The 110,516-nt window shown below is 69.1% G+C and carries 105 protein-coding genes and 1 pseudogene (2 of these 106 only partly in view); 62 read left to right on the top strand and 44 right to left on the bottom strand.

All coding sequences use genetic code 11. The features are described 5' to 3' along the window. From AC3WQM_RS22700 to AC3WQM_RS22660, 9 genes are all read left to right on the top strand, one after another. Positions 1-1,341, top strand: the 3' portion of a protein-coding gene (locus AC3WQM_RS22700; protein ID WP_492681868.1) for an acyl-CoA mutase large subunit family protein. The gene continues 282 nt to the left of window position 1, outside the view; 1,341 of the gene's 1,623 nt are visible here — the last part of the coding sequence; the start codon falls outside the window, past its left edge; it ends in the stop codon at positions 1,339-1,341. After that, a complete protein-coding gene (locus AC3WQM_RS22695) occupies positions 1,338-1,757 on the top strand; it encodes a cobalamin B12-binding domain-containing protein (protein ID WP_369645949.1) in 420 nt (139 codons plus the stop codon). The genes AC3WQM_RS22700 and AC3WQM_RS22695 overlap by 4 nt, the downstream gene beginning before the upstream one ends. Positions 1,758-1,818: 61 nt before the next feature. Further along, positions 1,819-2,952, top strand: coding sequence for a CaiB/BaiF CoA transferase family protein (locus tag AC3WQM_RS22690; RefSeq protein WP_369645950.1), 1,134 nt, complete (start codon positions 1,819-1,821; stop codon positions 2,950-2,952). Next, a complete protein-coding gene (locus AC3WQM_RS22685) occupies positions 2,949-3,863 on the top strand; it encodes an ArgK/MeaB family GTPase (RefSeq protein ID WP_492681866.1) in 915 nt (304 codons plus the stop codon). Before AC3WQM_RS22690 ends, AC3WQM_RS22685 begins: the two co-directional genes overlap by 4 nt. Beyond that, complete coding sequence (locus AC3WQM_RS22680; RefSeq protein ID WP_492681864.1) at positions 3,860-4,183, top strand: hypothetical protein; 324 nt, start codon at positions 3,860-3,862, stop codon at positions 4,181-4,183. Before AC3WQM_RS22685 ends, AC3WQM_RS22680 begins: the two co-directional genes overlap by 4 nt. A gap of 83 nt (positions 4,184-4,266) precedes the next feature. Beyond that, entirely contained in the window at positions 4,267-5,460 is a 1,194-nt protein-coding gene (locus AC3WQM_RS22675; RefSeq protein WP_492681862.1) for an ABC transporter substrate-binding protein, read from the top strand. A 52-nt stretch (positions 5,461-5,512) separates the two neighbouring features. Continuing rightward, a complete protein-coding gene (locus AC3WQM_RS22670; RefSeq protein WP_492681860.1) occupies positions 5,513-6,601 on the top strand; it encodes an isopenicillin N synthase family dioxygenase in 1,089 nt (362 codons plus the stop codon). Position 6,602: 1 nt separating this feature from the next. Beyond that, positions 6,603-8,039, top strand: coding sequence for an aldehyde dehydrogenase family protein (locus tag AC3WQM_RS22665; protein ID WP_492681858.1), 1,437 nt, complete (start codon positions 6,603-6,605; stop codon positions 8,037-8,039). 13 nt (positions 8,040-8,052) lie between these two features. Next, positions 8,053-8,805: an SDR family oxidoreductase gene (locus tag AC3WQM_RS22660; RefSeq protein WP_369645956.1), complete on the top strand. Its 753-nt coding sequence runs from the start codon at positions 8,053-8,055 to the stop codon at positions 8,803-8,805. 13 nt (positions 8,806-8,818) lie between these two features. Here AC3WQM_RS22660 and AC3WQM_RS22655 read toward each other — a convergent pair whose 3' ends face one another. From AC3WQM_RS22655 to AC3WQM_RS22640, 4 genes are read right to left on the bottom strand one after another with little or no spacing between them, the layout of a single operon-like run. Then, a complete protein-coding gene (locus tag AC3WQM_RS22655; RefSeq protein ID WP_492681856.1) occupies positions 8,819-9,340 on the bottom strand; it encodes a Csu type fimbrial protein in 522 nt (173 codons plus the stop codon). Beyond that, complete coding sequence (locus AC3WQM_RS22650; RefSeq protein WP_492681854.1) at positions 9,310-11,631, bottom strand: fimbria/pilus outer membrane usher protein; 2,322 nt, start codon at positions 11,629-11,631, stop codon at positions 9,310-9,312. Before AC3WQM_RS22650 ends, AC3WQM_RS22655 begins: the two co-directional genes overlap by 31 nt. Before the next feature lies 1 nt (position 11,632). Beyond that, positions 11,633-12,442 (bottom strand): fimbrial biogenesis chaperone, encoded by an 810-nt coding sequence (locus AC3WQM_RS22645; protein ID WP_492681852.1) that lies wholly within the window; start codon positions 12,440-12,442, stop codon positions 11,633-11,635. An 8-nt stretch (positions 12,443-12,450) separates the two neighbouring features. Then, entirely contained in the window at positions 12,451-12,981 is a 531-nt protein-coding gene (locus tag AC3WQM_RS22640) for a Csu type fimbrial protein (RefSeq protein WP_492681850.1), read from the bottom strand. 397 nt (positions 12,982-13,378) lie between these two features. Between AC3WQM_RS22640 and AC3WQM_RS22635 the strand changes: the two genes are divergently transcribed. Beyond that, on the top strand, positions 13,379-14,068 hold the full coding sequence (locus AC3WQM_RS22635; protein WP_492681848.1) for an EAL domain-containing protein: 690 nt from the start codon (positions 13,379-13,381) through the stop codon (positions 14,066-14,068). A 27-nt stretch (positions 14,069-14,095) separates the two neighbouring features. Here the strand turns inward: AC3WQM_RS22635 and AC3WQM_RS22630 are convergent, their stop codons facing one another. The 3 genes from AC3WQM_RS22630 to AC3WQM_RS22620 form a co-directional block, all read right to left on the bottom strand. After that, a complete protein-coding gene (locus AC3WQM_RS22630) occupies positions 14,096-15,994 on the bottom strand; it encodes a GspE/PulE family protein (RefSeq protein ID WP_492681846.1) in 1,899 nt (632 codons plus the stop codon). A gap of 48 nt (positions 15,995-16,042) precedes the next feature. Beyond that, positions 16,043-18,766: a sensor domain-containing diguanylate cyclase gene (locus AC3WQM_RS22625; protein WP_492681844.1), complete on the bottom strand. Its 2,724-nt coding sequence runs from the start codon at positions 18,764-18,766 to the stop codon at positions 16,043-16,045. Between the two features lie 194 nt (positions 18,767-18,960). Continuing rightward, positions 18,961-19,353 (bottom strand): STN domain-containing protein, encoded by a 393-nt coding sequence (locus AC3WQM_RS22620; RefSeq protein WP_492681842.1) that lies wholly within the window; start codon positions 19,351-19,353, stop codon positions 18,961-18,963. A 272-nt stretch (positions 19,354-19,625) separates the two neighbouring features. Between AC3WQM_RS22620 and AC3WQM_RS22615 the strand changes: the two genes are divergently transcribed. The 11 genes from AC3WQM_RS22615 (at position 19,626) to AC3WQM_RS22565 (ending at position 32,899) form a co-directional block, all read left to right on the top strand. Then, complete coding sequence (locus tag AC3WQM_RS22615; RefSeq protein WP_235944170.1) at positions 19,626-20,198, top strand: RNA polymerase sigma factor; 573 nt, start codon at positions 19,626-19,628, stop codon at positions 20,196-20,198. Continuing rightward, positions 20,195-21,193 (top strand): FecR family protein, encoded by a 999-nt coding sequence (locus AC3WQM_RS22610; RefSeq protein ID WP_492681840.1) that lies wholly within the window; start codon positions 20,195-20,197, stop codon positions 21,191-21,193. The genes AC3WQM_RS22615 and AC3WQM_RS22610 overlap by 4 nt, the downstream gene beginning before the upstream one ends. 71 nt (positions 21,194-21,264) lie before the next feature. After that, entirely contained in the window at positions 21,265-23,763 is a 2,499-nt protein-coding gene (locus AC3WQM_RS22605) for a TonB-dependent receptor (protein ID WP_492681838.1), read from the top strand. A 1-nt stretch (position 23,764) separates the two neighbouring features. Beyond that, positions 23,765-25,186, top strand: a complete 1,422-nt coding sequence (locus AC3WQM_RS22600) for an MFS transporter (protein ID WP_492681836.1) — start codon at positions 23,765-23,767, stop codon at positions 25,184-25,186. Positions 25,187-25,239: 53 nt separating this feature from the next. Beyond that, positions 25,240-26,913: a serine hydrolase domain-containing protein gene (locus AC3WQM_RS22595; protein WP_492681834.1), complete on the top strand. Its 1,674-nt coding sequence runs from the start codon at positions 25,240-25,242 to the stop codon at positions 26,911-26,913. Further along, the gene (locus AC3WQM_RS22590; RefSeq protein ID WP_492681832.1) at positions 26,910-29,276 is read left to right on the top strand and encodes an alpha/beta fold hydrolase; all 2,367 of its coding nucleotides are present in this window, start codon (positions 26,910-26,912) and stop codon (positions 29,274-29,276) included. Before AC3WQM_RS22595 ends, AC3WQM_RS22590 begins: the two co-directional genes overlap by 4 nt. Then, positions 29,273-30,424 (top strand): alanine racemase, encoded by a 1,152-nt coding sequence (locus AC3WQM_RS22585; RefSeq protein ID WP_492681830.1) that lies wholly within the window; start codon positions 29,273-29,275, stop codon positions 30,422-30,424. Before AC3WQM_RS22590 ends, AC3WQM_RS22585 begins: the two co-directional genes overlap by 4 nt. A gap of 43 nt (positions 30,425-30,467) precedes the next feature. Beyond that, entirely contained in the window at positions 30,468-31,331 is an 864-nt protein-coding gene (locus tag AC3WQM_RS22580; protein WP_492681828.1) for a MotA/TolQ/ExbB proton channel family protein, read from the top strand. Positions 31,332-31,362: 31 nt separating this feature from the next. Beyond that, a complete protein-coding gene (locus AC3WQM_RS22575; RefSeq protein WP_070062084.1) occupies positions 31,363-31,791 on the top strand; it encodes an ExbD/TolR family protein in 429 nt (142 codons plus the stop codon). Positions 31,792-31,808: 17 nt separating this feature from the next. Next, positions 31,809-32,246, top strand: coding sequence for an ExbD/TolR family protein (locus AC3WQM_RS22570; protein WP_492681826.1), 438 nt, complete (start codon positions 31,809-31,811; stop codon positions 32,244-32,246). Further along, positions 32,243-32,899, top strand: a complete 657-nt coding sequence (locus AC3WQM_RS22565; protein ID WP_492681824.1) for an energy transducer TonB — start codon at positions 32,243-32,245, stop codon at positions 32,897-32,899. The genes AC3WQM_RS22570 and AC3WQM_RS22565 overlap by 4 nt, the downstream gene beginning before the upstream one ends. A gap of 24 nt (positions 32,900-32,923) precedes the next feature. Here AC3WQM_RS22565 and AC3WQM_RS22560 read toward each other — a convergent pair whose 3' ends face one another. Next, complete coding sequence (locus tag AC3WQM_RS22560; protein WP_492681822.1) at positions 32,924-33,391, bottom strand: helix-turn-helix transcriptional regulator; 468 nt, start codon at positions 33,389-33,391, stop codon at positions 32,924-32,926. Positions 33,392-33,534: 143 nt separating this feature from the next. On the opposite strand from AC3WQM_RS22560, the gene AC3WQM_RS22555 reads away from it, so the two are divergent. The 13 genes from AC3WQM_RS22555 (at position 33,535) to AC3WQM_RS22495 (ending at position 44,747) form a co-directional block, all read left to right on the top strand. Next, positions 33,535-34,596: a class I SAM-dependent methyltransferase gene (locus tag AC3WQM_RS22555; protein WP_062482952.1), complete on the top strand. Its 1,062-nt coding sequence runs from the start codon at positions 33,535-33,537 to the stop codon at positions 34,594-34,596. Between the two features lie 20 nt (positions 34,597-34,616). After that, positions 34,617-34,838: a DUF1059 domain-containing protein gene (locus tag AC3WQM_RS22550; RefSeq protein ID WP_492681820.1), complete on the top strand. Its 222-nt coding sequence runs from the start codon at positions 34,617-34,619 to the stop codon at positions 34,836-34,838. A gap of 82 nt (positions 34,839-34,920) precedes the next feature. Further along, complete coding sequence (locus AC3WQM_RS22545; RefSeq protein WP_492681818.1) at positions 34,921-37,251, top strand: heavy metal translocating P-type ATPase; 2,331 nt, start codon at positions 34,921-34,923, stop codon at positions 37,249-37,251. After that, complete coding sequence (ccoS, locus tag AC3WQM_RS22540) at positions 37,251-37,388, top strand: cbb3-type cytochrome oxidase assembly protein CcoS (RefSeq protein WP_062481719.1); 138 nt, start codon at positions 37,251-37,253, stop codon at positions 37,386-37,388. The genes AC3WQM_RS22545 and ccoS overlap by 1 nt, the downstream gene beginning before the upstream one ends. An 87-nt stretch (positions 37,389-37,475) precedes the next feature. After that, complete coding sequence (gene ccoN, locus AC3WQM_RS22535; protein WP_139702545.1) at positions 37,476-38,918, top strand: cytochrome-c oxidase, cbb3-type subunit I; 1,443 nt, start codon at positions 37,476-37,478, stop codon at positions 38,916-38,918. 18 nt (positions 38,919-38,936) lie between these two features. Next, positions 38,937-39,581 (top strand): cytochrome-c oxidase, cbb3-type subunit II, encoded by a 645-nt coding sequence (gene ccoO / locus AC3WQM_RS22530; RefSeq protein ID WP_062481700.1) that lies wholly within the window; start codon positions 38,937-38,939, stop codon positions 39,579-39,581. 23 nt (positions 39,582-39,604) lie between these two features. After that, positions 39,605-39,745 carry a cbb3-type cytochrome oxidase subunit 3 gene (locus tag AC3WQM_RS22525; RefSeq protein WP_492681816.1) on the top strand — a complete coding sequence of 47 codons (141 nt, stop codon included), beginning with the start codon at positions 39,605-39,607 and terminating at the stop codon, positions 39,743-39,745. Between the two features lie 13 nt (positions 39,746-39,758). Continuing rightward, positions 39,759-40,673 carry a cytochrome-c oxidase, cbb3-type subunit III gene (gene ccoP / locus AC3WQM_RS22520; RefSeq protein ID WP_492681814.1) on the top strand — a complete coding sequence of 305 codons (915 nt, stop codon included), beginning with the start codon at positions 39,759-39,761 and terminating at the stop codon, positions 40,671-40,673. Next, entirely contained in the window at positions 40,670-42,097 is a 1,428-nt protein-coding gene (gene ccoG, locus AC3WQM_RS22515) for a cytochrome c oxidase accessory protein CcoG (RefSeq protein ID WP_492681812.1), read from the top strand. The genes ccoP and ccoG overlap by 4 nt, the downstream gene beginning before the upstream one ends. An 11-nt stretch (positions 42,098-42,108) precedes the next feature. Next, entirely contained in the window at positions 42,109-42,399 is a 291-nt protein-coding gene (locus AC3WQM_RS22510) for a FixH family protein (RefSeq protein ID WP_492681810.1), read from the top strand. After that, the gene (locus AC3WQM_RS22505; RefSeq protein WP_062481687.1) at positions 42,396-42,638 is read left to right on the top strand and encodes a hypothetical protein; all 243 of its coding nucleotides are present in this window, start codon (positions 42,396-42,398) and stop codon (positions 42,636-42,638) included. Before AC3WQM_RS22510 ends, AC3WQM_RS22505 begins: the two co-directional genes overlap by 4 nt. Further along, a complete protein-coding gene (gene hemN, locus AC3WQM_RS22500) occupies positions 42,635-44,041 on the top strand; it encodes an oxygen-independent coproporphyrinogen III oxidase (RefSeq protein WP_492681808.1) in 1,407 nt (468 codons plus the stop codon). Before AC3WQM_RS22505 ends, hemN begins: the two co-directional genes overlap by 4 nt. A 4-nt stretch (positions 44,042-44,045) precedes the next feature. Then, entirely contained in the window at positions 44,046-44,747 is a 702-nt protein-coding gene (locus tag AC3WQM_RS22495) for a sulfite exporter TauE/SafE family protein (RefSeq protein ID WP_492681806.1), read from the top strand. 20 nt (positions 44,748-44,767) lie between these two features. On the opposite strand, the gene AC3WQM_RS22490 is transcribed toward AC3WQM_RS22495, so the two are convergent. After that, complete coding sequence (locus AC3WQM_RS22490; protein ID WP_492681804.1) at positions 44,768-45,250, bottom strand: Rossmann-fold NAD(P)-binding domain-containing protein; 483 nt, start codon at positions 45,248-45,250, stop codon at positions 44,768-44,770. A gap of 226 nt (positions 45,251-45,476) precedes the next feature. Between AC3WQM_RS22490 and AC3WQM_RS22485 the strand changes: the two genes are divergently transcribed. Next, positions 45,477-46,238 carry a Crp/Fnr family transcriptional regulator gene (locus AC3WQM_RS22485; RefSeq protein WP_492681802.1) on the top strand — a complete coding sequence of 254 codons (762 nt, stop codon included), beginning with the start codon at positions 45,477-45,479 and terminating at the stop codon, positions 46,236-46,238. Between the two features lie 13 nt (positions 46,239-46,251). Here AC3WQM_RS22485 and AC3WQM_RS22480 read toward each other — a convergent pair whose 3' ends face one another. Both AC3WQM_RS22480 and AC3WQM_RS22475 read right to left on the bottom strand, forming a co-directional pair. After that, a complete protein-coding gene (locus AC3WQM_RS22480; protein WP_492681800.1) occupies positions 46,252-48,363 on the bottom strand; it encodes a PAS domain S-box protein in 2,112 nt (703 codons plus the stop codon). Continuing rightward, positions 48,356-49,078, bottom strand: a complete 723-nt coding sequence (locus AC3WQM_RS22475) for a winged helix-turn-helix domain-containing protein (RefSeq protein ID WP_159275506.1) — start codon at positions 49,076-49,078, stop codon at positions 48,356-48,358. The genes AC3WQM_RS22480 and AC3WQM_RS22475 overlap by 8 nt, the downstream gene beginning before the upstream one ends. 181 nt (positions 49,079-49,259) lie before the next feature. Here AC3WQM_RS22475 and AC3WQM_RS22470 point away from each other — a divergent pair, with 181 nt between their 5' ends. After that, on the top strand, positions 49,260-50,444 hold the full coding sequence (locus AC3WQM_RS22470) for a DesA family fatty acid desaturase (RefSeq protein WP_489057813.1): 1,185 nt from the start codon (positions 49,260-49,262) through the stop codon (positions 50,442-50,444). Between the two features lie 64 nt (positions 50,445-50,508). Here the strand turns inward: AC3WQM_RS22470 and AC3WQM_RS22465 are convergent, their stop codons facing one another. Continuing rightward, entirely contained in the window at positions 50,509-51,021 is a 513-nt protein-coding gene (locus AC3WQM_RS22465; protein WP_307587113.1) for a universal stress protein, read from the bottom strand. Positions 51,022-51,170: 149 nt separating this feature from the next. Here AC3WQM_RS22465 and AC3WQM_RS22460 point away from each other — a divergent pair, with 149 nt between their 5' ends. The 4 genes and pseudogenes from AC3WQM_RS22460 (at position 51,171) to AC3WQM_RS22445 (ending at position 53,379) form a co-directional block, all read left to right on the top strand. Further along, positions 51,171-51,758 (top strand): hemerythrin domain-containing protein, encoded by a 588-nt coding sequence (locus AC3WQM_RS22460; RefSeq protein WP_492681798.1) that lies wholly within the window; start codon positions 51,171-51,173, stop codon positions 51,756-51,758. A gap of 64 nt (positions 51,759-51,822) precedes the next feature. Continuing rightward, a pseudogene (locus tag AC3WQM_RS22455) lies at positions 51,823-52,257 on the top strand (HD domain-containing protein); the annotation flags it as partial. Between the two features lie 153 nt (positions 52,258-52,410). Beyond that, complete coding sequence (locus AC3WQM_RS22450; RefSeq protein ID WP_492681890.1) at positions 52,411-52,908, top strand: GNAT family N-acetyltransferase; 498 nt, start codon at positions 52,411-52,413, stop codon at positions 52,906-52,908. Between the two features lie 42 nt (positions 52,909-52,950). After that, entirely contained in the window at positions 52,951-53,379 is a 429-nt protein-coding gene (locus tag AC3WQM_RS22445; protein WP_492681796.1) for a hypothetical protein, read from the top strand. A 38-nt stretch (positions 53,380-53,417) separates the two neighbouring features. Here AC3WQM_RS22445 and AC3WQM_RS22440 read toward each other — a convergent pair whose 3' ends face one another. The 4 genes from AC3WQM_RS22440 to AC3WQM_RS22425 form a co-directional block, all read right to left on the bottom strand. After that, a complete protein-coding gene (locus AC3WQM_RS22440; RefSeq protein ID WP_062479963.1) occupies positions 53,418-53,864 on the bottom strand; it encodes a universal stress protein in 447 nt (148 codons plus the stop codon). A gap of 101 nt (positions 53,865-53,965) precedes the next feature. Then, positions 53,966-54,511 carry an Rrf2 family transcriptional regulator gene (locus AC3WQM_RS22435; protein ID WP_492681794.1) on the bottom strand — a complete coding sequence of 182 codons (546 nt, stop codon included), beginning with the start codon at positions 54,509-54,511 and terminating at the stop codon, positions 53,966-53,968. Positions 54,512-54,548: 37 nt separating this feature from the next. Further along, positions 54,549-55,247, bottom strand: a complete 699-nt coding sequence (locus AC3WQM_RS22430; RefSeq protein ID WP_492681792.1) for a Bax inhibitor-1/YccA family protein — start codon at positions 55,245-55,247, stop codon at positions 54,549-54,551. Positions 55,248-55,425: 178 nt separating this feature from the next. Further along, the gene (locus AC3WQM_RS22425) at positions 55,426-55,761 is read right to left on the bottom strand and encodes a hypothetical protein (RefSeq protein WP_492681790.1); all 336 of its coding nucleotides are present in this window, start codon (positions 55,759-55,761) and stop codon (positions 55,426-55,428) included. 244 nt (positions 55,762-56,005) lie between these two features. Between AC3WQM_RS22425 and ycaC the strand changes: the two genes are divergently transcribed. The 4 genes from ycaC to AC3WQM_RS22405 all read left to right on the top strand — a co-directional run bounded on the left by ycaC (position 56,006) and on the right by AC3WQM_RS22405 (position 59,334). Further along, positions 56,006-56,632 (top strand): isochorismate family cysteine hydrolase YcaC, encoded by a 627-nt coding sequence (gene ycaC / locus AC3WQM_RS22420; protein ID WP_062479957.1) that lies wholly within the window; start codon positions 56,006-56,008, stop codon positions 56,630-56,632. 7 nt (positions 56,633-56,639) lie between these two features. Next, entirely contained in the window at positions 56,640-57,329 is a 690-nt protein-coding gene (locus AC3WQM_RS22415; RefSeq protein WP_492681788.1) for an isochorismatase family protein, read from the top strand. A 93-nt stretch (positions 57,330-57,422) separates the two neighbouring features. Beyond that, positions 57,423-58,019, top strand: a complete 597-nt coding sequence (locus AC3WQM_RS22410) for an NADPH-dependent FMN reductase (protein ID WP_492681786.1) — start codon at positions 57,423-57,425, stop codon at positions 58,017-58,019. 97 nt (positions 58,020-58,116) lie between these two features. Further along, a complete protein-coding gene (locus tag AC3WQM_RS22405) occupies positions 58,117-59,334 on the top strand; it encodes an acyl-CoA dehydrogenase family protein (protein ID WP_492681784.1) in 1,218 nt (405 codons plus the stop codon). A gap of 22 nt (positions 59,335-59,356) precedes the next feature. Here the strand turns inward: AC3WQM_RS22405 and AC3WQM_RS22400 are convergent, their stop codons facing one another. The 5 genes from AC3WQM_RS22400 to AC3WQM_RS22380 all read right to left on the bottom strand — a co-directional run bounded on the left by AC3WQM_RS22400 (position 59,357) and on the right by AC3WQM_RS22380 (position 66,455). Then, positions 59,357-60,613 carry a Zn-dependent hydrolase gene (locus AC3WQM_RS22400; protein ID WP_492681782.1) on the bottom strand — a complete coding sequence of 419 codons (1,257 nt, stop codon included), beginning with the start codon at positions 60,611-60,613 and terminating at the stop codon, positions 59,357-59,359. Positions 60,614-60,631: 18 nt separating this feature from the next. After that, the gene (gene hydA / locus AC3WQM_RS22395; RefSeq protein WP_492681780.1) at positions 60,632-62,071 is read right to left on the bottom strand and encodes a dihydropyrimidinase; all 1,440 of its coding nucleotides are present in this window, start codon (positions 62,069-62,071) and stop codon (positions 60,632-60,634) included. A gap of 26 nt (positions 62,072-62,097) precedes the next feature. Further along, complete coding sequence (locus tag AC3WQM_RS22390) at positions 62,098-63,603, bottom strand: NCS1 family nucleobase:cation symporter-1 (protein WP_492681778.1); 1,506 nt, start codon at positions 63,601-63,603, stop codon at positions 62,098-62,100. 100 nt (positions 63,604-63,703) lie between these two features. Beyond that, positions 63,704-65,014 carry an NAD-dependent dihydropyrimidine dehydrogenase subunit PreA gene (gene preA, locus AC3WQM_RS22385; protein ID WP_062479945.1) on the bottom strand — a complete coding sequence of 437 codons (1,311 nt, stop codon included), beginning with the start codon at positions 65,012-65,014 and terminating at the stop codon, positions 63,704-63,706. Positions 65,015-65,084: 70 nt separating this feature from the next. Then, positions 65,085-66,455, bottom strand: a complete 1,371-nt coding sequence (locus AC3WQM_RS22380) for an NAD(P)-dependent oxidoreductase (protein ID WP_492681776.1) — start codon at positions 66,453-66,455, stop codon at positions 65,085-65,087. Positions 66,456-66,707: 252 nt separating this feature from the next. On the opposite strand from AC3WQM_RS22380, the gene AC3WQM_RS22375 reads away from it, so the two are divergent. Beyond that, positions 66,708-68,150: an aminotransferase-like domain-containing protein gene (locus AC3WQM_RS22375; RefSeq protein ID WP_492681774.1), complete on the top strand. Its 1,443-nt coding sequence runs from the start codon at positions 66,708-66,710 to the stop codon at positions 68,148-68,150. Next, entirely contained in the window at positions 68,147-68,833 is a 687-nt protein-coding gene (locus AC3WQM_RS22370; RefSeq protein WP_492681772.1) for a TetR family transcriptional regulator C-terminal domain-containing protein, read from the top strand. Before AC3WQM_RS22375 ends, AC3WQM_RS22370 begins: the two co-directional genes overlap by 4 nt. Before the next feature lie 28 nt (positions 68,834-68,861). On the opposite strand, the gene AC3WQM_RS22365 is transcribed toward AC3WQM_RS22370, so the two are convergent. Both AC3WQM_RS22365 and AC3WQM_RS22360 read right to left on the bottom strand, forming a co-directional pair. Then, entirely contained in the window at positions 68,862-69,560 is a 699-nt protein-coding gene (locus AC3WQM_RS22365) for a response regulator (protein WP_492681770.1), read from the bottom strand. Then, complete coding sequence (locus AC3WQM_RS22360; RefSeq protein ID WP_492681768.1) at positions 69,557-71,146, bottom strand: ATP-binding protein; 1,590 nt, start codon at positions 71,144-71,146, stop codon at positions 69,557-69,559. Before AC3WQM_RS22360 ends, AC3WQM_RS22365 begins: the two co-directional genes overlap by 4 nt. Before the next feature lie 166 nt (positions 71,147-71,312). On the opposite strand from AC3WQM_RS22360, the gene AC3WQM_RS22355 reads away from it, so the two are divergent. From AC3WQM_RS22355 to AC3WQM_RS22345, 3 genes are read left to right on the top strand one after another with little or no spacing between them, the layout of a single operon-like run. Then, a complete protein-coding gene (locus AC3WQM_RS22355) occupies positions 71,313-71,576 on the top strand; it encodes a hypothetical protein (protein ID WP_492681766.1) in 264 nt (87 codons plus the stop codon). After that, positions 71,566-72,369, top strand: coding sequence for a dioxygenase family protein (locus AC3WQM_RS22350; protein ID WP_492681764.1), 804 nt, complete (start codon positions 71,566-71,568; stop codon positions 72,367-72,369). Before AC3WQM_RS22355 ends, AC3WQM_RS22350 begins: the two co-directional genes overlap by 11 nt. A gap of 12 nt (positions 72,370-72,381) precedes the next feature. Further along, positions 72,382-72,657, top strand: coding sequence for a hypothetical protein (locus AC3WQM_RS22345; protein WP_492681762.1), 276 nt, complete (start codon positions 72,382-72,384; stop codon positions 72,655-72,657). Here the strand turns inward: AC3WQM_RS22345 and AC3WQM_RS22340 are convergent. The 13 genes from AC3WQM_RS22340 to AC3WQM_RS22280 form a co-directional block, all read right to left on the bottom strand. Beyond that, on the bottom strand, positions 72,632-73,315 hold the full coding sequence (locus AC3WQM_RS22340) for a response regulator (RefSeq protein WP_492681760.1): 684 nt from the start codon (positions 73,313-73,315) through the stop codon (positions 72,632-72,634). The genes AC3WQM_RS22345 and AC3WQM_RS22340 overlap by 26 nt on opposite strands. A gap of 17 nt (positions 73,316-73,332) precedes the next feature. Then, complete coding sequence (gene bamA, locus AC3WQM_RS22335) at positions 73,333-75,738, bottom strand: outer membrane protein assembly factor BamA (RefSeq protein ID WP_492681758.1); 2,406 nt, start codon at positions 75,736-75,738, stop codon at positions 73,333-73,335. A gap of 75 nt (positions 75,739-75,813) precedes the next feature. Further along, positions 75,814-76,470 (bottom strand): nuclease-related domain-containing protein, encoded by a 657-nt coding sequence (locus AC3WQM_RS22330; protein WP_492681756.1) that lies wholly within the window; start codon positions 76,468-76,470, stop codon positions 75,814-75,816. A gap of 349 nt (positions 76,471-76,819) precedes the next feature. Continuing rightward, complete coding sequence (locus AC3WQM_RS22325) at positions 76,820-78,481, bottom strand: Na/Pi cotransporter family protein (RefSeq protein ID WP_489057835.1); 1,662 nt, start codon at positions 78,479-78,481, stop codon at positions 76,820-76,822. 73 nt (positions 78,482-78,554) lie between these two features. Further along, the gene (locus AC3WQM_RS22320; protein WP_492681754.1) at positions 78,555-79,412 is read right to left on the bottom strand and encodes a phosphodiesterase; all 858 of its coding nucleotides are present in this window, start codon (positions 79,410-79,412) and stop codon (positions 78,555-78,557) included. Beyond that, positions 79,409-80,482, bottom strand: coding sequence for an ABC transporter ATP-binding protein (locus tag AC3WQM_RS22315; RefSeq protein ID WP_139703304.1), 1,074 nt, complete (start codon positions 80,480-80,482; stop codon positions 79,409-79,411). The genes AC3WQM_RS22320 and AC3WQM_RS22315 overlap by 4 nt, the downstream gene beginning before the upstream one ends. Further along, entirely contained in the window at positions 80,472-81,272 is an 801-nt protein-coding gene (locus AC3WQM_RS22310; RefSeq protein ID WP_492681752.1) for an ABC transporter permease, read from the bottom strand. The genes AC3WQM_RS22315 and AC3WQM_RS22310 overlap by 11 nt, the downstream gene beginning before the upstream one ends. Next, complete coding sequence (locus AC3WQM_RS22305) at positions 81,272-82,102, bottom strand: ABC transporter permease (protein ID WP_492681750.1); 831 nt, start codon at positions 82,100-82,102, stop codon at positions 81,272-81,274. Before AC3WQM_RS22305 ends, AC3WQM_RS22310 begins: the two co-directional genes overlap by 1 nt. A gap of 16 nt (positions 82,103-82,118) precedes the next feature. Next, positions 82,119-83,132, bottom strand: coding sequence for an ABC transporter substrate-binding protein (locus tag AC3WQM_RS22300; protein ID WP_062480910.1), 1,014 nt, complete (start codon positions 83,130-83,132; stop codon positions 82,119-82,121). Positions 83,133-83,160: 28 nt separating this feature from the next. After that, entirely contained in the window at positions 83,161-84,180 is a 1,020-nt protein-coding gene (locus AC3WQM_RS22295; protein WP_492681748.1) for a LacI family DNA-binding transcriptional regulator, read from the bottom strand. A 163-nt stretch (positions 84,181-84,343) separates the two neighbouring features. After that, positions 84,344-84,859, bottom strand: a complete 516-nt coding sequence (lspA, locus tag AC3WQM_RS22290; RefSeq protein ID WP_062480914.1) for a signal peptidase II — start codon at positions 84,857-84,859, stop codon at positions 84,344-84,346. Further along, positions 84,859-87,708: an isoleucine--tRNA ligase gene (ileS, locus tag AC3WQM_RS22285; protein ID WP_492681746.1), complete on the bottom strand. Its 2,850-nt coding sequence runs from the start codon at positions 87,706-87,708 to the stop codon at positions 84,859-84,861. The genes lspA and ileS overlap by 1 nt, the downstream gene beginning before the upstream one ends. 124 nt (positions 87,709-87,832) lie before the next feature. Next, positions 87,833-88,870 (bottom strand): bifunctional riboflavin kinase/FAD synthetase, encoded by a 1,038-nt coding sequence (locus tag AC3WQM_RS22280; RefSeq protein ID WP_492681744.1) that lies wholly within the window; start codon positions 88,868-88,870, stop codon positions 87,833-87,835. Positions 88,871-89,035: 165 nt separating this feature from the next. On the opposite strand from AC3WQM_RS22280, the gene AC3WQM_RS22275 reads away from it, so the two are divergent. Continuing rightward, a complete protein-coding gene (locus AC3WQM_RS22275; protein ID WP_062480919.1) occupies positions 89,036-89,596 on the top strand; it encodes an HNH endonuclease in 561 nt (186 codons plus the stop codon). A 34-nt stretch (positions 89,597-89,630) separates the two neighbouring features. On the opposite strand, the gene AC3WQM_RS22270 is transcribed toward AC3WQM_RS22275, so the two are convergent. The 4 genes from AC3WQM_RS22270 to AC3WQM_RS22255 form a co-directional block, all read right to left on the bottom strand. Then, a complete protein-coding gene (locus AC3WQM_RS22270) occupies positions 89,631-90,416 on the bottom strand; it encodes an enoyl-CoA hydratase (RefSeq protein WP_492681742.1) in 786 nt (261 codons plus the stop codon). A 6-nt stretch (positions 90,417-90,422) separates the two neighbouring features. Further along, positions 90,423-91,781: an alpha/beta fold hydrolase gene (locus tag AC3WQM_RS22265; protein WP_492681740.1), complete on the bottom strand. Its 1,359-nt coding sequence runs from the start codon at positions 91,779-91,781 to the stop codon at positions 90,423-90,425. A 96-nt stretch (positions 91,782-91,877) separates the two neighbouring features. Continuing rightward, a complete protein-coding gene (locus AC3WQM_RS22260) occupies positions 91,878-92,993 on the bottom strand; it encodes an acyl-CoA dehydrogenase family protein (RefSeq protein ID WP_062482928.1) in 1,116 nt (371 codons plus the stop codon). Between the two features lie 12 nt (positions 92,994-93,005). Continuing rightward, positions 93,006-94,187, bottom strand: coding sequence for an acyl-CoA dehydrogenase family protein (locus tag AC3WQM_RS22255; protein WP_062482930.1), 1,182 nt, complete (start codon positions 94,185-94,187; stop codon positions 93,006-93,008). Between the two features lie 173 nt (positions 94,188-94,360). Here AC3WQM_RS22255 and purN point away from each other — a divergent pair, with 173 nt between their 5' ends. Together purN and AC3WQM_RS22245 are read left to right on the top strand one after the other, a co-directional pair. Continuing rightward, entirely contained in the window at positions 94,361-94,957 is a 597-nt protein-coding gene (gene purN, locus AC3WQM_RS22250; RefSeq protein WP_070062139.1) for a phosphoribosylglycinamide formyltransferase, read from the top strand. A gap of 38 nt (positions 94,958-94,995) precedes the next feature. Then, entirely contained in the window at positions 94,996-95,328 is a 333-nt protein-coding gene (locus tag AC3WQM_RS22245; RefSeq protein WP_492681738.1) for an I78 family peptidase inhibitor, read from the top strand. Here the strand turns inward: AC3WQM_RS22245 and AC3WQM_RS22240 are convergent. After that, entirely contained in the window at positions 95,316-95,564 is a 249-nt protein-coding gene (locus AC3WQM_RS22240; RefSeq protein WP_062483076.1) for a DUF1653 domain-containing protein, read from the bottom strand. The two genes, AC3WQM_RS22245 and AC3WQM_RS22240, sit on opposite strands and share 13 nt — an antisense overlap. 56 nt (positions 95,565-95,620) lie before the next feature. Between AC3WQM_RS22240 and AC3WQM_RS22235 the strand changes: the two genes are divergently transcribed. The 3 genes from AC3WQM_RS22235 to AC3WQM_RS22225 all read left to right on the top strand — a co-directional run bounded on the left by AC3WQM_RS22235 (position 95,621) and on the right by AC3WQM_RS22225 (position 100,140). Then, on the top strand, positions 95,621-97,474 hold the full coding sequence (locus AC3WQM_RS22235; protein ID WP_492681736.1) for a M48 family metalloprotease: 1,854 nt from the start codon (positions 95,621-95,623) through the stop codon (positions 97,472-97,474). A 43-nt stretch (positions 97,475-97,517) separates the two neighbouring features. Then, complete coding sequence (locus AC3WQM_RS22230; protein ID WP_492681734.1) at positions 97,518-98,789, top strand: RsmB/NOP family class I SAM-dependent RNA methyltransferase; 1,272 nt, start codon at positions 97,518-97,520, stop codon at positions 98,787-98,789. 136 nt (positions 98,790-98,925) lie between these two features. After that, the gene (locus AC3WQM_RS22225; RefSeq protein ID WP_070062144.1) at positions 98,926-100,140 is read left to right on the top strand and encodes a DesA family fatty acid desaturase; all 1,215 of its coding nucleotides are present in this window, start codon (positions 98,926-98,928) and stop codon (positions 100,138-100,140) included. 165 nt (positions 100,141-100,305) lie between these two features. On the opposite strand, the gene rpmG is transcribed toward AC3WQM_RS22225, so the two are convergent. The 3 genes from rpmG to trxB form a co-directional block, all read right to left on the bottom strand. After that, a complete protein-coding gene (gene rpmG, locus AC3WQM_RS22220) occupies positions 100,306-100,479 on the bottom strand; it encodes a 50S ribosomal protein L33 (RefSeq protein WP_007830291.1) in 174 nt (57 codons plus the stop codon). 11 nt (positions 100,480-100,490) lie between these two features. Continuing rightward, complete coding sequence (rpmB, locus tag AC3WQM_RS22215; RefSeq protein WP_007830293.1) at positions 100,491-100,724, bottom strand: 50S ribosomal protein L28; 234 nt, start codon at positions 100,722-100,724, stop codon at positions 100,491-100,493. A gap of 248 nt (positions 100,725-100,972) precedes the next feature. Further along, positions 100,973-101,923, bottom strand: coding sequence for a thioredoxin-disulfide reductase (gene trxB / locus AC3WQM_RS22210; protein WP_062481027.1), 951 nt, complete (start codon positions 101,921-101,923; stop codon positions 100,973-100,975). 180 nt (positions 101,924-102,103) lie between these two features. Between trxB and AC3WQM_RS22205 the strand changes: the two genes are divergently transcribed. From AC3WQM_RS22205 to AC3WQM_RS22175, 7 genes are all read left to right on the top strand, one after another. Beyond that, positions 102,104-102,778, top strand: coding sequence for a Crp/Fnr family transcriptional regulator (locus AC3WQM_RS22205; RefSeq protein ID WP_062481025.1), 675 nt, complete (start codon positions 102,104-102,106; stop codon positions 102,776-102,778). Positions 102,779-102,872: 94 nt separating this feature from the next. Next, positions 102,873-105,329 (top strand): DNA translocase FtsK, encoded by a 2,457-nt coding sequence (locus tag AC3WQM_RS22200; protein WP_489057847.1) that lies wholly within the window; start codon positions 102,873-102,875, stop codon positions 105,327-105,329. Between the two features lie 172 nt (positions 105,330-105,501). Next, complete coding sequence (gene lolA, locus AC3WQM_RS22195; protein WP_101493173.1) at positions 105,502-106,143, top strand: outer membrane lipoprotein periplasmic chaperone LolA; 642 nt, start codon at positions 105,502-105,504, stop codon at positions 106,141-106,143. A gap of 28 nt (positions 106,144-106,171) precedes the next feature. After that, positions 106,172-107,464, top strand: a complete 1,293-nt coding sequence (locus tag AC3WQM_RS22190) for a replication-associated recombination protein A (RefSeq protein WP_492681732.1) — start codon at positions 106,172-106,174, stop codon at positions 107,462-107,464. Between the two features lie 240 nt (positions 107,465-107,704). Further along, on the top strand, positions 107,705-108,634 hold the full coding sequence (locus AC3WQM_RS22185) for a branched-chain amino acid ABC transporter permease (protein ID WP_062481019.1): 930 nt from the start codon (positions 107,705-107,707) through the stop codon (positions 108,632-108,634). 13 nt (positions 108,635-108,647) lie between these two features. Further along, complete coding sequence (locus AC3WQM_RS22180) at positions 108,648-109,856, top strand: branched-chain amino acid ABC transporter permease (protein WP_492681730.1); 1,209 nt, start codon at positions 108,648-108,650, stop codon at positions 109,854-109,856. Positions 109,857-109,873: 17 nt separating this feature from the next. Next, positions 109,874-110,516, top strand: the 5' portion of a protein-coding gene (locus AC3WQM_RS22175; protein ID WP_307587043.1) for an ABC transporter ATP-binding protein. The gene runs 131 nt beyond the window's last position; 643 of the gene's 774 nt are visible here — the first part of the coding sequence; its start codon is at positions 109,874-109,876; its stop codon lies beyond the right edge, outside the window.

Below are 110,516 nucleotides of genomic sequence, written 5' to 3'. Positions count from 1 at the left end.
CTGGACCTGCCGACCCAGTGCGGGCTCGATCCCACGCACCCGATGGCGCGCCCCGAGATCGGCAAGGTCGGCGTGTCGCTGTCGAACCTCAGCGAGGCGGAGATCCTGTTCAAGGACCTCGACCTGTCGCGCATCTCGACCTCGTTCACCATCAACGGCACGGCCGCGATCATCTATGCGATGTACCTGGCGGTGGCCGACAAGCAGGGCGTGCGGCGCGACCAGCTCACCGGCACCATCCAGAACGACATCCTCAAGGAGTACGTGGCGCGCGGCACCTGGATCTTTCCAGTGCGTCCGTCGATGCGGCTCATTGCCGACACCATCCTGTACTCGAACGAGGTCTCGCCGCGCTTCAACCCGATCAGCATCGCCGGGGCGCACGTGCGCGACGCGGGCGCCACCGCCGCGGAGGAAATGGCCTATACGCTGGCCAACGGCCTAGCCTATGTGGACGAGCTGCGCGCGCGCGGCGGCGACGTCGAGAAGTTCGCCAAGCGGCTGTCGTTCTTCTTCTATGTGCACATGGACTTCTTCGACGAGATCGCGAAGTTCCGCGCCGGCCGCCGGCTGTGGGCCCGCCTCATGAAGGAGCGCTACGGCGTGCAGGACCCGAAGGCCCAGCACTTCCGCTTCGGCGTGGTGTGCGGCGGCTCGTCGCTGGTGGCGCCGCAGCCCTACAACAACGTGGTGCGCGTCGCGGTGGAAACCATGGCCGCGGTGTTCGGCGGCGCGCAGTCGATCTTCACCTGCGCCTTCGACGAGGCCTTCCAGATCCCGACCGAGTTCTCGGCCGAGCTGGCGGTGCGCACGCAGCAGATCCTGGCCTACGAAAGCGGCATCGGCCGCACCGTCGATCCGCTGGGCGGCAGCTATTTCCTGGAGCAGCACACCGACCGCATCGAAGAGCAGATCGTGCGCGTGATGGACGAGATCGACGCCTACGGCGGCGTGGTGCGCGCCATCGAGGAAGGCTGGATCCAGATGCGGCTGGCCGAGCGCGGCCTGGAACGCAAGCTCGACAACGACGCCGGGCGCACCGTGGTGGTGGGGCAGAACCACTTCAGGAAAGAGAACGAAGAGGTCAAGGTCGGCGAGGTCTTCACGCTCGACCCGACCGTGGCGCAGCGCGCATTGGAGAAGTTCCAGCGCACGCTCGACACGCGCGACAACGCGGCCGTGGCGCGTGCGCTCGCGCGGCTGTCGGCCGCGTCGGCCAAGGACCGCGAGAACGTCATGCCCTACCTCGTGGAGTGCTGCCACGCCTACGCCACCGTCGGCGAGATGGTGGCCTGTCTCAAAGCCCAGTGGGGCGAATTCAAGGAGCCGGTGAACCTATGAGCACGCAGCAACCAGGCACCGCCGCGCTCGCGGCCCGGCGCATCCTGATCGGCAAGCCCGGCCTCGACGGCCACGACATCGGCGCCAAGATCATCGCCCTGACCCTGCGCAACGCCGGCGCAGAGGTGATCTACACCGGCCTGCGCCGCAGCCCGCTGCAGATCGCGCAGGTGGCGGTCGACGAAGGCGTCGACGCGGTCGGCCTGAGCATCCTGTCGGGCAGCCACAAGGAGCTGGTGTCGGACGTGATCGCGCAGCTGCGCGAACTGAAGGCACACGACGTGAAGGTGTTCGTCGGCGGCACCATCCCGGCCGAAGACCATGCCCACCTGCGCGCACTCGGCGTGAGTGCGGTCTTCACGGCGGACATGCCGCTGGAGCAGGTGGTGGCGTCGCTGGCGGAGTGTTTGGCATGAGCGCCGCGCCGGGCCGCCCCAAGCAAGCTCGCACCGCAGTGCGAAGCACGGAGGCACTCCTGTGAGCGCGGTTGGGCCGCTCGACGGCATCCGCATCATCGAGGTCGGCCACATGTTGGCCGGGCCGTACTGCGGCCTGATGCTGGCCGACATGGGCGCCGAGGTCATCAAGATCGAGACGCCCGAAGGCGACATCGCGCGCAGTGTCAGCCCGCACTTCATCGGCCCGCACAACGCCTACTTCGCCAGCCTCAACCGCAGCAAGAAGAGCGTGGTGCTCGACCTCGCGAGCACCGAAGGGCAGGAGGCGCTGGGCCGCATCGCCGAAACCTCGCACGCGGTAGTCACCAACCTGCGGCCCTCGGCGATCCGCAAGCTCGGCCTCACCTACGACGCCATGCGGCAGTGGAACGAGCGCATCGTCTGCGTGGCGCTCACCGGCTACGGCCTGGACGGCCCGCACGCCGACAGCCCCGCCTACGACTACGTGATCCAGGCGCTGACCGGCGTGATGGCGCTCACCGGCGACCCCGACGCACCGCCCACCAAGGCCGGCTACTCGGCCGTCGACAACTCGGCGGGGCTGGTGGCCGCCATCGGCCTGCTGGCCAAGATCGTGCAGGGCAAGGGCGGGCAGGTCGACGTCGCGATGTACGACGTGATGCTCTCGCAGCTCAATTACCTGGCCGGCGCCGTGCTCAACGCGGGCGAGACCATGGCGCGCCAGGCCGATTCGTCGCACCCCTACGTGGTGCCGGCACAGATCTTCCCGACCGCCGACGGCTGGCTCACGCTCTTCATCACGCACGACAAGTTCTGGAAGATCTTCTGCGACGAGGTCGGGCATTCCGAATGGACCACCGACGCGCGCTTTTGCACCATGGCCGGCCGGCGTGCGCACCGCACCGAGGTCATCGCCGCCATCGCGCAGCTGCTGCGCGGTGCGCCGGCGGCCGAGTGGGTGCGGCGGCTGGTGCCGCTGGGCGTGGTGGCGGCCGAGGTGGGCACGCTCAACGACGCGTTGTGCGGCGACATCGCCACCGCGCGGCGGCTGGTGGTGTCGCTGGGCGACGGCAGCCTGCCGCTGCAGGCCGTGGCCAGCCCGGTGCGCTTCGACGGCTTCACGCCGCGCTACGGCCTGCCGCCGCTGCTCAACGAGCATGCGGACGAGGTGCTGGGCAAGGTGGCGGCATGAACATGGACGCGGCGCCGCTCGATCGGTGGGCCTTGAGCCGCGAACTCACGCGGCTGGCCAACGCCGACCCGATGGCGCTGGCGCGCGAGCCGCTGCGCGATCCGCCGTCGCATGCGGCGCGGCGTGTCGGCATCACCGGCGCGCCGGGCGCGGGCAAGAGCACGCTGGTCGGCCACCTGGCGCAGCTGCGCGCGCCGCGCGGACGCCTGGGCGTGCTGGCCGTGGACCCGAGCAGCCCGAAGAGCGGCGGCGCCATCCTCGGCGACCGCGTGCGCATGGACGAGCTTGCGGGCAATGCGCAGCTGTACATCCGCTCGCTCGGCTCGCGCCGCACCGGTGACGGGCTGGCCGACAACCTGCCCGAGATGCTGGAACTGATGGACCGCTTCGGCTTCGACGAGGTGCTGCTCGAAACCGTCGGCGTGGGCCAGGCCGAGCACGCCGTGCGCGCGCAGGTCGACACGATGGTGCTGGTGCTGCTGCCCGACAGCGGCGACATCGTGCAGGCCATGAAGGCCGGCATCATGGAAATGGCCGACATCTTCGTGGTCCACAAGGCAGACCTGCCGGGCGCGCAGCGCATGGCGACCGACATCCGCCGCATCGCCACGATGGCGCGCCACGCCCCGGGCGACTGGGTGCCGCCCATCCTGCTGAGCGCGGCCGGCGACCCGGCATCGCTGCAGGCGCTGTCGGACACCATCGACCGCCACCAGGCCTGGCACGCGCAGGCGCCCGAGGTGCGCGCGATGGCCCGCGCACGGCGCGCGCGCTACCGGCTGCGGCGCCTGCTGGAGTTGCGCATCGGGCAGTTCATCGCGCGCCAGGACGGTGCCTTCTTCGACAGGCCCATCGCCGAGCAGCTGGTGCGGGCCGTGGCCGCGTTGCCGCATGCGCAGGAGGGCGCATGAAGCGCGACGCCATCCGCACGCTCAAGAGGTCGTTGCGCGCCGGCGGCGAAGCGCACGCCTCGCCGCAGCAGGCGCAGGACGCCCGTGCGGCGGCGCTCGCCCTGCTGGAGCGCAGCGTGGCCATGCGGCACGACCGGCTGGCGATCCATCGGCTGCTCGACGCCGTTCGGCTGCGCGCCCCCGTCGCACCCGCGCTCTGGGCGCACTGCGAGGCCGTGGCGGCCCGCATGCCGGGGCCGGTGCGGCCGCAGATGTTGCAGCTGCTGCGCCACCAGTCGGCGCAGCGTGCAAGCGATGGGAGCCACGCAGCGGACCGATAGCGTTCGAAACCTACGACAGAAGAAGGAGACAAAAAATGCAAAAGCATGCGACGAAAACAAAAGAGATTCCAAGGACACCGCCCTTGCGCCGGCGCATCGCGGCGGCCGTGCTGGCTGCCGTGGCCGCACCGGCCTTTGCGCAGGGCAGCGACGACGTCGTTCGCATCGGCGTGATGGCCGACATGAGCGGCCTGTATTCCGACATGGGCGGCGCGGGCCTCGTGGAGGCCGTGAAGATGGCTGTCGCCGATGCGGGCGGCACCGTGAACGGCAAGAAGATCGAGGTGATCACCGCCAACCACTCGGCCAAGCCCGACATCGCCGCCACCAAGGCGCGCGAGTGGTTCGACACGCAGGGCGTGGACATGATCATCAGCGGGCCCAGCTCGGGCACCAGCCTGGCCATCGCGAAGATCGCGGCCGAGAAGAAGAAGGTCGTGATGGTGACCGGCGGCGTGGCCGCGCAACTCACCAACGAAGAGTGCTCGCCCTACACCGTGCACTACCTGTACGACACCGTGGCGCTGGCGCGCGGCACCGGCGCCGCCATGACGCGCCAGGGCGGCAAGAGCTGGTACTTCCTGACAGTGGACTACGCCTTCGGCGACTCGCTCGAGAAAGAGACCACGCAGGTCGTGCTGGCCAACGGCGGCAAGGTCGTGGGCAGCGTGCGGCATCCGCTGTCGGCCACCGACTTCTCGTCGTTCCTGCTGCAGGCGCAGGCCTCGAAGGCGCAGGTGCTGGGCCTGGCCAACGGCGGCGGCGACACCATCGGCGCCATCAAGGCCGCGCAGCAGTTCGGCGTCACCAAGTCGATGAAGATCGCCGGCCTCATGCTCTTCATCACCGACGTGCATGCGCTCGGCCTGAAGCTCACCAGCGGCATCAACCTGACCGAGGCCTGGTACTGGGACACCGACGAGCGCTCGCGCAAGTGGTCGGCCCGCTTCTTCGACAAGATGAAGAAGATGCCCACCAGCATGCAGGCCGCCAGCTATTCGGCCGCGCTGCAGTACCTGAAGGCCGTGGGCACCGCCGGCACCGACAGCGCCGACCCGGTGATGACGCAGCTGCGCACGCTGAAGATCGACGACATGTACACGTCCAACGGCTACATCCGCGGCGACGGCCGCATGGTGCACGACCTGCAGCTCATGGAGATCAAGAGCCCGGCCGACTCCAGGCGCCCGTGGGACTACTACAAGCCGGTGCAGCGCATACCGGGCGAGCAGGCCTTCGCATCGAAGGCGGAATCGAAGTGCAAGAACTGGAGTTGAGGCGGCCGGACCCTGCCCACCCACCCTTTCCAACCACAGGAGACAAAAGACCATGACAGCCAACCCCCGTGCCATCCCTCCCACCGTCGCACCGTCCGAAAAGGTGAAGGCCGCCATCGCGGCCGCGAAGGAACTGCCGCTGCTCGATGTCGGCCCCTACCTGGCCGGCGAGCCCGGCGCGCTGGAACAACTGGCCGCCGACGTGAAGCTCATCCAGGAGAACCTGGGCTTCTTCGCCATCGTGAACCACGGCATCCCGCAGTCGCTCATCGACGAGTCGTTCGCGCAGACCGCCAAGCTGTTCGAGTTGGCGATGGAAGAGAAACTGCGTCACCGCGTCGGCTACCACCACCAGGGCTACCTGCCGCCGAAATCGTCGATCCTGAAGTCGACCGCCATCATGGAAAAGATCGCGGTCAACACCAAGAAGGACACCAACGCCGCCTGGCTCTTCATGCGCAACCGCGACGCCGACGACCCCAAGGTGCGCGCCAACGTGCGCCACCGCGGCCTGAACCAGTGGCCCGAGAGCCTGCCGGCCTTCAAGGCCGCGCTGCATGCCTACCAGAGCGCGATGGAAAAGCTCTCGCTGAAGCTGCTGCCCATCTACGCGCGTGCGCTCGGCCTGCGCGCCGAGCACTTCGATCCGATGTTCAAGGCGCCCGAGTACTACCAGCGCTGCGCCTACTACCACCCCGAGGAGCACATGGACGAAGGCCAGTACGCGCTGGCGCCGCACTCCGACGGCAGCTTCCTCACGCTGCTGCCGATGACGCCGGTGCCGGGCCTGCAGGTGATGACGCCGGCCAAGGAGTGGCTCAAGGTGAGCTACGTGAAGGACGCGCTCATCGTCAACACCGGGCAGGTGCTCAACCGCCTGTCGAACGACCACTTCATTGCCACGCCGCACCGCGTGGTCAACCCGCCGATGAAGCGCTATGCGCTGACCTTCTTCTTCTACCCCGACGACGACGCCAGCGTGGCGCCCATTCCCGAGTGCATCGCACCGGGCGAGCAGGCGCGCTACGACACGCGCTCGTTTTACGACTTCTTCGTGCCCTACCTGGACGACCTGTACCACTACAACGACCCCAACTTCATGAAGGAGGTCGAGCCCGCCGGCGTGACCGCGCAGGCCTGAGATGAAACGCCAGATGCTGATCGACGGCCGCTGGGTCGATGCGCGCTCGGGCGAGACCCTGGCGGTGCTCGACCCGTGCAGCGCGCAGCCCTTCGGCACCCTCGCCCGCGGGCGGGCCGAGGACGTGGACCTGGCGGTGGCCGCCGCGCGCCGCGCGCTCGACGGCGCCTGGGGCCGCATGACGGCCACCGAGCGCGGGCGCATCCTGCAGCGCCTGGCGCAGCTCATCCTGGCCAACGGCGAGGCGCTGGCGCAGCTGGAGGCGCGCGACACCGGCAAGCCGATGGCCGTGGCGCGCGCCGACGCGGCGGCGGTGGCGCGCTACTTCGAGTTCTACGGCGGCGCGGCCGACAAGGTGCACGGCCAGACCATTCCGTACCTGAACGGCTACAACGTGAGCGTGGTGCGCATCCCGCACGGCGTGACGGCGCACATCATCCCGTGGAACTACCCGGCGCAGATGATGGGCCGCACGCTGGCGCCCGCGCTGGCGATGGGCAACGCGGCGGTGGTCAAGCCGTCGGAGGACGCGTGCCTGAGCGCTCTCAAGCTCGCCGAGCTGGCGATGGAGGCCGGCCTGCCGCCGGGCGCGCTGAACATCGTCACCGGCCTGGGCACCGAGGCCGGCGCCGCGCTCACGGCGCACCCGGGCATCGACTTCGCGACCTTCACCGGTTCGCCCGAGGTCGGCATGCAGGTGCAGCAGGCCACCGCGCGCCACCACGTGCCCTGCGTGCTGGAGCTGGGCGGCAAGTCGCCGCAGATCGTGTTCGACGACGCCGACCTGGCCAAGGCCGCGCCCGTCATCGTGCGCGCCATCGTGCAGAACGCCGGCCAGACCTGTTCGGCGGGCAGCCGGCTGCTGGTGCACAAGGGCATCTACGACCGCTTCGTCGACACCATCGCGACGCACTTCGCGGCCCTGAAGGTCGGCACCCCGGAACAGGACCTGGACTGCGGGCCGATGATCAACGCGCGGCACCAGGCGCGCGTGCAGGCCATCGTGCGCGAGGCGGTGGCCGAAGGCGTGCCGCGCCTGGCCGAAGGCCGGCTCGCGGACGGCCTGTCGCCCGAAGGCTTCTTCGTCGCGCCCGTGCTCTTCGGCCCGGTGCCGCGCACGCACCGGCTGGCGAGCCAGGAGATCTTCGGCCCCGTGCTCGCGGCGATGCCCTTCGACGACGAGGACGACGCGGTGCAGCTGGCCAACGCCACCGAGTACGGCCTGGTGGCCGGCGTGTGGACCGAGAACGGCAACCGCCAGGCGCGCATGGCGCGGCGGCTGGCGAGCGGGCAGGTGTTCATCAACTGCTACGGTGCGGGAGGCGGTGTCGAGCTGCCCTTCGGCGGCGTGAAGAAGAGCGGCTACGGCCGAGAGAAGGGTCTGTTGGCGCTCGAGGAGATGAGCACCACCAAGACCGTCGTCCATCACTACGAATAAGGAGACAAACACCATGTCGATGCTGAACCAGAAGACGGCGATCGTCACCGGGGCGGGGAGCGGCTTCGGCGCCGCCATCGCCCGCGCGTATGTCGCGGCGGGCGCGAAGGTCGTGCTGGCCGATATCAACCTGGAGGCCGCGCAGGCGGTGGCCTCGGCGCTGGGCGACAACGCCATGCCCGTGGCCTGCGACGTGACGCGCTTCGAGCAGGTGCAGGCGCTGGTCGAACAGGCGAGGGCGCGTTTCGGCGGGCCCGACATCGTCATCAACAACGCGGGCACCACGCATCGCAACCAGTCGATGCTCGAGGTCGACGAGGCCACCTTCGACCGCGTGTTCTCGGTGAACGTGAAGTCGATCTACCACATGGCCCGCGCCGTCGTGCCGGTGATGAAGGCGAACGGGGGCGGCGTGATCCTCAACGTCGGCTCGGTCGGCGCCATCCGGCCGCGGCCCGGCCTCACCTGGTACAACAGCTCGAAGGGCGCGGTGCGGGTCATGACGAAGTCGATGGCGGTCGAGCTCGCGCCCGACGGCATCCGCGTGAACCTCATCGCGCCGGTGATGGCCGCCACGGGCCTGCTGCAGGACTTCATGGGCGTGGCCGACACGGCCGACAACCGCGCGCGCTTCGTCTCGACGATTCCGCTGGGGCGCATGTGCGATCCGGAAGACGTGGCGAATGTCGCGGTGTTCCTGGGCAGCCCGCAGGCGCGCTTCCTGACGGGGGTGGAGATGCCGGTGGACGGCGGGCGGTCGATCTGAGCGTGCCGCTGTCTCAGTACGTCACGGTCACCGTGATGGTGCTGCTGTAGGGACCCGGTGCCACGTACTGGCCGGCCGGAATGCGGCCGTAGACGGTGTGGGGGCGCAGCGTGGTGACGCCACCGAGGTTCGCCAGCGCGCTGTAGCTGTCGCTGACGCTGTTGAGGCCCCAGACGGTGCTGCGCGCGTTGGTGGTGTAGAGGTTGTAGCCCAGCGGTGTGGCACCGACCGGGCCCACCATCTGCCGGCTGGTGATGTTGCCGGCCGAGCCCGCGTCCAGGCTGATCGTGAACGACAGCGTCACCAGGATGCCCAGGCCCGTGACCGTGCCGGCGACGGTCACGGTCGAGGTGTTGTCCTTGGGCGTCGCGACGGCCGGGTCGTAGTTGCCGAAGGCCAGCGCTGTCGCGCTGACGGTGGCGCTGCAGCTGAACACGCCCACGCCCGAGCACGCGGCCCGCGACGCGCCCGGGGCCAGCAGCCCCGCCAGCGCCAGCGCGGCGGTCAGCGCGGGGACGACGACACGGGTTCGCATCGGTAAGGTCCCATCGAGGGCAGTGCGCCGGCGGCGCGGTCGGGCGCGCCCAGCGTGAAGCGGCAATGGCCGTTCTTCCATCGCGCCTCGAAGCGCTCGTTCGGCTGCGGGTCGTCGACCGACACGAGGCCGTGAAAGCCCGACAGCAGCGAGGTGCCGCGCGCCGGTCGCATCACGTCGATGCCCGGCGGCAGCGGGCTGCCATCGGGCAGCAGCACCGTGATGTTCGCGATGGCCTCGCGCGCGATGTCGAAGCTGGCCTGCGCCACGCCCTTGTAGCGCGGCACCACGCGCAGCACGTCGCTGCGCACCTGCGCCTCGATCGGCAGGTCGCCGTTGTCGATGCTGATGTGGTTGGGCTCGTAGGCGCGCAGGCCCGAGACGACGGCGCGGCCTTCGCTGTCGGTGGTGGTCCAGGGCTGGTTCTCGCGGTAGACCTTCACGCCGGCGGCGCCGGGCACGGTCACGAGCGCGAAGGCGTCGTCCGATTGGCGCGTGGCAAAGCCCACGCCGCCCGCAAAACCCACGGCGCCGCTGGCGCGCAGGCGCACCGCGGTCTGGCCCTGCGCGCGTGCCGCTTCGGCCGCGAGCGTGCCGTAGCGACCGCGCCAATCGACGCCGGCTTCGCTGCGCGCGTTCTCGCCGTCGGCGGCGCGCAGCCGGTAGCCCCAGCCGGTGTCGTTGGGCGGCTGCTGCACCCACTCGGCCACGGCCGAATGGCCGCCCGGCTTCTGCTGCTGCACCGAGAGCGTGGCGTGCTGGCGTTCGCCGAGCGTGAAGCTGAGGCTGACGTTCACCGAGGTGATGGAGCGCTTGCCGTCCTGGCGCGTGTGGGCCACCGAGGTGCCGAGCCAGGCGTTGCCGCCGAGGCTGATCGACCAGCTGGCGGTGGTCACGCCGATGTGCTCGCCGGTGTTGTAGCGCAGCCGCGTGTGGCTCGCGCCCAGCGTGCCGTAGCGGCCCAGCGAGCGGCCTGCGAAGAGTTGGGTCTGTGCGTCGGTGTGCACGGGGCTGTCGTGCCAGGCGATCTGCGTGAAGCCGCGGCTGGCCACCTGGCGGCTCACCGAGAAATTCCATTCATCGCTGGTGCGCGTGTAGGCGGCGCGCCAGAGGCGGCCGCTGTCGCCGTCCCTGCTGCGGCTGGCGGCGCCGTGCAGCGAGAGCTCGCCCAGCGTGCCCCAGACCCAGGTCACGCCGGCGCCCGCGGTCTGGCTGCGCGCGCTGGCTTCGCCGCGTGTTTCGACGGTCACGCTGTCGTTCACGCCGTACCGCCACGTGCCGGCGACGAAGGGCGGGCCGTAGTCGAAGCTGCGCTCGCCGTAGCGCAGCCGCGTCCAGCCCGCTTCGAGCGAGTAGTCGGACAGGCCCGCGCGCAGCAGGTTCGAGCTCACGTAGTAGGGCGTGGTCACGGTGCGCTGCACGCCGAGCGCGTCGGTGACGGCGAAGCGCATCTCGCCCGCGCCGGTGAGCACGGGCACGTCGCTGAACGCGAAGGGGCCGGCATCGACACGCCGTTGATAACGCAGCGTGTCGTTCACATACACCTCCACCGCCGACGGCACGGCCGCACCGCCGCGCAGGGTCGGCATCGGGTAGCTGATGAAGCCGGGCTGCAAGCCGAAGCGGGTGCCGAACTGCACGCCGCCGAAGCGAAAGGGCGTGGACCACGCGGCGGCCTGCGTGACCGAATCGCCCACCGTGAGGCGCGTGAGCCGCGCGGGGTCGTCGCGGCGAAAGTAGCTGTCCAGCCGCGTCGTGCCGCGCCCGCCGAACGCGGACTGGCCGGCAACGAGGCTCGTGCCCACCAGCCCCCAGTCGCCCGAGGCAGCCGCATCGAAATAGCCCGAGGCGCGCGTGCCTTCTCGGTCGTGCTGCAAGGCCAGGTCGTAGTTGAGAAAGGCCCCGAAGGCCGAGGCCGACAGTGGCGGGCGGTCGCCCGCGTGCGCATGCACGGTGCCCAGCGTGAACGCCTCGGCGGGCACGCTCAGGTCCACGCTCTGCGCGCCTTCGTCGAGCTGCAGCTGCGCGCCGGGCAGCGCGCGCAGGTCGTAGTAGTCGGTGCCGTCGCGCTGCAACGCCGCGGTGGCGGGCCGCACCAGGCGCCAGGCCGCGAAGTCGGGCGCCGACGCCAGCAGCTGGGCGCCGCGCCGCAAGAGCGGTCGCGGCGCGGGCTGGCTCAGGCCGTTGATGCGCACGTCGAGGATCGCGGGCTGCACCTCGCCCGCCATGTCAGCGGGTGAGGTCTGTGCGCAGGCCACGCGCAGGCCCAGCCAGCCGCAGCAGACCCACAAGCTAGCGTGGCGTGGCGGGCGCACGGGGCACGCGCACGGTGGCGCTGGACGACGCCTCGGGGGCATCGGTGGCGGCCTCGACCTGCAGCCGGGTGTCGGGCGGCAGGGCGGGCAGTTCGATGTCGATGCCGGCCGACTGCCCGGCCAGCGCGTACTGCGACAGGCTCTTGCGCAGCAGCTCGGTGCCGTCCTCGCGGCGCACCACGAGCTGCGTGACCTGGATGTGCTCGCTGCCCTGGTTGTCGAACACCAGCCGCCAGGCCGTGCCTGCCGTGCCGGTGGCGCGCGCCGAAGGCTGCAGCGACCATTGCAGCGCGCGGCGCAGCTGCAACGGCGGCACGAAGATCGGTACGCCGATGCGCAGCAGCGTCTGCACCTTCGCGCCCTCGGCGCCGTCCGCCGGCAGGGCCTGGTCGCGCGGCAGCTGGCGCAGGAAGACGCGGTAGCTGCGCTCGCCGGCGTCGGCCGGCACCTGCAGCCCGAGGCGCACGATCTGCCGCCCGCCCGGCGGCAGGCGGAAGATGGCCGGGTTGACCAGCACGTCGCGCGTGGGTTCGTAGGCATCGCGCCCGTCCTGCTGCGACCACGCCACCACCTCGGCCTGCACGGCGACCTCGGTGTCCTCGGCGTTGCCCATGGTGAGCGAGGCGACCGGGCGCTGCGGCGTGAGCACGATGCGCAGCGGCGCCACGCTGAGGCTGGTGGCCGCGGCGGGAGCGGGAGCAAGGGCGGCCAGCAGCAGGCCGGCCCCCCATGCGACTGGCAGCAGGGCGCGACGCATGCCGTGGCGGCCTGCGGTGAAGGCGGTCAACGGCGCCCTCAATAGGTCAGCGAGACCGTGATCGTGTCCGTGTAGTCGATGGCCGGCGCCGCGGTGTACTGCCCCGTGGGAATCAGGCCGTAGATCGTCTGCGTCTGGGGCGTCCCGTTGCCGACGTAGCCGGTGCCGGCGACGCTGTTGTCCCAGTTGGTCTGGTGCGCGCTGTCCTTGAAGAGGCCGTAGCCCAGCGTGTTGTTGCCGGCGGCCGCCGTGGCGCTGGTCATCAGGCGGTTCGTGACCGACGCGCCCGAGCCGCTGCCCGCGCTCAGGCCGAGCGAGTAGGGCGTGCCGAAGGTGCAGGTCACGTTGAGGCTGGTGGTGCCGGCCAGCGCGGTGGCTGACGCCGGGTCGTACGGTCCGAACGCCAGCGTGGCCGGCGTGGTCATGAGGCAGGCCTTGAGCACGGTGGCCGTGACCTGGAAGGTCGTGGTCGTCGTGACCGCCTGCGCGGGCAGCAATGTCAACAAGGCACCGACGGGCAGCACGGTACGGGCCAGTGTGCGAAGGAGGGAGCGAGGCTGGTGGCGCATCGGACGGGACCTTTCATCGGTGACTGGAAACCCGGGAACGACAGTGAAAACCCACCCACCGTTTCCAGTAGTGGGCGCCCCCTTTCTAACCAATCTCTCCCCGACGGGACATAGGACGCAGCCCTGTCGTCGACAGCTTGCTACAGATTTTTCTGATACCGGGAAAACACACGAGTGATTTCGGTCTACAGCCCGGGCCGGACCTAGGTCGGATGTCTTCATGGGGCGCGACCTGTTGTCGCAGGGGGTGGTGCGTGCGGTGTATAGAACCGTTTACATTTACGCTCTTGGGAGTCGCCATCCAACGCCATTGCAACCTTGCCCGCGAGGTCCATCCAACGTGATCGCCGAAATACATGCTGAAGCCGCGCCTGCTGGCCTCGCCTCGGGGTTCACCATGGCGTTCCAGCCCATCGTGGACCTGGGCCGGCACGAGATCTATGCGCACGAGGCGCTGGTGCGCGGCCTGTCGGGCGAAGGCGCCGCCGAGGTGCTGGGGCGCGTCGATCCGGTCGACCGCTTCGCCTTCCACGAAGCCTGCCGCGTCAAGGCCATCGAGATCGCCTCGCGCCTGGGCATGAAGTCGCGCCTGAGCCTCAACGTCATGCCCAACGACGTCGCGGGGCAGGCCGAGTGCTTCCGCACCGCCATGGCTGCCGCCAAGCGCTGCAAGTTTCCGGTGCGCCAGCTGATGTTCGAGATCACCGAGGGCGAGCGCGTGCGCGACCTGCACGGCCTGGCTGACACCTTCCGCGCCTTCAAGCGCCACGGCTTCACCTCGGCCATCGACGATTTCGGCGCCGCCTACGCGGGCTTCGAGCTGCTGGCCGCGTTCCAGCCCGACGTGGTGAAGATCGACCTGAGCCTGATCCGCGGCATCCATGCCGACCCGGTGCGACTCACCATCGTGCGCGGCTTCGTCGCCACCTGCGACGAGCTGCAGATCCGTGTGATCGCCGAAGGCGTGGAGGCGGCCGAAGAGGTGCGCGCCTTGCGCGAGATCGGCGTGGAACTGTTTCAGGGCTACCTGTTCGCGCGGCCGGCCATCGCCACGCTGCCGGCGGTGGCGTGGGACGCCGCCGCCTGAGACTTCCCTGACCTCCGACGTTGGAGGTCAGACGTTGCTGGTCGCGCGCACTTCCTCGAGCGTGGTCCGGCCCGCCAGCACCTTTTCGATGCCGTCCTGACGCAGCGTGCGCATGCCTTCGCGCATGGCTGCGTCCTGCAGTTCCTCGGCGCGCGCGCCGCCCTGCACCAGCCGGCGCAGGCCCTTCGACATCACCATGAGTTCATGGATGCCCAAGCGGCCCTTGAAGCCGGTGTCGTTGCAGTGCTTGCAGCCGGTGCTCGTGTAGGTCTGGATGTGCCCGTCGCGCCCGTAGCGCTGCAGCCAGTCGGCGCGCACGGCGTCGCGCGCGGCCGGCGTGTCCTGCGCGCCGAAGGCATGCATGTAGTCGGCCAGCAGCTCCTCGACCGCCTCGCTGGTCGCCGGACGGCTCTGCACGCACTGCGGGCACAGGCAGCGCACCAGCCGCTGCGCCAGCACGGCCAGCAGCGAGTCGGCGAAGTTGAACGGGTCCATGCCCATGTCGAGCAGGCGCGTCACGGTTTCGGGCGCGCTGTTGGTGTGCAGCGTCGACAGCACGAGGTGGCCGGTGAGCGAGGCCTCGATGGCGGTCTTCGCGGTCTCGGCGTCGCGGATCTCGCCGACCATGATCACGTCGGGATCGGCGCGCACGAAGGCGCGCAGCGCCTTGGCAAAGGTCCAGTCGATGCGCGGGTTGACCTGCACCTGGCGCAGGCCCGGCTGCGTGATCTCGATGGGGTCTTCGGCGGTCCAGATCTTGCGCTCGGGCGTGTTGATGCGCATGAGCGCTGAGTGCAAGGTGGTGGTCTTTCCCGAGCCTGTCGGGCCCACGCACAGCACCATGCCGTAGGGCCGGTCGACCGCCTGCGACAACTGCGCCAGGTTGCGCTCCGACAAGCCCAGCGCATCCAGCGCGATGGGCTTGGCCGAGGCCAGGATGCGCATCACGACGTCTTCCAGGCCGTTGTTGGTCGGGATGGTGGCCACGCGCAGCTCGATGCGGTGCTGCGGCGAGTACTTCGAGAAGTTGATCTTGCCGTCCTGCGGCTTGCGCTTTTCGCTGATGTCCAGGTCACACATGATCTTCACGCGCGCCACCACCGCGTTGCGGTAACTGGGCGGCAGCTCCAGGTAGGTGTAGAGCCGGCCGTCGCGGCGAAAGCGGATGCGCGTCTTTTCCTGCCCCGGGTCGCTCTCGATGTGGATGTCGGAGGCGCCCTCGCGATGCGCCTCGAGGATCATGCTGTTGATCATGCGCACCAGCGAGTTGTCCGACTGCTCCACGGGCGGCTCGCCGGCGGCGGGCGCGGCGGTCGACTCTTCCTTCTCGAGTGTCTTCAGCAGCGTGCTGGTGCCCGTCATGTCGAACTCGAGCGGGCGCATCGGGTCGTTCATGTCGATCACCGGCCGGTCGGCCGCCACCTGGCCGACCTTCTCGTAGGCCTTGTGCAGCACGCCGTCCAGGTCCAGGCACTGGCCCAGCACGGGAATGATCTTCGTCTGCGCGATGAACTCCACCTCGTCGATCACCGCGTGCCGGTTGACCGGGTCGTCGAGCGCCACCACCAGGCGCCCGCCGTGCAGCATGAGCGGCATCACCTGCAGGCGCCGCGCGGCCTCGTGGCCCACCTTGCGCAGCGCGTCGGCCGCGGCCGGAAACACATGAAGGTTCACCAGCGGGTAGCCCATCTTGCGCACCAGCGCGGTCTGCAGCTGGCCGCGGCTCACGACGCCCATGCGCACCAGCGTCTCGCCCAGCGGCACCGTGGGCTCGCGCTGCTGCTGCTGGAGCGCCGCGTCGAGTTGCGCCTGCGTGATCATGCCCAGCGACATCAGCGCCTGGCCGATGCGCGCGATCGGCATGCGGCTTTGCAGGTCGAGCTCCTGCACGAGCTGTTCGGGCATGACGACTTCGGTGGCTGCCATGGATCGGTCTCCTGGTGGGGGTGAGGGGGCGCGGCGGGTGTGCCGACGCTAACGGTAAAACGCGAAACGGTTGCGGCCCTGCGACTTGGCCGCGTAGAGCGCCGTGTCCGCCCGCGCGAGCAGTTCGCCGGCACCGACGCTGGCATCGACCGTCTCGACGAACACGATGCCGATGCTGGTCGTGACGTCCAGCCGCCGGCCTTCCACGGGGAACGCCGGCGCCGCGATCTGCGAGACGATCTTGTGCGCCACGCCCGCCACCGCGTCCTGCGAGTGCACGTTCTCCAGCACGATCACGAACTCGTCGCCGGCCAGGCGCACCACCGTGTCGGTCTCGCGCACGCTGGCGCGCAGGCGGCGCGCATATTCGGCCAGCACGCCGTCTCCGGTGGAATGGCCGAGGGTGTCGTTGATGGCCTTGAAGTGGTCGATGTCCAGGAACATCAGCGCCATGCCGCCTTCGGCGCGGCGCACGCGCGACATGGCCGCGGGCAGCTGCTCGTTGAAGGCCAGCCGGTTCGGCAGGCCGGTCAGCACGTCCATGCGCGCCAGCTCGATGAGCTTGCGCTCGGCCTCCTTCAGCGCCGTGACGTTGAAGGTCATGAGGTAGAAGCCCGGCACGCGGCCCGCCAGGTCCTTGTCGGGAATCAGGTTGACCTGGAAGTGCGCCTCGCGGTCGTTCACCGGCACCTGCACCGCGTACTGCGTGGCCTTGCCGGCCAGCACCGTGGGCAGGTGGGGCGTGTGCTGCATGTACACCGTCTCGCCCACGGCCGAGCGCAGCGTCACGCCCTCGAGCGGCGCGCGGTCGTCCAGGCCCGCCATGCGCCGCGCGCGGCTGTTGCCGTACAGGCAGTTCTCGTCGCGGTCGAAGTAGGCCACCAGCGCCGGGATGTTGTCGGTCACGTCGCGCAGGCGCTTTTCCTGCTGCGTGAGGGCGCGGCGGATGTTCACTTCGTCGGTGATGTCGAAGGTCATCGCGAACACGCCGTGCACCATGCCCTCTGCGTCCTGGTCGGGGATGTAGTGGGCCTTGAAGGTGCGGTCGCCGATGCCCAGCGCGACATCGCCGGCCTTCTCGATGATGACTGTCTCGCCCGCCAGCGCGCGCTCCATGTAGGGGCGCACCACCGCGAAATCGGCCTCGCCCCGCACCGCCGGCATCCACCGGCCGACCAGCGGGTCGCCGCGGTGCAGCGTGCGCACCTTGGCGTTGACGAAGGTGTAGTGCAGCGTGGCGTCGACGTGCGAGACCAGCGCGGGAATGTTGTCGGCGATGGTGCGGATCTGCGCCTCGCTGTGCGCCAGCTCGAGCTCGATGCGCTTGCGCTGCGTGATGTCGAAGGTCATCGCGTAGTAGCCGCACACCTGCCCCTGCGCGTCGAGCTCGGGGATGAGGTCGGTCTGGAAGAAGTGCTCTTCCTCGTCGCGGTGCGCGGCGCCGCGCCGCTCGAAGGACACGGCCTCGCCGGACAGCACGCGGCGCAGGCTGTTCTCCAGCGTCGGGTCGTCGTGCAGGCCGCTCATGCTCTGCACGGGCTGGCCCACCAGCTCTTCCACGCTGTAGCCCAGCTCCTCGCACAGCCGCGCATTCACGAAGGTGTAGCGGCCCTGCGCGTCGGCGTGCGAGATCATGGCCGGCAGGTTGTCGGTGATGTCGCGCAGGAACTTCTCGCTGGCCTGGTGCTGTTGCATGAGGCGGTCGAAGGTGCGCGAGAGGTCGCCGATCTCGTCGTCCGGGTAGGTGCGCGCCACGGCCGCCTGCGTGGGCGCCGCGTGGGCGTCGAGCATGTGGCGGTGCAGCCCGGTGAGCGGGCGCAGCTGCTGGCGCACCACGGCCAGCGCGAGCGCGCCGGCCAGCACCGCCAGCACGATGGCGCCGATCCACGCGCTGCGCTCGATGCTGTCGATGCGGGCAAAGGCCTCGTGGCGCGGGTACATCGAGCCCATGATCCAGTCGGTCTGGCGGATGCGCTTGAAGGCGTACAGGCCGGGCACGCCCGCATGGTTGACGCCTTCGATGGTGCCTTCGAAGCCGCCGATCGCGCGGTCGAGGTCGGGCGCGTCGTCGGCCATGGCCATGTTGGCCTGCTTGAGCACGCGGTCGGCCAGCGGGTGGTCGATCACGACGCCGTCGGCGGTGGTGATGAACACGTAGCCCGTCTGGCCGAAGCGCACGTCGGCCAGCTCGCCCAGGATGTTGCGCTCCTTCAGGTTGATGGAGCCGGAGATCACGAACAGCACCCGGCCGGCCGCATCGAGCACGGGCTCGGTGATGGCGACCTGCGCCAGGCCGTTGAGCCGGTTGCGGTAGGGCTGCGAGATCAGGCCGGTGCGCGCGGCGACCGTGTCCTTGAAGTACGCGCGGTCCTTCACGTTCACCTTGCCGATCTGCTGCGCGCCGTTCAGGTTGGCGACCAGCTCGCCGTCCGTGTCGAGGAAGGCGACGTTGTCGAACGCCGCCCGCAGGGACTGGTGCTTTTCGAGAAAGGGCTGCAGCGGCGCGGCGTTCGTGATGCCGTGCGAGCTCACGCTTTCGGCGACCGTCTTCAGCAGGATGCGCCGGCTGGCGAACTTCTGTTCCACCGCGCTCGCGATGGCCGACAGCCGCGCGAACTCCTCGTTGGCGATCGAGGCCTGCATGCGGTTCTTGACCAGGTGCAGCGCCACCGTGGCGATGATGAAGGTGGTGGCCAGCACGACCGCCGCAACGCCGACGCTGAGGCGCGTGTTCAGGCTGATGCGGCGTTTCGCGGTCGCGAAGAGTTTCATGGGCGTCGTGCGGGCAGTGCAGCGAAGCGGCGGGGACCACCGGCCGGGCCGGCCAGGGGGGCACGGCACACACCCTTCGCGCGTTGCGCAGCTAGTGTGTCAGAAAGTGCGAGAAATGCGCGCCATTCCGGTGCATCTCGCAGGGCCGTACGGCGCCGGCGTTGTCCCGCGCACGACGGGTGAAGTCGATCGTATTACTCGACTGTGCGCGGCGGCGGCTCCGAACGCGCGGCCGCGGGCGAGCGGGCCGGCGCAATGAGCACCATCGCGCCGTCCTGTCCGCGCCGCACGCGCAGGCGGGTGCCGTCGAGCAGGCGGTCCAGCGCCGCGTCGGTGGCGATCTTTCCCCTGATGCCCCGGGTCGAGAGGTCCTTGACGTCTTCCATCTTGTAGATGAGCTGCACGCCCGACTGGGCGATGTAGGCGTCGAGCGCGGGCCGCAGCTCGCCGCCCTTCACGTCGAACTCCCGCGCGTGGGCGAAGGCCAGCCCCGTCGCCAGCAGGCCGGCGGCGGCGATGAGGGCAAGGCGGGGGCGTCTGATGAAGAGGGCAAGGAGGGTGGGGGGCTGCCTCCGGATTCGAATCATGTCGGTCTGTGTTTCCGCGAATTGGTTTTTCTTCTGCCCCCGGTGAGACGAGTTCGCGGGCACTTTCCGGTAACGGGGCAAGGGGGAAAAGCCCTCGGGCCCGGCCTTCTAGAATTTGGGGAGCCGCCGCCGGGCACGGAAATTGGAAGAAATTTCGCCGGCGGACCCCTGTGCGTTACCGGAAATCTTCGGGCCGTTCGTCTCACTGTCTGTCGCCAATCCCGGCGGCCAGCCGTTCTCCTTTTCGGCCCTTCAATTTCCAGGAGCGCTTTGTGGTTCTCAGTGACTTGGACGCCTGGTTCGTCAGCGAGGTGCTGCCGATGGAAGCCGCGCTCACGCGTTTCCTTCGCCGCAACTGGCGCGACGACGCCGAAGTGCCCGACCTGCGGCAGGACGTCTACGTGCGCATTTACGAGTCCGCCTCCAGATCCATGCCCGACCAGGTCAAGCCCTTCGTTTTTGCCACCGCGCGCAACCTGCTGATCGACCGCGCCCGGCGCGCGCAGATCGTTTCCATCGAGATCATTGCCGACCTCGACGCGCTCGATTTCTCGGCCGACGAGCTCACGCCCGAACGCCATGCCGCCGGCCGCGGCGAGCTGCGGCTGCTGCAGACCGCGCTCGACGCGCTGCCCTCCAAATGCCGCCGCGTGGTCGAGATGCGCAAGATCGACGGGCTCTCGCAGCGCGAGGTCGCCACGCAGCTGGGCATCACCGAGGACACGGTGGAGCGGCAGGTCTCGCGCGGCGTGCGCGCGCTGGCCGACGCCTTGCTGTCGGGCGGCGTGCAGCTGGACACCAAGGCCTTCGGGCGAGCGCAGAACGAGCGGAGGCTCTCCACATGAGCGACGCCCAGCGCATTGAATCCGTGGCCGCCGACTGGCTGGCCCGCCGCGACAGCGGCGCCTGGACCGACACCGACCAGCAGCAGCTGGACGCCTGGATCGCCGCCTCCATCGCCCACCGCGTGGCGTGGCTGCGGCTGTCCAGCGCGTGGGAGCGCGGCGACCGGCTGGGCGCGCTGCGCACGCCGGCGATTCCCCTCCCTACGCCGGCTCCGGCACCCGCACCGCAGGCCGCACGGCCGGCGCCACGGCTGTCGCGCTTCTCGCTGCAACGCATCGCCGCCGGCGTGCTGGTGGCCGCCGCCGGCACCGCCTGGCTCGGCTGGCAGTACACGCAGGAAGAACGCGGCCAGCACTACGCCACGGCCGTGGGCGCGCGCCAGTCGGTGGCGCTGTCCGACGGCTCGAAGCTCACGCTGAACACCGCCACGCAGGTGCGCACAGCGGTGAACGACAGCGGGCGCAAGGTGTGGCTCGACGCGGGCGAGGCCTACTTCGACATCGCGCACGACAAGGCGCACCCCTTCGTCGTCATCGCCGGCGACCGCCGCATCACCGTGCTGGGCACGCGCTTCCTCGTGCGGCGCCAGGGCGACCAGGTGAACGTGACGGTGGAAGAAGGGCGCGTGCAGATCGCCGCGGCCAAGCCCGATGCCCGAAGCACCGAGCCCACCGTGCTCACGCGCAACCAGGCGGCGGTCACGCATGCCGACAACGTGCTCGTGATGTCCAAGGCGCCCAAGCAGGTCGACGACGAACTGAGCTGGCGCGAAGGCAAGCTGGTGTTCGACCAGACCACGCTGGGCGACGCGGCCGCGCAGTTCAACCGCTACAACCTGCGCAAGCTCGTGATCGCCGACCCGGTCATCGCGCAGGTGCGCATCGGCGGCAGCTTCGATGCGAACAACATGAGCGGCTTCGTGGGCCTTCTCAAGCAGGGCTTCGGCCTCGCGGCGCACGAGAGCGGCAACGAAATAAGAATTTCGAATCCCTGAATTACCGGAATGTGACGGGGCATTCGTCTCAGTGGGTACCCAAACAAATAACCACGCTGGAGACACACACAATGAATCGCACCGCGCCCCGCCCCGGCCTGCCGTCCCTGAAGAAGAGAACCTATTGGGCAGGGCTTCGGCCCTGGGTCATCGGCGGTGCGTGGGCGCTGGCGAGCGGCATGGCCGCGCACGCGCAGACGCAGACCCCGGCGCAGGGCTTCGACGTGAGCGGTGGCGATCTCAAGACCGCACTCGACGCCTACATCGCGCAGGGCGGCGTGCAGCTGCTCTACAAGGTTGACGACGTGAAGGGCGTGGCCACGCGCGGCGTGAAGGGTGCGCTCTCGCCGCAGGATGCGCTGGCGCGGCTGCTCGAAGGCACGCCGCTGCGCACGCGCCGCGGTGACGACGGTGCCATCGTGATCTACACGGCCGCTGCCGCCAAGCCGCAGGCCGACGAGACGCCGCAGTCGCTGGACAGCGTCACTGTCACCGCCACGCGCCGCCGCGAGCCGATCCGCGAAGTGCCGATGCAGGTCAACGTGATGCAGGCCGAGACGCTGGAGCGCGCTGGCGCCAAGAACCTGGCCGACTACGTGGCCGAGCAGCCGGGCGTGAACCTCACGAGCAGCGGCAGCGTGGGCGGCATCCTCACCATGCGCGGGCTGACCACCGGCCCGGTGCAGGGCATCGCCACCGTCGGCGTGTACGTGGACGACGTGGCCACCGGCCTGAGCTCGGCCGGCGCGCTCAGCGGCTTCACGCCGCTGGACATGGGCATGCTCGACCTGAACCACATCGAGGTGCTGCGCGGGCCGCAGGGCACGCTGTACGGCGCGGGCGCCATGAGCGGCGTGCTCAAGTACGTGACCAACCAGCCCGACACCATGGAGTTCGCGGGTTCGGTGAAGTTCGGCACCTCGTGGACCCAGGGCGGCGGCCCGGGCTTCACGGCCAATGCAGTGCTCAACGTGCCGCTCAAGGAAGACGTGGCGGCCGTGCGCATCGCCGCCTTCACCGACCAGGTGGGCGGCAGCTACGACGCCACCGGCCTGGGACGCGGACGCAATGTCGACCGCGGCCACACCGACGGCGGCCGGGTCTCGCTGCTGCTCACGCCCACGCGCGAACTCACGGTGCGCCTCACGGGCATGGTGCAGGACGTGCACCGCAAGGGCCTGGGCTTCGAGGACATCGACAAGCGCACCCTGCGCCCGTGGAGCTTCGAGCGCACGCGCCAGCTGGGCGGCCACGAGTCCTACCGCAACCTCTCGCAGCTGTTCGGCCTGGACGTGGAGTACGACTTCGGCTGGGCGCGCCTGAACTCGATCACCTCCGCGCAGGACGTGAAGATCAACAACTCGGTCGACCTCACCGCACTCTACGGCCCGGCCCTGGTCGCGATGCGCCTGCCGGTGGCCTCGGCGCCGCTGGCCAGCACCGTGGAGCAGCACCGCGTGAGCCAGGAACTTCGCCTGACCTCGCGCTCGGGCACCACCATCGAGTGGCTGGCGGGCCTGTACCTGAACCGCGAACGCGGCGCCAACGACGGCAACCTCAGCGCCAACCTCACCGGCGGGCTGGGCAGCAAGACCTTCCTGACGTCGACGCAGTTCTCGCGCTACCGCGAAGAGGCGCTCTACGGCGACGTGACCTGGAACGTGACGCCCGCGCTGTCGTTCACCGGCGGCGTGCGGCTGGCGCGCAACAACCAGCGCTACGGCAGCAAGCAATCGGGCACGCTGGTCGGCCCGGTCGACTCCAACGCGGCAGGCACCTCGTCGGAAAACCCCACCACCTACCTGGCCGCGGCCAAGTACACGCTGTCGGACACCAGCAACGTGTACTTCCGCGCGGCGAGCGGCTACCGCCCCGGCGGCCCGAACGTGCTGAAGGCCGACACCGACCGCAGGATCGTGCAGCCGATGTACAAGTCCGACTCGCTGTGGAGCTACGAGCTGGGCTACAAGGCCGACCTGCTGGACCGCAAGCTGTCGCTGGAGGCCGCGCTGTACGACATCGAATGGCGCGACGTGCAGCAGCCCACGAGGAGCGGCGGCTTCGTCTTCGTCACCAACGCCGGGGGCGCACGCATCAAGGGCGGCGAGCTCACGCTCAACTACAAGCCGAACAAGGCCTGGCGCTTCACCGCCAACGCCGCGGCCATCGACGCACGCCTGACCGAAGACGCGAAGGGCCTGGACGCCAGGGCGGGCACGCGCCTGCCGCAGACGCCGCGCTTTGCCACCACGCTGGGCGTGACGCACAACTTCAGCCTGGCCGACCACCCGGCCTACTTCGGCGTCAGCGCGCGCTACACCGGCAAGCGCGATGCGGGCTACCGCGGCAGCGCGACCATCCCGAGCATCAAGATGCCGGCCTTCACGCTGATCGACCTGCAGGCGGGCATCGACTTCCCGCGCTTCAACGTCTCGGCCTACGTGCGCAACCTGGCCAACAAGCGCGGCATCCTGTCGATCGACACCGGCCTGTCGGCGAACCCGAACCTGGTGCAAGCGGCGCTGTCGCCCGCGCGCACCATCGGCGTGAACGTCAACGTTCCGTTCTGACATGTCGGGCCTCCCACCGTTCGCGGCACCGATGCCGCTGGATGCGGCCGCCCCTGCGGCCCTGGAAACGACACGGAAGGCGCCGTCCAGCGCCTGGTACGCGCTGGCGGTGCTGGTCATCGCGACGGTGCTTGGGTCGATCGACAAGGTCATCCTCACGCTGCTGACGGAGCCCATGCGCCAGACGCTGTCGCTCTCCGACACGCAGCTCGGGCTGCTGCAGGGCGCAGGCATCGTGCTGTTCACCGGCATCGCCACGCTGCCCCTGGGCTGGCTCAGCGACCGCTACGACCGGCGCGTGGTGCTGGCCGCCTGCGTGGTGCTGTGGAGCGCCGCCACCGCCATGCGCGGCACCGCCATGGACTACGGCGTGCTGTTCATCGCCTCCATCGGCCTGGGCGTGGGCGAGGCGGGCCTGGGGCCCATCACCAACAGCATGATTCCCGACCTGTTCCCGCGCAAGCAGCGGGTGCTGGCCAATGCGGTGTTCGCGCTGTCGGCCATCTTCGGCAGCGCGCTGGGCGCGCTGCTGGGCGGCACCGTCGTGCACCTGACGGAAGACCTGCGGCCGTTTCTGCCCGCGTCGATGCAGCAGATGGAGGCGTGGCGCCTGACCTTCTTCGTGATGGCTTCCGCGGGCATTCCGGTGGCGCTGCTGGTGCTGTCGATCCGTCGGACCCGGCGCGGGGGCGCGGCGCCCGTTGCGGCGGTTGCGGCGGCTGCGGGCGTGCACGCCGCCGCGCATGCGTCCGATGCGGACGATGCCGCCAGCACCGTGAGCTTTCGCGACCACCTGCTCGAACACTGGCGCACCTTCGCAGGCCTGGTGGTCGGTGCGGGCCTGGCGAGCATCGGCATGAGCTCGATCGGCACCTGGCTGCCGATCATGGCGGCGCGCCAGTACGGCGTCACGCCGGCGCAGATGGGGCAGGGCATGGGCATCGCCTTCCTGTGCGGCACGGTGATCGGCGGCCTGCTGGGCGTGGCGGCGATGCGCTACGTGCAGCCGCGCATGGGCCCGGCCGCGGCGCTGCGCATCATCATGCTGGGCAACCTCACGGCCGCGCTGCTGTCGTCGCTGCTGCTGTTCACGCGCTCGGCGACCGATGCCTTCGCGCTGCTGGCATTGCTGGTCGTGCCGCTCATCAGCGGCGCGGTGCTGCTGCCCAACGTGCTGCAGGACGCGGCACCGCCGCACCTGCGCGCCCGCACCATCGCCATGCTCTCCGTGGCCGGCCTGCCGTTCGGCGTGCTGGGGCCGCTGGTGGTCGGCATGGTGTCGGACGCCCTCAAGTCGGTGCCCAACGGGCTGGCCATGGCCATCGTCGCCACGACGCTGATCGGCGGCGTCATGGGCGCCATGGTGCTGCGCGCCACCGAAGGCCCGTTCGTGCGCCTGATGCGCGCGGCCAAGCCGACCTGAGCGTTCCTTCTCGCATCCGTTCCCACCTTCCCTCGTTCGTTCGTTGTTCCTCCATGTCACAACCACATCCTTCAGCCTCTCTTCCTGACACCGCCTCCGCCCTGGCCGCCATCGACGCGCTGGTGGCGCCCCTGAACCGCAGCGACGCGCCCGGCCTGGTGCTGGGCATCGCACAGCATGGCCGCCTGCTGTACCGCCGCGCCGTCGGCATGGCCAGCCTGGAGATGGGCGTGGCCCTCACGCCGACCACGCGCATGCGCATCGCCTCCACCAGCAAGCACTTCACCGCCATGGCCGTGCTGCTGCTGGCCGAAGACGGCCTGCTCGACGTGGAAGACCCGGTGCAGAAGTACCTGCCCGAGCTGCCGCAGCTCAGCGCCAACGGCCCCACGCTGCGCCACCTGCTCACGCACACCAGCGGCTGGCGCGGGCACGACGAGCTGTGGGCCATCGCGCACGGCCTCACGTTCACGCTGCCCGGCCCGGGCCTGCCGGCCATGGCGCGCCAGAGCGAGCTGAACTTCGAGCCCGGCACGCACATGGTCTACAGCAACGGCGGCTACTTCCTGCTGGCGAAGATCGTCGAGCGCGTGAGCGGCCAGAGCTTCAACGACTTCCTGAAGGCGCGCCTGTTCGGCCCGCTCGGCATGGCCGACACCTCGTCGGTGGTGAGCGACCTCGACGTGGTCCCCGGCATGGCCGGCCTGTACATGCCCGCGCCCGGCGGCGGCTGGCGCCGCGGCCTGTACCCGTGCGAACTCGACGGCGGCGGCTCGCTGGTGTCGACGGCGGACGACATGCTGCGCTGGCTCGCGCACATGCACGGCAGCGAGAAGATCGTGGGCAGCGCGAAGAGCTGGGCGCTGCTGTCGGCGCCCACCACGCTGTCGTCGGGCTCCCAGGTGAACTACGGCTTCGGCCTCGCGCGCCACCCGTACCGCGGCGTCGAGATCGTGCACCACGCGGGCGCGGTGCTCGGCGCGCAGTCGCAGATGATCAGCGTGCCCCACCACGGGCTGGACATCATCGCCATGGTGAACGGCGCGCCGGTGTCGCCGGCGGCGCTGGCCCTCAAGGTGATCGAGCTGCTGCTGGGCGACGCGCTCGCGCCGCCCGAGGTGCGCCCGCTGGCCAGCGCCTTCCCCGCGCTGCCCGGCCAGCGCTACCACGCCCCCGCCACGGGCGGCCTGCTGGGCTTTGCGGACGTGGCCGGCAAGCTGGCGATGTCGTGGCAGGCCGGCGAGGCCAGGCCCCTGAACCAGGGCGACGGCAAGCTCTGGCTGGGCCTGCAGGACCTGCCGACGAACGACCTCGTGATCGACACCGTCGACATCGATCCGCAACGCGCACCCGATGCCTTCGTGCTGCACGAAGGCGGCCAGCCGCGCCGCTTCGAGCGCCTGCCCGAGACCGCGCCCAGTGCCGCGTCGCTCGCCGACGCGCTGTGCGGCGACTACACCAGCGCCGACCTCGACGCCACCGCGCAGATGGTGCTGGTCGGCGGCCGGTTGCAGCTCACGGTGCAGGGCCGCCACGGCCAGCACGTGTGCGTGCTGACGCCGCTGTCGGCCGACGTGGCCACGCTCGCCTCGGTCGACCCGGTGCTGGCCCAGCTGGGCAAATCGGTGCTCACCGTGGAGCGCCAGGGCGGCCGGGTCGTGGGACTGCGGTTCGCCACGACGCGCTCGCGAAACATTCACCTTGCCCGCCAGGAGCCCCGCGCATGAAGTTCTTCACCACCCTGTTCGCCACCGAAACCAACACCTTCGTCTCGGCCCCCACCGGCCTGGGCAGCTACGAGGAATACGGCATCTTCCGCGGCGACGCCAGCACGCGCGACGCGACCGGCTACGGCCTGTACGCGGTGGAAGTGCGTCGGCAGCTCGCCGCCGAAGGCCATGAAACGGTCGAGAGCCTGCTGGCCTTTGCGCAGCCGCTGGGGCGCACCGTGCGCAGCGTGTACGAACGCCTGCGCGACGAGATCCTGGACGACCTGCGCAAGGCCGGCCCGGTCGACGGCGTGATCCTCGTGCTGCACGGCGCGATGGTGGCCGACGGCTACGACGACTGCGAAGGCGACGTGATCTCGCGCGTGCGCGAGATCGTCGGGCCGAACGTGCCCATCGGCGTGTCGCTCGACCTGCACTGCCACTTCACGCAGAAGATGCTGGAGACGGCCGACGCGATCATTTGCTACAAGGAATATCCGCACACCGATGCGTTCGAGCGCCTGACCGAGCTGATCCGCATCGTGGTCGACACCGCGCAGGGCCGCGTGAAGCCCGTGACGGCCGTGCACGACTGCCGCATGGTCGGCAAGTGGCACACCACGCGCGAACCGATGGCCGGCTTCGTGCGCCGCATGCAGGACGCCGAGAAGCAGCCGGGCGTGCTCTCGGTGTCGCTGGGCCATGGCTTCCCCTGGGCCGACGTGCCCGAGTCGGGCGCCAAGCTGTGGGTGGTGACGGACAACGACCCCGCGCTCGCCGCGAAGCTGGCCGAAGAACTCGGCCGCGGCTTCTGGGACCTGCGCCACGAGACCGGCGTGCCCTCGCTCTCGATCGAAGAGACGCTCGCCAAGGCCATGGCCACGCCCGACGGCCCCGTCGTCATCGCCGACACCGCCGACAACCCCGGTGGCGGCGCCACCAGCGACAGCACCTTCATGCTGCGCGCCGTGGTCGAGCGCGGCATCGGCGACGTGGCCTTCGGCGGCGTGTGGGACCTGGGCGCGGTGCAGCTGTGCCGCGACGCGGGCGTGGGCGCGAGCTTCGAGCTGCGCCTGGGCGGCAAGTGCGGCCCGGCCTCGGGCGACCCGATCGACCTGCACGTGACCGTGATGAACGTGGTGGAGGCGCATTCGCAAGGCGGCCTGTCGGGCGTGCGCACGCCCATGGGCCCGTGCGTGTGGGTGCAGGCGGCCGACGGCGTGGACATCGTGCTCATCAGCAAGCGCAACCAGGTCATCGGCGCCGACCTCTTCACGGGCCTGGGCATCGACCTGGCGGCCAAGAAGCTGGTCATCGTGAAGTCGGCGCAGCACTTCCACGCGGAGTTCGGGCCCCTGGCCAAGTCGGTGCTGTACGTGTCGACGCCGGCCTCGCTGAGCACCGACTTCGCCAACCTGCCGTACCGCGTGCGCGACCTCGACTACTGGCCGCGCGTGGAACAGCCCGGCCGCCCGTACCACATGGCCGCGCCCGGCGAGCTCTACACCATCGACGGCCGCGCCATGCACCTGCAGCGCAGCGGCCCCGTGCCGGCCAGCGCCGCGCAGCCCACGCTCGTGATCGAAGCCGGCGGCGGCTGCGCCTCGACGACCTACGCGCGACTGCAGCAGGCGCTGGCGGCGAAGCACCCGGTGATCAGCTACGACCGCGCCGGCATGGGCTGGAGCGAAGCCGACGACGCGCCCTTCGACGGCGAGCGCAACGCGCACCGCCTGCATGCGCTGCTCGAAGCCGCCGGCGTGACGGGGCCGATCGTGCTGGTCGGCCACTCGCTTGGCGGCTTGCTGAACCGGGTCTACGCGGGCCTGTATCCGCAGCAGGTGGCCGGTGTGGTGATGCTCGATGCGAGCCACCCCGAACAGTTCACGATGTACGAGCGCCCGCCCGAATCGCAGTTCGCGGCCGAGCGCGACAAGCGCGCGAACTTCCAGGCCGGCGGCCCGCCGCCGCCGGAGCAGGCGCCCATCGAGGCCCTGTTCGCCGACATGCCGCAGGTGCTGCGCCAGATGAAGGCGCTCTACACGCCCGAAGCGCTCGACGCCACGCTGGCCGAGGTGCGCGGCCTGCCGCAGGTCGCGCGCCAGGCGGCTGCCTCGCCCGACTTCGGTGCGCGTCCGCTGGCCGTGCTGTGGGCTCAGCAGCAACCGCTGCCGGCCGGCGCCGACCCGGCGCTTGCCGCGGTGCAACAGCGCTGGCCCGAGTTCCAGGAAGCGCATGCGGCGCTGTCGACGCAACGCCGCCTGGCCTGCATCGAAGGCGCGGCGCACATGACGCTGGTGCTGCTGCCGCCGCTGGTGCAGCGCGTGGCCGAGGAAATCGACGGCGTGATGGCGCAGGTCGCGTCCGGAACCGACCGATGACGCCCCTGGCCGAACTCACCACGCCCGCGCTGCTGCTCGACGTCGGCGTGCTCGAACGCAACTGCGAGGCGATGGCGCAGCGCGCGGCGCGCCACGGCGTGGCGCTGCGTCCGCACCTGAAGACCGCCAAGTCGGCGGAGGTGGCGCGGCGCGCCACGCGCGGGCAGGCCGGCGGGCTCACGGTGTCGACCGTGGCCGAGGTGGCTTACTTCGCGCGCCACGGCTTCACCGACCTGACCTATGCCGTCGGCATCGACGCGAACAAGATCGAGGCGCTGCACGACATCCAGCGCACGAGCGGTGCGCGCGTGACGCTGCTGGCCGATTCCGTCGAGGCCGTGCAGGCGGCCGGCGCCCGCGCGCGGGCGCTGGGCGCGACCTTCCGCGTGCTGCTGGAGATCGACACGGGCGGCGGCCGCGGCGGCGTCGGTCCGCGCGACGACGGCCTGCTCTCGCTCGCGCGCGAAGTGCAGCGCAGCGAATCGCTGACGCTGGCCGGCGTGCTCACGCATGCGGGCCACAGCTACCACGTGCAGGGCGGAACGGAGATCCGCGCCATCGCCGAGGCCGAGCGCGCCGGCGCCGTGCATGCGGCCGAACGGCTGCGCGCGGTCGGCATTCCGGTCGAGGTGGTGAGCGTGGGCTCCACGCCCACGGCCGTGTGCGCGCAGACGCTCGAAGGCGTCACCGAGATGCGCCCCGGCGTCTACACCTTCTGCGACCTCGACCAGGCGGCGCGCGGCATCTGCGGCGTGGAAGACATCGCGCTGTCGGTGCTGGCCACCGTGATCGGCCACAACCCGCGCTCGCGCCGCGTGCTCATCGACGCCGGCGGGCTCGCGCTGTCGAAGGACCAGTCGGCGGCCGAGTTCCGCAGCGGCCTGGGCTTCGGGCTGGTGTGCCAGGCGGAGGGCACGGTGCCGCTGCCCGGCCTGTGCGTGGCGGAGCTGCACCAGGAGCACGGCCTCATCGCCTGCGAGGGTGATGAAGAAGCACAAGCCATGTTCCGTGCGCTGCCCCTGGGCGCCCGCGTGCGCGTGCTGCCGCACCACGCCTGCATGACGGCCGCGCCCTACGACCGCTACCACGTGGTGGAAGGCGCCGGCAGCGGCGTGCAGGCGGTCTGGGACAAGGCGCGCGGCTGGTAAGCCGCGGCCTGAAGAGAACCTATTTTTTCCGGAGAAGACAACGATGACGAAGACATTCCTTGCGCGGCTGACGGCCGTGGCCGCGCCTTTCGTTCTGGCCCTCGGCCTGGGCAGTGCGCCGCAACTCGCGGGCGCCCAGACGCCGGCACCGCAGGCTGCGGCCAGCGCCGCTGCTGCCGCACCGGCGCCCGTGGCGGTGCCCGAGAAGCCCGCCGCACCCGCTGCCGCACATGCCGCCACGGCCAAGGTCGACAACCCCTACGGCGTGGGCGCGCTCTGGTCGCAGAGCGATGCCGTCGCCAAGGCCGTGCTCGCCATCCTGGCGATCATGTCGATGGGCAGCTGGTACGTGATCGTCACCAAGCTGCTCGAGCAGATGCGCATGGGCCGCCAGGCGCGCGCGGTCGACAACGAGTTCTGGAACGCGGGCACCGTGCAGGCCGGCACCGCGCGGCTGGCCGAGGGCAGCCCGTTCCGCTTCATCGCCGACGCCGGCATGCAGGCCACGCAGAAGCACGACGGCCTGCGCGGCAAGGTCGACTTCGCCGACTTCGTCGACCTGTGCATCCACCGCGCCACCGAGCGCGTGCAGCGGCGCCTGGGCAACGGCATGTCGCTGCTGGCCACCGTGGGCTCGACGGCGCCCTTCGTGGGCCTGTTCGGCACCGTCTGGGGCATCTACCACGCGCTCACCGCCATTGGCGTGGCCGGGCAGGCGTCGATCGACAAGGTGGCCGGCCCGGTGGGCGAGGCGCTCATCATGACCGCCATCGGCCTGGCCGTGGCCGTGCCCGCGGTGCTGGGCTACAACTGGCTCCTGCGCCGCAACATCACCGTGATGGACGACGTGCGCGAGTTCAGCGGCGAGCTGCACTCCGTGATCCTGGCCGGCAGCGCCGCGGCCTGACGCGCGCGCACGCACGCAAGCGGATCGCGCCATGGCGATGAACATCCCGGCCTCCGGGGGAGACGAGGAACAGGCCATCGCGGCCATCAACACCACGCCGCTGGTCGACGTGATGCTGGTGCTGCTGATCATCTTCCTCATCACCATCCCGGTGGTCAATTACTCGGTGCCCGTCGCGGTGCCGAAAGAGCGTAACGAGGTGCGCGAGAGCAAGCCCGAGACCGTCGTGATCTCGGTGGACGCCAGCGGTCGCACCTACTGGTACGACACGCCGGTGCGTGACACGCCCGCGCTGGTGGCGCGGCTCACCAAGGTGGCGGCCCTGAACCCGCAGCCCGAGGTGCACATCCGCGGCGACTGGCATTCCGACTACGAGCCGGTGGGCCGGATCATCTACGCCTGCCAGGCGGCCGGGATCGCCAAGGTGGGATTCATCACCGAGCCGCCGGCGCGCAACTGAGACGAGACAAGCAAGCCATGCCAAGAAAACAGAAGCAGGGGCGGCGCAGCAGCGCGCCCTCCGACGAGCCCTTGATGGACATCAACACCACGCCGCTCATCGACGTGATGCTGGTGCTGCTGATCATGCTGATCATCACCATCCCGATCCAGCTGCATTCGGTGAACCTGAACATGCCCACGGGCAACCCGCCGCCCAGCGACCTCAAGCCCGAGGTGCTGCGCATCGACATCGACGCGCTCAGCGTCGTGCAGTGGAACGGCGAGCCGTTGACCGACCGTACGGAAATGGAACGGCGCTTCGAGCAGGTCGCCGCGCAGGCCGTGCAGCCCGAGGTGCACCTGCGCCCCGACCGCCGTGCCAAGTACGAAGTGGTGGCCGGCGTGATGGCCTCGGCGCAGCGCACGGGCGTGAGCAAGCTGGGCATCGTGGGCGCGGAGCAGTTCATCCCATGAAGCGCTCCCGCAAGGATTTCAACCCCAAGTCGCGCTTCGGGCCCGTGGGCATCGCCGTGATGGTGCTGTTCCACGTCGGCGTGGGCTACGCGCTCGTGTCGGGGCTGGCGCGCCAGACGATCGAGCTGATCAAGAAGCCGATGGACGCGACCATCATCAGCGAGATCAAGCCGCCGCCGCCCCCACCACCGCCGCCCCCGCCGCCGAAGAAGATCGTGCGGCAGGAAACGCCCAAGGCCCCGCCGCCACCACGCCCGGCCTACGTGCCGCCGCCGGCCGTGACACCGCCCGCCACCTCGGCGCCCGCGATCACCGCCGTGCAGAACACCGAGCCCACGCCACCGCCGCCGGCCGCTCCGCCGGCGCCCCCCGCGCCGCCGGCCCCGCCGAAGGCGACCTCCACCGACATCGCGGTGGCCTGCCCGCGGCAGGTCAAGCCCGAGATGCCGCGCAAGGCGCTGGACGAAGGCATCGGTGGCGTGGTCAAGGCCGAGGTGCGCATCAAGGGCGGCCATGTGCAGGAGGTGCGCTTCCTGTCGGGGCCGCGCGTGTACCACTCGGCCGTGCGCGCCGCGGTGATGCGCTACGAATGCCAGACCACGGGCGACGCCGAAGTGCTGGCGACGCAGGAGTTCGTCTTCCGCATCGAATAGGAGGAAGGCGCCGATCTCTCTTCTTCAGACAGGTCGGCCCATGGCGAGCGCGCGCATCACGGCGGCCGTGCGCGTCTCGACGCCCAGCTTCACGTAGACATGCTCCAGGTGCTTGTGCACGGTGCGGGGGCTGATCGTGAGCAGGGCGGCGATCTCGGCGTCGGTCTTGCCCTGCGAGAGCCAGTGCATGACATCGCCCTCGCGCGGCGTGAGGCCGGCGGGTTGCGCATCGGGCAACGGCACGGCGGTGCGGCAGGCCAGCCGGTACAGGAAGGCCACCGCCATCGCATGCTCCAGCCCCACGCGCCGGCAGTAGTCGGCCTGCTGCGCGGCGCGGCGCAGTTCGCGCCGGCCCGGCGCCTTGGCGACGCGGCGCGGGGTGTGCAGGGGAGGGTCGTCGGCGCCACGGTGCCGCACGGGCAGATGCCCGGACTCCAGCTTGTCCAGCAGGCGAAGCGCGTTCGCCCAATCGTGGCGCGACAGGTGCGTCATGGCATGCCTTTCACGGTGCATACGCATTGCTGCGTATGGCGCCTGCATGCATCGAGAGACAGGATGCTCGCAGGCCCTTTGCCTCGAATTCAGTATAGGCAGGCAGCGGGCGCGCCAGTCGCTTGTCGACGAAGGGGATACACATGGCCATCGACGAAACACGGCTTAACGCGTTCATGGGTAACTTCGTCCACGACATCGGGGCCGTGATGCATGCGGCCACCATCGTCGTGGGCGACCAGCTCGGCCTGTACAAGGCGCTGGCCGAAGGCCCCGCCACCGCGGAGCAGCTGGCCCGCCGCACCGAGACCGATCCGCGCTACCTGCGCGAATGGCTCTCGGCCCAGGCCGCCAGCGGCTATGTCGAGTACGACCCGAAGGGCGAGCTGTTCTCGCTGACCGAGGAACAGGCCTTCGCATTGGCCGAGGAAGGCAGCCCGGCCTTCGTGCCCGGCGCGTTCCAGATCGCCGTGGCGCAGTTCAAGATCATTCCCAAGATGGTCCAGGCCATGCGCACGGGCCTGGGCATCGGCTGGCACGAGCACGACGTGGCCCTGTTCCATGGCACCGAGCGCTTCTTCCGGCCCGGCTACGCGGCCAACCTGGTGAGCCAGTGGATTCCGGCGCTCGAAGGCATCGAGCCGCTGCTGAAAAGCGGCGCGCGCGTGGCCGACGTGGGCTGCGGGCACGGCGCGTCGACGCTGCTGATGGCGCAGGCCTATCCCCAATCCAGCTTCGTCGGCTTCGACTACCACGCGCCGTCGATCGAGCGTGCGCGCGAAACCGCGCGCAAGGCCGGCGTCGACGATGAAAAGCGCCTGCGCTTCGAGGTCGCGAGCGCCAAGGATTTCCCCGGTGAAGACTACGACCTGGTCGCGGTCTTCGACTGCCTGCACGACATGGGCGACCCCGTCGGTGCGGCGGCGCACGTGCGGCGCACCCTCAAGCCGCAGGGCACGTGGATGATCGTCGAGCCCTTTGCCAACGACCGGTTGGAGGACAACATCAACCCGGTGGGGCGCGTGTTCTATTCGGCCTCCAGCTTCATCTGCACGCCGGCCTCACGGTCGCAGGAAGTGGGCCTGTGCCTGGGGGCGCAGGCCGGTGAAGCGCGCCTGCGCGACGTCGTTTCGCAGGGCGGCTTCTCGCACTTCCGCCGCGCCAGCGAAACCCCCTTCAACCTGATCTTCGAAGCTCGTCCGTAGGGACGTATCCAGGAGGCGCCATGTCACGCCAATACATCGATTGCCGCGAGTATCCGAGCACGATGAACTGCAGCGTCGCGCTCTGTGCCGACAGCGAGAGCGAACTGCTCGATGCCGCCGTCCAGCACGCCGTGGCCGTGCACGGCCACACCGACACGCCCGAACTGCGCAAGCAGCTGGCGAGCATGTTCAAGGCCGGCACGCCGCCGGTGCAGCTGGAGTCCGCGAAGACACCCGCCTGAAGGTCCTGCGCGGCCCCGGCCGCCGCAACGAACCTTGATGCAGATCAAACGCTTGCATCGGCAAGGCATTTAGCCTGCCCCGATGCAAGCTTCCGCCGCGCTCGCGCCGTTTCCGTCCGTTCCATCGTCCGCCGGGAGTGACGCCCGCGCCGACGCCTGGCAGCTGCTCGACGACCCCGCCGAGTGGGCCGCGTTCGGTCGCCCGCTGGAGGCGGGCTCGGGCCGCTGGGAATCGCAGGTGGCGGTCGAGGGCATGCACTGCGCGGGCTGCGCCTTCACCGTCGAGGCCGCGCTGGCGCAGGTGCCCGGCGTGACCGAGGTGCAGGTGAATGCCGCAAGCCGGCGCGCGCGCGTCGTGTGGTCGGCTGGGGCCACGCGGCCTTCGCGCTGGTTCGAGGCCAGCGCGCGCGCGGGCTACCCCTTGCTGCCCGCCGGCAGCCGCAGCGCGCGCGAGACGCGCACGCGCGAGTTGCGCATGGCGCTGTGGCGCTGGCTGGTCGCGGGCTTTTGCATGATGCAGGTGATGATGTACGCCTACCCGGCCTACGTCGCGCGCCCCGGCGACATGACGGCCGATGCGGCGCAGCTGCTGCGCTGGGCCTCGTGGGTGCTCAGCCTGCCCGTGGTGCTGTTCTCGTGCGGGCCCTTCTTTCGCAGCGCCTGGCGCGACCTGCGCATCGGCCGTGTCGGGATGGACCTGCCCGTGACCTTCGGCGTGCTCATCACCTTCGTGGTGAGCACCGCCGCCACCTTCGACCCCACGGGGCCGTTGGGGCACGAGGTCTACTTCGACTCGCTGACGATGTTCGTCTTCTTCCTGCTCACCGGCCGCTGGCTCGAGGCGCGGCTGCGCGACCGCACGGCCGGCGCGCTCGAGGCGCTGATGCACCGGCTGCCCGACAGTGTCGAACGGCTCGGACCCGACGGCGCCTGGACCCGCGTGGCGGTGCGCCGGCTTGCGGCGGGCGATGTGGTGCGCGTGCGCCCCGGCGAGGCCTTTCCGGCCGACGGCACGGTGATCGACGGCGACACCACCGCCGACGAGGCGCTGCTCACCGGCGAGTCGCGCCCCGTGCCGCGCCCCCGCGGCGACCGCGTGCTCGCGGGCAGCCACAACCTCTCGGCCGTGGTGCAGGTGCGCATCGCTTCGGTGGGCGAGGGCACGCGCTTCGCGCAGATCGTGCGGCTCATGGAAAACGCCGCACTCGACAAGCCGCGCCTGGCCCGGCTGGCCGACCGCGTGGCGCGGCCCTTCCTCATCGCGGTGCTGGCCTGCGCGTTCGGCGCGGGCGCGTTGTGGTGGGCGGTCGATCCCGGCAAGGCGCTGATGGTCGCGGTGGCGGTGCTGATCGTCACCTGCCCGTGCGCGTTGTCGCTGGCCACGCCGGCCGCGATGCTCGCGAGCGCGGGTGCCTTGGCGCGCGGCGGCGTGCTCACGTCGAACCTGCAGGCGCTCGAAGCATTGGCCGGCGTCGACACCGTGGTGTTCGACAAGACCGGCACGCTCACGGGCGACACGCCGCGCCTGGAGCGCGTGTACTGCCGCCAGGGCCTGCGCCCGGGCGACGCGCTGGAGATCGGCGCGGCGCTCGCGGCGCTGTCGCTGCACCCGGCGGCGCGCGCGCTCGTCAATGCCTGGCAGGCGCAGTTCCGCGCGCCGCCGGCCTGGTCGGCGACGCAGCTGCGCGAGACGGTGGGGCAGGGCGTGGCGGCCTCGCTGCACCGGCGCGATGCGGTGGACGACCACGGCGCGCGCCCCGTGCGATTGGGCTCGGCGGCCTTCTGCGAGGTGCCGCCGCTGCAGGTCGATGCGGCGCAGATCCACCTGAGCGACGACGAGGGCTGGCTCGCCAGCTTCGTGCTCGCCGAGGAGCTGCGCCCCGACGCCACGCAGGCCGTGGCGGCATTGCAGGCGCAGGGGCTGTCGGTGCGCCTGCTCTCGGGCGACCGCGAGAACGCGGCGCGTGCCATCGGCGCGCAGGCCGGCATCGCGGCGGTGCAGGGCGACTGCGCACCCGAAGACAAGCTCGAGGTGCTGTGGCAGCTGCAGGCGGCCGGGCGCGAGGTGGCGATGGTCGGCGACGGTCTCAACGACGGCCCCAGCCTGGCGCGCGCCAACGCCTCGTTCGCCTTCGGCCACGCCGTGCCGCTGTCGCGCGCACGTGCCGACTTCGTGGTGCTCGGCGATGCGCTGCAGGCCATTCCCGCGGCCGTGGCGCAGGCGCGCCGCACGCTGCGCGTGGTGCGCCAGAACCTGTTCTGGGCCGCGGCCTACAACGCCGTGTGTGTGCCGCTGGCCGTGGCCGGCCGGCTGCCGCCGTGGCTCGCCGGGCTGGGCATGGCGGCGAGCTCGCTGCTGGTGGTGCTCAACGCGGCGCGCCTGGCCGCGCCCGGCAAGGTGACGGTGGCCTGATGGACGTGCTGTTCCTGCTCGTGCCGCTGTCGGTGGTGCTCGTTCTGGCGATCCTCGGAGGCCTCTGGTGGGCCATCGAGCGCGGCCAGTTCGAGGACATCGAGGTCGAAGGCGACCGCATCCTGAACAACGACTGACACAGCGATGGATGGCTTGATCTGCATCAAGCCTGCCCGGGCGACGCGGGCAGACACTGCCCGCAAATCACATTCACGGGCACCACGATGCAGCAGACCACGCACCCTCCCGCGGCCATCTACGACGACACCGTCGTGCGGCAGTTCGCTCTCATGTCGGTGGTCTGGGGGGTGGTCGGCATGCTGGTCGGCGTGATCATCGCCTCGCAGCTGACCTGGCCCGAACTCAACCTCGGCATTCCCTGGCTCAGCTACGGCCGCCTGCGCCCGCTGCACACCAACGCGGTGATCTTCGCCTTCGGCGGCTGCGCGCTCATGGCCACGAGCTTCCACGTCGTGCAGCGCACCTGCCAGGTGCGGCTGTTCGCGCCGGCACTGGCCTCGTTCGTGTTCTGGGGCTGGCAGCTGGTGATCGTCGCCGCCGCCATCAGCCTGCCGCTGGGCTACACCAGCGGCAAGGAATACGCCGAGCTCGAATGGCCCATCGACATCCTGATCGCCGTGGTCTGGGTGGCCTACGCCATCGTGTTCTTCGGCACCATCGGCCTGCGCAAGGTGCGCCACATCTACGTGGCCAACTGGTTCTACGGCGCCTTCATCATCGCGGTGGCATTGCTGCACATCGTCAACAGCGCGGCCATTCCGGCCGGCTGGATGAAGAGCTACTCGGCCTACGCCGGCGTGCAGGACGCGATGGTGCAGTGGTGGTACGGCCACAACGCCGTGGGCTTCTTCCTCACGGCCGGCTTCCTGGGAATGATGTACTACTACATCCCCAAGCAGGCGGGGCGCCCGGTGTACTCGTACCGGCTGTCGATCGTGCACTTCTGGGCGCTGATCTTCACCTACATGTGGGCCGGCCCGCACCACCTGCACTACACCGCGCTGCCCGACTGGACGCAGTCGCTGGGCATGGTGTTCTCGCTCATCCTTCTCGCGCCCAGCTGGGGCGGCATGATCAACGGCGTGATGACGCTCTCGGGCGCCTGGCACAAGCTGCGCACCGACCCGATCCTGCGCTTCCTGATCGTCGCGCTGTCGTTCTACGGCATGTCGACCTTCGAGGGTCCGCTGATGTCGATCAAGACCGTCAACGCCCTGAGCCACTACACCGACTGGACCGTGGGCCACGTGCACTCCGGCGCGCTGGGCTGGGTGGGCTTCATCACCATGGGCTCGCTGTACTACCTGATCCCGCGCATGTACGGCCGCCTCGCCATGTACAGCGTGCGCGCCATCGACGTGCACTTCTGGATGGCGACCATCGGCATCGTGCTGTACATCGCCGCGATGTGGATCGCCGGCGTGATGCAGGGCCTCATGTGGCGCGAGATCAATGCCGACGGCACGCTGACCTACACCTTCGTCGAAAGCGTGAAGGCCACCTTCCCCTACTACCTGGTGCGCGTGATCGGCGGCGTGCTCTACCTGGGCGGCATGCTGGTCATGGCCTGGAACGTCTGGATGACCGTGATCACCGGGCGCTCGGTGCGCGCCGAGATCCCGGCCGTTGCCGCCGCCCACGCCTGAAGCCACTGAGGACGCACGATGAACGCACCAGACAACCAGAACTCCGCGCCCGCCGCCACCGGCTTCACGCACGAGAAGGTCGAGACCAACAACCTGCTGATGATCGTGCTGATCCTGCTGGTGGTGGCCATCGGCGGCCTCGTGGAGATCGTGCCGCTGTTCTTCCAGAAGTCGACCACCGAGGCCGTGGAGGGCGTGAAGCCGCTCACGCCGCTGCAGCTGGCCGGCCGTGACGTGTACCTGCGCGAGGGTTGCTACAACTGCCACTCGCAGATGATCCGCCCCTTCCGCTCGGAGACGCTGCGCTACGGCCACTACTCGGTGGCCGGCGAGTTCGTGTACGACCACCCCTTCCAGTGGGGCAGCAAGCGCACCGGCCCCGACCTGCACCGCGTGGGCGGCAAGTACAGCGACGAGTGGCACCGCATCCACCTGAACAACCCGCGCGACCTCGTGCCCGAGTCGAACATGCCGGCCTACCCGTGGCTGGAGAAGGGGCTGGTCGACGCCGGCAGCATCGCCACCCGCATGCGCGCGCTGCGCACGGTGGGCGTGCCCTACACCGACGAAGAGATTGCGAAAGCCGCCGACGAGGTCGCCGGCAAGACCGACATGGACGCCACCGTGGCCTACCTGCAGTCGCTGGGCCTGGCGCTCAAGTAAGAAGAAAGAACAGGCAACGCCCCATGACCGACATCACCACCCTGCGCATCGCCGCCACCATCGCCTGCTTCGTCGTCTTCATCGGCATCGTGGCCTGGGCCTGCTCGCGCCGCAACACGCAGCGCTTCGCCGAAGCGGCCCGGTTGCCGTTCGAGCAGAACTGAAGGGAGCCCCACGATGAGCGATTTCATCAACAACTTCTGGTCCAGCTACGTGGCCGTGGCCTCGCTGCTGAGCATCCTGGGCTGCGTGCTGCTCTTGTGGCTCACGGCGCGCAAGCGCGTGCCCTCCGACGCCGACAACACCACTGGCCACGTGTGGGACGAAGACTTGCGCGAAGCCAACAACCCGCTGCCGCTGTGGTGGGTGGGCCTGTTCGTGCTGACCATCGTCTTCTCGCTCGGCTACCTGGCCGTGTTCCCGGGCCTGGGCAGCTTCGCCGGCACGAACGACTGGAGCTCGCGCGCCGAGTACCAGCAGGACATGGCCAAGGCCACGCAGGCACTGGAACCGGTGTACGCGCGCTACGCGCCCATGCCCCTGGAGGAGGTCGCGCGCGACCCGCAGGCCCGCGCCATCGGCGAGCGCCTGTTCATGAACAACTGCGCGCAGTGCCACGGCTCCGACGCGCGCGGCAGCAAGGGCTTTCCCAACCTCACCGACGCCGACTGGCTGCACGGCGGCACGCCCGACAAGATCGTCGAGTCGATCACCAAGGGCCGCATCGGCACCATGCCGCCGGCCGCCGCGATGGTCGGCACGCCCGACGACGTGAAGAACGTCGCCCACTACGTGCTGAGCCTGTCGGGCGAGCCGCACGATTCGCTGCGCGCGGGCCTGGGCAAGCCCAAGTTCGCCGCCTGCGCGGCCTGCCACGGCATCGGCGGCGTGGGCAACCCGGCGCTGGGCGCCCCGCGCCTGAACGACCGCATCTGGCTGCACGGCTACGGCGAGGCCGCCATCGTGCAGATCATCAACGAGGGCAAGCACAGCGCCATGCCCGCGCAGGAAGGGCGCCTGACCGAAGCGCAGATCAAGCTGCTGGCCTCCTACGTGTGGGGCATGTCCAACCCTGCGACCGGGACGCCATGACGCGAAAGACCGTCATCCCGATCGCCAGCGCGCCGCCCGCCGCCGCGCCGGAGGTCGGCCTGTACGAGGCGACGAAGAAGATCTACCCGCGCAGCGTGCAGGGCCTGTTCGCGCGCTGGCGCTGGGCCATGGTCTTTCTCACGCAGCTGGTGTTCTACGGCATGCCCTGGGTGGAATGGGGCGAGCGGCAGATGGTGCTGTTCGACCTGGCCGCGCGGCGCTTCTACATCTTCGGCCTGGTGCTGTACCCGCAGGACCTGATCTACCTGTCGGGCCTGCTGGTGATCAGCGCGCTCTCCCTCTTTCTCTTCACGGCCGTGGCCGGCCGCCTGTGGTGCGGCTACGCCTGCCCACAGACCGTCTACACCGAGATGTTCCTGTGGGTGGAGCAGCGCATCGAAGGCAACCGCAGCGCGCGCATCCGGCTCGATGCCGGTGCGTTCTCGCTCGAGAAGCTCGTGAAGAAGGCCGTCAAGCACCTCGTCTGGATCGGCATCGCGCTGTGGACCGGCTTCACCTTCGTGGGCTACTTCACGCCCATCCGCGAGTTGGGCATGGCCTTCCTGCAGACGCAGATGGGCTCGTGGGAGGTGTTCTGGGTGTTTTTCTACGGCTTTGCCACGTACGGCAACGCCGGCTTCATGCGCGAGCAGGTGTGCAAGTACATGTGCCCCTACGCACGCTTCCAGAGCGCGATGTTCGACCGCGACACGCTCATCGTCAGCTACGACCCGCGGCGCGGCGAGCCGCGCGCGCCGCGCCGCAAGAACGTCGACCCGCGCAGCGCCGCACTGGGCGACTGCATCGACTGCAGCCTGTGCGTGCAGGTGTGCCCCACCGGCATCGACATCCGCCAGGGCCTGCAGTACGAGTGCATCGGCTGCGGCCTGTGCGTGGACGCCTGCGACAGCGTGATGGACAAGATGGGCTACGCGCCGCGCCTCATCCGCTACGACACGCAGAACGGCATGGAGGCCGGCTGGTCGCGCCGCCAGCTGTGGCGCCGCGTGCTGCGCCCGCGCGTGCTGGTCTACACCGCATTGCTCGCGCTGCTGGTGGCGGGCCTGCTCGCCAGCCTGGTCGCGCGCACGCCGCTGAAGGTCGACGTGGTGCGCGACCGCGCCTCGCTGGCGCGCATCGTCGAGGGCGGGCGGCTGGAGAACGTCTACCGGCTGCAGATCATGAACGCGACCGAGCGCACGCAGCACTACCGCATCGCCGCGCGCGGCATCGACGGGTTGAGCGTGGCCTCGCCCGACGAGGCCATCGAGGTCGAGCCCGCGCAGGCGCGCTGGGTCGCGGTGCGGCTGCAGGTGCCTTATGGCGCCGCGCCGGCCGGTTCGCACACGGTGCACTTCGACATCCGGCAGGCGGATGGCGCGGCGCAGGTTTCCGAAAAAGCGGTCTTCCTGGTGCCGCGCTGAAAGGTCTTTCCATGAACGATGCCCTGCCGATGAACGCACCCGCGACCTGCGGCCCCTGGTGGCGCTACCCGCTGGTCTGGCTGGTGATCGCGGGGCCTGCCGCCGTGGTGCTGGCGAGCATCGTGACCGTGTGGCTGGCGCTGCGCACGCCCGAGGTGCTGGTGTCGGAGGACTACTACCGCGAAGGCATCGAGATCAACCGCACGCTGGCCGACAAGAAGCGCATGCCGGCGCAGGCCGGGCGCAATCACGCGGCCACGCCGGAGGACGATGTGCCGGTGCCCAAGAGGGCGGCCCCATGAGTGCCATGCGCCGCATCGCCGGCATCCTGTGGCCGTCGTTCCTCGTGGCCTGCGGCATGGAGGTGCTGGTGTTCGCGATGATCGATCCGATCCACTCGTACTGCGGCGCCGATGCGCTGCGCATGTCGCGCCAGGGCATCTACACCGTGTCCTTCTTCGTGTTCTGGCTGATGGCGGCGGCCTCGAGCGCGTGCACCACGCTGCTGGCGCTGCCGTCCGAGAAAGAGACTGCGTCATGAGCTTGCCCCTGGCCTGCGTTCCCGAGACCCCGTCCGTGCTGCCCGTCGAGCTGCTGCGTCGCTTCGACGTGCCCGGCCCGCGCTACACCTCGTACCCCACGGCCGATCGCTTCGTCGAGACCTTCGGCACCGGCGACTACGCGCAGGCGCTGCACTTGCGGCGCGATGCGGACACGGCCGGCGAACCGCTGTCGCTCTACGTGCACATCCCGTTCTGCGAATCGCTGTGCTACTACTGCGCCTGCAACAAGGTCGTGACGAAGCACCGCGAGCGCGGGCGGCAGTACCTCGATTACCTTGCGCGCGAAGTGGCGCTGCAGGTCGCGCAGCTCGGGCCTGGTGCGCCCGTCGGCCAGCTGCACCTGGGCGGCGGCACGCCGACCTTCCTGGACGACGAAGAACTGGGCGAACTGGTGATCCTGCTGCGCCGCGCGTTCGCCTTCGTGCCGGGCGGCGAGCAGTCGATCGAGATCGATCCGCGCACCGTCGATGCCAAGCGCCTCGCGGCGCTGGCCGCGCTCGGCTTCAACCGCCTGAGCTTCGGCGTGCAGGACTTCGACCCCGCCGTGCAGCAGGCCGTGCACCGCATCCAGCCGGCGGCGCAGGTCTTCGCGCTCATGGACACGGCGCGCACGCTGGGTTTCAAATCGATCAACGTCGACCTGATCTACGGCCTGCCGCGTCAGAACGATGCCTCGTTCGAGCGCACGCTCGCGCAGATCCGCGAACTGCGCCCTGACCGCATCGCGCTGTATGCCTACGCCCACCTGCCGGAGCGCTTCAAGCCGCAGCGGCGCATCGCGGCCGATGAACTGCCCGACGCGCCCACGCGCGTGCGCATGCTCGGGCGCGCGATTGCGGCGCTCACCGAAGCCGGCTATGTCTACATCGGCATGGACCACTTCGCGCTGCCCGACGACCCGCTGGCCGTGGCCAAGCGGGAGGGCCGGCTGCACCGCGATTTCCAGGGCTACAGCACGCAGCCCGACGGCGACCTCGTCGCCCTCGGCGTGTCGGCCATCGGCCGCGTGGGCGCAACCTACAGCCAGAACGCGAAGACGCTGGAGGACTACTACGCGTTGCTCGACCAGGGCCGCCTGCCCGTGGTCAAGGGGCTCGCGCTGTCGGACGACGACCTGCTGCGCCGCGAGGTCATCATGGCGCTGATGTGCCGGGGGCGCGTGGACTTCGACGCGGTCGAAGCCGCGCACGGCATCGCCTTCGCGGACTACTTCGCCCCCGAGCGTGCCGCGCTGGCGCCGATGGCCGAGCAAGGGCTGGTGCGCCTGTCGCCGCGCACCATCGAGGTCACCGAGGCCGGCTGGTTCCTCGTGCGTGCGGTGGCGATGGTGTTCGATCGCTATTGCGCAGCGACGCGCACGCGCTTTTCGCGCGTGGTTTGATTCGATGGATTCCCCCGCACTCGCCGGCGCCGCGCTGCTGATGGGGCTCGCGGGCGGGCCGCACTGCGTGGCGATGTGCGGCGCGGTGTCGTCCGCGGTGATCCGCATCGTGCCGGCGGGCGGGCCCTCGCAGGCCACGCACGCCATCGCACCGGTCGCATTCCATCTTGGCCGCATGGCGAGCTATGCAGCGGCCGGCGCCATCGCCGCTGCGAGCCTGCACGGCCTGGGCGCAGCGAGCGCGCAGGTCGCGGCCTGGCGCCCACTGTGGGTGATGCTGCATGTGTTCGTGTTCGCCTGGGGCGTGATGCTCGCCGTCGCGGGCCGCCAGCCGCTGTGGGCGCAGCGCGCCGGGCGTGCGCTCGAAACACGCCTGCGGCCGATGGCCGGCGGCTCGCTGCTGGGCGTGCTGGCCACGGGCACGCTGTGGGTCGCGATGCCCTGCGGCCTGCTCTATTCGGCGCTGATGCTGGCCGCGCTGGGCAACGGGCCGCTGCAGGGCGCATCGACGATGGCGCTGTTCGCGCTCGGCAGCAGCGTGTCGCTGCTTGCTGCGCCGTGGCTGTGGCAGCGCTTGCGCGGATGGGGCGACAGCGGCACGCGCCAGGCCTGGGGCGCGCGGCTGGCGGGTGTGCTCTTGGCGGCGGTGGCGCTGCAGGCGCTGTGGATGGACCTGAGCCACCGCATCGCCGACTGGTGCGGCTGAAGTACAGCCGCGCCACCGAATCAGGCGATGCTCTCGATCAGCAACGCCTGCAGCACGAACCGCCGGTTGTCCGCCGCCGCCGTGCGCTCGCCGAGCAGGCCCGCGAGCGCGGCCGTGGGGTGGCTGTCGGCCGCCGCGCCGTCGTGCACCGGAATGCCCGCATGCTGGCCGATCTGGCGCACCAGCCCGGCATCGATGCCCTCGCAGGCGACGGCATCGTAGAGCCGCCCGAGCATGCGCGCCGTGTGCTGCAGCTCCTGCACCGGCGTGTCGGTCGACAGGCTGGAGCGCATGGTCGCGACCTGTGCGCCCAGTTCCTCGGCGGCCTGGCGCAGCAGGGCGAGGGCGGCGCTGTCGCCGGTCTCGCTGAGCAGGCCGAGGTTCTTGCCGCGCAGCAGCCGCGGCGGCGCGGCGCCGTCGAGCGCGGCGCGCTGGAGCAGCCGGGCGCGGCCGAGCAGGCTGGCCTCTCTCTGGGGCGACAGCGCGGCGGTGGAAGGGTGCATGGCAAGGTTCGACATGTGTCTCGCGGAGGCTAGCCACCCAATCCGCGCCGGCCTTGACGCACATCAAGGACCGCCCCGCTGTTACACGCCGGACACAGAGCATTCACCCGACGTTACGCACCGATGCGGGCCGTTGTCACTGCGGGGCCTCGCGCTTCCTAGCATCGAGACATCGCCTGATCGCAGGCAACGCCACACAAGACAGACAGAACGCCGAGGAATCCCCATGCTCACGAGTGCCCGCCCCAACCCCATCCTCCCGCTTCGGTCGCTGCCGGCAGCGGTGCACAAGGAAGACGCGGGCCGCCGCACGGCCGAGCGCCTGCGCCTGCTGGCCGAGCAGCTGCAACCGCAGCGCCGCATGGTGCACACGGGCGACGTGATCTACCAGGCCGGCGAACGCTTCGGCAACCTCTACATCCTGAACTCGGGCTTCTTCAAGATCGTGAATCTCTCGGCCGACGGCCGCGAGCAGGTCGTGGGCCTGAAGTTCCGCGGCGACTGGCTCGGCTTCGACGGCATCGCGGGCCAGCGTTACGTGTGCGACGCGGTGGCGATGGACACCGGCGAGGTCTGGGTCGTGCCCTACGAATCGCTGCTGGCCGCCTGCACCACGCACCCCGCGCTGCTGCAGATGCTGCACGCCGCGATGAGCCGCGAGATCGCGCACGACCGCGATTCGCTGATGTCGGTGTGCACCTTGCCGGCCGACGCGCGCGTGGCCGACTTCCTGCGCTACTGGGCCGAGTCGCTGGCCGACCGCGGCATGCGCACCGACGAGATCACGCTGCGCATGACGCGCGCCGAAATCGGCAACTACCTGGGCATGACGCTCGAAAGCGTGAGCCGCGCACTCTCGCGGCTGGCGCGCGACAAGGTCATCGGCTTTGCCACCAAGGGCCGGCGCGAGGTGCAGATTCCCGACGTGGGCGCGCTCTCGGCCTTCGTGCAGCGCTGCCTGGCGCCGGCGCCCGCGATGCTTCAGTAGGAAGAGACTTCGTTCACTCGCGCGCAGCCAACAGCGCCCGCGCCATCGCGCGCGCCAGCTCGCTGCGCGAATACGGCTTGCGCAGCAGCTCCCAGCCCGGCGGCGCTTCGCGGTCGGCGTCGAGCAGCTCGGCCGAGAACCCCGACATCAGCAGCACCGCGAGCCGGGGTTGGCGCTGCACGGCCTCGGCGGCCAGCCGCGTGCCGCGCATGCCGGGGCCGAGCGCGATGTCGCTCAGCAGCAGGTCGAAGGGCGTGGCTTCGGCCGCCATGGCGGGCAGGGCCTGTTCGGCATTGGCGGCGGTCGCGATCTCGCAGCCCAGCGTGGTCAGGAAGGTGTGGACCACCTGGCGCACCTCGGCGTCGTCTTCGACCAGCATCACGCGCAGGCCGGGTGCCAGCGTGGCCTCGGCTTCGATCTCCATGGCATCTTCATCGGCAGGTGCCGCAGCGCTCGCCGCATCGGCCTCGACCTGCGGCAGGTAGAGCGTGACGGTGGTGCCGGCGTTGAGCTTGCTGTCGATGGCGATGGCGCCGCGCGACTGCTTCACGAAGCCGTACACCGTGCTCAGGCCTAGGCCGGTGCCGCGCCCGGCTTCCTTGGTGGTGAAGAAGGGCTCGAAGAGGTGTTCCATGACCGCGTCGGTCATGCCGGTGCCGCTGTCGGCGATGGAGAGCGCGACGAAGCGGCGGCCGGCGTCGGCGTCGCTCAGTTCCTGGCGCACGGTGGCGGGCAGGGCGTCGCAGGCCTCGGCGCGAAAGTGCAGGCGCCCGCCCTCGGGCATGGCGTCGCGCGCGTTGATGGCGATGTTCAGCAGCGCCGATTCGAGCTGGCCCGGGTCGGCGCGCACGGCGGGACAGGGGTCGTCGGCATCGATCTCGATCTGGATGCGCTGGTCGAGCGTGCGGCGCAGCATGTCGGTGAGCGAGTGCAGCATCTGCCGCACGTCGACCGCGTCGGGCTGCAGCATCTGGCGCCGCGAGAAGGCCAGCAGCTTGCCCGTGAGTTCGGCGCCGCGCCGGCTGGCGCGCGCGGCGGCGGCCACGAGCTGCTGCGCGTAGCCGTCGGCCGCGAGCTGCGGCAGCTCCTCGAGCACCTGCAGGTTGCCCTGGATGATGGTGAGCAGGTTGTTGAAGTCGTGCGCGATGCCGCCGGTGAGCTGGCCCACGCTCTCCAGGCGCTGCGCGTGGTTCAGCGCCTCTTCGGTCTGCACGCGCTGCAGGCTGGTGGCGAGCAGGCTGGCCACCGATTCGAGAAAGCGGATCTCCTCGTCGCCGAAGCGCCGCGCGGCGGTGGCGCGCACCGACAGCATGCCGGTCACGCGGCCCCGGTCGGACAGCGGCACGGCCAGCGCGCTGACCAGCCCGGCCTCGAGGTAGGCGGGCGGCACGGTGAAGCGGCGTTCCTCGCGGTAGTCCGTGACCACGACGGGGCAGCCCTGCGAGAGCACGTAGCCGGGTTGCGTGTCGGGCCGGTTGGCGATGCGCAGGCCCACGCTCTCGTCGGCGACCAGGCCCACGCCGCTGGCCAGGCGGAACTCGCGCTGGCTGCCGTCGAGCAGCCACACCATGGCCACCTCGACCTGCAGCGCGGTCGCGACGATGTCGGGCACCTGCGCCAGCACCACCTGCAGGTCGCGCGTGTCGACCGCCAGGCGGCCCAGCTGCGCCAGATGTTCGCTGTAGCGCGCGCGCTGCAGCGCCTGCTTCACGCGCGGGTAGGCGCCGATGTCGCGGATCGCGGCCACCACGAAGGGCAGGCCCTGGTTCTGCAGCGGGCTCAGCGCGATCTCGACCATCACCTCGCTGCCGTCCTTGCGCTTGGCGACCAGCTCCATGTCGGTGCCCATCGGGCGCGGGCGCGGCGCGCGGCCGTAAGCCTCGCGGAATGCGGCGTGGCGCGGGCGGATGCTGTCGGGCACCAGCGCTTCCACGCTCAGGCCCACGAGTTCGTCGGCCGCGTAGCCGAGCATGGCGGCGGCCGAGGGGTTGGCCAGCACGATGCGGCCCGACTGGTCGACCACCAGCAGCGAATCGGGATACGCGGCGAACAGCGAGCGGAACACGCTGCCTTCCTCGACACCCGAGGGCAGGCCGGGAATCGAGGGGGCGTTGCCGTCAGCCATGGGTGACCGGCGGCACCAGGATGTAGCCCGCGCCGCGCACCGACTTGATGAGCTGCGGATCGTCGGCGTTGGCCTCGATCTTCTTGCGCAGCCGGCCAACCTGCACGTCGATCGTGCGGTCGAAGGGGGCGGCTTCGCGCCCGCGCGTCTGCTCGAGCAGAAAGTCGCGCGAGAGCACGCGGCCCGGGTGCCGCGCGAAGGCGCACAGCAGGTCGAACTCGCCGGTGGTCAGCGCCACGGCCTCGCCCTGCGCGTTGCTGAGGCTGCGCGCGGCGGTGTCCAGGCGCCAGCCGGCGAAGCGCAGGCGCTCGGGCGGCGTGGGGGCGGCGGCCGCCGACGCGTCGGGCGTCAGGCGCCGCAGCACGGCCTTGACGCGCGCCGCCAGCTCGCGCAGGTCGAAGGGCTTGGTCACGTAGTCGTCGGCGCCCACTTCGAGGCCCACCACCTTGTCCACCGGGTCGCCGCGGCCGGTGACGATCACGAGGCCGCAGCGCCAGTTCTCGCGCATGTGGCGGGCGATGGAAAAACCGTCTTCACCCGGCAGGCCGAGGTCCAGCAGCACGAGGTCGGCCGGGTCGGCGGCCATGAGCGAGCGCAGCGCCGCGCCGTCGTGGATCTGGGTGACGCGGTAGCCGTGGCCCTGGAGGTAGTTGGCCAGCAGCAGCGTGATGTCGACCTCGTCGTCGAGCACCGCGATGTGGGGGGCAGAAGTCATGCGGGGGCTGGGAGAAAAAACGCCGGCGCCACGGGGAAGGGCGCAGGGAGCCGGGAAGCGTAGCACGCAAGGCGCGGCTGCGGCAGCCGCAGCGCCCGCCGTTGATCTGGCGCAAGGCCCGCGGGCGGGGCGCTTCCGAGAATCGCGCCCGTTGTCCACAGGGTCCAGAAGGTACGAACGAATGGCATCTTTTCTTTTCTCGGGCGCGCTCGATCTCCCGTGGTGGGGCGTGCTGCTGGCCGCGCTGGCGCTGACGCACGTCACCATCGCCTCGGTCACCATCTTCCTGCACCGCCACCAGGCGCACCGCGCGCTCGACCTGCATCCCATCGCCAGCCACTTCTTCCGCTTCTGGCTCTGGATGACCACAGGCATGGTCACCAAGCAATGGGCCGCGGTGCACCGCAAGCACCACGCCAAGTGCGACACGCCCGACGACCCGCACAGCCCGCAGGTGGTGGGCCTGAAGCGCGTGCTGTGGGGCGGCGTGCTGCTGTACGTGGCCGAGGCGCGCAACCCCGAGACGCTCAGCCGCTACGGCCACGGCACGCCCGACGACTGGCTCGAGCGGCGGCTGTACACGCGCTACCAGACGCTGGGCATCACCTGCATGGGCCTGATCGACATGGCGCTGTTCGGCGTGCTGCCGGGCGCGCTGGTGCTGCTCGTTCAGATCGCATGGATTCCGTTCTGGGCCGCCGGTGTGGTCAACGGCATCGGCCACTTCTGGGGTTACCGCAACTGGCCTGCGTCGGACGCGAGCACGAACATCTTTCCCATCGGCCTCTTGATCGGCGGCGAGGAGCTGCACAACAACCACCATGCGTTCCCGACCTCGGCGAAGCTCTCGAACAAGTGGTTCGAGTTCGACATCGGCTGGGTCTACATCCGCGCGCTGCAGGCGGTGGGGCTGGCGAAGGTGAAGCACCTGGCGCCGAAGCCGCGCCTCACCACGCCGCGCGCCACCGTCGACCTGCTCACGGTGCAGGCGGTGATCCGGCACCACTACGACGTGCTGTCGAACTACTCGCGCTCGCTGAAGCAGGCCTGCACCGAAGAGCTGGCCCGGGTGCATGCGCTCGCGCCGAACAAGGCACGCGCACTGCGCGCCGCGCGGCCCTGGCTCGGCAAGGAAGAAAAAGCCCTCGACGCCACGCGCCATGCGCAGCTCACGCAGGCGCTGGTTGCTTCGCAGGCACTGGAAACGATGTACGCCATGCGGCGCGAGCTGACGGCGCTGTGGAGCCGCTCGGGCGCTACCGGCGAACAGCTCGTGAAGCGGCTGCAGGACTGGTGCGAGCGCGCCGAAGCCAGCGGCATCGCACCGCTGGCGGCCTTTGCGGTGCGGCTGCGTTCCTACGCCTGAGAGGCTTCGAAAGAGAAAAAAAAGCGCCGGCCGGCGCTTTTTTCTTGTTCGCGCGCCGGAAGGCCTACTGGTTCGCGACCTGCCCGTCCGGCAGGCTGAAGCGCTCGGACTCCACCTTGGCCGCGGCTTCGGGCGCGCGGATCAGCAGCACCGGCACGGGCGCCACGCGCAGGATGTGTTCCGCGCTGCTGCCCATGGCCCAGCGGCTCAGGCCGCGCCGGCCGTGCGTGCCGAGCACGATCAGGTCGGCCTTCGAATCGACGGCCTCGGTCACCACCTGGTCGTGGACCGCGCCGGCCTTGAAGCCATCGCGCAGCACGACTTCGGCCTCGACGCCCGCTTCCTGCGCCTGGGCGCGGGCCTTCTCGAGCAGCGTCACGGCGTTGGCGCGCAGCGCCCCGAGCCAGTCGCCCGAATGGCCGACGTAGACGTCCATGCCGAGCGCGAACGAGAGCTCGTCGAGGATGTGGACGATGCGCAGGCGGCCACCGGTGAGCTTTGCCAGGCGGATGGCTTCGGCCAGGCCTTCGGCGGAGGTGGAACTGCCGTCGACGGGAACCAGGATGCGTTGGTACATGGTGTGGAACCTCCAGGGTGCGTTGAAGAAAAAGACAGGAGATGCCATGCCAGTCTGTGCCTGGCTGCATGCACGGGCCTTGATCTGGAACAAGCCTGGGCCGCGTCGGACTTGCGACCCTTGGGGCCTTCGAAAGAAGGAGACCCTCCATGACACATGCCGCCGTCCGGATCATTCGCCAGGAGCACGCCGCGCTGGCGGCCATGCTGCGTTCCATCGTGATGCTGCTCGACCAGCACCGCCGCAAGGGCACGATGCCCGACTTCGCGACGCTGCGCGCGATGCTGTTCTACGTGGACGAGTTTCCCGAGAAGCGCCACCACCCGAAGGAGACCGAGCTGCTCTTTCCCCGGCTGCGCGCTTGCACGCCGATCTCGCGCGACCTGATGGACAAGCTGGACAACGACCATGCCTGGGGCGAGCGCAAGATCCGCCACGTCGAACATGCGCTGCTCGCCTTCGAGATGCTCGGCGAGCCGCGCCGCCTGGCCTTCGAGCAGGCGATGAACGAGTACGTGAGCTTTTACCTGGACCACATGGCGCACGAGGAACGCGAGATTCTTCCGCTGGCCGAGCGCGTGCTCAATGCCGACGACTGGCGCGAGCTCGACGCGGCCTTCGGCGAGAACCGCGACCTGTTCTCCAACCACCCCGCGCCTGACGAGGTGTATGCGTCGCTCTTCACGCGCATCGTCAACGTGGTGCCCGCGCCGATCGGACTGGGGCCGGCGCTGTAACAACGGTGTGCCTGCGGATCGCTTAGGCTCGGCCTGACACATTCAGGACGAACGAGACCGCGAGATGGACATCGATCAGATCAAGGGAAGGCTGGACTTCCTTCGCGAGGCCGAGCGCCTCAAGAGCGTGCTGCGCAGCGCGCACACCGCTTCGGGCCGCACCGAGAGCACGGCCGAGCACAGCTGGCGCCTGTGCCTCATGGCCATGGCCTTCGAGGACGAGCTGGCCGACCTGGACCTGCTCAAGGTGCTGAAGATGTGCGTGGTGCACGACCTGGGCGAGGCGATCCACGGCGACATTCCCGCCATCGTGCAAGGCGCGCATCCCGACAAGAGCGCGCAGGAGCGCGAAGACCTGCAGGTGCTCACGCGCACGCTCGACGCGCCGCTGCGCGCGGGCATCCTGGCGCTGTGGGACGAGTACGAAAAGGCCGAGACACCCGAAGCGCAGGCGGTGAAGGCGCTCGACAAGCTCGAGACCCTGCTGCAGCACAACCAGGGCGCGAACCCGCCGGACTTCGACTACGAATTCAACCTCGGCTACGGCCAGAAGCACACCGGCAGCCGTCCGCTGTTCCGTGCCATGCGAGCGTTGGTGGATGCCGACACGCAGAAGAAGGTGGAGGCTGCGCGGCGGCCAGAGGCGGGGCCGGTGGTTCGCCCCGAGCAACCGGGCGACGAGGCCGCCATCCGGCAATTGACGGTGGCGGCGTTTGCCGAAGCACCGCATGCCGACGGCACCGAACACCTCATCGTCGACGCCTTGCGCGCGGCCGGCCAGCTCACGCTGTCGCTCGTGGTTGAAGACGGTGGCGAGATCGTCGGCCATGTGGCGCTGTCGCCCGTGGCGATCTCGGACGGTACGACCGGCTGGCATGGCCTGGGGCCGATCTCGGTGGCGCCCGCGCGCCAGGGGCAGGGCATCGGCCGGCTGCTGATGGACGCGGCGCTGGCTGGCCTGCGCGACGCTGGCGCGCAGGGCTGCGTGCTGCTGGGCGACCCGGCCTTCTATGGCCGCTTCGGCTTCGTCGTGCGGCCCGGGCTGGTGTTGCCGGGCGTTCCGCCGGAATACTTTCAGGCCGTGTCGTTCCACGGTGCCTGGCCGGTCGGCGAGGTGCGGTACCACGCGGCGTTCGGCGTCGGTGCCTGACGCACGGACCGGGGGCGCAAGGCGTTCATAATCGCCCCCGTCATGCCTGCCCGCCACCTGCCTTCGGACACTGCCCATGCGCCGCGCGTGAAGCGCGCGCAGACCTCGGTGTCCGCGCGTTCCGCGACCCCCGAACCCCCCCGCCGTCGCATCCATGACGGCGGCGCCTCCCGCAGCCTTGCGGGCTTCACCGCGATGGAAAGCAGCGCACCGGCCCGCGCGCCGTCTGCGGTGCGACCTCGCAACTGGCGCACGACCCTGCTGGGTGTGGCGCTCGGCCTGGTGATCGCGATGTTGTTGCTCATGAAGTGGCTGCTCGACTACCAGGTCGATGCCGCGCAGGCGCGCCACGCGCAGGAGGCGCAGGCGCGCACGCAGGCCGCGCGCTGCTTCGGCCGCGATGCCGGGCCGTCGTGCCCGCCGGCCGGTCGCACGGTCGTCGAGACCGTCGAGTCCGCAGCGACGAGATAACCCCGCGCACCGCGTGCGCGGGGCCTCGTTCGTTCAGTTCAGCGCAGCACCAGCACCGGGATGTGCGAGTGCGTCAGCACGTGCAGCGTCTCGCTGCCCAGCAGCAGCCGTGCGAGGCTGCGGCGCCCGTGCGAGGCCATCACGATCAGGTCGCAGTCCTGGTTCTTGGCGGCGTGGATGATGGCCTCGGCCACCTGGTTTGACTTCATGACCACCGCGTCGGCGCGGCGCACGCCCTTGGCCAGGGCGGTGTCGCGCACCGCATCGGCCACGCGCTGGGCCGCCTGCTCGACGTGTTTCTGGTTGGCTTCGAAGTCCGTCTGGTTCAGCAGCATCGAGCCTTCGAAATAGCCATAGGGCTGGATGTGCGCGACGTTGACGCTCACCAGCTCGGCGCCGGTCAGCAACGCGAGGTCGATGGCCGCGGCCACCGCCTTGTCCGACAGCGAAGAGCCGTCGGTGGCGACGAGAACACGCTTGTACATGGCAGGCTCCTTGGCCCCCGGCACCGCGGGTGCCCTTGCCATTGCAGTCTAGTCCGCGCGGGGGGCACATTCAAGGCCGTGCCGCCCGCGCGTGCCGGGTATCAGCTGCTCGTGCTATGGCGCCGTCCCAGTGCGAACACCGAGTTCGGCGCGTCGACCACGAAGGGCTTGCGCACCGGCGAGCCGACGACGGATGTCGTGCGGCGGGCGGCCGCGCTGGTGGCGGGCTGCACGCCCTTGGCCTTCTGTTCATCGACCAGGCTCTGAAGCGAGATCGAGCGCAGGAACTCGACGGCGCGCAGGTTCACGGAGGCCCACAGGTCGTCGATCTCGCAGCGGCCGGGTTCGTCGGCCGAGCCGGCGGCGCGCGGGCGGATCTTGCTGGCGCCCAGGTCTTCGATGGTGAGCACGATGTCGGCCACCGTGATCTCCGTGGCCTTGCGGCTGAGCGAGTAGCCGCCGCCGGGGCCGCGGGTGGATTCGACCAGCCCGTTGCGGCGCAGCTTGGCGAACAGCAGTTCCAGGTACGAGAGCGAGACCTGCTGGCGCAGGCTGATCGAGGCCAGCGTGACGGGGCCCGAGCGGCCGTGCAGGGCGATGTCGATCATCGCGGTGACCGCGAAGCGGCCCTTGGTGGTGAGGCGCATGGTGCTTTCCTTCCTTGTCTTGTCGTTCTGTGTGCGCTTACTCGTCCCGGCCGCCGGCGATGCCCAGCAGGGCCAGCAGCGACTGGAACACGTTGTAGAGGCTCAGGTACACGCCCAGCGTGGCCGAGATGTAGTTGGTTTCCAGGCCGTCCTTCACGCGCTTCAGGTCGTGCAGGATGAAGGCCGAGAAGATGCCGATGGCAGCGACCGACAGCGTCATCATCAGCGCGCTCGACTGGATGAAGACGTTGGCGATGCCCACCACCAGCAGGCCGATGGCGCCCACGAAGAGCCACTTGCCCATGGCCGAGATGTCGCGCTTGATGACCGTCGAGAGCATGGCCATGCCCAGGAAGATGCCGCCGGTGCCGGCGAAGGCGGTCATCACCAGGCTGGCGCCGTTGGACAGGCCGAGCACGCTGCCGACCAGGCGCGACAGCATCAGGCCCATGAAGAAGGTGAAGGCCAGCAGCACGGGCACGCCGGCGGCGGAGTTCTTGGTCTTCTCGATGGCGTACATGAAGCCGAAGGCGCCGCCGAGGAACACCATGAGGCCGATGCCCGGCGACAGGGCGCGCGTGAGGCCGGTGGCCACGCCGAGCCAGGCGCCCAGCACGGTGGGCACCATCGACAGTGCGAGCAGCCAGTAGGTGTTGCGCAGAACGCGGTTGCGTTCCTGGACCGAGGCCAACGGTGCGCCGAAGCTGGAGGGGTAGGCCGATGGGCTGGAGTTCATCAAAAAATCCTGAAAAGAGAGAGGGCCGGACGGGTCGCATGACACGTGCGGCGGGGCCGTCAGACGGCTGAAAAAGAAGGGGCAGGTGCGTCGCGCGAAACAGGCGACGGGCCGGATGGGTGAGCGCAAACGCCCGGACCGGATCGGTCCTCAGGCGTTCGCTCGCCGCCGCGCGGCCTCAGGCGGCGAGGAGGGCGTGGGGCCGGGGTGGCCGCTTGGGCCGGTCGAGCAGCGGCGAGAGCACCGAGGTGGAGCCCAGCCGCGGCGGTTGCGCGGAGAGCACCAGCAGGTTGCGTGCGTGGGGGCGGGCGTCGAGCAGTTCGGCGTGCTCGGAGCCGGCTTCGTCCATGGCGGACGGGTCTTCGGAAGAAGACGTGTTGCCGGACTCGCTGTTGCCGCCATCGGCCAGTGCGACGGCGAGCGTCGCGACGGTCTGGCGGTCACCCGTCGACGTCACATGGTTGCCGCCGACGAGCCCGTGCGCGAGCACGGCGAAGCCGTAGCACGACAGCATGAAAGCGAGGACGGTAGCGGCAAACCAGCGGGACATGTAGGGGTATTTTACCCGCCGCGAGGGATCGGCTCCGGCGGGCGCGAATTCATCCGACCTGCGCGCACGGGTGTTGCCATCGTCCATCGGGTGGAACGCTGCAGGCAAATTTCGCCGACTACCGGACTTTCGGGGGCGCTTTTACGCTGACGGACATGCATCGGGGGCCATTTTTCCCCGGCATTCAACCTCACAAAGGAAGCCTTCCATGTCCAAGCCCTACACCCGTCTCGACAAGAACGATGTCGCCGTGCTGCTGGTCGACCACCAGACCGGCCTGCTCTCGCTGGTGCGCGACATCGACCCCGACAAGTTCAAGAACAACGTGCTGGCCCTGGCCGATATCGCCAGCTACTTCAAGCTGCCCACGGTGCTGACCACCAGCTTCGAGAACGGCCCCAACGGCCCGCTCGTGCCCGAGCTGAAGGCCCAGTTCCCCGACGCGCCCTACATTCCCCGCCCCGGCCAGATCAACGCCTGGGACAACGAGGACTTCGTCAAGGCCGTGAAGGCCACGGGCAAGAAGCAGCTCCTGATCGCCGGCGTGGTCACCGAGGTCTGCGTGGCCTTCCCGGCGCTGTCGGCGCTGGCCGAGGGCTTCGACGTTTTCGTCGTCACCGATGCGTCGGGCACCTTCAACGATGTGACGCGCCAGGCCGCGTGGGACCGCATGTCGGCCGCCGGCGCGCAGCTGATGTCGTGGTTCGGCGTGGCCTGCGAGCTACACCGCGACTGGCGCAACGACATCGAGGGGCTGGGCACGCTGTTCTCCAACCACATCCCCGACTACCGCAACCTCATCACCAGCTACACGCAGCTGACCCAGGGAAAGTGAGCACGCCATGACCATTCCCAACAACGTTGCCAACTTCAACGGCGCCAAGCCCGTCATCGACCCCGACGATGCCGTGATGCTGCTCATCGACCACCAGAGCGGCCTGTTCCAGACCGTGAAGGACATGCCGATGACCGAGCTGCGTTCCAACGTCACCACGCTGGCCAAGGTCGCGACGCTGGCGAAGATCCCGGTCATCACCACCGCCTCGGTGCCGCAAGGACCGAACGGCCCGCTGATTCCCGAAGTGCACAAGTACGCGCCGCATGCGCAGTACGTGGCGCGCAAGGGCGAGATCAACGCCTGGGACAACCCCGAGTTCGTGGCCGCCGTGAAGGCCACGGGGCGCGGCACGCTGATCATTGCCGGCACCATCACCAGCGTGTGCATGGCCTTCCCGAGCATCGCGGCGGTGCACGAGGGCTACCGCGTGTTCGCGGTGATCGACGCCTCGGGCACGTACTCGAAGATGGCGCAGGAGATCACGCTGGCGCGCGTGGTGCAGGCCGGCGTGGTGCCGATCGACACCGCGGGCGTGTGCTCCGAAGTGCAGAAGACCTGGCACCGCGACGACGCCGCGCAATGGGCCGAGGCCTACAGCGCCGTGTTCCCGCCCTACCAGCTGCTGATCGAGAGCTACATGAAGGCGCAGGAGGTCGTGACGAACAGCGAGCAGCTGGATTCGCAGCGCGCCTGATCTTCCGGGTGCGACACTGACGAAAGCCGCGCCGCACGCGAAACGTGCGGCGCGGCTTTCCTTCTTCTTTCAACGCACGGCAAGGAGCCCCGCATGGACAGTCCCCGCATCCTGATCATTCCCGGCAGCGCCCGCGACGGTTCGCTCAACCGCCGGCTGGCGGCCGTGGCCGCGGCCACCGCGCGCGCGGCGGGCCTGCAGGTGACGGAGATGGACCTGCGCGCGCTGGCGCTGCCCGTGTACGACGGCGACCTCGAGGCCGCCTCGGGCGTGCCGGCCGGCGCGCACGAACTGCGCAGCACCATCGCGGCGAACGACGGCGTGCTGATCGTCACGCCCGAGTACAACGGCTTTCCCACGCCGCTGGTCATCAACGCCTTCAGCTGGCTCTCGCGCATTCCGCCGGGCGACGGCCACGCGGGCGGCCTGGCCGCCACGGCCAACAAGCCGGCTGCGCTGCTGTCGGCCTCGCCCGGGCCGCTGGGCGCGCTGCGCTCGATGAACTTCCTGCGCCAGTACCTGCAGATGGCCTTCGCCATGCTGGTGGCGCCGCAGCAGTTCGCACTCGGGCGCGCGAACGAGGCCTTCGAGGCCGACGGCACGTTGAAGGACGCGCGCGCCGCGCAGTCGGTGCAGAAGGTGGTGGCGGCGCTGGCCGCGCTGGCGACCGCGCTGCCCACGCCACGCTGACCTGCCCAGGGCGGCGTTCGTGCTGTCGCGCGAACGACCGTCCCGATCCGCATCGCGACGTATCTTCGACCGCACATTGGAAGAAGGACGAGACGACATGCAATTCGAATTCACGCCCCGGGTGCTCGCGCTGCGCGCCGAGCTGCTCAAGTTCATGGACGAGCACGTCTACCCGAACGAGAAGCGCCGCGAGGAAGAGCTGGCCGCCAACGCCCGCGCCGGCCGCCCGTATGCCGAGCTGCCGATGATGGCCGGCCTGAAGGCCAAGGCGCGCGAGCGCGGCCTGTGGAACCTGTTCCTGCCCGAGTCGGAACACGGCCCGGGCCTGAGCAATGTCGAGTACGCGCCGCTGTGCGAGATCATGGGCCGGCGCTACTGGTGCGCCGAGATCTTCAACTGCTCCGCGCCCGACACCGGCAACATGGAAGTGCTGGCGCGCTACGGCACGAAGGCGCAGCAGGAACGCTGGCTCACGCCGCTGCTGGCCGGCGAGATCCGCTCGTCGTTCGCGATGACCGAGCCCGAGGTGGCCTCCAGCGACGCCACCAACATCCGCTGCAGCATTCGCCGCGAAGGTGACGAGTACGTCATCAACGGGCGCAAGTGGTACATCACCGGCGCCATGAACGAGCGCTGCGAGATCTTCGTGCTGATGGGCAAGACCGACCCCGACAACGCCGACCGCCACAAGCAGCAGTCGATGGTGCTCGTGCCCAAGAACACGCCCGGCATCACCATCGTGCGCGACATGCAGCTGCTGGGCATGTACGACCCGCCCTTCGGCCACCCCGAGATCGTGTTCGACAACGTGCGCGTGCCGGTCGAGAACATCCTGCTGGGCGAGGGCCGCGGCTTCGAGATCGCGCAAGGCCGCCTCGGCCCCGGACGCATCCACCACTGCATGCGCGCCATCGGCATGGCCGAGGCCGCGCTGGAGCTGATGTGCCAGCGCCTCGTGTCGCGCGTGGCCTTCCACAAGCCGCTGTCGGAACAGGGCGTGTGGCGCGAGCGCATTGCCGAGTCGCGCATGCTGATCGAGCAGTCGCGCTGGATGGTGCTCAACGCCGCCTACCGCATGGACACCGTGGGCAACAAGGTCGCGGCGAAAGAGATCGCGATGATCAAGGTGCTCACGCCGAACAACTGCGTGAAGGTGATCGACTGGGCCATGCAGGCCTTCGGCGCCATGGGCCTGAGCCAGGACACGCTGCTCACGCACTTCTACGCCTACGAACGCCACCTGCGCGTGGCCGACGGCCCCGACGAAGTGCACCGCAACGCGATCGCGAAGCAGGAGCTGGCGGCGTACCAGTAGCGGCAACGCCGCCGCGAGCGCGTCAGTCGACGCGTTTCGCGCGCTCCAGCATGGCATGCAGCAGCACGTTGCAGCCGGCCGTCAGGTGGTCGGGCTGCGCGTCCTCGATCTCGTTGTGGCTGATGCCGTCCTTGCAGGGCACGAAGATCATGCCGGCCGGTGCGAGCCGCGCGGCATAGATCGCGTCGTGGCCCGCGCCCGAGACCACATCCATGGTCGAGTAGCCAAGCCTTTCGGTCGCGCGGCGCACCGCGTCCACGCAATCGGGGTGAAACGGGCAGGGCGGAAAGTACGACACGCGCTCGATCGTCACGCCCAACCCGGTTTCGCGCCCCGTGCGATCGACGCAGGCGAGGATCTCGCCGTGCATGCGGTCGAGCAATTCGCCGCTCACGTTGCGCAGGTCGACCGAGAACTTCACCTCGCCCGGAATCACGTTGCGGCTGTTCGGGTGCACCTGCACCATGCCGACCGTGCCGCGCCCGTAGGGCGGGTAGCGCAGCCCGATGGCCACCACCTCCTGCATGATCCGCGTCGCCACCTGCAGCGCGTCGCGACGCAGGTGCATCGGCGTAGGGCCCGCATGCGCCTCCATGCCGGTGACGACGCAGTCGTACCACGAGAGGCCGAGCACCGCCGGCACCACGCCGATGACCTTGTCCGCATCTTCCAGCACAGGCCCCTGCTCGATGTGCGCTTCGAAGTAGGCCCCGATGGGGTGGTCGCCCGGCGCCTGGTCGCCGATGTAGCCGATGCGTTCCAGCTCTTCGCGCACCGTCTTGCCCTCGGTGTCCTTCGCGGCGTAGGCGTGCTCCAGGCTGAAGGCGCCGCAGAACACGCCCGAGCCCATCATCACCGGCACGAAGCGCGAGCCTTCCTCGTTCGTCCAGAACGCGACCTCGATGGGTGCCTCGGTGCGAATGCCCTGGTCGTTCAGCGTGCGCACCACCTCCAGCGCCGACAGCACGCCGTAGTTGCCGTCGAACTTGCCGCCGGTGGGCTGCGTGTCGATGTGGCTGCCCGACACGATGGGCGGCAGCGCGGGGTTGCTGCCTTCGCGGCGCATGAAGACGTTGCCGATCTTGTCGACCGTGATGCTCAGCCCCGCTTCCTTGCCCCACGACACCACGAGGTCGCGGCCCTGCTTGTCGAGGTCGGTCAGCGCCAGCCGCTTGACGCCGCCCTTGGGGGTGGCGCCGATGCGCGCCAGTTCCATCAGCGAGTTCCACAGGCGCTCGCCGTTGATCGTCAGCACCTGCGTGTCCACTGCTGCATTCATGTATGACTCCTTGGGGGTTCAGCGCGCCACGGCCGTGGGCGCGTGCTGCTGTTTGAAGCGTTCGAGCGCGGTGAACATCGGCGCGAAGGGCGGGCGCTTGAGGTAGCGGCCGGTGCCCGGCTCGGCGTGCAGGTCGCCGTCGCGCCAGACCCAGCGGCCTGCGCTCACGGTGTGCCTGGGCACGCCGGTCACCTGGCGGCCTTCGAAGATGTTGAAGTCGCTCTTCGAGTGCTGCGTCTTCACCGACAGCGTCTTGGTGGCCTTCGGGTCCCAGACCACGATGTCGGCGTCGGCACCGGCCTGGATCACGCCCTTGCGCGGGTACAGGTTGAACAGCTGCGCCGCGTTGGTGGAGGTGACGCGCACGAACTCCGAGGGCGTGAGCCGGCCGGCGTTGACGCCCGCATCCCACAGCACGGCCATGCGCTCCTCGACGCCGCCGCAGCCGTTGGGGATCTTCGTAAAGTCGTCGCGGCCGGCCGCCTTCTGCTCGGCGCAGAAGGTGCAGTGGTCGGTGGCCGTGGTGTGCAGGTTGCCGCCCTGCAGGCCGCGCCACAGCATGGCCTGGTTCTCGCGCGAACGGAAGGGCGGGCTCATCACGTGGGCGGCGGCGCGTGCGAAGTCGGGGTCGCGGTAGGCGCTTTCGTCGACCACCAGGTGGCCGGCCAGCACTTCGCCGTACACGCGTTGGCCGCGCGCGCGGGCACGGGTGATGGCGTCGAGCGCTTCGCCGCACGACACGTGCACCACGTAGATCGGCACGCCCAGCACATCGGCGATGGCAATGGCGCGGTTGGCCGCCTCGGCCTCGACCATCGGCGGGCGCGACAGTGGATGGCCCTCGGGGCCGCGAATGCCCTGTGCCAGCAGTTGCTGCTGCAGCATCGCGACCAGCTCGCCGTTCTCCGCATGCACCGTCGGCATGGCGCCGAGTTCCAGCGAGCGCTGGAAGCTCTTCACCAGGATCTCGTCGTCGGCCATGATCGCGTTCTTGTAGGCCATGAAGTGCTTGAAGCTGTTCACGCCGTGCTCGTGCACCAGCGTGCCCATGTCCTTGTGCACGCTGTCGTTCCACCAGGTCACGGCCACATGAAAGCTGTAGTCGCCGGCGGATTTCTCGGCCCAGCCGCGCCACATGCGAAAGGCGTCCATCAGCGACTGCTGCGGATCGGGAATCACGAAGTCGATGATGCTGGTGGTGCCGCCGGCCAGGCCGGCCGCCGTGCCGCTGAAGAAGTCGTCGGCCGCCACGGTGCCCATGAAGGGCAGCTGCATGTGGGTGTGCGGGTCGATGCCGCCGGGCATCACGTAGGCGCCGCCGGCGTCGATCACCTCGGCGCCCGCCGGCACCTGCAGGTCGGTGCCGACCTGGAGGATCTTGTCCCCCTGGCAGAGCACGTCGGCACGGTGCTCGGCATCGGCGTTGACCACCGTGCCACCGCGAATGAGAACGGTCATGGCGTGGGTTCCTTTTCTTTCTTGTGTCAGCTGGGGTTCTTGAGGGGCGGGGCCAGGCCCTGAAGCTGCGGCGCGCGCGCCTTCATCAGCCCCATGTAGACCACGGCCGACAGCACCACGCCGACGAACCAGGCGTAGGTGTAGATCGTCTTGAAGAACTCGGGCATCGACGGCACGGCCGACGGAAAGGCGGCGTTGAGGAAGCCGGGGATGTTCGGCAGCACGCCGACCACGAAGGCGACGATGGCCGCCATATTCCAACCGTTGCCGTAGCTGTAGGCGCCGGTCTCTCGGTAGAGCGCCTCGACGTCCAGCTCCTTGCGGCGAATCAGGTAGTAGTCGGCGATCAGGATGCCTGCCACCGGCCCCAGCAGCGCCGAGTAGCCGATGAGCCAGGTGAAGATGTAGCCCTGCGTGGTCTCCAGCACCTTCCACGGCATCATGACGATGGCGATGCCGGCCGTGATGTAGCCGCCCGTGCGGTACGAAATTTTCTTCGGGTTGAGGGCCGAGAAATCGTAGGCCGGGCCCACGAGATTGGCCGCCAGGTTCACGCTCACCGTGTCGATCAGCAGGATGATGAGCGCGATCAGCACCGCGGCGCCGGTCATGCGGCTGGCCAGGTCCACCGGGTCCCACAGCGCCTTGCCGTAGATGACCACGGTGGCCGAGGTGACCATCACCGCCATCATCGCGAGCAGGCCCATGGGCGCGGGCAGGCCGATCACCTGGCCCACCACCTGGTCGCGCTGCGAGCGCGAGAAGCGCGTGAAGTCGGGGATGTTCAGTGCCAGCGTGGCCCAGAAGCCGACCATGGCCGTGAGCGACGGCCAGAACACGGCCCAGAACATGCCGGCCTTCTTGCCGCCGGCCTCGAACTGCGAAGGCTGGTCGAAGATCGGGCCCAGGCCGCCCGCGCGCTGCACGGCCCAGTAGAGCAGGGCGATGCACACGATGATCTTGAGCGGCGCGGTGTACGTTTCGAGCCGGCGGATCGACTCGATGCCGTGCACCACGAAGTACAGCTGGATGGCCCAGAAGATCAAAAAGCACACGAGTTGCGCGCCGTTGATGCCGAGCATCGGCAGCTTGTCGCCGCCCAGCGGCTGGCCCATGAGCACGCCGACCAGCGTGTAGATCATCTGGCCGCCGAACCAGGTCTGGATGCCGTACCAGCCGCAGGCCACGATGGCGCGCAGCAAGGCGGGCAGCCGCGCCCCGCGCGTGCCGAACGAGGCGCGCGCCATCACCGCATACGGAATGCCGTACTTCGCGCCGGCGTGGCCGATGAGCAGCATCGGCACCAGCACGATGGCGTTGCCGAGGAACACGGTCAGCACCGCCTGCCCCCACGACATGCCGCCCTCGATCAGGCTGGCCGCCAGCATGTAGGCGGGGATGCACATCACCATGCCCACCCAGAGCGCGGCGAAGTGGTACCAGCGCCACGTTCGCTGTGCCAGCGTGGTGGGCGCCAGGTCCTCGTTCCAGAGGTTTGCGGCGGGTGCGCCGCCGTGCTGTGGGGTCGTCATGTGGGTTGTCTCCTGCACGTGTGTCGTGTTTTTTGCCGTGTTGTCGTTCCCCTCCTGCCGCCGCCCGGTCTGCGCCGGGCTTCGTCATTCATGCATGCGCTCAGGCAGGGCTGCCGGTGCGCATCGGGTTGTTGGGGTGCGTGGTCCAGTTGGCGTAGTGGCCGACCACCGGGTGGCCGGTGCGCGCGTCCGTCTCGCCGGCCTTCAGCGTGCGCATCGACAGCGCGCCGGGCACCGGGCAGATCGACACGCACAGGTTGCAGCCCACGCACTCTTCTTCCTTCACCTCGAAGAAGCGCATGCCGTCCTTGGTGGCGCTGATGGCCTGGTGCGAGGTGTCTTCGCACACCACGTGGCAGCGGCCGCACTGGATGCACAGGTCCTGGTGGATCACGGCCTTGTCGACGTGATTCAGGTTCAGCTGCTGCCAGTCGGTGATGCTGCCGACCGCACGGCCGCGCAGTTGTTCCAGGTTGGCGTAGCCCTTCTGGTCCATGAAGTTCGAGAGGCCGTCGCACAGGTCCTGCACGATCTTGAAGCCGTAGACCATGGCGGCGGTGCACACCTGCACCGAGCCGCTGCCCAGCGCGATGAACTCGGCGGCGTCGCGCCAGGTCGAGACGCCGCCGATGCCCGAGATCGGCAGGCCCGCCGTCTGCGGGTCGCGCGCGATCTCGGCCACCATGTGCAGCGCGATCGGCTTGGCGCCAGGGCCGCAGTAGCCGCCGTGCGAGCCCTTGCCGTCGGTGTGCGGAAACATCGCCATCGCGTCCAGGTCGACGCCCATGATCGAGTTGATGGTGTTGATGAGGCTCACCGCGTCGGCGCCGCCTTTCTTCGCGGCGCGCGCGGCGGGGCGGATGTCGGCCACGTTGGGCGTGAGTTTCACGATCACCGGCAGCTTCGAGTAGTGCTTGCACCATTCGGCCACCATCTGGATGTACTCGGGCACCTGGCCCACGGCCGCGCCCATGCCGCGTTCGCTCATGCCGTGCGGGCAGCCGAAGTTCAGCTCGATGCCGTCGCAGCCGGTGTCCTCGACCATGGGCAGGATGTTCTTCCAGGCCTCTTCGGTGCAGGGCACCATGATCGAGGCCACCAGCGCGCGGTCGGGCCAGTTGCGCTTGACGCGCGTCATCTCTTCCAGGTTGGTGCGCAGCGGGCGGTCGGAGATCAGCTCGATGTTGTTGAAGCCCGTCACGCGGCGGTCGGCCGCATACGACACGGCGTAGCGTGGGCCGTGCACGTTGACCACGTTCGGGTCTTCGCCCACGGTCTTCCAGACCACGCCGCCCCAGCCGGCCTCGAAGGCGCGGACCACGTTGATCTCCTTGTCGGTGGGCGGCGCCGAGGCCAGCCAGAAAGGGTTGGGGCTGCGGATGCCCACGAAGTCGATGCTCAGGTCTGCCATGTGAATTGCTCCTGTCGCGGCAAGGCGCGCACGGATGGAATGAGAGGAAAGTAAGGTCGGTGCGGTCGCGTCAGGCGGCGCGCAGGTGGCGGTCGATGGACAGCGCGGCCTGCTTGCCGTCTTCCACCGCCTCGACCGTGAGGTCGCGCCCGCCGAAGCGCGCGTCGCCGCCGGCCCAGACCTTCGGGAGCGAGCTGCGGCACTCGGCATCGGTGCTGATGCGCCCGCCCTGCAGCTGCACGCCGCTGTCTTCCAGCGCGGTCGCGACAAAGCTCTGGCCGATGGCGCACAGCACCATGTCGGCCTGCAGCGCGAGCGCTTCGCCGGTCTCGACCAGCTTGCCGTCGACGAACGCGGTGCGCGCGAAGTCGATGCCGCGCAGCACGCCGCCCTTGGCGCGCAGGGCCTTGGGCGCGGCCCAGTGGATGATGCGCACGCCGTTCTCCTTGGCCCAGCTCTGTTCGTCGACCGAAGCGCCCATGGCTTCGGCGCCGCGGCGGTAGACGATGCTCACGTCTTCCGCGCCCAGCTTGCGCGATTGCACGGCCGCGTCCACGGCGGTCATGCCGCCGCCGATCACCACCACATGGCGGCCGATGGCCACGTCGGCCGGCGATGCGGCCTGGCGCAGTTCGGCGATGAAGTCCACCGCATCGCGCACGCCGCTCTGCTCGCCCAGGCCCAGCGTGTTCACGCCCGCAAGGCCCAGGCCGAGGAACACCGCGTCGTAGTCGCTGGCGAGTGCATCGAGGTGCAGCTCGCGGCCCAGCGCCTGGTTGTTGCGCACCTCGATGCCGCCCACCGACAGCAGCCACTCGATCTCGCGTTGCGCGAAGTCGTTCACCGTCTTGTAGCTGGCCAGGCCGTATTCGTTCAGGCCGCCCAGCTTGGGGCGCGCATCGAACAGCATCACCTGGTGGCCCAGCACCGCGAGGCGGTGCGCGCAGGCCAGGCCGGCCGGGCCCGCGCCGACGACGGCAATGCGCTTGCCCGTGTCGGCCGCGCGCACGAAGAGCGGGGCGCCAGGTGCCTCGAAGAAGGCATCGGTCGCATGGCGCTGCAGCAGGCCGATCTTGACCGGCTTGCTCTCGTTGCTGTTGCGCACGCAGGCCTGCTCGCACAGCACCTCGGTCGGGCACACGCGGGCGCACATGCCGCCCAGCGGGTTCTCTTCGAGGATGGTGCGCGCCGCGCCGCGCAGGTTGCCGTCGGCGATGCGGCGGATGAAGGTCGGGATGTCGATGCCCGTGGGGCAGGCCGTCTGGCAGGGCGCGTCGAAGCAGTAGTAGCAGCGCTCGGCTTCGATGTTGGCCTGCACCACGTTCAGCGGCGGGTGGGCGTCGCAGAAGTTCTTGGCGTACTGCGCGGGGTCGAGACGGCCGGCGCGCACATCGGAGGCAATGTGCGCGCTGGGCGCGACGGGATTCATCGTGCTGCTCATGGGCTTTCAAGCTCCAGGTCGTGGTGGGGTAACCGTGTGCGACATGAGAGATCGAGCTCTCATGAAGTTTGACCAAGTGGTCGAATGTCGCGATGATTCAGCAAACGAGGGGTGCCGCCCATACACAGTTGGCGCGGCGAACGAGAAAGTGTTTGCCGCCGCCGACCATGCTGTTTGGCGCACTGCCCAGCACAGTTCCCAAGGGCAAACCCTGTCCAGGCGGGCCCCATGTGTGTCGAAGGAGACCCGGTGATGCAGAGTTCAAGCAACGCATCGGTGCTGCGCCAGCCGGCGCAGGCCGGTGCCGGTTGGATGCAGGGCCTGATGGGCGACATGGACGAAGCCGCGCCCGGCCTCGGGCTGGCGCAGCGCCTCGTGGTGGGTGTCGAGCTGCGCGTCATCGACGGGCGCCTGGCGCCCGGCACCAAGATGCCTTCGGTGCGCGCGCTGGCCGGCAAGCTGGGCATCAGCACCTTCACCGTCACCGAGTCGTACAGCGCCTTGCGCGCGCGCTCGGTGCTGGCCTCGCGGCCGGGCAGCGGCTACTACGTGCTGCACCGGCCGGCGCCCGCGCCGGACGCTGAGGCAGCGCCCGCGGCCGAAGCGCATGCGGACCCCGACAGGCCGCCACCGGCCGAATACCGTGGCGACGAACTGGTGCGCGAGGCCATGCGCCGCGTGGCCCGGGCGACCCCCGAATGGGACGACGGCGCCAGGCCCGGGCTCGGACTGGCGCGGCTGCGCGAGCGCATCGCCGCACGCCATCGCACCGAGCTGCCGGCACTCGGTCCGCAGCAGGTGATGACCGCCGCCGGCAGCCTCGGCGCCGCGATGTGCCTGTTGCAGGCCTGGACCGCGCCCGGCGATGCGGTGCTGATCGAGTCGCCCGCGTCGCGCCAGCTGCGCCGGTTGATCCACACGCTGGGCCGGCGCACGCTGGAAGTGCCGCGCCGCGGCGGCTGCCTCGACATTGCCGCACTCGACGAGCAGGCCGCGTTGCTGCCCGTGGAGGGCCGGCGCCGGCTGCTGTTCGTGTCGACGGCCGTGTCCAATCCGCTGGGCGTGTGCATGACGCCGCAAGGCGCGCACCAGGCGCTGCAGGCCGCCGAGCGGCACGACCTGCGCGTCATCGAGCTGGACGCCTGGCGCGGGCTCTCGCCGCTGCAGGCGCCCAGCCTGGCGGCCATGGACGGCCTGCAGCGCGTGGCCCAGGTCGGCAGCGTCTCGGCGACGCTCTCGGCCCGCCTGCGGCTCGCGCATGTGCTGTTGCCGCAGCGCTGGACCGACGACCCCGCGCTGCGCTGCCTGCACACCACGCTCGGGCCGAGCGAGTTCGAAGAACGCGTGGCCTGCGAAGTGCTGGCCGACGCCGGCCACGCGCGCTTCCTGCAGCGGCTCAACACGTCCTTGAAGATCGCCGGCGAGCGCACCCTGTCGCTGTTGACCGGCGCGGGCCTGCAGGCACTGTGCGTGCCCGATGGCGGACCGTTTCTCTGCGCCGGCTGGCCGGCCGGCAGCGAGCCGCGACCGTCGAGCGATGCGGTGTTGCAGGAGGCCCGCAAGCAGGGCCTGCCACTCACCGCCGCTGCCGACTTCTGCACCACGCCGCAACCCTTCGCGTGGTTCCGATTCAACGTGGCGCAGTGCGGCGACGAGCGGCTGGTGCGCTTCCTGGCGCGGATCAGGCACCCATGAGCGTGGCGCCACGTCCCCCCGCGGTGAAGCGCCAGGCGCGCCGCCAGAACCTGGAGAGCGCCATCCTCGCGGTGGCGCAGGAGCGCTTTGCGCTGCACGGCTATGGCGGCGTGTCGGTCGACGACATCGCGGCCGATGCGGGCGTGTCCAAGCAGAGCCTGCTGTATTACTTTCCCTCGAAGAAGGCGCTGTACCGGCGCGTCTTCAACGACGTGCTCGATTCGTGGCTGTCGAACCTGAACAGCCTCGCCGATGCGGACCTCGATCCGCATGCGGCGCTGGAGCGCTACGTCACGCAGAAGCTCAAGTTCTCCTACGACCACCCGTCGGGCTCGCGCCTGTTCGCGCAGGAAATCATCTCGCAGGCGCCGCAGTGTGCCGACGACATCCAGGCCAAGCTGGTGCCCGCCTTTCGCGCCGAGGCGGCCGTGCTGCAACGCTGGATGGCGGGCGGCGACATCGACCCGCTGCCGGTGCCGCACCTGCTCTTCACGCTCTGGGCCATGACCCAGACCTACGCCGACTTCGCCTGGCAGATGCGGATGCTGCTCGGCAAGCAGGCGCTGGAGCCGGAAGATTTCGACCAGGCGCGCGAGACGATCATGCGGATGCTGGAAGGGGCGCTGGGCTTGTCGCGGCCCGCGACGTCGGCGGTGGTGGCAAGCCCGCCGTGGAACGGCTGAGCGCCGCTTCCACCAGCGGCCAGGGCGTTCAATGCGCCGCGTCGGCCGGCGCTTCCCACGCGAAGCCGACGCCATACACCGACCGAATCCAGTCGTGCGCGGGCGTCACCGCGCCGAGCTTGCGGCGCAGGTTCTTCACGTGGCTGTCGATGGCGCGCTCGGTCACGTCCACCGTGTCGTCGTAGGCCAGCTCCAGCAGCCGGGCACGCGAGAAGATGCGGCCCGGGTGCCGCGACAGCACCTGCAGCAGCCCGAACTCGCGGCGCGTGAGGTTCAGCGGCGTGCCGTCGAGCGAGGCGCGCCAGTGCACGTCGTCGAGCACCAGCCCCAGTGCATCGCCAGGCGCGACCTGCGCCGCCACGGCCGGCGCGGTGCGGCGCAGCACCGCGCGCACGCGCGCCACCAGCTCGCGCGGCGAGAAGGGCTTGCACACGTAGTCGTCAGCGCCCAGCTCCAGGCCGAGCAGGCGGTCGACCTCCTCGATGCGCGCGGTGAGCATGATGATCGGGTGCGCCGTGTGCTCGCGCGCGCGGCGCAGCACCTCGATGCCATCGAGGCGCGGCAGCATGATGTCGAGCAGCGTGAGGTCGGGCGGCGCGGCGACGATGCGTTCGAGCGCGCTCTGCCCGTCGGCGAAGTGCTCGGTGTCGTAGCCGGCGTGGCGCAGGTAGTCCTGCACCACGGAGGCGATGTCGAATTCGTCTTCGACGATCACGATGCGTGTCATGCGGAAGCCGCCAGGGGTAGGGTGATCGTCATGCGCAGCCCGCCCAGCGGCGAGGGCGCCGCCTCGATGCTGCCGCCGTGCGCCTCGATGGTCGCGCGGCAGATCGACAGGCCCAGGCCCGAGCCGCCCAGCGCGCGGCTGCGCGAGGTTTCGCCGCGGAACAGGCGGTCGAAGAGGCGCGGAATCTCTGCCTCGGGCACGCCCGGCGCGCTGTCGTCGAACACCAGCGTGAGGCAGTGGCCCGTCCATGCGCCTTCGACGCTCACGCCGATGCGCAACTGGCCGCCGGCATCGGTGTAGGCCAGCGTGTTCTCCAGCAGGTTCATGAAGACCTGGTGCAGCCGGTGCGCGTCGCCGTCGATCACCGGCTGGGCCGAGGCGGCGATGCGGTCGAGGGCGTCGCGGTCGAGCGCGATGCCGCGCTGCGCGAAGCGGTCGCGCGTGTGGTCGAGCGCCTCCTTGAGCAGCGATAGCGGGTACACCGGCGCCTTCAGCAGGTCGCTCTGGGGCTCGCGCATGCTGCTGCGCAGGTCGTCGACCAGCTGGCCGAGGCGGATCACCTGGCGGTGCATGCGCAGCGCGGTGCGTTCGTCGAAGCTGCGCACGCCGTCCTGCAGCGCCTCGATCTCCGCGCGCATGGCCGCCAGCGGCGTGCGCAGCTCGTGCGCCGCATCGGCCAGCCAGGCGCGGCGCGAGGCCTCGGCCGTGTCCAGGCGCTGCGCCATGTCGTTGAAGGTCTTGCCCAGCAGCGCAAGCTCGTCCGAGCCGTGGACCGCCACGCGCGTCGAGAGCCGCCCGCGCGCCACGTCCTGCGCGGCCTGCGTGAGCGCGTCGATCGGCTGGAACCAGCGGCGCGCCAGCAACCACGACAGCACGAGCGCAAAGGCCAGGCCGCACAGCCCGGTGAGCGCGATCACGCCGGACTGCCGCGCGAGAAAGGCGCGGTCGGCCTCGCTCTCCAGGCCCTGCATCGGCGCGAGCGCGAGGTAGCCGACGACGGTGCGCCCGTGGCGGATCGGCCGGCGCGCGGCGTTCTCCGGGTCGATGGTCGCGCCGACCACGAGCGCGCCGTGGGCGTCGAGCACGGCGAGGCGGCGGAAGATCGAGTCGGGCGGGCCGGCCAGGCCGGGAAAGAAGCCCGGGGGCGGCATCAGGAAGCGGCGGGGCAGCAGGTCGAGCTGCGGCGGCGTAGGTGGGGGCGAGGCGGTGGGCGAGATGCCGGAGGAGGACTCTGCCTGCGGCGTGCCGTCACCGGGCGTGCCAGGCATGCGGCGCTCGTACCAGGGCGGCAGCCGCCGGTCGTCGGGCGTGGCGGCGCCGTCGATCACCATCGCCGACTGGCCCAGCTGCAGGCGGTGCCAGGCGTCGTCGTTGTCGCGCAGTTTCTTCCAGTCGCCGTTGGCGGTGTAGTGCTTCAGCAGGAGCTGCGAGAGCCAGTCCATGCGGCGGATCTCGATCTCGGCCACGTAGGCGCCCAGGCCCCGCTGCAGCGCGACGATCGAGAAGCCCACGAAGCTCAGCAGCAGCACGATCAGCAGGGCGGCCAGGGCCAGGAAGATCTTGCGGGAGAGGGTCAGGCGCGGCATGGGCTCGGCGGCGGGGGCATGGCCGCATTCTGCGGCATGCGTTTCGGGGGCGGGGATGGCATGGGCAAGCCGCCGATCTTGGCGCCCGATTGGGGAGGAATCTGGGAGACGCGCTCTCCCGTGCCTCTCCCACATTTCTCCCGATTCGGATCGCACGATGCCCGCCATGACACCGGACACGCACCGCGCCCCTCCCACCTCCGCCTTCCGCGCACTGGCCGTCGTCGCGCTCGCCTGGGTCCCGCCGGGGCATGCCGCGCCGCCGTCCACGCCCCCGGGCGACGCCGACACCGACCTGCTGCTGTTCCTGTTGGCCGCGCTGTTCTGGGTCGTCGCGCATGTGTGGACGCTGCTCGTGGTCTGGGCCGAGGCGCGGGCCTCTGGCGCACAGGCTCCGGCGAAGACGGGGGAGGTGGCCCATGGCCGGTGAAGCGATCGGGCGCCGGGGCCTGCTGGCTGCGATCGGTGCGGCCGGCCTGGGCGCGTCCGCACCCGGGGCCGCCGCAGCAGCGCAGAAGCTCCCGCTGACCGCCCAGACCACCGAGGGCCCGTACTACCTGGACCTCGCGAATTTCCGCACCGACCTGACCGACGGCCGCGAGGGCGTGCCGCTCGATGTGCGCCTGCGCGTGCTCGATGCCGCCGGGCGCCCGCTGCGCGGCCTGCGCACCGACCTGTGGCACTGCGACGCGCAGGGCAACTACTCGGGCTTCGGCGGGCAGGGCGACGACCGCACGCGCGGCTTCGAAGGCCAGGCCTTCCTGCGCGGCAGCCAGCGCACCGACCGCGACGGCCAGGCCGTGTTCGCCACGCTCTACCCGGGCTGGTACGCGGGGCGCACCACGCACATCCACGTCAAGGTGCACCACCGCGAGCGCGCCGTGCTCACGACGCAGTTCTTCTTGCCCGATGCGCTCAGCGAGTTCCTCTACACGCAGGTCTCCAGCTACCAGCGCGCGCGGTTGCGCGACACGCTCAACAGCGCCGACGGCATCGCGCTGCGGGCCGGCGACACGGTGCTGGGCGCGGTGCGCGAGGAGGGCCGGCGCTACGTCGCGCTGCTCACGCTGGTGGTCGACCCCACCGCGCGCCCGGTGACCGAGCGCCCGCCGCCGCCCGGCAGGGGCCCCATGCCGATGGGCGGCTTGCGGCCGATGCGCCCGCGCGCGCTCGATGGCATCGCCCGCATCCGCGCGCTGGTGCCGCCGCGCACGGAAGGCTGAGCGGTGTTGCGCATGCCGCTCCCGTCCGTTGCGCCAGCCGATGGGCGCGCCACGTTGCGCGCGCTGGCCCACACCTGTGCGGGCGGCCTGGCCTTGTGCAGCCTGGCGCTGGGCATCAGCGTCGCGGCACGCGGCGCCTGCGTGGAGGCGCGACAGGCGGCAGTGCGCAATGCCAGCCTGTCGACGCTGGCGCCGATCATGCAAAAGCGCAGCGAAGGCCGCACATCGCGCGGCCACGGCCCGTGCAAGGCCAGGCCGGCCCTCAGCCCGGCCGCTGCGCGAAGCTGAACCCCACGCCGTAGACCGAACGGATCCAGCCGTGCGAGGGCGACACGGCCGCGAGCTTGCGCCGCAGGTTCTTGATGTGCCCGTCGACCGCGCGCTCGTTCACGTCCAGCGCCTCGGGAAACGCCGCTTCGAGCAGCCTGGCGCGCGTGAACACGCGCCCCGGTTCGCGCGACAGCGCGCGCAGCAACAGCAGCTCGCGGCGCGTGAGCGCCAGGGCCCGGCCCTCCAGCCATGCATGGCCCATCGCGCTGTCGAAGGCCACGGCCGGCGAGGCCATGCCCACGCTCAGGTCGGGCGGCGCGCGCCGGCGCAGCACCGTGTGCACGCGCGCCACCACCTCGCGCGGCGAGAAGGGCTTGCAGACATAGTCGTCGGCGCCCAGGTCGAAGCCGCGCAGCCGGTCGGCCTCGTGCGCGCGCGCCGTCAGCACGATGATCGGGTGGTCGCTGCGCGCGCGCACCTGCGCGATCACCTGCAGCCCGTCGATGCGCGGCAGCACCACGTCGAGCAGCGTGAGCGCCGGCGGCGCATGCAGGATGCGGTCGAGCGCGGCGGCGCCGTCGCCGAGCTGCTCCACCTCGTGGCCCGCGCGCTGCAGCGGGCCCAGCAGCAGCGACGCGATGTCGCGCCCGTCTTCCACCAGCAGGATGCGGCTCATGGCGCGTGCGGTCCGGTTCAGAAGGACGTGCCGATCTGGAACTGGAAGCGCTGCGTGCGGTCGGCCGCGATGCCGTTGGCCGTGTCCTCCTTCTGGTAGACGATCGGCACCGCATACGCCAGGCGCAGCGGGCCCAGCGGCGAGATCCAGCTGATGCCCAGGCCGGCCGAGGCGCGCAGGCGGTTCTGCGCCTTCCACTGTGCGTCGGTCATGCTGGCCGTGCGTTCGGCGAACACGTTGCCCGCATCGAAGAAGGTGTACAGGCGCAGCGACTTGTCGTTGCCCGCGCCGGGGAAGGGCGTGGTCAGCTCCATGTTGAAGATCGCCTTGCGCGTGCCGCCCAGCGAACCGCCGGTGACCGCGTCGGTCGGGCCCAGCGAGTTCTGCTCGAAGCCGCGGATCGAGCCCAGACCGCCCGCATAGAAGTTCTTGAAGATCGGAAAGCTGCTGCCGCCCAGCGCCTTCGCATAGCCGAGCTGGCCGTTGAAGGCCAGCGTGTACTGCTTGGACAGCGGCACGTACTGCTGGTACTGGTAGTTGGTCTTCAGGTAGCGCAGTTCGCTGCCCACGCCCAGCTCGAGGTTGGCGCTTTGCAGGCGCCCGCGCGTGGGCACCAGCGCGCTGTCGCGGTCGTCGCGCGACCAGCCCACGGTGGCCGGGATGCCCACCACGTTCCTGCCCGCGCACACCACGCTCGGCGCGGTGCCGGTGCACTGGAAGTAGTCGAGGTAGGCCTGCGGCGTGGCCGTGTAGACATACGAGCCGTTGACCAGCGTGTACGAGCCGTTGGTGCCCGGCGTGAACGAGTAACGCTCCACGCCGATGCCCAGGTACACCGTGTCCAGCTCGTTCACCGGCAGCCCGAAGCGCACCGAGCCGCCGTCGCTCGCGAGCTTGTAGTTGCCGTCGGCCTCGTAGTAGGGCCGCGTGGTGGTGTGGAACAGGTTGAAGGTGCGCGAGATGCCGTCCTTCGTGAAGTACGGGTCGGTGGCCGTGAGCGACACCGAGCGGTTGTACGAGCTGGTGTTGACCTGCAGCCCCAGGTAGTTGCCCGAGCCGAACACGTTCTCCTGCGTGATGCCGAAGCTCAGCGAGATCTTGTCGGTCGACGAGTAGCCCGCGCCCAGCTGCAGCGAGCCCGTGGGCTTCTCGGCCACGGTGACGTTCAGGTCGACCTGGTCGTTGCTGCCCGGCACTTCGGCGGTCTCGACGTTCACCTCGGTGAAGAAGCCCAGCCGGTCGACGCGGTCGCGCGAGAGCCTGATCTTCGTGCCGTCGTACCAGGCGCCTTCGTACTGGCGGAACTCGCGCCGGATCACCTCGTCGCGCGTGCGCGCATTGCCGCCGATGTTCAGCCGCCGCACATAGGCGCGCCGCCCGGGTTCGGCGTTCAGCACCATCACGACGCGGCGCCGGGCGCGGTCGATCTCGGGCTCGCTTTTCACGCGCGCGAAGGCGTAGCCGAAGGTGCCGAAGTGGTCGGCAAAGGCCTTGGTGGTGGCCGCCACGTCCTCGCCGTTGTAGGGCGCGCCGGGGCGCACGGTGACGAGCGACTTGAACTCGTCCTCACGCCCCAGGTAGTTGCCCGCCAGCTTCACGCCCGCCACCGCGAACTTCTCGCCCTCGCTGATGTTCACCGTGAGCTCCAGCGTCTGCCGGTCGGGCGAGATCGCGACCTGCGTCGACTCGATGCGGAACTCGAGGTACCCGCGCGTCAGGTAGAACGCGCGCAGCGTTTCCAGGTCGGCGTCGAACTTGGCGCGCGCGTACTGGTTCGACTTCGTGTACCACGCCAGCCAGCCACCGCTGTCCTGGTCGAACAGGTCGAGCAGCGTGCGTTCATCGAAAGCCTGCTGGCCCACCACGCGCACCCGCGTGATGCGCGCCGGCTCGCCCTCGGTCACGCTGAACGTGAGGTTGACGCGGTTGCGCTCCAGCGGCGTGACCGTGGTGACCACCTGCGCGTTGTAGAGGCTGCGGCCGATGTACTGGCGCTTGAGCTCTTGCTCGGCGCGGTCCGCCAGCGCCTTGTCATAAGGTCGGCCTTCGGCCAGCCCGATGTCGCGCAGCGCCTTCTGCAGCGCCGCCTTGTCGAACTCTTTGGTGCCCGCGAAGTCGACATCGGCCACGGTGGGGCGCTCTTCGACGATGACCACGAGCACATGGCCGTTGACGTCGATGCGCACGTCCTTGAAGAGCCCCAGGTCGAACAGTGCGCGGATCGCCGCGCTGCCGCGGTCGTCGCTGTACGTGTCGCCGGCCTTCAGGCCGAGGGTCGCGAACACCGTGCCCGCTTCGACGCGCTGCAGGCCTTCGAGGCGGATGTCCTGCACGGTGAACGGGTCGGCGGCCTGCGCCGGACAGATCGCCATCGCGAGGCACAGCGCGGCAAGGGCCGCGAGGGACTTGGGAGGATTCGTCATCACCGCATGGTCTTCACCAATGTCGGAGGAATGTGGGACGCCCTCCCGCGCGCAGGGCCGGTTGGTGAGCAGTCGTTACTGCAACCCCATCGCGTTCACCGCCGGCCACGTCACCGCAGCCCGTTCGATGCGTTCGCGGCAGTTCTGCGCATGCGTCTCCAGCGACAGGTCGCCCTGGATCTCCAGCAGCCGCTGCACCGTGCGATCGACCGCCTGCGCGTCGAGCAGCGGGTACGTGCGCGCCGTGCGCCCGTTGTTGCGCACCAGGCGCGCGATGTACGGCAGGTCCTGCTGCGTGATCACCGCAGCCGGCATCACGCCCTCCAGCTCCACGCCTTCGCACGGCAGCAGCACGAAGTACTGCAGCCGCAGGTCGTCCGGCAGCAGGCTGCGCAACTGCGTCGTCTTGCGCCCGCCCTGCCAGGCCGGGTCTTTCACTTCACGCGCCCGCGTGCAGCCATGCAGCCGCAGGAACCAGCGCGGCGGCGCCTCGTCGGACTTCTTGCGGTAGACGAATGCATTGCGCCAGGCCTTGATCTCGAACAGGTACACCCCCGTCTCGCACACGATCACCGCATCGATGCGCGCCGTGGGCACCGCGCAACCGGAGGGCATCGGAATGATGAGGTTGCGAAGAATGCGCAGATGCGAAAACGCCGGACTGAACGCGGTGGCGAGCTGCTGCACCCCGAGCGACGCGGCGACCGCGCTTTGCTGCAGAACAATGGTCATGTCGAACTCCTTCGAAGCCCCGAGCATTGCTGGGCTTTTAGGAGACTTCTGGTAAACGAGGCAGAGCCCGTCTGCCTTCACAGGCCGAGCGAAGCGATGGCCCGCCCGGTATCCAAAGCCCTTCTGTATGCGCCGAGGAGCGCAGCGTTTCGCGGATCAGGGCTCGCCCTTGTTTGAGCGAAGCGAGTTTGGGCGAGACCCCGCGAAACGTGAGCACCGCAGGTTGCCCGTAGCGAAGCGGAGGGACGCAGACAGCAGGGTCGCCTTTTCTTTGCTTACTTTCTTTTGGCGAAGCAAAAGAAAGTGAGTCGCCCGCCGGGGCGAGACCCGGCCTCGGGAAACAAAACGATCAGCCCTCGATCTTCCCGAGTCGAGATTCTCGAAGCCGGCTAGGCGCCAACGCCCCCGCAGACTCAAGAATCGGATAAGCAATAGAACAGATATGCGAATTGATCCGCTTCAAATCACTGATCAGATCAATGTGCAGAGAACTCGTCTCGATGCTCAAAGTAGTCCGATCCGACAACCGATCCAGATGGGTAGTGGCGTAGGCCCGCTCCAGATCCCGAAACCGCGCCTTCTCCTCCAGAAGCTTCTGCGCGTCGCGAACATTGCCATTCAAGAACACACTCATGCTCAACCGCAGATTCGCAATCAACCGCTCATGCAGCTCCACAATCTCCGCCATCCCCGCAGCTGAAAAGTTGCGCTGCGGCTTGATCTTCTTGTCCTCGATATCGATGATCACCCGCTCGATGATGTCCCCGATCTGCTCCATGTTGATCGTGAAGCTGATGATGTCCGTCCAGCGCCGGCTTTCCTCTTCGCCCAGCGCCTCGCGCGAGATGCGCGTCATGTAGTACTTGATCGCCGAGTACAGCTCGTCCACCGTGTCGTCGAGTTGCCGCAGCTCCTGCGCCAGCCGCAGGTCGTTGTTGCGGATCACGTCGAGCGTGCCGATCAGCATCGTCTCCACGATGTCCGCCTGGTGCAGCGCCTCGCGCGCCGCGTTAGAAATAGCGAGAGAAGGCGTCGACAGCGCCGAAGGGTCGAGGTGATGCGGCCGGCTCGTGCCCACGGGCTGCGGCGGCACGGGCAGCATGCGCGTCACCAGCTTGGCGACCCACTGCGTGAGGCCGATGAAGCCGACGCTGATCACGATGTTGAAGGCCAGATGGAACAGCACCACGCCGTGCGTCTGGTTCGGCAGCTGGGGCTGCACGTAGCGCACCCACAGCCCCACGAACGGCGTGACCAGCGCCACGCCCAGCGCCTTGAACAGCAGGTTGCCCACCGTCACCTGCCGCACCGACACCGCCGAGCGCGCCGTGGTCAGCACCGCCAGCAGGCCGCTGCCCAGGTTGGCGCCGAGCACCAGGCCCAGCGCCACGTCGAGCGGCACCACGTTCGAGCTTGCCATGGCCGCCACCAGCAGCACCACCGCCAGGCTCGAGTACGCCACGATGGCAAGCGCGGCACCGAGGGTGATCTCCAGCAGCACATCGCTGGTGATGGACGCCAGCAGCGCCCGCACGGCCGGCGACGAGAACAGCGGCTCGGTGGCCGCCACCACCAGCTGCAGCGCCAGCAGCATCAGCCCCAGCCCGATCAGCACCCGCCCCACGCGCCCCGCCACGGTGGCCGAGCGCGTGATGAACAGCACCACGCCCACGAAGATGAACATCGGCGAGAGCCACGAGAGGTCGGCCGAGAACAGCACCGAGATCAGCGCCGTGCCCACGTCGGCGCCCCGCATCACCGCCAGCGCGGCCGGCAGCGTGACCAGGCCCTGCCCCACGAAGGAGGAGGTCATGAGCGAGGTGGCCGTGCTCGACTGCACGAGCGCCGTGACGCCGATGCCCGAGAGCGCGGCCGTGAAGCGGTTGCGCATGCTCTGCACGAGGATCTTGCGCAGGTTGGCGCCGAAGACGCGCAGCACGCCGGTGCGCACGAGGTGCGTGCCCCACACCAGCAGGGCGACGGCCGCAAGCAGATTCAGAAGGTGCTTCATGGAAGGCGGGGTCTGACCTTTCTCTTGTTTTCGTTTTGATTCGTTTCAGCCCCATTTTCCACAAGTAGACGCTTCAGTCGATCAGGGCTCCGTTGTCGTGGAAAGGATAAGGGCCTTCGAAGCTGCCAGAGGCCGCCAGGTGGGTGACGAGCCGGCGCCCGGCCGCGGACCAGGCGTGCACGCGGAAGGCGGGCGGCTCCAGCGTCCAGGCCGAGGCAGCGTCGGGCGCCAGGTCGAGGCAGACCTGGTGCGCCTGCGCTGGCGAGGTCGAGGCGATGGTGCCGCCGAAGCGCACGTCGATGGCGCGGTGCAGGTGGCCGCAGATCACGCGCTCGACGTTCGTGTAGCGGCGCAGCAGGGCCTCGAGCGCGTCGGCGCCTTCGAGCAGGCCGATCTCGTCCATGTGGCCGATCAGCGTCTCGAAGGGCGGGTGGTGCATGGCGACCACCACGGGCTCGTGGCGGCAGGCGTCGAGCTGGGTTTCGAGCCAGGCCAGGCGCCGCTCGCACAGCGTGCCGTGGCTGGCGCCGGGCACGCAGGTGTCGAGCGTGAGCAGCCGCAGGTCGCCCACACGCACCGAATACTGCACGAAGCCGTGCGTGTCGGCGCCCGTGCCCAGGTAGGCGTGCCCCGGGAAGCTGCGGCGCAGCTGGTCGCGGTCGTCGTGGTTGCCGGGCAGCAGGTAGACGGGCATCGTCAGCGGCGCGAGCAGGGCGGCCAGGTGTTCGTACTCGGCGGCGCGGCCGAAGTCGGTCAGGTCGCCGGTGATCACGACCGCGTCGGGCGGCTGGCGCAGCGCGAGCACCGACTGCACGGCGCGCGCGAGGTACGGCGCGGTGTCGATGCGGCCGTAGGCCAGCCGGCCGGGCTCGCGGATGTGCAGGTCGGTCAGCTGGACCAGGAAGGTGTTGGGGGTCGTGGTCGTGGTCATGCGCGGGTTTCCTGCGAGGTCATCAGGCGGTCGGCCGGGATGCGCAGGCCCACCGCGTCGCCCGGTCCGAAGGGGTTGTCGCGCCCCACGTCAGCCACCAGCACGGGCTGGTCCTGCAGGCGCAGGTGCAGCTGCACGCGGTCGCCGAGGAAGGTGCGGCGTTCGACCGTGGCGCGGCCCCAGCCGGGCGCCTCGCCGGGCGGGGGCGCGCCGACCTCGATGTCTTCGGGCCGCACCAGCAGCGTCGCATGCTGCTGCCAGGGCGCGGGGCAGGGCAGCGACGATCCTCCGAGTCGGACAACGCCCTGCGCGATGGCGTCGGGCGCGCGCTCCAGCCGGTTGACCCGGCCCAGGAACTCGGCCACGAAGGGGTGCGCGGGCGCGCGGTACAGGTCTTCGCCGCGCCCGACCTGCACGATGCGCCCGGCGCGCATCACGGCGAGCCGGTCGGCGATGGCCAGCGCCTCCTGCTGGTCGTGCGTGACGTGGATGGCCGTGATGTGCAGGCGGCGCAGCAGCTCGGCGAGTTCGTCGCGCAGCGATTCCTTGAGCTTGGCGTCGAGCGCGGCCAGCGGCTCGTCGAGCAGCAGCACGCGCGGGCGCACGGCCACGGCGCGCGCCAGGGCCACGCGCTGGCGCTGGCCGCCCGAGAGTTCGGCGGGGCGCTTGTTCTCCAGGCCGCCCAGGCGCACGAGATCGACCAGTTCGCCGACGGCGCGTTTTTCTTCCTCGGGTGACACGCCGCGGATGCGCAGGCCGTAGCCGATGTTGGCCGCCACCGTCATCTGCGGAAAGAGCGCGTAGCTCTGGAACACCATGCCCACGCCGCGGTGTTCGACCGGGCGCTGCGTGACGTCCTGGTCGCCGAAGACGATGCGGCTGCCGTCGTCGGGCGCTTCGAGCCCGGCGATGAGGCGCAGCAGCGTGGTCTTGCCGCAGCCCGAGGGGCCGAGCAGCGCGAGCACTTCACCGGCCTCGACCTTGAGGTTGGTGGGCTGCAGGCCGCGCGTGCCGTCGGCGTACGTCTTCGCGCAGTTCGAGATGTCGACGGGGATGCGTTCAAGTTCCATGGCGTTTCTGCATCAGGTTGGCAAGGTACTGCAGGCCCCACAGCACCGGAAGAATGACGGCGAAAAAGACCAGCGTGTAGGCCGATCCGATCTCGATGCGCATCGAGGCGTAGCTGTCGGCCAGGCCCACGGGCAGCGTGCGCGTGAGCGGCGTGTGCAGCATCCAGGTGAGATTGAACTCGCCCACCGACAGCGTGAACACCATCAGGCTGCCGGCCACGATGGCGGGGAACACGGCGGGCACGAGGATGCCCATGAAGCGCTGGCGGAAGTTCGCGCCCAGCGAGCGCGCGGCTTCCTCAAGCGCGAGCAGGTCGTCGCGCTGGAAGGCCGAGCTCACGGTGCGCACCATGAAGGGCAGCGTGAAGACGATGTGGCCCACGAGGATGAAGGCGAAGCTCTGGCGGAAGGCCGTGAGCTGGCCGTAGGCGAGGATGAGCGCGAGCGCCGTCGCCAGGCCCGGCACCGCGACCGGCAGGGTCAGCAGTTCTTCGAAGATGCGCGCCGCGCGCGAGCGGCTGCGCGCCAGCGCGTAGGCGCAAGGCACGCCGAGCAGCACGGTGCACACGACGCAGGCCACGGCCAGCGCGAGCGACCAGCCGACGGTGCCGCCGTAGTTCTCCCACACCTCGCCCAGCCAGCGCAGCGTGAGGCCGCTCTTGAGCCCGGCGCTGTAGTTGTTGACGAGGCCGGCCATCACCGACAGCAGCATCGGCGCGATCATGAAGAGGCTCACGATCACCGTGACGGCGAGCAGGAAAGGGGCGCGGGGTTGCGAAGGCGTCTTCATCATCGGGCGACCGGGTTGGCGCCGAAGCGGCGCGCCACGAAGAGCACCAGCCAGGTCACGACGCCCAGCGAGATCGACAGCGACGCGGCGAGCGCGAAGTTGGCGTAGTTGGTGAACTCGTTGTAGATGGTGATGGGGATCACCTCGAACTTGCTGGCCAGCGTGAAGGCCGTGCCGAAGGCGCCCATCGAGGTGGCGAACAGGATGGCGCCGCAGGCCAGCGTGGTGGGTGCCAGCTCGGGCATCCACACGTCGCGCGCCACGCGCAGCTTCGAGGCGCCGAGCGAACGCGCGGCTTCTTCGAGCTGCGTGTTCATCGACTCGGCCGCCGCGGCGTAGGTGGCGATGGCGCGCGGCAGCGAGAAGTACAGGTAGGCCAGGAACAGCCCGAGCAGGCCGTAGGCGAAGGTGATGCGCTCGCCAAACAGGCTGTCGCTCAGGTCGGCCACCACGCCCTGGCGCCCGCCGAGCAGGATCACGAAGAAGCCGATGATCACGCCCGGGAACGACAGCGGCAGCGTGAGCAGCGACAGCAGCATGCGCTTGCCCGGGAAGGCATGGCGCGCGAGGTAGATGCCCACCGCCGCACCCAGCACCAGCGTGGCCAGCGTCACCGCCACCGACAGCGCGACGGTGTTGGCCATGCTGTGCAGGTAGCGCGCATCGGTCAGCACCGCGAAGTAGGTGGCGGCGCCCTTGTCGGCCGGCAGCGCGAGCAGGCGCACCACCGGCAGCAGCCAGAAGGCCGCGAAGAAGACGGCCGCCGGCGCGACGCAGGCCAGCAATCGCCAGCGCGGGTTCCAGGCGTTGGAGGATGTGGTGCGTGTCATCGCGCGCGGCGCCGGGTCAGCGCACTTCCTTCAGGTACTGGTCGGAGAAGCCACGTTGCGCGTCGGCCATGCGGGCGTAGTCGACGGTCTTGGCACGCGCGTAGTCGCTGGCGGGCAGGAACTGCGCCTCGATCTCCTTGGGCATGGCGCTCGCGCGCACCGGGCGCAGGTAGGCCTTGGCCCAGATCGCCTGGCCTTCGTCGGACAGCGTGAAGTCGAGCACCTTCTTGGCATCGGCCGCGTGCGGCGCCTTGGCGACCAGGCTCATCACGTAGGGCACGGCCAGCGTGCCTTCGCTGGGGATGACGAAGGCGACGTTGGCCTTGTCCTTGTACTTGGCGCGGTAGGCGTTGAAGTCGTAGTCGAGCAGGATCGCGATCTCGCCCGAGAGCACGCGCGCGTACGAGGTCTGCTTGGGCACGATGGGCTCGTTCTTCTGCAGCGCCTTGAAGTAGTCGATGGCCGGCTTGAAGTTGTCGAGCGTGCCGCCGCGCGCCTGGTTCACGGCCACGGCGCCCACGTAGCCCACGAAGGCCGAGGCGGGGTCGAGGTAGCCGATGAGGCCCTTGTACTCGGGCTTGAGCAGGTCGGCCCACGATTTGGGCACCGGCTTGCCCTTGAGCGCGTCGACGTTGACCATGAAGCCGAGCGTGCCCGAGTGGATGGTGAACCAGTTGCCGGCGGGGTCCTTCAGGCCGTCGGGAATGTCTTTCCAGGCGGCCGGCTTGTAGGGCTCGACCACGCCGTCTTTGGCGGCCTGCACGGCGAAGGTCACGCCCAGGTAGGTGACGTCGGCCACGGGGCTGGCCTTTTCGGCGACCAGCTGCGCGAGCGACTGGCCCGAGTTCTTGTTGTCGGCCGGCACGGTGATGCCCGTCTTGGCCTTGATGGCCTTGAGCTGGGTGCCCCAGTCGGCCCATTCGGTCGGGCAGTTGTAGCAAATGGCGGTCTGGGCCATGGCGCCGCCGGCGGCGACGAGGGCGGCGGCCAGCACGCCGAGGCGGGCGAGGCGGTGAAAGCGCAGGGACATGGAAAAACTCCTGGGAGGGGTGGTGAGGTCAGGACAGTGCGGCGTCGTTGTCTTCGCGCGCATTCGCGCACGACTCGCCGTCTCGGAAGGCATGGGGCAGCAGCAGGCTCGCGTCGGCCTGCAGCGCGCGGCCGCCGGCGATCGCCTGTGCCAGTAGCTCGACACTGTGGCGGCCGATGTCGCTGTTGGGCTGCGCGATGGTGGTGAGCGCGGGCGTGAGGTCTTCGCCCAGCGCGATGCCGTCGAAGCCGACCACGCTGAGGTCGTCGGGCACCGCCAGGCCGCTCAAATGCGCGGCGCGGATGCTGCGGATGGCGAGCAGGTCGTTCGAGCAGACCAGCGCCGTGGGGCGGCTGTGCGGGCGCAGCTCGGCGCACAGCGCATCGACGGCGGTCTCGACGAAGGGCACTTCGACCAGCGGCGGCGCGGCGAGGCCTGCTTCGGCCATCCCGCGCTGGTAGCCGCGGTAGCGCTGCTGCGCGCGGTCCGAGGCGGCCAGCGTGCCGCTGACCATCGCGATGCGCCGGTGGCCCAGCAGCACGAGGCGCGTGACCGCGTCGGCCACCGCGCCTTCGCTGTCGACCGACACGCAGGGATGGTCGGCATGCCGGTTGTAGGCCAGCACGTAGGGCACGCCGGCGGCCTGCAGGCGCTGCAGTGCGGCCGAGGTGGACGGGTTCGACACCACGAGGATCAGTCCGTCGACGTTGCCCGCCAGCAGCAGCTGGACGGCGCGCTCTTCCTCGTCGAGCCGGTAGCCCGTGGTGACCGGCAGGATCGCGTAGCCGCCCGCGACGGCCGCGCGCGCAATGCCCTGCAGGCATTCGGCAAAGGTCGGGTTCAGCAGCGTGGGCAGCACCACGCCGAGCGTGCGGCTGCGCTGGGTGCGCAAGGTGCGGGCGCTGGCGTTGGGCAGGTAGTTGAGCTCGCGCGCCACGCGCTCGACCAGTTCGCGCGTGGCCGGCGTCACCTTGTCGGGGAAATTGAAGGCGCGCGAGACCGTGGCCACGGAGACCCCGGCCTGGGCGGCTACTGCTTGGATGCTCATCGTGCGGGGTCCGTGGTGGGGTTCATGTAATCGATTACATTGGACCGGCGCAGTATGACTTCGCGATGACAGGGCAGGGAAGTGGGGAGAACCCCGGGGCTGCTGGCGCAGCACGCGGCCCAAAGAAAAAGGGGCCCGTGGGCCCCTTTGGTCTAGAACTGGCTTACTTGCCCCGGCGCACCCGCCGGATCTCGTCGACGATCAGGCAGATCGCCCCGAGCGTGATGGCGCTGTCCGCCGCGTTGAACGCCGGGAAGTACCAGTTGCCCCAGTGGAAGCTCAGGAAGTCGACCACGTAGCCGTGCATCATGCGGTCGACCACGTTGCCGATCGCGCCGCCCAGGATGCAGGCCATCGCGAACGAAAAGAGCTTCTGGCCCGCGTGCGACCGCAGCATCCAGACGATGAAGATCGCCGCCGCCACGCCGATGGCCGTGAAGAACCAGCGTTGCCAGCCCGAATGGTCGGCCAGGAACGAGAAGGCGGCGCCCGTGTTGTGCGCGCGCACGACGTTGAAGAAGCTCGTCACGTAGGTCGCGTCGCCGAGCTTGTAGTAGCCCAGGATCAGCGTCTTGGTGAACTGGTCGATGATCACGATGATCGTCGCCAGCCCGAGCCACGGCCAGATGCTGGCGCCGCGCGAACGCGAGGCCGAGGAGGCGGAGCGTGCGGTCGCCATCAGGCCACGCTGCGCGATTCGCCCGCGCCGAACAGGTTGCTCGTGCAGCGGCCGCAGATGGTCGGGTGCGCCGGGTCGTGGCCCACGTCCTCGCGGTAGTGCCAGCAGCGTTCGCACTTTTGTGCGGTGCTTGGCGTGACCACGGTCGACAGCGTGTCGCCCGCCGCCAGTGCCACCGCCGAGGCGATGAACACGAACTTCAGGTCGTCGCCCAGCGAGCCCAGCAGCGTGAGGTCGTCGGCCGGTGCGTTCAGCTGCAGGTTGGCCTGCAGCGACGAACCGACCTTGCCCTCGGCGCGCACCGCCTCGATGTCCTTGTTGACGCCGTCGCGGATCTCGCGGATGCGGCCCCACTTGGCGAGCAGCGCCTCGTCGGGTGCGGCGAACTGGCTGTAGGTCTGCGTGAAGATCGACTCGCCGGCCTTGCCGGTGCCCACGATCTTCCAGGCCTCTTCGGCCGTGAAGCTCAGGAACGGCGCCATCCAGCGCAGCATGGCTTGCGAGATGTGCCACAGCGCGGTCTGTGCGCTGCGGCGCGCGAGCGAGCCCGGGGCCGTCGTGTACAGGCGGTCCTTCAGGATGTCGAGGTAGAAACCGCCCAGGTCTTCCGAGCAGTAGATCTGCAGCTTGGCCACCACCGGATGGAACTCGTACACCTGGTAGTGCGCGAGGATCTCGGCCTGGAACTGCGCCGCGCGCGACATCGCGTAGCGGTCGATCTCGAACAGCTGGTCGAGCGGCACCGCGTCTTTCGCGATGTCGAAGTCGCTGGTGTTCGCGAGCAGGAAGCGCAGCGTGTTGCGGATGCGGCGGTAGGCATCGACGACGCGCGCGAGGATCTTGTCGTCGCCCGCGATGTCGCCCGAGTAGTCGCTCGCAGCCACCCACAGGCGGATGATTTCCGAGCCCAGCTTGTTGCTGATTTCCTGCGGGTCGATGCCGTTCTTGAGCGACTTGCTCATCTTGATGCCCTTGGCATCCACCGTGAAGCCGTGCGTGAGCAGGCCCTTGTACGGTGCGCGGTCTTCCAGCATGCAGGCGATCAGTAGCGACGAGTGGAACCACCCGCGGTGCTGGTCGTGGCCTTCGAGGTACAGGTCGGCTTCGGGGCCGGTCTCGTGGTGCACGTTGGGGTGCGTGCCGCGCAGCACGTGCGAGAAGGTCGAGCCCGAGTCGAACCACACCTCGAGGATGTCGGTGCTCTTGGTGTAGCTCGGTGCGTCTGCGGCGCCCAGGATGTCTTCGACCGTGACGCGGCTCCAGGCCTCGATGCCGCCCTTCTCGACGATGTCGGCGGCCTGGTCGAGGATTTCCATGGTGCGCGGGTGCAGCTCGCCCGAATCCTTGTGCAGGAAGAACGGGATCGGCACGCCCCAGCTGCGCTGGCGGCTGATGCACCAGTCGGGCCGGCCGGCGATCATGTCGTGCAGGCGGGCCTTGCCGTTCTCGGGATAGAAGCTGGTCTGCTCGATGGCATCGAGCGCGGTCTGGCGCAGCGTCTTGGGCGCCTTGTCCTTCGTGAACACGCCTTCGCCTTCGTCCATGCGAACGAACCACTGAGCCGCCGCGCGGTAGATCACCGGCGTCTTGTGGCGCCAGCAGTGCGGGTAGCTGTGGGTGATGGTCTCGGTGGTCATCAGCCGGTTGGCGTCGCGCAGCGCGGCGATGATCACCGGCACGGCCTTCCAGATGTTCTGGCCGCCGAACAGCGGGAAGTCGGGCGCGTAGCTGCCGTTGCCCTGCACCGGGTTCAGGATGTCGTCGTACGCCACGCCGTGGGCGATGCAGGAGTTGAAGTCGTCCACGCCGTAGGCAGGCGACGAGTGCACGAGGCCGGTGCCATCGGTGGCGGTGGCGTAGTCGGCCAGGTAGATGGGCGACAGGCGCTGGTAGCCCGCATCGACGTCGTACAGCGGGTGCTCGAACTCGAGCCCGCCGAGCGCCTCGCCCTTGACCGTGGCCAGCACCTTGCCGTCGAGCGCGTAGCGCGTCATGCACATCTCGACCAGCGAGTTGGCCAGGATCAGCAGGCCCCGCTCGGTGTCGACCAGCGAGTACTCGAGCTCGGGGTTGAGGTTGATCGCCTGGTTGGCGGGGATGGTCCACGCGGTGGTGGTCCAGATCACGGCAAAGATGTCGCCCAGGATCGTGTGGTCGGTGCCGAAGGCCTTGAGCACCTTCTCGCGCTCGTGCGCCTTGAAGGCCACGTCGATGGTCTGGCTCTTCTTGTCGGCGTATTCGATCTCGAACTCGGCCAGCGAGGAGCCGCAGTCGAAGCACCAGTACACGGGCTTCAGGCCCCGGTACACGAAGCCGCGCTCGATCACGCGCTTGAACGCGCGCAGCTCGCCGGCTTCATTGGCGAAGTCCATCGTCTTGTAGGGGTGGTCCCATTCGCCCAGCACGCCCAGGCGCTGGAAGTCGACCATCTGCTGGGCGATCTGCTCAGTGGCGTAGGCGCGGCTCTTGGCCTGCATCTCGTCGCGGCTGAGGTTGCGGCCGAACTGCTTTTCGATGGCGTTCTCGATCGGCAGGCCGTGGCAGTCCCAGCCGGGCACGTACAGCGCGTCGAAGCCTTCGAGCTGGCGCGCCTTGGTGATCATGTCCTTGAGGATCTTGTTCACCGCGTGACCCATGTGGATCTGGCCGTTGGCGTACGGGGGGCCGTCGTGCAGGATGAACTTGGGCGCGCCGTGGCGGGCATCGCGCAGGCGGTGGTAGCGGCCTTCGTCGTTCCATTCCTTCACCCAGCCCGGTTCGCGCTTGGGCAGGTCGCCGCGCATCGGGAAGGGGGTGTCGGGCAGGTTCAGCGTGGAACGGTAATCTTTGGGGGAAGCAGCGTCAGACATGTTGGGTGCGGCGAAACAGAGGGGCTTCGACAGGCTCAGCCCGAACTGCATTGAGCGGTCGGTGCGGAAGATATAGCCGTTCGCCCTGAGCTTGTCGAAGGGCGGCAGCACGGGGCGTGCAGGGCTAAATTCGGTCGCGCGTGGTCTGGCGGTGGGTCTCGGCGTGGGTCGATGCGAAGAACGCGCGTGCGTCGCGGCCATCCTTCGCGATGCCCGCAGTGAGGGCTTCGAGGCTGGTGTAGCGCAATTCGTCGTGCAGTTTGTGCAGGAGTTCCACGCGCACGATTTTACCGTAGGCCCCTTCGGCCCCCAGATGCGAGGGCCACTCCAGGCAATGCGTCTCGAGCAACACGCGTCCCGCGTTGACGTCGTTGGCGTCCAGCGAGGGCCGCACGCCGAGGTTCGCGACACCCGGCAGCGGCTGGTCGGCCAGGCCATGCACCAGCACCGCGAAGATGCCGCTGGCGGCCGGTTTCCAGTGCTTGAAGCGCAGGTTGAGCGTGCGAAAACCGTCGTCCTTGCCCGGCGACGACGCGCCCAGCGCCCGGCCCAGCTTGCGGCCGTGGACCACGTGGCCCGAGATCGTGTACGGGCGCCCCAGCAGCGTGTGGGCGTCGGCCATGCGGCCTTCGGCCAGCGCCTCGCGCACGGCCGAGCTGGACACCCGAAGGCCGTGCACCTCGTAGCTGTTCATGCGCGCGACGTCGAAACCCTGCGCTTCGCCGGCGGCATCGAGCATGGCGTAGTCGCCGGCACGCTTGGCGCCGAAGCGGAAGTCGTCGCCCACCAGCACGTAGCGCGCGCCCAGGCCGTCGATCAGCACGTTCTGGATGAAGGCCTCGGGCGACTGGGACGCCAGCCGGCCGTCGAAGGGCAGCACGATGGTCTGGTCCACGCCGCAGGATGCCAACTCGGTCAGCTTGTCGCGCAGCGTGCCGATGCGCGCCGGGGCCAGGTCGGGTTTCTTGGTGACGGCGGCGAAATAGTCGCGCGGGTGCGGCTCGAAGGTCAGCACGCAACTGGGCAGCCCGCGATGGCGGGCCTCGGTCTGCAACAGCGCCAGCATGGCCTGGTGGCCGCGGTGGACGCCGTCGAAATTGCCGATCGTGAGGGCGCAGGCCGGAGCTACGCCCGGGTGTCGGAAGCCGCGGAAAACCTGCATGGGAGAGTATCTTTTTGATAGCGCCTGATGCCCGTCGAATGGGCAAATCAGGCCGATTTGTCACAAAGCCGGTATATTGTGACGCAGTGCGTGGGTTGGCGTGAGTCGCCGATGCACCCCGAGTCTCTGGTCTCTGCGTGTTTTTCTCGTGTCGAGGAGGCGTGTGTGAAGGTCTTGAAGCTGTCGGCCCAAGGGCTGCCCCAGTCATGGATATCGCTGGAACAGGCGGTGATCCACTACGCGGCGGACGAAGTCCGCTGGGAAGTGGGCGCGCAGGTGGCCGTGTTCCGTGGCGGCCACAACGCGATCACGGGCGAGCAGTCGCAGATCGCGATCAACAGCATCATCGGCACCAAGGGCGTGCCGCGCATCAATCCCTTCGCGCAGCGTCCGGGCCTGACCAACAGCAAGCTGTTCTCGCGCGACCGCAACATCTGCGCCTACTGCGGCGGCCACTTCCACGAAGACGAACTCACGCGCGAGCACATCATTCCGTTCGCGCAGCGCGGCATCGACACCTGGATGAACGTGGTCACGGCCTGCAAGCCCTGCAACCACCGCAAGAGCAGCCGCACGCCCGAGCAGGCGAACATGCCGCTGCTGTACGCGCCTTATGTGCCGAGCCTGTGGGAAGACTTCATCCTGCGCAACCGCCGCATCCTGGCGGACCAGATGGAGTTTTTGATGGCGCACCTGCCGCAGTCGTCCCGGTTGCACGACATCTGAAAACAAAAAAGAGGCCCTCGGCCTCTTTTTCATTTCAGCCCTTCCAGGCCGGCGGCCGTTTCTCGATGAAGGCCTGCACGCCTTCCAGTGCACTCTCGTCCATCATGTTGCAGGCCATGGTCCGGCTGGCGTCGGCCAGCGCGGCCTCGATGCCGGTCTCGAGCTGGCGGTAGAACAGCGCCTTGCCCAGTGCGAGCGCCGTGCGGGGCTTGGCGACGATGCTGGCCACCAGCGCTTCGACCGCGGCGTCGAGTGCTTCGGGCGGTGCGACCCGGTTGACCAGGCCCTTCTCGCGCGCTTCCTCGGCACCGATGAATTCGCCCGTCACCAGCATCTCGAAGGCTTCCTTGCGACCCAGGTTGCGCGACAGCGTGACGCCGGGCGTGGCGCAAAAGAGGCCCACGTTGACGCCGCTGACCGCAAAGCGCGCGTCGCTGGCGGCCACCGCGAGGTCGCACACCGCCACCAGCTGGCAGCCTGCCGCGGTCGCGATGCCGTGCACGCGCGCGATCACCGGCACGGGCAGCCGCTGGATCGACAGCATCATTGCGCCGCACCGGTCGAACAGCTGCTGGTAGTAGCCGAGCGAGGGTTCGGCGCGCATCTCCTTCAGGTCGTGGCCCGCGCAGAAGGCCTTGCCCGCCGCGGCGATGACGACGGCGCGCACCGTGTCATCGGCGGCGATGGCGCCAAACGCCTCTTCGAGCGCGCCCAGCATGCCCTCGGACAACGCATTGAAGGCGGCGGGGCGGTTCAGCGTCAGCGTGACCACGCCGCGCGCGTCGCGCGCCGTCAGGACGAAGGGGGTCGTGTCATCCATGGCCGTTCAGTACGTCAGCTCGAGCACCGTCGTGTGCCCTTGCGCGGCGGGCCAGCTCTGGCCGGTGAGGCGCTCGCCGTTGAACTCGGCACTGACCGTGCGCTGCGGCGCGCCGGCCGCAATGCGCAGCCGCGAGCTCGACTGCCCCGCGCCCTGGGCCGGCACGCCGGGCGGCGGGCTCTGGCCGTCGAAGTTCATCGTGTCGCGCTGCGCATCGAAGTAGCCGCGCGGGCGCGTGAAGACGACCACCGCGCCCGCGCCGCTCTCGGCCGGCGCCAGGCGCTCGGTCCGCAGGTTGACGACGCCGCTGCTGCGCACGAACGGGCTGCGGTAGATGTGCGTGGTGCCCTGGCCGGGCACGTCGAGGACGAACTCGTAGCGTGCCGTGGGCTGCGCGCTGAACGGGCCCCAGCGACCGTCGGCGCCGACCGTCTGCTGGTGCGCCGCCTCGCCACGCCGCGCGCCCGAGGCCGGGTCGACGGCAAAGACCGTGACGCGCGCGCCCGCCAGCGCCAGGTTGTCCGCGCCGGTCGCGCGGCCGTCGAGCACGACCTTCGATTCCGGCGCCACCGCCGTGCTGGCCGGCGCCTGGCCGGTCAGGAAGCGCCAGGTCGCCGCGAAGGCAGAGGGCGAAAACGAGGTCTCGCGGTGGTCCACGCGCGGCAGCACGAGGTTGGTGGCGCCCTTGAGCGCAGGCCCGTCGAAGCCGATGTTCGTCGGCTGGCCCGGCGCGCCGATCCACAGGCCGTCGGGCTGGGCGTACTTGTCGTTGGTGTCCGAGCGCAGCGTGAGCCACTGCACGCCGGGCGTGACCTCGTCGCCGTTGGGTCCCTTGGGCGCATTGAGCTGCTGCATGAAGGCCGAGAGCCCCGAGAACTCGTTGTTCTCGCGCAGGCCCTTCACCTTCCAGATGCCGTGCGCGGGGTTGCCGCCCAGCACCACGTGGCTCACCACGGCCGCGCCGCCGCCGTTCTGCACGTAGTTGCGGATGGTGTTGCCGCCGCGCGAATTGCCGATGAGCACGACCTTGGGCGCGCCCGTGGCCTTCAGCACCTTCTCGACCTCGGCGCGCAGGAACGCGGCCGATTCGGCGGTGGAACTGCGCCCCGGCTGGGCCACGCCATCGTCGTCGCGGGCCAGGGGATTGGGCTGGTCGACAGCGAAGAGCCGCTCGCGCGGCCAGCCGTTCGATTCGAAGCGCCAGATCGTGGTCTGCCACAGCGCGGCCGAGTCGCCGTTGCCGTGCATGAAGACGATGGGCGGGCGTTCGGTGGAAGAGGGCGCGGAGGTGGCGCAGCCGGTCAGCCAGGTGACAGCGGTGCTTCCGGCAAGGGCCAAGGCAAGCAGGGTGCGGCGGGAAGGCATGTCTGTCTCTCTCCTGGCTGGGGGCTGGGGCCCCACAAGTGAAAACGCCCGCCGGCGCAAGGCGGGCGGGCGTTGGATGCTATCGACAAACAGCCGTCAGGCGAAGACGCCGGCGGTGTCCTGCATGCGTGCCGACACTTCGCCCAGGTGGTGCAGGGTGTCGCCGAAGGTGAGCTCGAGCTGCGTGAGCTTGCGGAAGTAGTGGCTGCCGATGTATTCGTCGGTCACGCCGATGCCGCCATGCAGCTGCACCGAGTTCGCGGCCACGTAGCGCATCGACGTGCCCAGCTGGTACTTGGCGCGGGCCAGCGCCTGGCGGCGCTCGTCCGCCGGGGCGTTGAGCTTGAGCGTCGCGTAGTAGCTCATCGAGCGTGCCAGTTCCAGCTGCATCTTCATGTCGGCGACGCGGTGGCGCAGCGCCTGGAAGCTGGAGATGACCACGCCGAACTGCTTGCGCTGGTTCATGTAGTCGATGGTGACGTCGAGCGTCTTGTCGAGCACGCCGACCGCTTCGGCGCAGGTGGCGGCAATGCCGACATCCACCGCGTATTCGAGCGCGGCCAGGCCGTCGGCCGTGACCAGCGTGGCGTCGGCCTTGTCGAACACGACTTCGGCCGCGCGGCCGCCGTCCTGCGTGCCGTAGCCGCGGGCTTCGACGCCGCTGGCGCTGCGCTCGACCAGGAAGAGGGCGATCTTGCCGTCGACCTTGGCGGGCACGATGAAGGCATCGGCTTCGTCGCCCACGGGCACCACGCTCTTGGCGCCGGTCAGCGAGTAGCCGTTGCCCGACTTGACGGCCGTGGCCTCGCACACGTCGAGGCGGTAGCGTGCCTTGCGCTCCTGGTAGGCCAGCACCACGAGGGCCTGGCCGCCGGCGATGCGCGGCAGCCAGTTTTCCTTGGTGGCCGCGTCGGCGTAGCCGCCGAGCACGGCGCCGGCGATCAGCGTCTGCGCGAAGGGCTCCAGCACGATGCCGCGGCCCAGTTCTTCCATCACGACCATGCCGGCCACCGGGCCCATGCCCAGGCCGCCGTCGTCTTCGCTGATGTACAGGCCGCCCAGGCCGAGCTCGGCCAGTTCGTCCCAGGCCTCGCGCGAGAAGCCGCCCTTGGCCTCGATGCCGCGACGGCGCTCGAAGTCATAGCCCTTGTCGACCCACTTGCGAACGGCGTCGCGCAGCTGGTCCTGGTCTTCCGAAAAATTGAAATCCATGTTGGTGTCTCCTCAGCCCAGGACGGTTTGCGCCACGATGTTGCGCTGGACTTCGTTCGAGCCGCCGTAGATCGTGGTCTTGCGCATGTTGAAGAAGGTCGATGCCAGCGGTGCCAGCGCCGGGTTGCCGCCGGGGAAGTTGCCTTGCCAGCCAGCTTCCATGGCTTCGCGGATCAGCGGCAGCGAATAGGGGCCGCCGGCCAGCATCATCAGTTCGGCGTAGCGCTGCTGGATCTCGCTGCCGCGGATCTTGAGCAGGCCGGCCACGTCCAGCGAGTTCTTGCCCGAGGTGGCGGCGGAGAGCACGCGCAGCACCATCATCTCGAGGGCGACGATGTCGACTTCGAGCTTGGCGATCTCGTCGCGGAAGCGCAGGTCGTCGTACACGCCTTCGCTCTTGGCGATGCGCTTCAAGCGCTCGAGTTCGCGCTTGGCGCGGTTCACGTCGGCGATGTTGGTGCGCTCGTGCGAGAGCAGGTGCTTGGCGTAGGTCCAGCCCTTGTTCTCTTCGCCGATCAGGTTCTCGGCGGGCACTTCGACGTTGTCGAAGAACACCTCGTTCACCTCGACGCCGCCGTCGATCAGTTTGATCGGGCGCACGGTGACGCCGGGCGACTTCATGTCCAGCAGCAGGAAGCTGATGCCGGTCTGGGGCTTGCCTTCGTTGCTGGTGCGCACGAGGTTGAACATCCAGTCGCCGTGCTGGCCGAGCGTGGTCCAGGTCTTCTGGCCGTTGACGATGTACTTGTCACCCTTGCGCTCGGCCTTGGTCTTGACCGAGGCCAGGTCGGAACCCGAGCCGGGTTCGCTGTAGCCCTGGCTCCACCAGACTTCGCCGCTGGCGATGCCGGGGAGAAAGCGCTTTTGCTGCTCGGCGTTGCCGAAGGCCATGATCACCGGGGCCACCATGACGGGGCCGAAGGGGATGATGCGCGGCGCGCCGGCCAATGCGGTTTCTTCCTCGAACAGGTGGCGCTGCACGGCGGTCCAGCCGGGGCCGCCGAACTCCTTGGGCCAGCCGTAGCCCAGCCAGCCCTTCTTGCCGAGGATCTTGGCCCAGCCTTGCAGATCGTCGCGCGTCAGTTCGAGCGCGTTGTGCACCTTGTGCGAAATCTCCTGGGGGAGGTTGTCCTTGACCCATGCGCGAACTTCTTCGCGGAACTTCTGTTCTTCGGGTGTGAAGCTCAAATCCATGCGTGCCTCGCTGTGTTGATCGGTCCACCGCAGACGCGGGGTGTCTCCGGAACTGCGAGTTTTAGCACGGTCGTGCTGCGATCCGGTGTCCGCGTCGCGACAAGCCCGCCGGCGCACGGGTCGACGGGAGGTGGATCGGGGTGTTGGCGGGGCACGGATAATCCCGGCCTCCCATGAAGAACATCGTGATCCTGATCTCCGGCGGCGGCTCGAACATGGCGGCCATCGTGCGCGCCGCCGAGCGCGACCGCTGGGCCGAGCGCTTCGGCGCGCGCATCGCCGCCGTCATCAGCAACAAGGCGGAGGCTGGCGGGCTGGCGCTGGCCGCATCGCACGGCATCGCGACCGCCGTGGTGCCGCACCAGGCCTTCGACAGCCGCGAGGCCTTCGACGCGGCGCTGGCCGAGGCGGTCGATGCCCATGCGCCGGCGCTGGTGGTGCTGGCGGGCTTCATGCGCATCCTGACGCCGGGCTTCGTGGCGCGCTACGCGGGGCGGCTGGTGAACATCCACCCCTCGTTGCTGCCGGCCTTTCCGGGGTTGCACACGCACCAGCGCGCCATCGAGGCGGGCTGCAAGGTGGCGGGGGTGACGGTGCACCAGGTCACGGCGGAGCTCGACCACGGACCGATCCTGGCGCAGGCCGTGGTGCCGGTGCTGCCGGACGACACGGCCGCCACGCTGGCCGCCCGGGTGCTGTCCCAGGAGCACCTGCTGTACCCGCGCGCCATCGCTGGATGGCTTTTGGATACATTGAGTCACAAAGCTTAAAGTTGTTTATATTGCTGGGTTTTCGGGAGCACAGAACTTTGAAAACCCAATCGCTACTGCTGACGTTGGCCACCGCGGCCCTGCTGGCCGCCTGCGCTGCGCCGGCCCCCGCGCCCGCACCGGGCGCCGCCGCTGCGCCCGCGCCCGCCGCGCCGGCCGAACCCGTCTTTCAGTGCAACGCCGAGGGCGCCCGCTTTGCCGTGGGCCAGCAGGTGACGCCTCAGCTTGAAGCCGCCGCGCGCGCACGTGCCGGCGCCGGCACGGCGCGGGTGCTCAAGCCGAACCAGGCGGTCACGATGGAACTCAACCCCGGACGGCTGAACATCAGCGTCGACGCGCGCGGACGCGTCAAGGAAGTTCACTGCGGCTGAGCGTCGATCGGGGTGAAGCGGCGTTGCGGCCGGCCGTCGATCTCGATGGTTTCTTCGAACATCGCGGCGGGCCGGACCCACAGGCCGCGGGCACCGTAGAGGGCGCGGTACAGCGTCATCGGCTCCAGCGTTTCGCTGTGGCGGACGGTGCCGATCACGTCGTACTCGCCGCCTTTGTAGTGGCGGTAGCGACCGGGGGGCGTTTCGATCAGGGGAGGGAGGTCTTCGTCGTTCAACGGGGCACTTCTTTCTTCGAATAACAACTGTCGGATACGTATTTGACGGGAGTCGGATGGACCGTGCGGATTTTGTTCACCTGGTTCGCCTGAGCGAGCACGCGAGTGCGGACGACAGCGCGCGCTACCGGCGTGGCGTCGCGGCGTTTGCCGCGCTCGGCTATCTCTGGGTGCTGGCCTGCCTCGGGCTGGCGGTGGGCATTGTGGCCTGGGTGGTCGTCTCGGTGGCCGACGGGCGCTTCAACTTCACCCGCGGCTGGCTGCTCGTGTTTGCGCTGGGCCTGTTCTGGGCGACCCTGCGCGCGCTCTGGGTGCATTTCGACGAGCCCGACGGCGAGCCGCTCACGCGCGCCGACGCGCCCGGGCTGTTCGAGGCGCTGGACCGCATCCGCGAGCGCATCAAGGGACCGCCGGTGCACCGCGTCTACCTGGACGACAACTTCAACGCCAGCATCAGCCAGGTGCCGCGCTTCGGCCTGTTCGGCGGCGCGCTCAACTCACTGAGCATCGGCCTGCCGCTGCTGATGATGCTGGACCGGCAGCGCCTGCTGTCGGTGCTGGCCCACGAATACGGGCACCTGCGCGGCAACCATGGCCGGCTGAGCGCATGGATCTACCGCACGCGGCTGTCGTGGCTGCGGCTCGATGCCAGCCTGCAGCGCGACGAGGGCGTGATGGCGCTGGTGTCGCAGGCGTTCTTCCGCTGGTACTTTCCGCGCTTTGCCGCCAAGACCTTCGCACTGGCCCGCCAGGACGAGTACGAGGCCGACCGCATCTCGGGCCGGCTGCTCGGCACCGCGGTGGCTGCCGCCGCGCTCACCGAGGTGGCCATCAAGGGCAACTGGTACGCCAGTGAGTTCTGGCCCTGGCACTGGGCGCGCGCCGAGCGCGAGCCGCTGCCGCCCGGCCCGTTCGCCGCGCTGCGACAGCGCGCCCGCACGCCGCCGAGCGAGGAGTTCGCACGCCAGGCGCTGCGCGAGGCGATGCGGCGCGTCAGCGATCTGGACGACACCCACCCGGTGTTGCGCGACCGGCTGGAAGCGCTGAACCAGAAGGCGGCGCTGCCGGCCTGGTCGCAGCGGCCCGCGCTCGACATGCTGGCCGACAAGCACAAGTGGATCTCGCATTTCGACAACGCCTGGCGCCGCGCCCATGCCGCCGACTGGAAGCAGCACCACGCGCACCGCTCGCGCATCCGCGAGCGCATCGCCGTGCTGGCGGCCCGCGGCGAGCGCAACACGCCCGACGAGATGGTCGAGTGGGCCGACGCCGAGCGCCGGCTCGACCCGGCGGCGCCGGTGCGCGCGCGCTACGAAAGCGCGCTGCGGATCGCGCCGGACCACCCAGGCGCCCTGCGCGGGCTGGCCCAGATGCTGCCCGTGCGCGAGCGCGCCGAGCGCCTGGCGGTGCTCGAGCGGTTGCACCAGTCGGGCGTGGCCAGCCGCTGGTGGGCGGCCAAGAACGCCGTCGCGTCCCTCGAAGATCCCGAAGCCGGGCCGCACGACGAACAGGGGCTCAAGCTGTGGCGCGCACGGCTCAAGGAGGCGGAGGAGGCCGAGGCGCGCGCCTGGGAAGAGATCACCGACACGCCATTTTTCAGCCAGATTTCGCGCCACGACCTGAACGACCATGAGCTGGGCGAGCTGCGCGCCGACATCGTGCGCTGCCTGCCCGTGTCGCGGCTGTGGGTGGTGCGCAAGAACCTGCGCGAATTCGCATGGCGGCGGGCGTACATCGTGTTCGTCGAAGTGCCGGGGCTCGACGACGAGGACCGCTGGCACCTGTGCCGCGAACTCGAGCAGACCCTGACCCTGCCGGGGGCGGCGCTGGTGCTCTGGGCGGGGCATTCGCCCACGCTGGAAGACATCGAGCGGCGGGCCTTCGGGACCGTCTGGGTGCGCGGCGCCTGAGGCGTTTCGGCCGCGAGGCCGGCCGGCTGAGACAATCGGGGCTATGCATCCCAAAGCCCTGTTGGAGGCCACCGCCGATCTGGTCGGCCTGGTCCTGAAATTCGATCACCCGGCCGACCAGGTCGTTTCGCGCTTTTTCCGCGACCATCGCGAGTTCGGCCCGCGCGAGCGCGCGACGCTCGCCGAGACCGTCTACACCGTCCTTCGCAAGAAGCTGCTGTTCGATCACCTGTCGCCCTCGGGCAGCGGTTCGAAGGAGCGTCGCATGGCGATCCTGGGCTTTCACGGCCCGCGCGACTTTCTGAAGAGCGCGCTCAACGACACCGAGAAGCGCTGGCTCGACAACTGCGACGCCGTCAAGCCCGACGACCTGCTCGAGCGCCATCGCCACAACCTGCCCGAATGGCTGGTCACGCCGCTCAAGGCGCAGCTGGGCGACGGCTTCTGGCCGATGGTCGAGAGCCTGCAGCAGCCGGCGCCGCTCGATCTGCGCGTCAATGCGTTTACGGACAAGCGGGCTGAAGTGAAGGCGGAGCTTGCGAAGGCTGCTATCAAATCGGAAGTGACGCCGTTCTCGCCCTGGGGCCTGCGCATCGACGGCAAGCCTGCGCTGACCAAGCTCGATGCGTTCGTGCGCGGCGCCATCGAGGTGCAGGACGAAGGCTCGCAGCTGCTGGCGCTGCTGCTGGACGCCAAGCGCGGCGAAATGGTGGTCGATTTCTGCGCCGGTGCGGGCGGCAAGACCCTGGCCATCGGCGCGACCATGCGCAACACCGGCCGGCTCTACGCCTTCGACACTTCGGCCCACCGCCTCGACGCGCTCAAGCCGCGGCTGGCGCGCAGCAAGCTCTCGAACGTGCACCCGGCCGCGATCGCCCACGAGCGCGACGACCGGATCAAGCGCCTGGCCGGCAAGATCGACCGCGTGCTGGTCGACGCGCCCTGTTCGGGGCTCGGCACGCTGCGCCGCAACCCTGACCTCAAATGGCGGCAATCGGCCAAGTCGGTGGCCGAGCTGACGGCCAAGCAGACGGCCATCCTGCAAAGCGCGGCCCGGCTCGTGAAGTCGGGCGGCCGGCTGGTGTACGCCACCTGCAGCGTGCTCCCGGAGGAAAACGAGGCCATCGCGGAGGCTTTTGCCGCCGCGAACCCCGATTTCGAGCCCATGGACGCGGCGGAATTGCTGCAAAGCCTCAAGGTGGAGGGCGCCGAGGCGCTCTGCGCGGGCGGGGAAGACGGCCGCCGCTACCTGCGCCTGTGGCCTCATCGCCACGCCACCGACGGCTTTTTTGCCGCCGTGTGGAACCGTAAATAGGGACGGGGCTCCAAACTAGGGTAAATCTGCGGTGTGACAGAAGGACAAAAGGCCTCGTTTTGGCCCTGACATCCTAAAATCGCGGGTTACTTACCTGAAGGCTGCACCTTCGTGTGGCCATGGAGTACCTGACTCAATGATGCTTCCTGACTCCGCCGTTCTGAACGCGGTCATCCAATGGCTCGGACACGGCCTGTGGGACATTGCCTGGTGGCAGGTCGTGCTGTACACGCTCGTCACCACGCACATCACCATCGCAGCGGTCACGATCTTTCTGCATCGCACGCAGACGCACAAGGCGATGGACCTCGGTCCGATCCCCTCGCACTTCTTCCGTTTCTGGCTCTGGCTCGGCACCGGCATGGTGACGAAGGAGTGGGTCGCCATCCACCGCAAGCACCACGCGAAGTGCGAAACCGCCGACGACCCGCACAGCCCGCAGGTCAAGGGCATCGACGAAGTCTTCTGGCGCGGCGCCGAGCTGTACCGCAAGGAATCGAAAAACAAGGAAACGATGGAGCGTTACGGTCACGGCACGCCCGATGACTGGATCGAGCGCAACCTGTACACGCGCTACAGCTGGCAAGGCGTGGGCCTGATGCTGGTGATCAACCTGGCGCTGTTCGGCGCGCTCGGCCTGACCGTGTGGGCGGTCCAGATGCTCTGGATCCCGATCACCGCCGCCGGCATCATCAACGGCATCGGCCACTACTGGGGCTACCGCAACTTCGAGGCGTCCGACGCCAGCCGCAACATCATGCCCTGGGGCCTGATCATCGGTGGCGAAGAGCTGCACAACAACCACCACACGTACCCGACCTCGGCCAAGTTCTCGGTCAAGAAGTACGAGTTCGACATCGGCTGGGTCTACATCCAGGTGTTCCAGAAGCTCGGCTGGGCCAAGGTCAAGAAGGTGCCGCCGAAGATGCAGATGGGCGACATCCAGCCCGTGGCCAACGAGAAGACGCTCGAGGCTGTCATTGCCAACCGCTACGAAGTGATGGCCGGCTACGCCCGCGAAATGCGCCGTGCCACCAGCGAAGAAATCGACGTGCTGAAGGCCAAGGGCGCCGACCTCTCGGTGCTCAAGGCGGCCAAGCGCTGGCTGCATCGCGACGACGACAAGGTGCCCGCCTCGGCGCGCACCCATCTGGTGCAGGCCCGTGCCGCGCACCCGGTGCTCGACAAGATGGTCACGATGCGCGAAGAGCTGCGTCAGCTCTGGCTGAACACCTCGCAGTCGCGCGAGCAGCTGGCGGCCGATCTGGCGGCCTGGTGCCACCGTGCGGAAGCCAGCGGCATCGCCGGCCTGCGCGAGTTCTCGACCCGCCTGCGCGCCGCACGCGCCTGACGAAGCAAAGGGCCGGCGCATCCCGCGCTGGCTGCTCTCGCTCAATAAAAAAAGCCGACCTGAGGGTCGGCTTTTTTGTGCCTGTCTTTTCTGCTTTTGCAAAACGACGGGCAATAAAAAACCCGCTGGGTGAGCAGCGGGCTTTTCGGGGGAGAGCAGGCTGAATTACTTCAGCTTGATTTCCTTGTATTCGACGTGCTTGCGCGCCTTGGGGTCGAACTTCATGATCGACATCTTTTCAGGCATCGTCTTCTTGTTCTTGCTCGTCGTGTAGAAGTGGCCGGTACCCGCGGTGGATTCCAGCTTGATCTTTTCGCGTCCGCCTTTGCTCGTTGCCATGATTCAGCTCCTTAAGCTTGGCCGCGGGCACGCAGGTCTGCGAGCACGGCATCGATACCGTTCTTGTCGATCAGGCGCAGTGCAGCGCTCGAAACGCGCAGGCGAACCCAGCGGTTTTCGGTCTCGACCCAGAAACGGCGGTATTGCAGGTTCGGCAGGAACCGGCGCTTGGTTTTGTTGTTGGCGTGGGAAACGTTGTTTCCGACCATCGGGCCTTTGCCCGTTACGTCGCATACGCGTGCCATGTGGACACTCTTTCTTGAACAGCTGGCACCGGCGCAATCGTGGCGATTGCAGGGTGTTTTGCAGCTTGACCTCGCCAGAAACGGGTGGCGGTACCCCGGATTTGCCGCAACCCGACTCCCGGTGGGGGGTAGGCCCTGTTTCGGCAAAGCCTCGGATTATAGCCCTTTCAGGCCCGGCTGGGCTGGCCGTGCCGCAGATGCGGGAAGCCAGGCCCTGCAGGACGGTGCCCCGTCCCGCGGGAAAGGCCTCAGTGCTCCTCGAGGAAGCGCTGTGCGTCGAGGGCGGCCATGCAGCCCGTGCCGGCGCTCGTGATGGCTTGGCGGTAGATGTTGTCCTGCACGTCGCCGGCCGCGAACACGCCGGGCACGCTGGTCATCGTCGCGAAGCCCTTCAGGCCCGAGCGGGTCAGGATGTAGTTGTCCTTCATTTCCAGCTGGCCCTGGAAGATGTCGGTGTTCGGGTGGTGGCCGATCGCGATGAAGCAGCCCTTGAGCGTGATCTCTTCGGTGGCGCCGGTCTGCGTGTTCTTGATGCGGATGCCTGTCACGCCCGTGCCGTCACCGAGCACTTCGTCAAGCTGGTTGTGCAGCTTCAGCACGATCTTGCCTTCGGCCACTTTTTCCATGACCTTGTCGATCAGGATGGGCTCGGCGCGGAACTTGTCGCGGCGATGCACCAGCGTCACCTTGTTGGCAATGTTGGAGAGGTACAGCGCTTCCTCGACGGCCGTGTTGCCGCCGCCGATCACGCAGACTTCCTGCTCGCGGTAGAAAAAGCCGTCGCAGGTTGCGCAGGCCGAGACGCCGCGGCCCATGAACTTCTCTTCGGAATCCAGGCCCAGGTACTTGGCCGATGCGCCCGTGGCGATGATCAGCGAGTCGCAGGTATAGGTGCCGCTGTCGCCCGTGAGCGTGAACGGGCGCTTGCTCAGGTCGACCTTGTTGATGTGGTCGAACACGATCTGCGTCTTGAAGCGTTCGGCGTGCTCGAGAAAGCGCTGCATCAGCTCCGGGCCCTGGACGCCGTGCACGTCGGCCGGCCAGTTGTCGACCTCGGTCGTGGTCATGAGTTGACCGCCTTGCGCGATGCCCGTGATGAGCAAAGGCTGGAGGTTGGCGCGTGCGGCGTAGACGGCGGCGGTGTAGCCGGCCGGGCCGGAGCCCAGAATGAGAACCTTGGCGTGTTGGGGTGCGGACATGAGTAGAAAACCTAGGATGGACGCTGCGTCAGCGTGTACATTTTCAGGGTGGTAGCGATACGTGGGGAGTATCACCGCCCGGTTCAACACCGGGTGCACGGTGTTTTCAATGCGCGCGATTGTAGTAATCCATGGGCTCAGCATCAGGATCACATCGCGCGCTGTTTCAGGGATTGATTAATGTCGATGCTGTCCAACCTTGAATTGCTTCGGCGCGTTCCATTGTTCGCGTCGTTGACGGCCTCGCAGTCCGCAAGCATTGCGGATGCGATCATCAAGAAGCGCTTCAAACGCGCCGAGGTCGTCGTGGAGCAGGGCAAGAAATCCGATGCGCTGTACATCATCCTGACCGGCCGCGCCCGCGTCACGAGCGCCGACAGCCGTGGCCGCGAGGTGATCCTGGCCACGCTGCATCCCGGCGACTATCTCGGCGAGATGAGCCTGATCGACGACGAGCCGCATTCGGCCACCGTGCGCACCGAAATCCAGTGCGACGTGCTCATGCTGGGCCGCGACGCCTTCGCGCGCTGCCTGCCCGAGAACTCCTCGATGGCCTACAACATCATGCGCGGCCTGGTGCAGCGTCTGCGCCACGCCGACCGCAAGATCGAGTCGCTGGCGCTGATGGACGTGTACGGCCGCGTCGCCCGCGCACTGCTCGAGTTCGCCAGCCAGGACGGCATGGGCAACCTCAAGGTCCGCGACAAGATCTCCCGGCAGGACCTGGCCAAGATGGTCGGCGCGTCGCGCGAAATGGTGAGCCGCGTGATGAAGGACCTGGAAGAGCGCGGTTTCGTCCAGTCCCAGGAAGACGGCTCGGTGATCATCAAGGACCGGCTCCTTACGCTGACCTGAGCCCATAGGCCGGGCGCTTTCGGCGTCCACGGCCTTTTGTTGTAGTGTTCGGGTGGCCGGCCTGTTTTTTTTCGGGCCGGGCGCCGTGCTTTTCATGACCTATTCGCTCCATACGCTTCAATCGTCCTCCTCTTCTTCCGCTGCCGAAGGGCAACCCGTGCGCCTGCGCGCCCTGCGCTTCGCCCACGAAATCACCTTGATTGCCGGGTTTGCAGCCCTCCTGTTCTGGCTGCTGGCGATGCTGAGCTTCACCCCGTCCGATGCCGCCTGGTCGACCTCGGGCACGGGCGGTGAGATCAAGAACTGGGGCGGCCGCATCGGCGCCTGGCTGGCCGACGGCAGCTACTTCCTGGCCGGCTATTCCGTCTGGTGGTGCCTCGCGGCCGGTCTGCGCGCGTGGCTCTCGTCGCTGGCCGGCTGGCTGCGCGGCGGTGAACCGACGGCGGCGGTCGAGCAACAGCCCCCGCGCGGTCGCTTCAACCGCAGCCGGCTCGCTTTCTGGTTCGGCCTCGTCCTGCTGCTGTGCGCGAGCGCGGTGCTCGAGTGGTCGCGCCTGTACCGGCTCGAATCGCACCTGCCGGGTTCGGGCGGCGGCGCCCTGGGCTACCTCGTGGGGCCGGCGAGCGTGCGCTGGCTGGGCTTCACGGGCTCGGCGCTGGTCGCCATCGCCGGCGGCGTGATCGGCTCGGCGCTGGTCTTCCGTTTTTCGTGGAGCCTGATCGCCGAGCGCATCGGTGCCCGTGCGTACTCGCTGTTCGAGTCGCGCCGTGAAAAGCGCGAAATGGCGGCCGACATTGCCATGGGCAAGCAGGCCGCGCGCGAACGCGCCGGCGACGAAGAAGAGCAGGCGCCCGCGCCACGCGTCAAGAAAACGCGTGCCAACAAGGAACCCGTGTTCGGCGACGCTTCCGGCCCGCAGGAGCCGAGCTTCGACGACGAAGAGGAAGAAGTCGCGCCCAAGCGTCGCCCCGCATCGCCGCCCGTGCAGATCGAGCCCGCGATGACCGAGGTCCCCCGCAGCGACCGCGTCGTCAAGGAGCGCCAGAAGCCGCTCTTCAACGAACTGCCCGACAGCAAGCTGCCGCAGGTCGACCTGCTCGACGCCGCGCTGGTGCGCCAGGAAACCGTCTCGTCCGACACGCTCGAGATGACCTCGCGCATGATCGAGAAGAAGCTCAAGGACTTCGGCGTCGAGGTGCGCGTGGTGCTCGCCTCGCCGGGCCCCGTCATCACGCGCTACGAAATCGAGCCTGCCACCGGCGTCAAGGGCTCGCAGATCCTCGGCCTCGCCAAAGATTTGGCGCGCTCGCTTTCGCTGGTGTCGATCCGCGTGGTCGAGACGATCCCCGGCAAGAACTACATGGCGCTCGAGTTGCCGAACGCCAAGCGCCAGTCGATCAAGCTCAGCGAAATCCTGGGCTCGCAGGTCTACAACGAGGGCAAGTCGATGCTCACGATGGGCCTGGGCAAGGACATCATCGGCAACCCCGTGGTGGCCGACCTCGCGAAGATGCCGCACGTGCTGGTGGCCGGTACCACCGGCTCGGGCAAGTCGGTGGGTATCAACGCGATGATCCTGTCGCTGCTCTACAAGGCCGAGGCACGCGACGTTCGCCTGCTCATGATCGACCCGAAGATGCTCGAAATGTCGGTCTACGAAGGCATCCCGCACCTGCTGGCGCCCGTGGTCACCGACATGCGCCAGGCCGCGCACGGCCTGAACTGGTGCGTGGCCGAGATGGAGCGCCGCTACAAACTCATGAGCAAGCTCGGCGTGCGCAACCTGGCCGGCTACAACACCAAGATCGACGAAGCCAAGGCGCGCGAGGAGTTCATCTACAACCCCTTCAGCCTCACGCCCGACGATCCCGAACCGCTGCGCCGCGAGCCGCACATCGTGGTCGTCATCGACGAACTGGCCGACCTGATGATGGTGGTCGGCAAGAAGATCGAAGAGCTGATTGCCCGCCTGGCGCAAAAGGCCCGCGCCGCCGGCATCCACCTGATCCTGGCCACGCAGCGCCCCAGCGTGGACGTGATCACCGGCCTCATCAAGGCCAACATCCCGACGCGCATCGCGTTCTCGGTGGGCTCCAAGATCGACAGCCGCACCATCCTCGACCAGATGGGCGCCGAGGCGCTGCTGGGCATGGGCGACATGCTCTACATGGCCAGCGGCACGGGCCTCCCGATCCGCGTGCACGGTGCCTTCGTGAGCGACGAGGAAGTCCACCGCGTGGTGGCCTACCTCAAGAGCCAGGGCGAGCCCGACTACATCGAGGGCGTGCTCGAAGGCGGCACGGTCGATGGCGACGGTGACGGCGACCTGCTCGGTAGCGGCGACGGCGAAAAAGACCCGATGTACGACCAGGCGGTCGAGGTCGTGCTCAAGAACCGCAAGGCCAGCATCTCGCTGGTGCAGCGCCACCTGAAGATCGGCTACAACCGCGCTGCGCGCCTGGTCGAGGACATGGAAAAAGCCGGCCTCGTGAGCGCCATGAGCGGCAGCGGCCAGCGCGAGATCCTCGTGCCCGCGCGCCAGGCGGAGTGAACCGCCGACGCGCCACCGACGATCACCGCTGCAGGGCCGGTTACGTGCTGAGAGGCAATTTGCAAACGCGCACCGGTGCTGCTGCAAATCTTCATCAAAGCCTACAGATGCCGGCATCTGCTGCGGGTAGTGTCGAAGGACATCGCAGCAACGTTTTTCCGAGGAACCTCCCATGAAGAAAACCCGCCTCTGGCTGTTGGCCGGCCTGTTCTGCACGGTGGCCGGCAGTGCCTGGGCCGACGGGCTCGAGAGCCTCGAAGCCTTCGTGAAGACCGTCAAATCCGGCCGCGCCGAGTTCACCCAGACCGTGACGGCCCCGCCGCGCGAGGGCCAGCCGGGCCGCGTCAAGACGTCGACTGGCACCTTCGAATTCCATCGCCCCGGCAAATTCAAGTTCGACTATCGCAAGCCTTTTGCGCAAAGCATCGTGGCCGACGGCAAGACGCTGTGGCTGTACGACGCCGACCTGAATCAGGTCACGCAGCGCACCCAGGCGCAGGCGCTGGGCTCGACGCCCGCGGCGCTGATTGCCTCCGCGGCCGACCTGCGCGCCCTGCAGGCCGATTTCGCGCTGGAAGCCGCGCCCGAGCGTGACGGCCTGCAGTGGGTCAAGGCCACGCCGAAGAACAAGGACGGCCAGCTGCAGAGCGTGATGGTCGGCTTCCAGGGTGACGCGCTGGCGGCCCTCGAAATCCTGGACAGCTTCGGCCAGCGCTCGATGCTCAAGTTCAGCAAGGTCGAGGTGAACCCGGCCTTGCCTGCGAGCACTTTCGAGTTCAAGGCGCCTGCGGGCGCGGACGTGCTCAAGCAGTAATCACACACAGCGAGACGGTAGTTCCGGTTTGGCCACGCGCTCCCACCAGCCCCTCGCCGAGCGCCTGCGTCCCAAGACGCTGGGCGAAGTGATCGGCCAGCAGCACCTGCTCGGTCCGGGCATGTCGCTGCGCATCGCCTTCGAGTCGGGCCAGCCGCACTCCTGCATCCTCTGGGGCCCGCCGGGCACCGGCAAGACCACCATCGCGCGGCTCATGGCCGACGCCTTCGACGCGCAGTTCCTGAGCATCAGCGCGGTGCTGGGCGGCGTGAAGGACATCCGCGAGGCGGTCGAGCAGGCCACGGCGGCGCGCGACGGGCTCACGCAGCAGCGCACGATCGTCTTCGTGGACGAGGTGCACCGCTTCAACAAGAGCCAGCAGGACGCGTTCCTGCCGCACGTCGAGTCGGGCCTGTTCACCTTCATCGGCGCGACCACCGAGAACCCCTCGTTCGAAGTCAATTCGGCCTTGCTGTCGCGGGCGGCGGTGTACGTGCTGCAGTCGCTCAACGAAGGCGACCTGAAGCAGATCGTCGCCAAGGCGCAGGCGATCCAGGCGGTTCCGGCCATCGACGAGGCGGCCATCGACCGCCTGGTGGCCTACGCGGACGGCGACGCGCGCCGCCTGCTCAACACGCTCGAGACGCTGGCGGTTGCCGCCGGCGCCGAAAAGCTCACGAACATCACCGACGAGTGGCTGCTGCGCGTGCTCGGCGAGCGCATGCGCCGCTACGACAAGGGCGGCGAACAGTTCTACGACACCATCAGCGCGCTGCACAAATCGGTGCGCGGCAGCGACCCCGATGCTGCCCTGTATTGGTTCGTGCGCATGCTCGACGGCGGCGCCGACCCGCGCTACATGGCGCGCCGTCTCGTGCGCATGGCCAGCGAAGACATCGGCCTGGCCGACCCGCGGGCGCTGCGCCTGGCGCTCGATGCGGCCGAGGTCTACGAGCGCCTGGGTACCCCCGAAGGCGAGCTGGCGCTGGCCGAATGCGTGGTCTACCTGGCCATCGCGCCCAAGTCGAACGCGGTTTACAAGGCCTACAACGCGGTGCGCGCGCTGGTGAAGAAGGACAGCACGCGCCCGGTCCCGATGCACCTGCGCAATGCGCCGACCAAGCTCATGAAGGAGCTCGACTACGGCAAGGGCTACCGCTACGCGCACGACGAGGAGGGCGGTTTTGCCGCCGGCGAGCGCTACCTGCCCGAAGGGCTGGAAGGCCAGGTTTTCTACGAACCGGTCGAACGCGGGCTCGAAATACGCATCGGCGAAAAGCTGCGCGAACTGCGCCGACGCAACGCTGAAAAAGACGATTGATACTGTCTTGCAACATGCGCTCATGCCGCGCATGACCTCACCCACATACAGCATGAGGTGAGCGGGTAAACCCCGGTCAAAGCGCCCCAAAACAGCGCCGGGGCATGTCTAAAATCCCGCCCACCAAACCTACCGACGGCACATGTTGGCTGGTTTTTTGCTTGTCAAGCCACGGCGCCAAACCGGTGCCATCGGTAGGTGAATGGCACCCGCAAGGTGCAACACATAGGGAATCGCGTTATGGAAATATTGCTGCAGCAGATCATCAACGGTCTGGTTCTCGGCAGCATGTATGCCTTGATAGCCTTGGGCTACACCATGGTGTACGGCATCATCAATCTGATCAATTTTGCGCACGGTGAAGTGCTGATGGTGGGGGCGCTTACAAGCTGGACCATCATCGGGCTCATGAAGGACGGAATGCCCAACACACCGGGCTGGCTGATCCTCTTCGTCGCGCTGATCATTGCCTGCGTCGTCGCGGCAAGCCTGAACTTCGTGATCGAAAAAGTGGCCTACCGGCCGCTGCGCAACAGCCCCAAGCTCGCACCGCTCATCACCGCCATCGGCGTGTCGATCCTGCTGCAGACACTGGCCATGATCATCTGGAAGCCGACCAACAAGGCCTACCCCAACCTGCTGCCGACCGACCCCATCCACGTGGGCGGCGCCGTGATCTCGCCGACGCAGGTCATGATCCTCAGCGTCACGGCGTTCTCGCTCGTGATCCTGATGTGGCTGGTCAACTACACCAAGCTCGGCCGCGCGATGCGCGCCACCGCCGAGAACCCGCGCGTCGCGGCGCTCATGGGCATCCGGCCTGACATGGTCATCTCGGCCACCTTCATCATCGGCGCCGTGCTCGCGGCCATCGCCGGCGTGATGTACGCCTCCAACTACGGCATCGCGCAACACGCGATGGGCTTCCTGCCCGGCCTCAAGGCCTTCACGGCGGCCGTGTTCGGCGGCATCGGCAACCTGGCCGGCGCGGTGGTCGGCGGCATTCTGCTGGGTCTCATCGAGGCCATCGGCTCCGGCTACATCGGCACCCTCACGGGTGGCGTGCTGGGCAGCAACTACAGCGACATCTTCGCTTTCATCGTGCTGATCGTGATGCTCACGCTGCGGCCTTCGGGTCTGCTCGGCGAGCGCGTGGCGGACCGGGCCTGAGGAGCAGCACACCATGAAAAACAGCAAGAACCTCGCGCTCTACATCCTCGGCGTGGTCGCCGTGCTGGCGCTGCCGATCCTGTTGCAGACCCAAGGCAACGCCTGGGTGCGCATCGCCGACATCGCATTGCTCTACGTGATGCTCGCGCTCGGCCTGAACATCGTGGTCGGCTACGCCGGCCTGCTCGACCTGGGCTATGTGGCCTTCTTTGCGGTCGGCGCGTACCTCTACGCGCTGATGGGCTCGTCGCACCTCTCGGACACCTTTCCGTGGTTCAAGGCGATGTTCCCGAACGGGCTGCACACCTCGCTCCTGATCGTGGTTCCGCTCGCGCTGGTGGTGGCCGGGGTGCTCGGCGCGATGCTGGGGGCGCCCACGCTGAAGTTGCGTGGCGACTACCTGGCCATCGTCACGCTCGGCTTCGGCGAAATCATCCGGGTGTTCCTGAACAACCTCGACCAGCCGATCAACATCACCAACGGGCCGAAGGGCATCACGGCGATCGACTCCATCAAGTTCTGGGGCCTCGACCTCGGCAAGGCGTGGAAGTTCGACGGCTTCACGATCTCCTCGGTCACGCTGTACTACTACCTGTTCCTGGCGCTGGTGGTGGCCACCATCATCATTTCGCACCGGCTGCAGATCTCGCGCATCGGCCGCGCCTGGATGGCCATCCGCGAAGACGAAATCGCCGCCAAGGCAATGGGCATCAACACCCGCAACATGAAGCTGCTGGCCTTCGGCATGGGTGCCAGCTTCGGCGGTGTGTCGGGCGCGATGTTCGCGGCCTTCCAGGGCTTCGTGTCGCCCGAGTCCTTCAGCCTGATGGAGTCGGTGATGATCGTCGCCATGGTCGTGCTGGGCGGCCTCGGGCACCTGCCCGGCGTCATCCTGGGCGCCGTGCTGCTGGCCGCGCTGCCCGAAGTGCTGCGCTACGTCGCCGGCCCGCTGCAGGCGCTGACCGACGGCCGCCTGGACGCGTCCATCCTGCGCCAGCTGTTCATTGCGCTGGCCATGATCATCATCATGCTGATGCGCCCGCGCGGCCTGTGGCCCTCGCCGGAGCACGGCAAGACGCTGACGAAGAAGAACGGCGTGCCCGTCGACCCGACCCATGCGGCCGTGGCGCCCGGTTCGCTCCAGACCCACGCGCCGGGCATCGACAGCCCTGCTGACGAAGTGCCGGGTGCGGCATCGCGTCCCATGTCCATCAATCCGTGAGCCAAGGACACACAGACATGACGACAGACACCATCCTCGACGTTCGCGGCATCTCCAAGCGTTTCGGCGGGCTGCAGGCCCTCTCGGACGTGGGCATCACCATCAAGCGCGGCCAGGTCTACGGCCTGATCGGGCCGAACGGCGCCGGCAAGACCACTTTCTTCAACGTGATCACCGGGCTGTACACGCCCGACAGCGGCACCTTCGAGCTGGCCGGCAAGCCCTACCAGCCGACGGCCGTGCACGAAGTGGCCAAGGCCGGCATTGCGCGCACCTTCCAGAACATCCGCCTCTTCGCCGAAATGACGGCGCTGGAGAACGTGATGGTCGGGCGCCACATCCGCACGCATTCGGGCGTGTTCGGCGCCATGCTGCGCACCAGGGGCTTCAAGGCCGAAGAAGCGGCCATCGCCAAGCGCGCGCAGGAACTGCTCGACTATGTGGGCATCGGCAAGTTCGCCGACTACAAGGCGCGCACGCTGAGCTACGGCGACCAGCGCCGCCTCGAGATCGCCCGCGCCCTGGCCACCGACCCCCAGCTCATCGCGCTGGACGAACCGGCCGCCGGCATGAACTCGACCGAGAAGGTCCTGCTGCGCGAACTGATCGACCGCATCCGCAAGGACAACCGCACGATCCTGATCATCGAACACGACGTCA

The organism is Variovorax sp. FW301-JW7 (assembly GCF_058788795.1).
Note: the sequence above shows the minus strand (reverse complement) of the source record. Positions and strands in the feature narration are given on the sequence as shown.

Bases quoted from the DNA above. Each gene is read 5' to 3' on its own strand.
- AC3WQM_RS22445 (WP_492681796.1), top strand. From the start codon at position 52,951: ATGCCTGCCCGCCACCTGCCTTCGGACACTGCCCATGCGCCGCGCGTG.
- AC3WQM_RS22330 (WP_492681756.1), bottom strand. From the start codon at position 76,470: ATGACCATTGTTCTGCAGCAAAGCGCGGTCGCCGCGTCGCTCGGGGTG.
- trxB (WP_062481027.1), bottom strand. From the start codon at position 101,923: ATGTCCGCACCCCAACACGCCAAGGTTCTCATTCTGGGCTCCGGCCCG.
- AC3WQM_RS22350 (WP_492681764.1), top strand. From the start codon at position 71,566: ATGGCCGGTGAAGCGATCGGGCGCCGGGGCCTGCTGGCTGCGATCGGT.
- AC3WQM_RS22595 (WP_492681834.1), top strand. From the start codon at position 25,240: ATGTCACAACCACATCCTTCAGCCTCTCTTCCTGACACCGCCTCCGCC.
- AC3WQM_RS22555 (WP_062482952.1), top strand. From the start codon at position 33,535: ATGGCCATCGACGAAACACGGCTTAACGCGTTCATGGGTAACTTCGTC.
- AC3WQM_RS22655 (WP_492681856.1), bottom strand. From the start codon at position 9,340: ATGCGAACCCGTGTCGTCGTCCCCGCGCTGACCGCCGCGCTGGCGCTG.
- AC3WQM_RS22590 (WP_492681832.1), top strand. From the start codon at position 26,910: ATGAAGTTCTTCACCACCCTGTTCGCCACCGAAACCAACACCTTCGTC.
- bamA (WP_492681758.1), bottom strand. From the start codon at position 75,738: ATGACGAATCCTCCCAAGTCCCTCGCGGCCCTTGCCGCGCTGTGCCTC.
- AC3WQM_RS22490 (WP_492681804.1), bottom strand. From the start codon at position 45,250: ATGCACCCTTCCACCGCCGCGCTGTCGCCCCAGAGAGAGGCCAGCCTG.
- AC3WQM_RS22340 (WP_492681760.1), bottom strand. From the start codon at position 73,315: ATGAGCCGCATCCTGCTGGTGGAAGACGGGCGCGACATCGCGTCGCTG.
- AC3WQM_RS22440 (WP_062479963.1), bottom strand. From the start codon at position 53,864: ATGTACAAGCGTGTTCTCGTCGCCACCGACGGCTCTTCGCTGTCGGAC.
- AC3WQM_RS22620 (WP_492681842.1), bottom strand. From the start codon at position 19,353: ATGATTCGAATCCGGAGGCAGCCCCCCACCCTCCTTGCCCTCTTCATC.
- AC3WQM_RS22640 (WP_492681850.1), bottom strand. From the start codon at position 12,981: ATGCGCCACCAGCCTCGCTCCCTCCTTCGCACACTGGCCCGTACCGTG.
- AC3WQM_RS22605 (WP_492681838.1), top strand. From the start codon at position 21,265: ATGAATCGCACCGCGCCCCGCCCCGGCCTGCCGTCCCTGAAGAAGAGA.
- AC3WQM_RS22255 (WP_062482930.1), bottom strand. From the start codon at position 94,187: ATGGATTTGAGCTTCACACCCGAAGAACAGAAGTTCCGCGAAGAAGTT.
- AC3WQM_RS22380 (WP_492681776.1), bottom strand. From the start codon at position 66,455: ATGAGCAGCACGATGAATCCCGTCGCGCCCAGCGCGCACATTGCCTCC.
- ccoG (WP_492681812.1), top strand. From the start codon at position 40,670: ATGACGCGAAAGACCGTCATCCCGATCGCCAGCGCGCCGCCCGCCGCC.
- AC3WQM_RS22235 (WP_492681736.1), top strand. From the start codon at position 95,621: ATGGACCGTGCGGATTTTGTTCACCTGGTTCGCCTGAGCGAGCACGCG.
- AC3WQM_RS22400 (WP_492681782.1), bottom strand. From the start codon at position 60,613: ATGAATGCAGCAGTGGACACGCAGGTGCTGACGATCAACGGCGAGCGC.
- AC3WQM_RS22375 (WP_492681774.1), top strand. From the start codon at position 66,708: ATGCAGAGTTCAAGCAACGCATCGGTGCTGCGCCAGCCGGCGCAGGCC.
- ileS (WP_492681746.1), bottom strand. From the start codon at position 87,708: ATGTCTGACGCTGCTTCCCCCAAAGATTACCGTTCCACGCTGAACCTG.
- AC3WQM_RS22495 (WP_492681806.1), top strand. From the start codon at position 44,046: ATGGATTCCCCCGCACTCGCCGGCGCCGCGCTGCTGATGGGGCTCGCG.
- AC3WQM_RS22510 (WP_492681810.1), top strand. From the start codon at position 42,109: ATGAACGATGCCCTGCCGATGAACGCACCCGCGACCTGCGGCCCCTGG.
- AC3WQM_RS22405 (WP_492681784.1), top strand. From the start codon at position 58,117: ATGCAATTCGAATTCACGCCCCGGGTGCTCGCGCTGCGCGCCGAGCTG.
- AC3WQM_RS22545 (WP_492681818.1), top strand. From the start codon at position 34,921: ATGCAAGCTTCCGCCGCGCTCGCGCCGTTTCCGTCCGTTCCATCGTCC.
- AC3WQM_RS22200 (WP_489057847.1), top strand. From the start codon at position 102,873: ATGACCTATTCGCTCCATACGCTTCAATCGTCCTCCTCTTCTTCCGCT.
- lolA (WP_101493173.1), top strand. From the start codon at position 105,502: ATGAAGAAAACCCGCCTCTGGCTGTTGGCCGGCCTGTTCTGCACGGTG.
- preA (WP_062479945.1), bottom strand. From the start codon at position 65,014: ATGGCAGACCTGAGCATCGACTTCGTGGGCATCCGCAGCCCCAACCCT.
- ccoO (WP_062481700.1), top strand. From the start codon at position 38,937: ATGAACGCACCAGACAACCAGAACTCCGCGCCCGCCGCCACCGGCTTC.
- AC3WQM_RS22575 (WP_070062084.1), top strand. From the start codon at position 31,363: ATGGCGATGAACATCCCGGCCTCCGGGGGAGACGAGGAACAGGCCATC.
- ccoN (WP_139702545.1), top strand. From the start codon at position 37,476: ATGCAGCAGACCACGCACCCTCCCGCGGCCATCTACGACGACACCGTC.
- AC3WQM_RS22475 (WP_159275506.1), bottom strand. From the start codon at position 49,078: ATGACTTCTGCCCCCCACATCGCGGTGCTCGACGACGAGGTCGACATC.
- AC3WQM_RS22625 (WP_492681844.1), bottom strand. From the start codon at position 18,766: ATGAAACTCTTCGCGACCGCGAAACGCCGCATCAGCCTGAACACGCGC.
- AC3WQM_RS22560 (WP_492681822.1), bottom strand. From the start codon at position 33,391: ATGACGCACCTGTCGCGCCACGATTGGGCGAACGCGCTTCGCCTGCTG.
- AC3WQM_RS22205 (WP_062481025.1), top strand. From the start codon at position 102,104: ATGTCGATGCTGTCCAACCTTGAATTGCTTCGGCGCGTTCCATTGTTC.
- rpmG (WP_007830291.1), bottom strand. From the start codon at position 100,479: ATGGCAACGAGCAAAGGCGGACGCGAAAAGATCAAGCTGGAATCCACC.
- AC3WQM_RS22695 (WP_369645949.1), top strand. From the start codon at position 1,338: ATGAGCACGCAGCAACCAGGCACCGCCGCGCTCGCGGCCCGGCGCATC.
- lspA (WP_062480914.1), bottom strand. From the start codon at position 84,859: ATGGCGACCGCACGCTCCGCCTCCTCGGCCTCGCGTTCGCGCGGCGCC.
- AC3WQM_RS22570 (WP_492681826.1), top strand. From the start codon at position 31,809: ATGCCAAGAAAACAGAAGCAGGGGCGGCGCAGCAGCGCGCCCTCCGAC.
- purN (WP_070062139.1), top strand. From the start codon at position 94,361: ATGAAGAACATCGTGATCCTGATCTCCGGCGGCGGCTCGAACATGGCG.
- AC3WQM_RS22300 (WP_062480910.1), bottom strand. From the start codon at position 83,132: ATGTCCCTGCGCTTTCACCGCCTCGCCCGCCTCGGCGTGCTGGCCGCC.
- AC3WQM_RS22270 (WP_492681742.1), bottom strand. From the start codon at position 90,416: ATGGATGACACGACCCCCTTCGTCCTGACGGCGCGCGACGCGCGCGGC.
- AC3WQM_RS22310 (WP_492681752.1), bottom strand. From the start codon at position 81,272: ATGAAGACGCCTTCGCAACCCCGCGCCCCTTTCCTGCTCGCCGTCACG.
- AC3WQM_RS22580 (WP_492681828.1), top strand. From the start codon at position 30,468: ATGACGAAGACATTCCTTGCGCGGCTGACGGCCGTGGCCGCGCCTTTC.
- AC3WQM_RS22460 (WP_492681798.1), top strand. From the start codon at position 51,171: ATGACACATGCCGCCGTCCGGATCATTCGCCAGGAGCACGCCGCGCTG.
- AC3WQM_RS22415 (WP_492681788.1), top strand. From the start codon at position 56,640: ATGACCATTCCCAACAACGTTGCCAACTTCAACGGCGCCAAGCCCGTC.
- ccoS (WP_062481719.1), top strand. From the start codon at position 37,251: ATGGACGTGCTGTTCCTGCTCGTGCCGCTGTCGGTGGTGCTCGTTCTG.
- rpmB (WP_007830293.1), bottom strand. From the start codon at position 100,724: ATGGCACGCGTATGCGACGTAACGGGCAAAGGCCCGATGGTCGGAAAC.
- AC3WQM_RS22660 (WP_369645956.1), top strand. From the start codon at position 8,053: ATGTCGATGCTGAACCAGAAGACGGCGATCGTCACCGGGGCGGGGAGC.
- AC3WQM_RS22585 (WP_492681830.1), top strand. From the start codon at position 29,273: ATGACGCCCCTGGCCGAACTCACCACGCCCGCGCTGCTGCTCGACGTC.
- AC3WQM_RS22370 (WP_492681772.1), top strand. From the start codon at position 68,147: ATGAGCGTGGCGCCACGTCCCCCCGCGGTGAAGCGCCAGGCGCGCCGC.
- AC3WQM_RS22630 (WP_492681846.1), bottom strand. From the start codon at position 15,994: ATGGCAGCCACCGAAGTCGTCATGCCCGAACAGCTCGTGCAGGAGCTC.
- AC3WQM_RS22435 (WP_492681794.1), bottom strand. From the start codon at position 54,511: ATGCGCCTCACCACCAAGGGCCGCTTCGCGGTCACCGCGATGATCGAC.
- ccoP (WP_492681814.1), top strand. From the start codon at position 39,759: ATGAGCGATTTCATCAACAACTTCTGGTCCAGCTACGTGGCCGTGGCC.
- AC3WQM_RS22295 (WP_492681748.1), bottom strand. From the start codon at position 84,180: ATGAGCATCCAAGCAGTAGCCGCCCAGGCCGGGGTCTCCGTGGCCACG.
- AC3WQM_RS22685 (WP_492681866.1), top strand. From the start codon at position 2,949: ATGAACATGGACGCGGCGCCGCTCGATCGGTGGGCCTTGAGCCGCGAA.
- AC3WQM_RS22410 (WP_492681786.1), top strand. From the start codon at position 57,423: ATGGACAGTCCCCGCATCCTGATCATTCCCGGCAGCGCCCGCGACGGT.
- AC3WQM_RS22430 (WP_492681792.1), bottom strand. From the start codon at position 55,247: ATGAACTCCAGCCCATCGGCCTACCCCTCCAGCTTCGGCGCACCGTTG.
- hydA (WP_492681780.1), bottom strand. From the start codon at position 62,071: ATGACCGTTCTCATTCGCGGTGGCACGGTGGTCAACGCCGATGCCGAG.
- AC3WQM_RS22505 (WP_062481687.1), top strand. From the start codon at position 42,396: ATGAGTGCCATGCGCCGCATCGCCGGCATCCTGTGGCCGTCGTTCCTC.
- AC3WQM_RS22360 (WP_492681768.1), bottom strand. From the start codon at position 71,146: ATGCCGCGCCTGACCCTCTCCCGCAAGATCTTCCTGGCCCTGGCCGCC.
- AC3WQM_RS22525 (WP_492681816.1), top strand. From the start codon at position 39,605: ATGACCGACATCACCACCCTGCGCATCGCCGCCACCATCGCCTGCTTC.
- AC3WQM_RS22315 (WP_139703304.1), bottom strand. From the start codon at position 80,482: ATGGAACTTGAACGCATCCCCGTCGACATCTCGAACTGCGCGAAGACG.
- AC3WQM_RS22355 (WP_492681766.1), top strand. From the start codon at position 71,313: ATGACACCGGACACGCACCGCGCCCCTCCCACCTCCGCCTTCCGCGCA.
- AC3WQM_RS22305 (WP_492681750.1), bottom strand. From the start codon at position 82,102: ATGACACGCACCACATCCTCCAACGCCTGGAACCCGCGCTGGCGATTG.
- AC3WQM_RS22260 (WP_062482928.1), bottom strand. From the start codon at position 92,993: ATGGATTTCAATTTTTCGGAAGACCAGGACCAGCTGCGCGACGCCGTT.
- AC3WQM_RS22325 (WP_489057835.1), bottom strand. From the start codon at position 78,481: ATGAAGCACCTTCTGAATCTGCTTGCGGCCGTCGCCCTGCTGGTGTGG.
- AC3WQM_RS22225 (WP_070062144.1), top strand. From the start codon at position 98,926: ATGATGCTTCCTGACTCCGCCGTTCTGAACGCGGTCATCCAATGGCTC.
- AC3WQM_RS22345 (WP_492681762.1), top strand. From the start codon at position 72,382: ATGCCGCTCCCGTCCGTTGCGCCAGCCGATGGGCGCGCCACGTTGCGC.
- AC3WQM_RS22180 (WP_492681730.1), top strand. From the start codon at position 108,648: ATGAAAAACAGCAAGAACCTCGCGCTCTACATCCTCGGCGTGGTCGCC.
- AC3WQM_RS22485 (WP_492681802.1), top strand. From the start codon at position 45,477: ATGCTCACGAGTGCCCGCCCCAACCCCATCCTCCCGCTTCGGTCGCTG.
- AC3WQM_RS22610 (WP_492681840.1), top strand. From the start codon at position 20,195: ATGAGCGACGCCCAGCGCATTGAATCCGTGGCCGCCGACTGGCTGGCC.
- AC3WQM_RS22480 (WP_492681800.1), bottom strand. From the start codon at position 48,363: ATGGCTGACGGCAACGCCCCCTCGATTCCCGGCCTGCCCTCGGGTGTC.
- AC3WQM_RS22320 (WP_492681754.1), bottom strand. From the start codon at position 79,412: ATGACCACGACCACGACCCCCAACACCTTCCTGGTCCAGCTGACCGAC.
- AC3WQM_RS22665 (WP_492681858.1), top strand. From the start codon at position 6,603: ATGAAACGCCAGATGCTGATCGACGGCCGCTGGGTCGATGCGCGCTCG.
- AC3WQM_RS22365 (WP_492681770.1), bottom strand. From the start codon at position 69,560: ATGACACGCATCGTGATCGTCGAAGACGAATTCGACATCGCCTCCGTG.
- AC3WQM_RS22230 (WP_492681734.1), top strand. From the start codon at position 97,518: ATGCATCCCAAAGCCCTGTTGGAGGCCACCGCCGATCTGGTCGGCCTG.
- AC3WQM_RS22670 (WP_492681860.1), top strand. From the start codon at position 5,513: ATGACAGCCAACCCCCGTGCCATCCCTCCCACCGTCGCACCGTCCGAA.
- hemN (WP_492681808.1), top strand. From the start codon at position 42,635: ATGAGCTTGCCCCTGGCCTGCGTTCCCGAGACCCCGTCCGTGCTGCCC.
- AC3WQM_RS22265 (WP_492681740.1), bottom strand. From the start codon at position 91,781: ATGCCTTCCCGCCGCACCCTGCTTGCCTTGGCCCTTGCCGGAAGCACC.
- AC3WQM_RS22565 (WP_492681824.1), top strand. From the start codon at position 32,243: ATGAAGCGCTCCCGCAAGGATTTCAACCCCAAGTCGCGCTTCGGGCCC.
- AC3WQM_RS22280 (WP_492681744.1), bottom strand. From the start codon at position 88,870: ATGCAGGTTTTCCGCGGCTTCCGACACCCGGGCGTAGCTCCGGCCTGC.
- AC3WQM_RS22185 (WP_062481019.1), top strand. From the start codon at position 107,705: ATGGAAATATTGCTGCAGCAGATCATCAACGGTCTGGTTCTCGGCAGC.
- AC3WQM_RS22635 (WP_492681848.1), top strand. From the start codon at position 13,379: ATGGCGTTCCAGCCCATCGTGGACCTGGGCCGGCACGAGATCTATGCG.
- ycaC (WP_062479957.1), top strand. From the start codon at position 56,006: ATGTCCAAGCCCTACACCCGTCTCGACAAGAACGATGTCGCCGTGCTG.
- AC3WQM_RS22680 (WP_492681864.1), top strand. From the start codon at position 3,860: ATGAAGCGCGACGCCATCCGCACGCTCAAGAGGTCGTTGCGCGCCGGC.
- AC3WQM_RS22425 (WP_492681790.1), bottom strand. From the start codon at position 55,761: ATGCTGTCGTGCTACGGCTTCGCCGTGCTCGCGCACGGGCTCGTCGGC.
- AC3WQM_RS22600 (WP_492681836.1), top strand. From the start codon at position 23,765: ATGTCGGGCCTCCCACCGTTCGCGGCACCGATGCCGCTGGATGCGGCC.
- AC3WQM_RS22390 (WP_492681778.1), bottom strand. From the start codon at position 63,603: ATGACGACCCCACAGCACGGCGGCGCACCCGCCGCAAACCTCTGGAAC.
- AC3WQM_RS22470 (WP_489057813.1), top strand. From the start codon at position 49,260: ATGGCATCTTTTCTTTTCTCGGGCGCGCTCGATCTCCCGTGGTGGGGC.
- AC3WQM_RS22465 (WP_307587113.1), bottom strand. From the start codon at position 51,021: ATGTACCAACGCATCCTGGTTCCCGTCGACGGCAGTTCCACCTCCGCC.
- AC3WQM_RS22550 (WP_492681820.1), top strand. From the start codon at position 34,617: ATGTCACGCCAATACATCGATTGCCGCGAGTATCCGAGCACGATGAAC.